Below are 115,343 nucleotides of genomic sequence, written 5' to 3'. Positions count from 1 at the left end.
GTCGACGTCGGATATGTAGTTCAGCTCGCGTGCCCCGCACTTGCCCATCCCGATGACGGCCAGCCCGACCTCCGCCACGTCCGGGGCGCCGTACTGTTCGGCGGCTTCTGCGCGCGATACGGCCAGTGCGGCCTCAATGGCGGCACCGGCAAGGTCTGCGAGTTCCCCGCCCACCGAGGGCAGGAAGTCGAGCGGGTCCGCCGCGCACAGGTCCTTGACGGCAAGGTCCACCACTCCCCTGCGGTACGCGGTGCGCAGGGCAGCATAGGCATCCGGCCCGGTGGCCGCTGCGACCGGTCGGGCGGCGCGCGGATCAGCCCCTACGGACTGCAGGAGCGTGGCGCGCAGTTTCGCCGGATCTCCCGGCAACGGTTCGGGACTGGCCCTGACGTGGAAGGCGTCGAGATGCTCGGGATGCCGGATGAGGAACTCGCCCAGCGCCTCGGATGCTCCCAGCACCCGGTACAGCGGCTCGCTGGTGTCAGGCTCTGCACCGGCCAGTTCCCGGAGGTCCGGATGCTTCTCGATCAGCCGGACCAGGGACTGCAGGGCGGTGTCCGGGCTGGCCGCCATCTGCAGCCCGGCGAACAGCGTGTCCTGGTCCAGGCCCTCCAACTCCGGGGCAGCCAGGAACCGTTCGCCTTTGTCCAGGTCGCTGAAACCGGCCGCGATCAGGCGGCGTGCCAGGCTCACGCCCGCCGCCTAGAGGATGCCGAGGTTGCGCTGCAGCTCGTAGGGCGTGACCTGCAGCCGGTAGTCCTGCCACTCGGCGCGCTTGTTGCGCAGGAAGTGCTCGAACACCTGCTCGCCCAGGATCTGCGGCATCAGCTCGGAGTCCTCCATGGAGCGGATGGCGTCGTGCAGGCTGGCCGGCAGGGGGTCGTGCCCCATGGCGCGGCGTTCGGCCGAGCTCAGCGACCAGACATCGTCTTCGGCGGCGGCCGGAAGGTCGTAGCCTTCCTCAATGCCCTTCAAGCCGGCACCGAGCAGCACCGCATAGGCAAGGTACGGGTTCGCGGCCGAGTCGATGCCGCGGTATTCGATCCGGGCGGACTGGCCCTTGCCCGGCTTGTACAGCGGCACGCGGACCAGGGCCGAGCGGTTGTTGTGGCCCCAGCTCAGGTAGCTGGGAGCCTCGCCGCCGCCCCAGAGGCGCTTGTAGGAGTTCACGAACTGGTTGGTGACGGCGGTGAATTCCGGGGCGTGCTTGAGGATGCCGGCGATGAACTGGCGGGCGGTCTTGGACAGCTGGAATTCCGCGCCGGCCTCGTAGAACGCGTTGGTGTCCCCTTCGAACAGGGAGAAGTGCGTGTGCATGCCGGAGCCGGGGTGAGCGGTGAACGGTTTGGGCATGAAGGTGGCATAGGTGCCCTGCTGCAGGGCCACTTCCTTGATGACCGTGCGGAAGGTCATGATGTTGTCCGCTGTCTGCAGTGCATCCGCGTAGCGGAGGTCGATCTCGTTCTGGCCGGGCCCGCCCTCGTGGTGGCTGAACTCCACGGAGATGCCGACCGATTCCAGCATGGTGACGGCGGTGCGGCGGAAGTCCTGGGCGACGCCGCCCGGGACGTGGTCGAAGTAGCCGCCCTCGTCCACCGGCACCGGCGCTCCGTCCGGGCCGAGTTCCTGGGACTTGAGCAGGTAGAACTCAATCTCCGGGTGGGTGTAGCAGGTGAAGCCCATGTCGGCGGCCTTGGCGAGGGTCCGCTTCAGGACGTTGCGCGGATCAGCGGCGGAGGGCTCGCCGTCGGGGGTGAGGATGTCGCAGAACATGCGGGACGTCTGCTCCGTCTCGCCGCGCCACGGCAGGATCTGGAACGTGGACGGGTCAGGCTGTGCCAGCATGTCCGATTCGAAGACACGGGCAAGGCCCTCAATGGCCGAGCCGTCGAAGCCCAGCCCCTCCTCGAAGGCGCCTTCGACCTCGGCCGGCGCCAGGGCAACAGACTTGAGCGAACCCACGACGTCGGTGAACCACAGGCGCACGAAACGTACGTCGCGCTCTTCGATTGTGCGCAGGACAAACTCTTGCTGGCGGTCCATGATGGCCTCTTCTCCGGTCAACGTCCATGCTCCGGGGTCCGCGGTGATTGGGGGAAGCCGGCAGCAGTTCACAAACACTGTACTAAGCATTCGGCGCCAATGCTGGCGCCTGCGGCGCGCGTAACACAGCGTTAACACCCGGCGGTCCCCGGGAGAGGGCCGCCGTCGGGCTTTGCGCGCCCCGGACAGCACGTGCGCGCCTGCCGTATATGACCCTTATCACCCCGCGTGGGGCCCGGCAGTGTAGCTAGGACGGCAGGTACCGCACTACGCTCATGCCATGGCCTCAAGCAACAGCTCGAACTCCAGCGCGTCCGCCGAAGTCCCCGCACCTTACGGCAACGGGCCTGCGCCGTCGCCGGCATCCAAACCGGGCAAGGTACGCATCCACCACCTGCAGCAGGCCAAGCGCGACGGTTCCAAATTCGCCATGCTGACCGCCTATGAGCAGTACACGGCCGAAATCTTCGACGCAGCCGGCATCGAGGTCCTCCTGGTGGGCGATTCGGCGTCCAATAACGTGTTCGGCAACGAGACCAGCCTGCCTGTCACAGTGGACGAACTGCTTCCGCTGTGCCGTGCCGTGGCCAGGTCCGCGAAGCGCGCACTGGTGGTGGCAGACCTGCCGTTCGGCAGCTACGAGGTTTCCGCGGAGCAGGCCGTGGCCGCCGGGGTCCGGTTCCTCAAGGAAGGCCTGGCCCACGCAGTCAAGATCGAGGGCGGCAAGTACTACGCCCCCACCGTCCGGGCCATGGTGCAGGCGGGCATTCCCGTCATGGCCCACATCGGCTTCACCCCGCAGAGCGAGCACGCCCTGGGCGGGTACCGGGTGCAGGGCCGGGGCGACGACGCCCAGCGCCTGATCGACGACGCCGTCGCCCTCGCCGACGCCGGTGCGTTCTGCGTGCTCATGGAAATGGTGCCGGCCCAGACGGCGGCTGCCGTGGATGCAGCTGTCAGCGTCCCCACTGTGGGCATCGGAGCAGGCAAGGAAACAACGGGCCAGGTCCTCGTCTGGCAGGACATGGCCGGCCTGCGGGGCGGCAGGATGGCCAAGTTCGTCAAGCAGTACGCCGACCTTCGCAGCACCCTCCTCGACGCCGCGACGGCCTATGGCGAGGACGTTCGGTCCGGGCAGTTCCCCGGCCCGGAGCACACTTTCTGACCCGGACCCACCCAGCCCGCGCGACAGGCGGGCAGGGCGGGCCTGCCGTCAGTCGTCGTCGTCCTTTTCCCATGCCTCGTTGCGGGCCCGGACCTTCTCAAGGGCGTGTTCGGCCTCTTCCCGCGTCCGGTAGGGCCCGATCAGCTGGCTCCAGTCAGAGAGCCGGTCCTCTTCCACCTCGTGGGTTTTGATGTTGTACCAGTACTCAGTCATCGTTGCTCCCGTTCCGGCAGGCAGGGAAGCTGCGGCGTGACCCGCGTAACACAAATGCATACGCGCGCCCGCCACGGCTCCCGGTTGTTAGGCGTTCTGTGGTGCCTTATATGATCAATCTATGCCTTCCCTTGCCTCCACTGCACCCATCGGCACCCTCACCCCCGGTACCGTAGGCCCGCAGCGTCCCGTCCCGGCGTCCATCCCCCGTCCGGAGTATGTCGGCAGGCCCGCCCCCGCCAAATTCACGGGGTCCGAGGTGAAGTCGGCCGAGACAATCGAGAAGATCCGGATCGCCGGAAAAATCGCGGCGCAGGCCATCGTTGAGGTGGGCAAGCACATCCAGCCCGGCGTGACCACGGACCAGCTGGACAAGGTGGGCCACGAGTTCCTCCTGGACCACCAGGCCTACCCCTCCACCCTTGGCTACCGCGGATTTCCGAAGTCGCTGTGCTCCTCGCTGAATGAGGTCATCTGCCATGGCATCCCGGACAGCACGGTGGTCCAGGACGGCGATATCCTCAACATCGACATCACTGCCTACATCAACGGCGTCCACGGCGACACCAACCACACCTTCCTGGTGGGCGATGTGGACGAGGAGTCCCGCCTGCTGGTGGAACGCACGCAGGAGTCGCTGAACCGGGCCATCAAGGCAGTAGCCCCCGGCCGCGAGATCAACGTCATCGGCAGGGCCATCCAGTCCTATGCCAAGCGGTTCGGCTACGGCGTGGTCCGCGATTTCACCGGCCACGGCGTGGGCGAAGCGTTCCACACCGGACTGATCATTCCCCACTACGACGCAGCCCCGGCCTACAGCACCGTGATCGAGGCCGGCATGGTGTTCACCATCGAGCCGATGCTCACGCTGGGCACCGTGGAGTGGGACATGTGGGCGGACGACTGGACGGTTGTCACCAAGGACCGCAAGCGCACGGCCCAGTTCGAGCACACGCTGCTGGTCACCGAATCCGGCGCCGAGATCCTCACCCTGCCCTGAGTGCCGCGCTTATGCCTGGCGCGCCCACACCCCTGATGAACTGAACCACCGGCCCCTGGCCGGACATTAATTCCGGGGCCGGCCACCGGCCGCCCCTTTCCTGCCCGCACCTGCCACGAACGGAAACCCATTTTGGCCAAGAAGGACGAGAAGTCGCACAAGAACGCCCCGCTGATCGGCATCGACATCGGAGGCACGGGAATCAAGGGCGGCATTGTCGACCTCAAGAAGGGCAAGCTGGTGGGTGAACGGTTCCGGGTGCCCACGCCGCAGCCTGCCACCCCCGAGGCCGTGACGGAGGCCGTGGCCCTGGTGGTTGCCGAACTGTCGGCCCGCCCCGAGGCGCCCGCCGCCGGTTCCCCGGTCGGCGTCACCTTTCCGGGCATCATCCAGCACGGCGTGGTGCACTCCGCGGCCAACGTCGACAAGAGCTGGCTGGACACCGATATCGACGCCATGCTCACCGCACGCCTGAACCGGCCGGTCGAGGTCATTAACGACGCCGACGCCGCCGGCCTGGCAGAGGCCCGCTACGGGGCCGGCGCTGGCGTCGGCGGCACCGTCCTGGTGATCACCCTCGGCACGGGCATCGGCTCAGCCTTCATCTTCGACGGCAAGCTTGTCCCCAATGCCGAACTGGGCCACCTGGAAATCGACGGCTTCGACGCCGAGACCAAGGCCTCCGCGGTGGCACGTGAGCGGGATGGCCTGTCCTGGGACGAGTACAGCGTGCTCCTGCAGCGCTACTTCTCCCACGTGGAGTTCCTGTTCTCCCCCGAACTGTTCATCGTGGGCGGCGGCATCTCCAAGCGCGCCGACGAGTACCTGCCCAAGCTGAAGCTGCGCACCCCGATTGTTCCCGCAGTCCTTCGGAACGAGGCAGGCATCGTGGGCGCCGCCATCGAGATCGCCCTGAAGCACAAGCTGGCAAAGTAGACGGTTAAGACAGGACGCCCCTTCCGGTACCGGAAGGGGCGTCCTGTCTTATGTGCCGGTGGCGGCTGCGGCTTCCCCTCCGCTGCGGCCACCGGAGATTAGAGGGGGCTTTTCTCAGTACCCTTGGCGTTCTTCGCCGGCGTGCCCTTGGCGTCCTGCTCGGCCTCGTGGCGCAGCAGGGAGATGGCAGTCTCGAAATCCTCGAGGGATTCGAAGGCCTGGTAGACGCTGGCGAAGCGCAGGTATGCCACCTTGTCCAGCTTCTGCAGCGGGCCAAGGATGACGAGGCCGACCTCGTGCGCGTCGATCTCCGCTGCGCCGGAGGCGCGGATCTGCTCCTCGACTTCCTGGGCAAGCAGTGCGAGGTCGTCCTCGCTGACTGGCCGGCCCTGGCAGGCCTTGCGCACGCCGTTGATCACCTTGCTGCGGCTGAAGGGCTCGCCGACGCCGGAACGCTTGATGACGGAAAGGCTGGTGGTTTCCACGGTGGTGAACCGGCGGCCGCACTCGGGGCATTGCCGGCGCCGCCGGATGGCCGAGCCGTCGTCCGCCATGCGGCTGTCCACCACGCGGGAGTCGGGATTGCGGCAGAACGGACAGTACACGGTGTCCCTCCCTCGCATTGTCCCGCTGCCGGGAATTTCCCAATGAGCGCGCGGAAGATCCGCGCTGTAGCGTCTTCCAGTTTACGGGCACATGTAGCGTAATAACAAGCCTGTAATTACTAGATGTAGTGCTCAGTCCTCCGCGAAACGGGCAGTGACGGCGTCTCCGTGAGCCGGAAGATCCTCCGCGCGGGAGAGATTCACGATGTGGCTGCTGACTTCCTTGAGCGCATCCCGGCTGTAGTTGACCACTTGGATGGCGCGCAGGAACGTGGTCACGTTAAGGCCGGACGAGAACGCAGCGGTGCCGCTGGTGGGAAGCACGTGGTTGGAGCCGGCGCAGTAGTCTCCCAGGCTGACCGGGCTGTAGTCCCCCACGAAGATGGCACCGGCGTTGCGGATCCGGGCGGCGACAGCGGACGCGTCGCGGGTCATGATCTCCAGGTGTTCGGCGGCGTAGGCGTCGCAGGCGGCAACGCCCTGGTCGAGGCCGTCCACCAGGACGACGCCGGACTGGGGGCCGGCGAGGGCCTCGCGCACCCGGTCCGCGTGCTTGGTGGCCGCCGCCTGCCGGTCCAGTTCGGCGCGCACTGCGGAGGCGAGGTCCTCCGAATCGGTGATGAGCACAGAGGCGGCCTGGGGGTCGTGTTCGGCCTGGCTGATCAGGTCCGCGGCAACGAGGGCGGGCTGGGCGGAGGAATCAGCCAGGATGGCAATCTCCGTGGTGCCGGCCTCGGAGTCGATTCCGACCACGCCTTTGACCAGGCGTTTGGCAGTGGCGACGAAAATATTGCCCGGTCCCGTCACCACATCCACCGGTTCCAGTGCGGGACCGGCGGGCGTTTCCGCGATGCCGTAGGCGAAGGCCGCGATGGCCTGGGCCCCGCCGATCGCGTAAACCTCGGTGATGCCGAGCAGCGCTGCCGCAGCAAGGATCGTGGGGTGGGGCAGGCCGCCGAATTCCTTCTGCGGGGGTGACGCGAGGGCAATGGACTCCACCCCGGCGGCAAGCGCCGGAACCACGTTCATGATCACCGAGGACGGGTAGACGGCCAGGCCGCCGGGCACGTACAGCCCAACCCGCGCCACGGGTACCCAGTTCTGGCTGACCACGGCGCCGTCACCGAGTTCCACGTCAACGTTGCGCGGGCGCTGCCCGTCCGCGAACCTGCGTGCTCGGCTGATGGATTCCTCGAGGGCTGCGCGCACCGCCGGGTCCAGCTGTTCCAGTGCTGCGGCGAGGGCTTCCTGCGGAACCAGGGGGTGCTCCTGGCGGACGCCATCGAAGCGGAGCGCCAGCTCGCCGAGGGCGTCGAAGCCGCGCTCCCGGACAGCGGCAATGATCTGCAGGACCTTTTCTTCGGCATCTGCAACAGTCTGGCCCTTGGCCCGGGGCACGGCAGCGCGCAGGCCCGCCAGGGCCAGGTTTTGTCCGCGGACGTCAATGGTGCGAAAGTTCACAGCGGCAGTGGCGGGGGCGGGAAACTCCGAAGAAATGGTCACCGGACCATTTTACGGGACCCGTTCATTTTACGGGCCGGGGCGGACGGGTGCCGCTGCCGGCGGGCGCTTTCGTGCGACCGTTACGGTGCTGTACGGCCCGGGGCGGGAGCGGCCGCGTCGGCGCCACTGCCAGGTTTCTTTCCCAGCAGATCCTGCAGTTCCAGCACGAAGACGGAAATTGCCGCGGCCGCCGGCCACAGCAGCAGCACCGGCAGCGCCCGGAGCGAGAAGGCGATGCTTGCGTTGGCGGAGGCGTCCACTGCCGGACCCCACAGCATGGCGGACAACATGCCGGCCTGCCAGGCCAGGAGGCTGCCGGCAAGGGCGCCGCCGAGCCCCAGCAGCAGTGCCGCCTGCGGGTTGGCGCGCTTCTTGTCTGCGAGGAAGACGCCCAGCACGCAGCCGGCAACAACCATGATGGCGGCAAGGGTCAGGTCGCGTGGCAGCCAGACCGCCGGGTTGGTCCCGGCCGCGAGGCCGGGATCCCTGGTGATCAGGTTCAGGCCGCCGGGAGCGAGCAGCCACCACAGGATGCCCGCGGGGACGCCCGCCGCCGCCGGGACCGCCAGCAGGGTCAAGGGCAGCCGCGACGACGTCCGGCGGGAAAGTTTGACCATGCAACAAACCTTAACAAACGTTCCGGCGGCGCGGCGCGCAGAACAGGTCCGGCGATTCCCCCGTGGAGCCTGCGGACAATACCCTTGGAGGGAAGCACCCATCCATGTCAGGAGTTTTCGGTGGCCGACAACAGCGCGCCCTTCGAGCAGACGTTCCGGGAAATGTTCCGGCGCCATGCCGCCGGGGTTGCCATCATCACGGTGAACTACCAGGACGAGCCCTACGGGTTCACTGCGACGTCGGTGGCGTCGCTGTCAGCCAGGCCGCCCCGGTTCACATTCAACATGGCCCGCAGCTCCAGGTCCTGGCCGGCGGTGGCCAACACGCAGTACCTGGGTGTCCACATGCTGGGGCTGGAGAACCAGGAGCTGGCCGCCCGCTTTGCCAGCCCTGGCAACCGCTTCGAAGGCAACCACTGGGAGATCGGGCCGCACGGCGTGCCCATCCTGAAGGACGTTGCCGGCTGGCTGATCGGCGAGGTGCAGATGCGGCTCTCCTTCGAGAACAACGCCGTGGTGGTGGTCCAGGTGGTTGATGGCCAGGTGGGCGGCGAAGGGTCGCCTTTGCTGTACCACGGCGGCGCTTACGGGCAGCCGATGCCCCTTGACTACGAGATCTGACGCTTCCCGCCGCGGGCCGCGGACGACGGCGGGACGTGCGGCCCGCCGTCGTCCGCGGTTTCGTCAGGCGTCCAGGCAGGCCGGGCCGAGCAGGACTTTCAGGTCGCCGAACAGGGACGGGCTGGGGTTCACCCGCAGGTGCACGGGCAGGGCCATGACCTCCGTGCGGGTATCGCCCTGCAGGTGCAGGCGGACTTCGGAGTTGCCCCGGTGGGTGCGCAGCACGTCGCCCAGTTCGGTGACCACTGCCTCCGTGGCCTTGTGCGTGGGCATGGTGATCACCAGGGGACCGTTCATGCCCTCGCTCAGGTCAGGGACCGAAAGCTCCATGCAGTTCAGCGTGACGGCGCCGTCGTCGCGCTTCTGCAGCCGGCCCTTGACCACCACGATCAGGTCCTCGGCCAGCACCGATGCGATGGGACCGTAGACCTGGCCGAAGAACATCACTTCCATGGAACCGCCCAGGTCCTCAACCTCGGCCCGGGCGTAGGCGTTGCCGCTGGCCTTGGCGATCCGGCGGCTCAGGGACGTGATCATCCCGGCGATGGTGATGATGGCGCCGTCCTGCGGCCCGTCCTCCCCCAGCACCGAGGTGATGCTCATCTCCGCGTGCTGGCTGAGGAGCCCTTCGAGGCCCTGCAGCGGGTGGTCCGAGACGTACAGGCCCAGCATGTCCCGTTCGAAGGACAGCTTGTCCTTCTTCTCCCACTCCGGCAGGTCCGGGATTTCGATGCTGAGGGACGACTCCGACTCGGCCTCCCCGATCCCGGCAAAGAGGTCGAACTGGCCGATCGCCTCGTTCCGCTTCAGGGTGATGACCGAATCGATGGCCTCTTCGTGGACCATGGCCAGGGCGCGTCGGGTGTGCCCCAGTGAATCGAAGGCGCCTGACTTGATCAGCGATTCGATGGTGCGCTTGTTGCAGACCACCGCCGGAACCTTCATCAGGTAGTCCTTGAAGGACGTGTAGGCGCCCTCGCTTTCGCGGGCCGCCACCATGGCCTCCACCGCGTTGACGCCGACGTTCCGGATGGCCCCCATGCCGAAGCGGATGTCGTTCCCCACCGGGGTGAAGTTCAGGGCGGATTCGTTGACGTCCGGCGGAAGCACCGTGATGCCCATGCGCCGGCACTCGTTGAGGTAGATGGCGGACTTGTCCTTGTCGTCACCCACAGAGGTGAGCAGCGCGGCCATGTACTCGGGCGCATAGTGCGCCTTGAGGTACGCGGTCCAGTACGAGATCACGCCGTAAGCGGCCGAGTGGGCCTTGTTGAAGGCGTAGTCGGAGAATGGCAGCAGGATGTCCCACAGGGTCTTGACGGCCTCCATCGAGTAGCCGTTGTCCTGCATGCCCTGGGAGAAGCCGGCGAACTGCTTGTCCAGTTCGGACTTCTTCTTCTTGCCCATGGCACGGCGCAGGATGTCGGCCTGGCCCAGGGTGTAGCCGGCCAGCTTCTGCGCCACCGCCATAACCTGCTCCTGGTACACGATCAGGCCGTAGGTTCCGCCCAGGATCTCGGCCAGCGGTTCCTCGAGTTCCGGGTGGATCGGGATGACTTCCTGGATGCCGTTCTTGCGCAGCGCGTAGTCGGTGTGGGCGTTGGCGCCCATGGGACCGGGCCGGTACAGGGCCAGCACGGCGGAGATGTCCTCGAAGTTGTCAGGCTTCATGAGCTTGAGCAGGGACCGCATGGGGCCGCCGTCGAGCTGGAACACGCCCAGGGTGTCGCCGCGGGCCAGCAGCTCGTAGGAGGCGGCGTCGTCCAGCTCGAGGTTTTCGAGGTCCAGGTCGATGCCGCGGTTCATCTTGATGTTCTCGAGGGCGTCGGAAATGATCGTCAGGTTCCGCAGGCCCAGGAAGTCCATCTTGATCAGGCCCAGTCCCTCGGACGTGGGGTAGTCGAACTGGGTGATCACCTGTCCGTCCTGGAACCGGCGCATGATCGGGATGACGTCGATGATCGGGTCGGAGGACATGATCACGCCGGCGGCATGGACGCCCCACTGGCGCTTCAGCCCTTCGATGCCGAGCGCGGTTTCAAACACCTTCGCGGCTTCGGGATCCGTGGCGATCAGCTGGCGGAAGTCGCCTGCCTCGCTGTAGCGCTTCGCTTCCGGGTTCTGGATGTCGGCGAGCGGAATGTCCTTGGCCATGACGGCGGGCGGCAGCGCCTTGGTGAGCTGTTCGCCCATGCTGAAGGGGTAACCCAGGACGCGGGAGGAGTCCTTGAGCGCCTGCTTGGTCTTGATGGTGCCGTACGTGACGATCATCGCCACGCGCTCGTCGCCGTACTTCTTGGTCACGTAGTCGATGACCTCGGGCCGCCGCCGGTCATCGAAGTCGACGTCGAAGTCGGGCATGGAGACACGGTCGGGGTTGAGGAAGCGTTCGAAGATCAGGCCGTGACGCAGGGGGTCGAGGTCGGTGATGCGCATGGCGTAGGCCACCATGGAACCGGCGCCGGAACCACGGCCCGGACCTACCCGGATGCCGTTGTTCTTGGCCCAGTTGATGAAGTCGGCCACCACCAGGAAGTAGCCCGGGAAGCCCATGGAGGTGATGACGCCCAGCTCGTAGTCGGCCTGCTTGCGGACCTCATCCGGCACGCCTTTCGGGTAGCGGTACTGCAGGCCCTTGTCGACTTCCTTGACCAGCCAGGAGGTCTCGTCCTCGCCGGGCGGGCAGGGGAACCGGGGCATGTAGTTGGCGTCCGTGTTGAAGGACACCTCGCAGCGTTCGGCGATCAGGAGGGTGTTGTCGCAGGCTTCCGGGTGGTCGCGGAAGAGTTCGCGCATCTCCTGCGGGGACTTCAGGTAGTAGCCGCTGCCGGAGAAGGCGAAGCGCGAACCGCCGTTGTCATAGGTCGGTTCCAGCAGGGTGGAACCGGACTGGATGGCCAGCAGCGCCTCGTGGGCTTTGGCGTCGTGCTCGTGGGTGTAGTGGAGGTCGTTGGTGGCCACCAGGGGAAGGTTGAGTTCCTTGGCGAGCCGCAGCAGGTCCCCGGTGACCCGGCGTTCGATATCCAGGCCGTGGTCCATCAGTTCGCAGAAGTAGTTTTCGGCGCCGAAGATGTCCCGGAACTCGGCGGCCGCCTCCAGCGCTTCGCGGTACTGGCCCAGCCGCAGCCTGGTCTGCACTTCCCCGGACGGGCAGCCGGTGGTGGCGATGAGGCCCTCGGAGTAGGTGTTGAGCAGCTCGCGGTCCAGGCGCGGCCACTTGCCGAAGACCGAGTCCAGCGACGCGATGGACGAGGCCCGGAAAAGGTTCCGCATGCCCACGTTGTTATAGCTGAGCAGGGTCATGTGGGTATAGGAACCACCGCCGGAGACGTCGTCCTTGCGCTGGGACTCGTCCCCCCAGCGGACGCGCTCCTTGTCCGTGCGGGCCGTACCGGGAGTCACATAGGCTTCAACGCCGATGATGGGCTTGATGCCCTTGGCCTGGGCCTTCTGCCAGAAGTCGAAGGCGCCAAACAGGTAGCCGTGGTCGGTGGTGGCCAGCGCGGGCATGCCCAGGCGTTCGGTTTCATCGAACAGCTCCCCCAGGCGGGCCGCTCCATCCAGCATTGAATATTCGGTGTGGGTGTGCAGGTGGACAAACGAATCATTGCTGGAAGTCACCGCACTATTCTAAGCGCTGGCCTCCGGCCGCCCGTGTCATGCCCGCCAGTGTCAGGCCCGTCCGGAGCCCAGGACCTCAAGGGCGTATGCGAGGTCCTGCGGATAGTCGCTGGTGACCCTGATCCGCTCCCCCGTGCCCGGGTGGTCGAAGGCAAGTTCGCGGGCGTGCAGCCACTGCCTGGTCAGGCCCAGGGTGGCGGCGAGCCTGGGATCGGCGCCGTACGTCAGGTCCCCGGCACAGGGGTGCCGCAGCGCGGAAAAGTGCACGCGGATCTGGTGGGTCCGGCCCGTTTCGAGGTGGATTTCCACCAGGCTGGCCTTGCCGAATGCCTCGATCACCTCGTAGTGCGTCACGGACTCCCGGCCGTCCTCGATCACGGCGAACCGCCAGTCGTGGCCGGGGTGCCGGCCGATGGGGGCGTCGATAGTGCCGGTCAGGGGGTCGGGCAGGCCCTGCACCACGGCGTGGTACACCTTGTCCACGGTCCGTTCCTTGAAGGCACGCTTCAAGGCCGTGTAGGCCCGTTCGGTCTTGGCCACCACCATGACCCCGGATGTTCCGACGTCGAGGCGGTGCACGATGCCGGCGCGTTCAGGCGAGCCGGAGGTGGAGATGCGGTATCCGGCGCCTGCGAGGCCGCCCACCACGGTGGGTCCCACCCAGCCCGGGGACGGGTGGGCGGCAACGCCCACGGGTTTGTCGACGACGACGAAATCATCGTCGTCAAGCAGGATCTTCAGGCCTTCCACAACTTCCTCCACGACTTCAAGCGGGTCCCGCCGTTCCGGGATACTGACGTCCAGGACGTCCCCCGCTGCCAGCTTTGCCGATTTGCCCAGGGCCTTGCCCCGGCTCACCACATGGCCTTCCGCTATCAGGGTCGCCGCGACGGACCGGGACACGCCCAGGATTCCTGCCAGCCCGGCGTCGGCCCGGGAGCCGGCGTATTCCTCGGCAACGACGTACCGCTCAGGCATCGCCGGACTTCTCCTTGCGCTCCGCGGCTACGCGGGTGCCGTCCAGTGCCACCCCGCGCAGGGTCAGGATGCAGATGATGGCGACGGCGGATACAACGGCGGAGTCGGCGATGTTGAAGATGGCGAAGTTGGGAAGCTGGATGAAGTCGACCACGTGCCCCATGCCGAAGGACGGCTCCCGGAACAGCCGGTCGGTAAGGTTGCCCAGCGCCCCGCCCAGGAGCAGGCCCAGGGCCAGGGCCCACCATTTTGAGCCCAGCTTCCGGATCTGGAAGACGATGGCGACGGCCACCACGGCCATGATGATGGAGAACACCCAGGTGACGTTCTCGCCGATGGAGAACGCCGCGCCGGAGTTGCGGATGAAGTACCAGTGGAGCAGCGGCGGGAAGACCGGGATCCGTTCCCCTTCCACCATGGTGGAGGTGACCCACAGCTTGGTCAACTGGTCCAAAACGTAGGCAAAGACCGCGAACCCGGCGAAGAGGGACAGCAGCACGGCCCGGCGGGGGCGTGGTGAGGGCGGGACAGGGCGTGCAGCGTCTGCAGCGAGTTCGTCAGTCATGGTGCTTTCATTCGTAAAACAGGTGTCAATGCCGAAAGCCGGCGGCCGAGGAATCCTCAGCCACCGGCTTTCAGAATACGTGCTTGACGGACTAGTTGGCTTCGCTTACTTCCGGCGTAGCCACTGACCCGCGGGCGTCGAGGTCGCGGAGCTGGCCTTCGATGTAGGCCTTCAGGCGTGAGCGGTAATCGCGCTCGAAGCCGCGGAGCTGCTCCACCTTGCGCTCCAGGACGGACCGCTGCTGCTCGAGGGCACCGAGGATCTTGCGGGACTTTTCCTGGGCGTCGTTGACGAGGCTGCTGGCTTCGATCTGCGCCTCGGCGATGATCTTGTCCTTCTGCGCCTGGCCGTCAGCAACGTGGCGGTCGTGCATCTGCTGTGCCATGGCCAGCAGGCCTGCGGCAGATTCGGCGGACGGCGTGGCGACGGCGGCCTGGCCGGCGGGAGCGGGGGCGGCAGCAACCGGAGCGGGAGCCTGGGCTTCCTTCTTCTTGGCAGCTTCGGCGGCCTTGGCTTCTGCCTCGGCCTTTTCGCGTGCCTCGTCCTTGTCGGACTTGACGGGCGCGGGGACCTTCTCCACCACGGGGGCGGCTGCGGCGCTGGCAGGAACGCTGGAACCGGCTTCGGCGAGCTTCTTGCGGAGCTCGTCGTTCTCCTGGTTCAGGCGGCGGAGCTCCACGACGATCTCGTCCAGGAAGTCGTCAACTTCATCCTGGTCGTAGCCCTCACGGAACTTGGTCGGCTGAAAGCGCTTATTGACAACGTCTTCTGGCGTCAAAGCCATCTGGTCACCTCACTGGTCTGGTTAGTCAGTAGGCCTTCCGGCCGTCGAAACTACGGTACCTAAATTTGGTCTGCTTACTCTAATTCAACACTGCAGTGTCAAACGCGAGTTTCTACGCTTCACAGTAACTGTTCCCGCGGGTCCAGGCTGCGCTGCTGGTTCTTTTGGTAAATCAGGCGAGTCCCCGCGTGATTCCCATGGCGATGCTTACGGCAATGAAGAGGATCAGGAATCCCAGATCCAGTGAGATTCCGCCCAGGCGGAGGGGCGGAATCAGCCGGCGCAGGACCTTCAGGGGCGGATCGGTGATGGTGTACACGGCGTGCGCGGCCACCAGGGCAGCCCCGCGCGGCCGCCACTCCCGGGCGAACATCTGGACCCAGTCGTAGACCAGGCGGATGATGAGGGCCACAAAAAACAGCAGGAGCGCGAGATAGACAAGTCCGAAAACAATTCCCATGACTTAATTCATATCTCCATGTCCATTGTGGGTACGGCAGTTTGCTGCCGATGCTTCCCGTCTATTTCAGCACAGATGCCAGACAGGTGTCCCTGCCTGGCATCCGGATCCTGCCTGATGGTCAGCTCTGGTTGAAAAAACTGGCCGTGTTGTCGCTGGCCTTCTTGTCGTCGCCGATGACTTCGACGTACGACGGCGACAGCAGGAAAACCTTGTTGGTCACCCGTTCGATGCTTCCGCGCAGCCCGAACACGAGTCCCGCGGAGAAGTCCACCAGGCGCTTCGCATCCGCTTCACCCATGTCGGTGACGTTCATGATCACCGGAATGCCGTCCCGGAAGCTCTCGCCGATGAGTTTGGCGTCATTGTAGGAGCGCGGGTGGATGGTGGTGATCTGGCGCAGGCCGCCGGTTTCTTCGCGGCTCGAAGCCGCTCGCTTGATGGGGGTCACTGGGGCGCGGTATTCCTCTTCAGGGGTGTAGGACGCTTCGCGGCTGACCTCGCGGACGGGTGCGGGTGCACGGCGCTCCTCGCGGTCAACTTCCATCGTTTCGTCCTCATCCTTACGTGCGGTCTGTTGCTCGGACTCGTAATGCTCATCGCCGTCGGCGAGCCCAAGATAGATCATTGTCTTGCGCAGAGCGCCGGCCATGGTCGACTCCTATTCGTGTCCCGTACGCGGGCCGTCCAATGACTCGACAGCATTGGGGTCCCCCGCCCATCACTTCCAACAGGACCGACGCTACCCCACCGCGGGACGTGATCCGAGAATATCGGAACCGATCCGCAGGTGTGTCGCCCCGAACTTGATGGCTGCCTCCAGGTCCTGGCTCATGCCTGCCGAGATGCCCGTGGCCGCCGGGTGCTCCGCCACCAGCTGCGCCGAAACGCCAGCGAGCTTCTCGAAGGCAGGCTCTGGCGCGGCGCCGAGCGGGGCCACCGCCATCACGCCAGCGAGGCGCAGGCCGTCGGCCGCCGCGATCTGTTCTGCCAGCCGGGGAACGTCGGCGGGGACGGCACCGCCGCGGTGCGCACCGGCGTCGTCCTCGAGGCTGACCTGGATGAAGCAATCCAGCGGAGCCCGGCCTGTGCTTGCCCGTGCCGCGGAAACGGCTTTAGCGAGGGCCTCCGCCAGCTGGGGCCGGTCCACGGAGTGGACCGCGGCGGCATAGCGTGCCACCGATTTGGCTTTCTTGGTCTGCAGCTGGCCCACGAAGTGCCAGGTGAGCCCGCAGTCTGCCAGTTCCGCGGCCTTGGCGGCCGCCTCCTGGTCCCTGTTCTCGCCGACATCGGTGACGCCAAGCGCTGCGAGCCGGCGGATGTCCGCGGCCGGGTGGAATTTGGTGACCACGATCAGCGTGGGCAGGCGGTCCTCCCGGCCTGCGGCCGCTGCGGCTGCCTCGATGCGCCGCCGGACCACGGCAAGCCGCCCGGCCAGCTCGGCAGTGCGGGAATCCCCTGCCTCCGGCGCGTCAGTCATGGCACCACACCAGTCCCGCGAACCTGCCGGTGTTCCGGTTGCGACGGTAGGAGAAGAGCGACTCTGTCTCCAACGTGCATGCTCCGGTGTACGCCACCTCCACGCCTGCCTGCTCCAGCTGGCTGCGCGCCCCGGCCGGCAGGTCCAGTCCGGGGGTGCCCCAGGACGTGGTGCTGCGGGTGGCGGGCACTTCCGCCGCCACCTCTTCCTGTAGTGCGGCGGGAACTTCGTAGCAGCGTCCGCAGATGGAGGGACCCAGCCAGGCCCGGACAGCGCCGGCGCCCAGCGACTTCATGCTCTCCAACGCTGCCGGGATGACCCCGTTGGCGATTCCCGGACGGCCCGCGTGGACGGCCGCGAGGACGGGACCGTCCGCGGATTCGGCTGCAAGCAGCACGGGGATGCAGTCCGCCACCATCACAGCCAGCGGGACTCCGCGGGAGACCATGGCGTCCGCCTCAGGCGTTGCCGTACCCGGCTCCATGAGGGCCACGGCCGTGCCGTGGACCTGGTTCATGAAGCGGAGTCCGGCCGGCGCCACGCCCATGGACCGCTCAAGCCCGGCACGGCGCTGCTGCACCAGGGCAGGATCGTCCCCGACATGCAGCGCGAGGTTGCCCGCGTCCGTATTCGTGAATGCGGCCGACACCCCGGGCAGGATGTCGGCGCGCCAATGGAACAAGCCGGGGCCTACTTCAGGAAGTCGGGGACATCCAGGTCATCCGGGTGGTTGCCGGTGAGGTCCGGCTCCACCACGGAAGGAAGGTCGACGTCGAACCCGGAGTCTGCGGGGACGGCGGACGGACGCTGCTGGCCCCAGCTGCTGAGGCCTGCGGCACCAACACCGGCATGGACGGGCTGGGCGCTGGGCTGATGGTTCCCGGCCGACGGCGCCTGCGCGGGTGCCGGCGCTGCGGAAGGCGCGGCCGGGCGCTGCGGAGCCGCCTGCGGCTGGGACTGGTCCATCGACGGCGAGGTCGCCTTGACGTCGTCGAACCCGGCGGCGATAACGGTGACGCGCGCCTCGTCACCCAGGGCGTCGTCGATGACGGCGCCGAAGATGATGTTTGCCTCGGGGTGGGCAACTTCCTGGACCAGGCGGGCGGCTTCGTTGATTTCGAACAGGCCGAGGTCCGAGCCGCCCTGGATGGAGAGCAGCACGCCGTGGGCGCCGTCGATGGAAGCTTCGAGCAGCGGGGACGCGATGGCGAGTTCCGCGGCCTTGACGGCACGGTCCTCGCCGCGGGCGGAACCGATGCCCATGAGGGCGGAACCGGCGCCCTGCATGACGGACTTGACGTCCGCGAAGTCGAGGTTGATCAGCCCGGGGGTGGTGATGAGGTCCGTAATGCCCTGGACACCGGAGAGCAGCACCTGGTCCGCCGAGCGGAAGGCGTCCAGGACCGAGACGTTGCGGTCGCTGATGGACAGCAGGCGGTCGTTCGGGATCACGATCAGCGTGTCCACTTCGTCGCGGAGGGCGTCGATGCCCGCTTCTGCGGATCCGGCCCGGCGGCGGCCCTCGAAGGTGAAGGGACGGGTGACAACACCGATGGTCAGCGCGCCAAGTGAACGTGCGATGCGGGCGACGACGGGTGCGCCGCCCGTGCCGGTGCCGCCGCCTTCGCCGGCGGTGACGAAGACCATGTCCGCGCCGCGGAGCACTTCCTCGATCTCGTCAGCGTGGTCCTCGGCCGCCTGCTTGCCGACCTCGGGATTGGCTCCCGCACCCAGGCCACGGGTCAGCTCGCGGCCAACGTCCAGCTTGACGTCGGCATCGCTCATGAGCAGGGCCTGGGCGTCCGTATTGATGGCGATAAATTCAACGCCCCGGAGGCCGACCTCGATCATGCGGTTGACTGCGTTCACGCCACCGCCGCCGATGCCGACGACTTTGATGACGGCCAAGTAATTCTGCGGAGCTGCCACGTTACGTGTCCCTTGTTCGTGTTTATTGCGAAAACTGATGGAGAGCTTGAAGCCTGAAACCTTAACCTTCGACTTGAAGGTTATAGTTATGTCAAGTAACTCATGTCTGTGACGGTATTTCCTCTGGTTCCCACATTCAATAACCGGGTCCGCGTGTCGGATTAATACCGGAAAGAATGCCGGTCACCGCGTCACCGGGTGCCGGGGCACGCTGACGTCGTACACCTTGACCGGGTTTTTGGGGTCGGCTGGAACCTTGAGGAGCGCCTCCAGGACTTTAGCCTTAAGTTCCTTCTCCGAAGCGTTCCCCCAGATGATGGTTTGGCCGTCCACGAGCTTGAGCTCAACCGCGTCCACGGACTGTGCCGAGGCATTGCTGAGCTTGGCCAGGACATCGGCCGGCAGCGCACCCAGGACGGCCGCCGTGGCGCGGAACAGGTCCTGGCCGATCGTCCCGGCACCACCGTCAATCACCGGCAGGGAGACCGAGGCGGGATCGGCAGTGGCGGCCAGTTGCACGCCTTCCACGTCCACCAATTGGTACTGCTCCCCCTGCTTGACCAGCGCCACGGGCACGCGCTCCCGCACGGCAACGGCCAGTCCCGACGGCGGCCGCGCTTCGGCCGAGACGGACTTCACCTGGACCAGCGGCTCAAGCAGCCGCCCCACTTCCTCGTCTGTGATTTGCGGCAGGGGCTTGCCCCGCAACGGCTCCAGGGCGCCCTGCACCTGCCCAGGGGTCAGCAGCCGCGTGCCGGAGACCGAGATGGATTCCAGTGCCAGCACGGGCGAGTAGACGGCTCCCGCCAGCAGCCCGGCAACGAGCGCCACCACGGCTGCTACCACCATGAGCAGGTTCCTCTTGCGCCGCTTTCCCTTTGGTTCAGGAAATGCCAGGACGTTCGGGGCCCCGCCGGCCGGCTCTGCGGGCTTGTCCTTCCGGAGCCCGGGGAAACGGAGCTTGCCCTCACCGGCCGGTTTTGCGGCCCTCGCGGGTTTTTTGGCTGCGGCAGGCTTGTCCGGCGCTGTTTCCGGAAGGCTGCGGGATGCGGAGATAACGTCATCGCCGCCCATATCCAGCCGCCCGGAAGCCGGCGTGTTCTTCCCGCCGGGGCCGGTGGCTGTGCTCCCCGTCCTTCCGGCGGGCCGGTAGGTGGGCCGGCGCGAGCTAGGCACGCAGGGCCTCGACGATCAGCGGGCCGTACGCGGTGACGTCACCGGCGCCCGCCGTCAGGACGATGTCGCCTTCCTTCGCCGCGTCGGCGAGGGCTGCCACAGCGTCGGACGCCGGAACCAGCCTCCCGCCTGCGCCCAAATGGTCGGCGATGAGCTGGCTGGAAACGCCGGGAATCGGGTCTTCGCGGGCGGGGTAGATATCCAGTACCAGGGCGGTATCGGCGAGGTTGAGGGCCTCGGCGAACTCCCGGGCGAATTCCTGGGTCCGTGAAAACAGGTGCGGCTGGAAGAGCACATGGACTTTGTGCTCCCCTGCCACCGACCGCGCTGCCGTCAGGGCGGCGCGGACTTCGGTGGGGTGGTGCGCGTAGTCATCGAAGACCCGGACGCCCCTGGCGGATCCCTTCAGTTCAAAGCGCCGGGCCGCCCCGGAGAAGTCAGCCAGTGCAGCGGCCGCAGCGGCGGGTTCAACGCCCAGTTCGAGGGCCACGGCGAACGCGGCGGCGGCGTTCAGCGCATTGTGCCGCCCCGGCACCTGCAGCGAAAGTCCGTGGCGGCCCGCGGGTCCGGACACCCACACCTTGCCGGGACCGTCGTCGTGCAGTACCAGGTCCGAACCGGCACGGGTGCCGTACAGGACCACGCGGGTGTTGCCGCGCTCCCTGGTCCTTTCGGCAAGGGCCAGCGCCCCGGCGTCGTCGGCGCAGGCAACCAGCACGCCGTCCGCGGGCAGCAGTGCGGTGAAACGGTCAAAGGATTCATAGACCGCCTCCGCCGTACCGTAGTGGTCCAGGTGGTCAGGCTCAACGTTGGTGACCACCGCGATCCGGGGCCGGTAGTTCAGGAATGAACCGTCGGACTCGTCGGCCTCGGCGACGAAGATTCCGGAGCTCCCGTGCGCGGCATTGACACCGAGGGCAGGCACGTTGGCACCGATCGCGAACGAGGGATCCAGCCCTGCACCCTGCAGCAGGACGGTGACCATGGACGTGGTGGTGGACTTGCCATGGGTTCCGGCCACCGTGACCACGAGGTCCTCCCCCATGGTGGCGGCAAGCGCCTCGGAGCGGTGCAGCACGGGCAGGCCTGCCTGCCTGGCGGCAGCAAGCTCCGGGTTGTCTGCGCGGATCGCCGAGCCGGCCACCACCGTCTGCGCGTCGCCCAGGTTGGCAGCGTCGTAGCCGACGGCGATGCGGGCACCCGCCGCGGCCAGGTCCGCCATGACCGGAAGGTCCTTGGCGTCCGAGCCGCTGACGGGGACACCGCGGGCCACCATGATCCGCGCCACGGCGGACATTCCGACGCCGCCGACGCCAATGAAGTGGACCTTGCCGAGGGATTCCAGGCTGCCCGGGGATTCGAGGCCGGCGTTGTGGGGGTTCATGCAGTTACCGCTTCCAGGATGAGACCAGCCATGCGCTGGTCGGCGTTTCGAATGCCGAGCCGGTAGGAATTGGCCGCCATGGTGGCGAGCCGTTCCTTGTCGGTGACCAGCGGTATCAGCTCCCGGGCGACGTAGCCGGCGTTGAAGTCCCGGTCCGGAACCAGCAGCGCGCCGCCGGCCGCCACGAGGCCCGCGGCATTCAGTGCCTGTTCCCCGTTGCCGATGGGCAGCGGCACCAGGACGGCAGGGACTCCTACCGCGGCTGCTTCGCAGACAGTTGCGGCTCCCGACCGGGCCAGCAGCACGTCGGCGGCGGCGTAGACAAGCTCCATGCCGTCGACGTATTCCACCTGACGGTAGCCGTCGGCCGTGATCGGCTTGCCGGCGTCGTCCACGACCGACTTGCCGCGCCCGGTGATGTGCAGGGTCTGGATGCCGGCGGCTGCCAGTTGCCCGACTGCGCCGCCGATGGTCCGGTTGATGCTCTGGGCGCCTGAGGAACCTCCGGTCACGATCAGGGTGGGTTTGTCCGGGTCAAGTCCCAGTGCCGCCCTGGCGGCGGGCCGTGCTGCAGACCTGTCGAGGGAGGAAATCCCGGTGCGCATGGGCATGCCGACGTGCACCGCATGCGGGAGCGGCGTGCCGTCGAAGGCGACCGCGACCCGCTTTGTCAGCATCGCCCCAACCCTGTTTGCCAGGCCGGGCCGTGCGTTCGCCTCGTGGATCACGATGGGGATGCGCCGCTTCCGGGCAGCGAGGTACATCGGGGTGCAGACGTATCCGCCGACGCCCACCAGGACGTCCGCCTGCGCCTTGTCGAGGATGGCGCCCGCCTGGCGCACGGCCCCGGCCAGGCGTCCCGGCAGCCGGACCAGGTCCACGGAGGGTCTCCGGGGGAACGGCACGCGGTCAATGGTGGCAAGTTCCACCCCTGCGGCCGGGACAAGCCGGGTTTCCATCCCGGAGGGTGTTCCGACGGCGAGCAGGGCAGCATGCGGGGAGGCACTCCGCACCGCTGCTGCGATGGCCAGGAGTGGGCTGATGTGGCCGGCTGTTCCGCCGCCCGCCAGGACGATCGAGGGGGTTTTCGGAGTCATCTCGGATCAGGCACGCTTTCTTGCAGTCTTCTTCTTCGCAGCAGCCCCGCGGCTCCTGCCCTTGAACTTCAGCATCTTCTTGGGGCGGATGGCGGGCGCCATCTGCTCCCGGGCCAGCGACAGCACCACGCCGACGGCGCAGAGCGACATCAGCAGGGCCGAACCGCCATAGGAGATGAAAGGCAAGGGCACGCCAATGACGGGCATCAGCCCGGTGACGACGGCCATGTTGACGGTCGCCTGGCCCAGCAGCCACACCATGATGGTTCCGGCAAGGACCCGGTGGAACATGTCCTCCTGGGCCACCACCACGCGGTAGATGGCCGCGCCGAGGATCGCAAACAGGATCAGGACGACGACGGTGCCCACCAGGCCGAGTTCCTCGCCGATGATGGCGAAGATGAAGTCGTTGTGGGCTTCCGGGATCCAGCTGTACTTTTGCCGGCTCTGGCCGAGTCCCACGCCGAACCAGCCGCCGGAGGCCAGTCCGTAGAGGCCGTTTGTTGCCTGGTAGTTGGCGTCGATGCCGTCGGCACAGGATTCACCGGTCCACCAGGACGTGATGCGGCAGACCCGGTTGGAGCTGGTCACGGCCATGACGGCCGTTCCGGCGGCCGCCGCCAGGCCGGCGATGCCGAAGAGGTAGAGGGGCGCCCCGGCGAAGAACAGCGCTGCAGCGGTGATCATCATGATGATCATGGCGGTGCCGAGGTCGTTGCCCACCAGGACCAGGACAATAACCGCGGCCGCCATGGGGACGGCGGGAATGGCAACGTGCTGCCAGCGGCTCAGAAGCCGGCCCTTGATGGCCAGTACCGTTGCCATCCAGAGGGCGAGAGCAAGCTTTGACGCCTCGGACGGCTGGAAGGTGATGCCGCCCAGGTCGATCCAGTTCTTGTTGCCGTTGACCTCGGCGCCCACCAGCTGGACCAGGACCAGCAGCGCCAGGGCAATGCCGATCGCCGGCCAGGCGAGCCGCTTCAGCCAGACCACATTGATGCGTGAAAGCACGAACATGGTGAAGATGCCGATGGCAGCAAACATGCCCTGCTTCAGGGCATCGCCGTAAGGCGACTTGCCCGCTGCGATGGACTCGACGCTGGAAGCGGAAAGGACCATCATGATCCCGATTGCCGTCAGGGCAAGGGTGGAGCCCAGGATGAGGTAGTACGTGGAGCCGTTCCGGGAGGTTCCGTTGCCCTCGAGGGCGGACCAGAACCTGCGGTACGCATTCCGCAGTTTGCGGGGCAGGGTTGCCTGCCGGCTTGCGGACGTTGCGGAGGAGCCGGGGCCGGGCGTGCGGACCTGTCGTTTGGCTGGCGGCCGGGTGGGCGTGCTGGCCATTCTTACTCCTCGCCGGTCTGTCCCTGCCCTTCCACCAGCCCGCGGACAGCTGCGATGAATGTGTCACCACGGTGAGCATAGGAAGAGAACTGATCCATGGAAGCAGCTGCCGGAGCCATCAGCACTGTGTCGCCGGAGGCGGCCTGCCGGGCGGCGGACGCAACGGCCAGCGACATTACCTGTTCCCCGGACAAGGGGGAACCTGATTCGTCGGCACCCGCTGCGGCAGTCTGCACTTCTTCAGTGTCGCCCGGTACGGCCTCGATCACCGGGACATCCGGCGCGTGTCGCTGGAGGGCGGCGGTGAGGACCGAGGTGTCCTTGCCGATCAGCACCACGGCTTTCAGCCGGGAGGCGTGCTCACGCACCAGGTCGTCATAGGAGACGCCCTTCGACAGGCCCCCCGCTATCCAGACCACATTGGTGAAGGCGGCAAGGGAGGCCGAGGCCGCGTGTGGGTTGGTGGCCTTGGAATCGTTGACCCAGAGTACGCCGTTGTGGCGGGCCACGGGCTGGATGCGGTGGTCCCCGGGGATGTAGTCCCGGATGCCCTGCCGCACGGCGGCTGCATCCACCCCGTAGGCACGGACCAGTCCGGCGGCAGCGAGGGCGTTGGCCACCATGTGGCGGGGCGCGAAGGCGCCGAGGTCCTTCATCGACGCGAGCTCGGCCGCGCTGTCCTTGCGTTCCTCGATGAAGGCCCGGTCCACCAAGAGCCCTTCAACCACGCCGAGCATGCTGATGGCGGGCGTGACCGTGGTGAACCCGATGGCCCGGCATCCTTCCACGACGTCGGCGTTCTCCACCATGCGCTCGGTCTCAAACTGTTCAGCGTTGTACAGGCAGGCTTTTTGGGTCTGCTCGTAGACCTTTGCCTTGTCCGCCAGGTATGAGTCGTACGAGCCGTGCCAGTCCACATGGTCTTCGGCGACGTTGAGGCAGACGCTTGCCACCGGGGAGAGCGATTCGGCCCAGTGCAGCTGGAAGCTGGACAGTTCGACAGCGAAGACGTCGTACTCCACGGGGTCCCGGATGGCATCGAGGATGGGCGTGCCCACGTTTCCCACGGCGATGGCTTTGAGGCCGGCCGCGCGGAGCATCGACTCGGTGAGGCCCACCGTTGTGGTCTTCCCGTTGGTGCCGGTGATGGCGAGCCAGTCGGCCGTCTTCCGGCCTTCCCTGGTCCGTACCCGCCAGGCAAGTTCCACGTCGCCCCAGACGGGGATGTGGGCACGGGCCGCGGCAGCGAGGAGCGCCTGGTCGGGCCGCCAGCCCGGCGAGGTGACAATGAGCTCCGGAAGTTCGCCGTCGATCCGGGGGATCCGGGTGACTGCGTCCTCCCCCAGCAGGACATCGGCTGCGCCGACGATCTTCAGGGTCTCGGCATGGGCTTTGGCTTTCTCGGTGGTGGCGGCGTCCACCACCACCACGCGGGCACCCAGTTCGATCAGGGTGTCGGCCGCAGCGAAGCCGGAAACGCCGATGCCGGTGACGGCCACGCGCAGGCCGCTCCAGTCGGAGTCCCAGGAAACGAGGTTCTGCAGGCGGGGGGAAACGGTCACAGCAATACAACCCATTCAGCGTAGAAGATGCCAAGGCCCACGGCCACGAACAGTCCGCCCAGGATCCAGAAACGGACCACCACCGTCACTTCCGCCCAGCCCTTGAGTTCGAAATGGTGCTGCAGCGGTGCCATTTTGAAGACGCGTTTGCCTCCGGTGGCCTTGAAGTAGCCCACTTGGATGATGACGGACAGGGTGATCAGGACGAAGAGGCCGCCGATGATTCCAAGCAGCAGTTCGGTCCGGGACAGGATGGCGAAGCCGGCGATGGCGCCGCCGATGGCAAGTGATCCGGTGTCGCCCATGAAGATCTTGGCCGGTGAAGTGTTCCACCAGAGGAAGCCCACCAGGGCCGCGCTCATGATGGCCGCCAGCAGCGCGAGGTCAAGGGGGTCCCGCACGGAGTAGCAGCCGCTGCCGGCTTCCCTCGGGGAACCACAGGCCTGGTTGCTTTGCCAGATGCCCATCAGGGTGTAGGCGCCGAAGACCATGACGGAAGCACCGGCCGCCAGCCCATCGAGGCCGTCCGTGAGGTTGACGCCATTGGTGGCGGCCGTGACGATCAGGTTGGACCAGATCACGAAGAGGATGGCGCCCAGGACGGTTCCGCCGAAAGCCAGGTCCAGCCAGGGCAAGTCCCGGACCAGCGAGATCTTGGTGGACGCCGGCGCCAGGCCGTCCTCGTTCGGAAAGTTGAGGGCCAGCACGGCAAAGATGATGCCCACCGCGGCCTGCAGGATGAGTTTTGCCTTGGCGTTGAGGCCCAGGCTGCGTTGCCGTGAGATCTTGATGAAGTCGTCAAGGAAGCCGACGAGCCCCATCCCCACCATCAGGAAGAGCAGGATGAGGGCTGACGCGGATGGACCGGGTGAGTCCGGATTCATCATGAACATAATGAGGTGGGTGAGTCCGTAGGCCAGCAGGACTGCTGCCACCACAACTGTTCCGCCCATGGTGGGTGTTCCGCGCTTGGTGTGGTGCGAGGTAGGACCGTCGTCGCGGATGAACTGGCCGTAGCCGCGGCGGACCAGGAGCCGGATAAAGAGCGGTGTTCCCACCAGGGCGCACAGCAGGGCGAGCCCGGCGCCGATCAAAAGTGCAATCACAGCAGAGTGCTCCTTTCATCGGCGGGTTGGCGGGTTGGGGGTAATGCTATCCGATCGCCCAAATGGCGCAGTCCCACGCTGTTGGAGGACTTGAACAGCACAAGATCGCCGGGCTGGAGTTCCGCGTTCAAAAGTTCGTAGGCTTCCTCGGCGGTCTCCGTGAAGATGCATTCGTCCCCCCAGGACCCTTCCTGCACGGCGGAAACGTAGAGCGGACGCGCTTCGCGGCCCACCACTACGAGCCGGGAGATGTTGAGCCGGACCACCTGGGTGCCAACGGCGGTGTGTTCCCGGATGGAGTCGTCCCCGAGTTCAAGCATGGCGCCGAGGACGGCCCACGTGCGCCGCCCGCGCCCCAGGTCGGCAAGGGTCCGGAGGGCGGCCCGCATGGATTCAGGGTTTGCGTTGTAGGCGTCGTTGATGACGGTGACGCCGTCGGCACGCTCGGTCCGTTCCATCCGCCAGCGGCTGGCGGCCGTCTGGCTGCTCAGCCCGGAGGCGATGTCCGCGCCGGGGATGCCTGCGGCGAAGGCCGCGGCAGCCGCTGCAAGGAGGTTGCCCGTGTGGTGGGAGCCGATGAGGCGGCTGGAGACGTGGTGCGGCCCGTCACCGTCCGGCAGCAGGAGGTCGAACTCCGGATTGCCGCCGGCGTTGGTGTCCGCATTGAGGGCCTGGACGGCGGCGTCGTCGCGACCTTCGGCGGAGAAGCCGAGCACCTTAGCCGTGGTGCGGCTGCGCATCGCGGCCACCCTGTCGTCGTCGAGGTTGATGATGGCCGTTCCGGCGGCGGAAAGGCCTTCTACCATCTCGCCCTTGGCGAGGGCAATGTTCTCCACTCCCCCGAATTCGCCGGCATGCGCGGTCCCGACGCCGAGGACAACCCCGATGTCAGGCTTGACCATCTCAGCCAGGTAGCGGATGTGTCCGATGCCGGTGGCACCCATCTCGATCACCAGGTAGCGGGTGTCGGTGTCCGCACGGAACACGGTGAGCGGCACTCCGACCTCGCCGTTGTAGGACCCCTGCGGCGCCACGGTGTTGCCGTGGGCCGAGAAAATTCCGGCAAGCAGGTCCTTGGTGGTGGTCTTTCCGGCGGAGCCGGTGATGCCCACCACTGTCAGTTTCCCGCCTGCTGCAGCCCTCGCCGCACGGATCCTGCGGACGGCCTCTGCCGCCAGCGCACCCATTGCCAGGACGGCGTCGGGAACCAGGATGGAGGGGTATGGAAGCCCATCCGGCCCGGCCACGGGCCGCTCGGCAAGGGCCAGGACAGCCCCGGCTTCAAAAGCGGCCGGGAGGAAGTCGTGGCCGTCCGCGAACTCGCCCGGCTTTGCGACGTAAAGCGAACCTGTTGTGGCTTCGCGTGAATCCGTAACCACCGTAAGGGGCGTGATTCCGGGATCGGCGTCCAGGCGCCCGCTGGTGATTTCGGCGATCTCCGCCGCAGTAAATGCAATCATCTCGGTCTAGGACTCTATCCGGTCGTCTTGGAGAACGTTGAATCCCCTGGCTGTCAAGGCGCTCCGCAGTTCCACCCGGTCATCGAGGGCAAGGTTGACGCCCTTCACTTCCTGCCAGACCTCGTGGCCGCGTCCTGCAACAAGAATGGTGTCCTGCGGCCGCGCAAGCTCCACTGCCCGGCGGATCGCCTCGTCACGGGGAAACACCTCCAGCAGCTCGCACGTCAGGCCCTCGCTGGCCTTCTCCTCCTGCGCCCCGGCCAGGACGTCCCGGCGGATGGCGGCCGCGTCCTCGTCGTGGGGGTCGTCGTCGGTGACGATGACGGTGTCCGCAAGCCGCGCCGCGATGGCACCCATTGCCGGCCGCTTGCCCTGGTCCCGCTGCCCGGTGGCGCCGAAGACCACGATGAGCCGGGAATCCGGCTGCGGCGAACGGACCGCCTCCAGGGCCCTTGCCAGCGCATCGGTGTTGTGTGCGAAGTCCACCACCGCAGCCGGTTCCTCGGAGATCAGCTGCATGCGGCCGGGGACCGCCACGGTGAAGGGATCCGCGGCGTCCAGGGCTGCCTGCAGGTCCGCGGGTTCAACGCCGGACTGGAGCACCATGAGTGCCGCGAGGGCGGCGTTGGCCACGTTGAAGCTTCCGGGAAGGCCGGTGTGGAGGCGCAGTTCGGTGCCCTGTGGACCGTGAAGCGTGAACTCCGTGCCCAGTCCGCGCGGGGACGCCGAGGCGACTGTCCAGTCCGCGGCAGTCCCCGGCACGGTGCCGAGGGTGGTGACCGGCACCGCCGTGGCGCCGGCAAGGCGCCGGCCCCAATCGTCGTCGACCGTCACAACAGCCTTGCGTGCCCGGCCGGGCGTGAACAGCTCAGCCTTGGTGGCGAAGTAGTCGTCCATGGTGTGGTGCAGGTCGAGGTGGTCCTGCGTGAGGTTGGTGAAGCCGGCGACGTCGAACATCAGCCCGTCCACCCGCTGGTAGGAGATGGCGTGGGAGGAAACCTCCATGGCAGCGGCGGCCAGTCCCCGTTCGCGCATCAGCGCCAGCAGCCCGTGCACGTCGGTCGACTCCGGTGTGGTGAGCAGGCTTGGAATGGGGTCGCCGCCGGCAAGGATCTCGATGGTGCCGATCAGCCCGGCCTGCTTGCCGAGGGCGGCCAGCAGGGAGGTGATGAAGTACGTCGTGGTGGTCTTGCCGTTCGTGCCGGTGACACCGAACAGCTGCAGGGACCGGTCGGCACCTGACTGGCTGCGGTAGATCAGGGCAGACAACGGCCCCACCACATTGCGCGGGGCGTCCACGACCAGCACGGGCACCGGCGTATCGGCGGACAATGCCAGCATCCGCGCCCCGGCCTCGTCCGTCAGCACCGCCACCGCCCCGTCCTCGATTGCCTGGGCGGCGAAATCGGCGCCATGGCGGGCAGCACCGGGAAGCGCAACGTAGAGATCGCCAGGTTCCACTGCCCGGGAGTCAAGGGAGATGCCGGTCACTGATGTTTCCGCATCAGGTCCGGGAACGCTGACGCCCACAGCGTCACCAATGCTGCCGAGCGGCAGCGCCTCCACGGCCGAAGGCCGGAACCGGGCATTGGTGGCAGGAGCGGCGCTGTCCTGGGGCGGGGTGAACTCAGACAAGGGATCTCCGATGGTGCTAGTGGAAAGTGGCCGGCGCAGAGGGGACCGGATCAGCGGGCTGCTGGTCCGGGCTCCAGGCCGGGATGCTACTTGGCGAACTGGGGCAGCCTGGCCGGCTCGCCGGTGGACGGCTGGACGTTGTAGGTCCGCAGTGCCTGGCTCATCACCGACCGGAAGACCGGCCCGTTGGTAATCCCGTAGATGCTGCCCTTGGGCCGCTGGAGTACCACCTCAACAATAAACCGCGGATCATCCATGGGGGCCATGCCCACCAGGGAGGCCGTGTAGCCGCAGTAGCCGGCGCCGTCATCGCACGGTGACTCCGAGGTGCCCGTCTTCGCCCCCACGCGGTAGCCGTCAATGCCCGCATCCTTGATCTGGCCTTCGGTGACGGCGCTCTCCAGGATGTCCTGGACCTGCTCGGCCGTGTCCTCCGAGACGATCCGCCGCGAGGGCGCTGCGGGCACCTTCTCCTCCGCGCCGTCGGGCGAAACATAGGAATCGATCAGGCGCGGCTGGAGCATGACACCGTTGTTGGCAATGGACTGGAACGCCCGCACCGTCTGCAGGGTGGACTGGGACACCCCCTGCCCGAACAGGACTGTATATTCCTGCCGGCCGTCCCATTGCTCCCAGGGGGTCAGGATGCCGGAGGCTTCGGCGGGAAGCCCGATGTCGGGTGCCTCGCCGATGCCGAACTTCTGCAGCCATTCGTAGCGCTGTTGCTTGCTGAGCCGCTGCCCGGCCATCACCGTGCCGGTGTTCATCGAATAGCCCAGGATGCCGGCCAGGGTCCGTTCTTCAGTGCCGTGGGCGAAGGAGTCGCTGAACGTCTGGCCGTCCACGGTGTAGGAGGGACCCAGGGTGAACGTGTCCAGCGGACCGGCTTTTCCCTCCTCGATCAGGGCGGCAACCGTCATCATCTTCTGTACGGATCCGGGCTCGTAGGCGGCCGTAACGGCCCGCACTCCGCGGTCCTTGGCGGCCACCCGGCCGGGATCATTGGGGTCCGGGGCATTGGTGTCCGCCATGGCCACCAGGTCCCCCGTCTTGGCATCCATCACGATGATGCTGCCCCACTCAGCGCCGAGCTTGTCCGACTGGCTTTGGATGGCCTGCTGGGCGAAGTACTGAAGATCCGAGTTGATGGTGAGCTTGATGTCCTTGCCGTCCTGCGGCGGCGTCAGTTCGTCCATGCCGACCGGGATCCGCAGGCCGTCCGCCCCGATCTCGAAGAGCCGCTTGCCGTCCTTGCCCCGAAGAAGTTCATCCTGGGTCTGCTCGATGCCTGCCTGGCCGGTGCTGCCGTCCTTCAGGAAGCCGATAATGCCGCCGGCCACGGAACCGTTGGGATAAACGCGCTTGCTGACGCCTTCCGTGACGATGCCCGGGATCTGCAGTTTCGAGATGCGGTCTTCAACGTCCGGCTTCACGTCCTTGGCCACGATGTAGTACGGCCGCTCACCGGTCACGGCTTCACGGATGGCGTCCTTGTCCATCCCCAGGGCGGCAGCTAATTCGGTGAGCCCCTGGTCCCGGGACACGTCCACCAGCTTTTCGTTGGCTTCGTCGAGCCGCTTGAAGGTTTCGGTCTTGGTGTTGACCCGCTGGTCCACCACCACGTTGTAGCGGATGACGCTGTTGGCCAGGACGGTGCCGTTCGAGTCCAGGATGCTTCCCCGCTCGGCCGGCAGGACTGTCTCGGTCATCCGCTTGTCGAGGGCGGCCGCTGCCATGCCGCCAACATCCAGTCCCTGGACCAGGAAGAGCTTGCCGCCCACCACCAGCAGGAGGGTCAGCATGATGCCGAGCCCCAGGCGCAGCCGCCGGGTGGCGTTGGGTACCTTGTCTGCCGGTTTGCCGGTCCTCTGCGCCACCGTGGAATTCCTTGCTGTTAGTCCCTGTTACCTGCCGGATGTCCTGGCTACTGCCCCGGGACCTTCTGCTGCGGCACGGGTACCGTGCCGCCATGAAGCTCAACCGGGGGTGCCGACGGGGCGGGCGGAGCTGCCGGCGGCTGGGTCTGTTCCTTGGCCTGGCCGGCGGGAGCGTCCGCGGCGGGGGTTTGGGCTGCGGGCGCTGCCGCTTCCACCGGTTTGCGGCTCTCCAGCGGCTCCCCCTTTGTTGCCGGCGGGACCACCAGGAGCTGGCCGGCGACGGCCGGGGCAGGGATGACTGCACCCTCGGAGCCGCCCTTAACTGCCGGTGTCGCCTTGCCCGTCACGGAAAGGGTGGACAGATCGATCTGGCCCTTGACGGTGGACGCCACCATGCCCAGGTCCTTGGCCTTGGCGGCCAGGTTCTGCGGAGCCTCGAAGTTCTGCACCTGCTGGGTGAGGTCCTGGTTCTGCTTGGTCAGGGTGCTGTGCCTGGCGCGCAGTTCCACGAGCTGGTACTGCGCGGTGGAGACCGAGATGTTCAGGACCAGGACAGCGATCAGCGCCACGGCAAGCAAGGCAAAGCACAGCACCACGAAGGGGGCGCGGCGCTTCCGGGGCATGCTGCGGACCACGGAGAGCGGCGTGCGGCCCTTCCGGCCGGCACCTGGTGATCCTGCAGGCAGGCTGCTGCTGGCTGCCGAACTGCCGGAGACGACGGGAAAGTTCTTGACGGCAGCGGTGCTCATACAGCTCTCCTGGCTCTGATTCGTTCAGCCGCACGCAGCCTTGCTGAGGCTGCCCGCGGATTTTCGGCGATTTCGGCGGCGGTAGGTACCTCGGTGCCTTTGGTCAGGGTTTTCAGTTCCGGTTTGTGCTCCTCGAGCTCCACGGGAAAGCCGAGGGGCGCCGAGGATTTGGAGCGGGACTGGAAGACGCTCTTCACGATCTTGTCCTCCAGCGAGTGGTAGGACATCACGACGATGCGCCCGCCCAATGCGGTGGAGTCGACTGCTGCCGGGACGGCCCGCTCCAGCACATCGAGTTCTTCGTTAACCTCGATGCGCAGGGCCTGGAACGTCCTCTTGGCCGGGTGTCCCCCGGACTTCGCGGCCCCCGCCGGCACAACCGCACGGATCTGGTCCACCAGTTGCCCGGTGGTGGTGAAGGGTGTCTCCGCCCGGGCGGTGACGATGCGGTTGGCTATCCGGCCGGCGAACTTCTCCTCGCCCCACTTCCGGATGATCCTGACCAGCTCTTCTTCGCTGTAATTGTTGACCACGTCTGCCGCGGTCTGGCCACGGCTCGTGTCCATGCGCATGTCAAGGGGGGCGTCGAAGGAGTAGGCGAAGCCGCGCTCCCGCTCGTCGAGCTGCAGTGAGGAAACGCCCAGGTCCATCAGGATCCCGTGGACTTCCGGCACGCCCAGGTCCTCGAGGACGTCCTGGATCTCGTCGTAGACGGCGTGGACCAGGTCCGTGCGGGCTTCGAACGGCGCCAGGCGCTCCCCGGCAAGGGCCAGGGCTTCCTCATCCCGGTCGATGCCGATGAGGTGGAGGTCCGGGAAACGCTGGAGCATCGCCTCGGAGTGGCCGCCCATGCCAAGGGTGGCATCTACTGCCACGGGCGTTTCGCCGCGCAGCCTGGCCGCCTCGAATCCCGGGGCCAGCAAATTGATGCACCGGTCCCGCAGGACCGGCACATGGCGTTCGGACGTGGGCTTCGGTTGTTCGTTCATGCCTCGTCCTTTCTCGCCGTGGTGGTCGCCGTACCCGCTTCTTGGGCCAGATCCCCATCCGCGCCTATCGACCCGCCCGCCTGGCTCCGGGGAAGTGAGTCAGGTTGGCCAGCCGATGGGCGGCTGGAGATCTCGTCCAAGAAACTCCTGTTGCTTATCCGGGAATTCAGAGAATGCCCGGAATGGGATCATCAGTTTCCGAGAAGGCAGTTTCCTTCTCAGCGAGGTATTCATTCCAAGCCTGGGCGTCCCAGATCTCGGCCCGCGAACCCGCCCCGATAACGGCAAGCTCCCTGCCGAGTCCTGCGTACTCCCGGAGCGCGGGTGGAATAGTCACGCGCCCCTGCTTGTCAGGTACCTCGTCAGAGGCTCCAGAGAGAAAAACGCGGATGTAGTCACGGGCCTGCTTGGAGGAGATTGGCGCCTCCCGCATCTGCTCATGGACCCGTGCAAATTCCTTCTCACTGAAGACGTAGATGCATCGTTCCTGGCCCCTCGTGAGCACCAGCCCGCTGGCAAGTTCCTCGCGGAACTTCGCGGGGAGAATGATCCGTCCCTTTTCATCCAGACGTGGCGAGTGTGTGCCCAGAAACACTGGCCCACCGCCTGTCCGCTGTCAGGAACTGCACATCCCCAATGTTGCAACCACCCTCTTATGTCCTCCACATTACTCCACTTTCCCCCACAGTCAACGCAAAACGCGCCCAGGCCGAGGGAAGTAATGGGAACTTGACCCCGAAACGGCGCGGATTTTGGGCGAGTGGTGGAAAGTGGAGGGCTTTTACCCAGTCCCCACCCTTCGAAGCACGGCCCGGCGCGCCTGTTGACATGCCCGCAGGAGCCATGAAGGGACAGTGGGAGCCGAGGGCTGGAAAGAAGGCTTAAAGCAAAAAAGATCCCCTTTCGGGGATCTTTTCTGAATTGCCCACCCCCGCAGGGGTGGAAAGTGGAGGGCCAGGGCCCGGGCGGTTATTGCTCGCCCCTGCGCCTTTCATCCCAGCGCTCTTCAAGGCTGCTCATGAAGGAGCTCCTCTGTTTGCCGGACTTTCCGCTGCCGGATTTGGAACCAGGTTTTGCCGCGGCCGAACTTCGCATCGTGGCAAAGTAAACGCCGCCGCCCATCACGATGAAGCCCAGGACGCCGACGAAGATGTTCTGCAGCGTGACACCCACCAACAGCAGGAAGACGCCAGCCAGTGCGCAGAGGACGCCGATCACCACATGCCGCGTGGACCAGGACCGTCCGGGGTCGGACCCCATGGAATTCGCGAACTTCGGGTCATCCTCGTGAAGCTGCTTCTCAAGCTGCTCAAGCAGCTTCTGTTCGTGCTCCGACAGCGGCATCACGACCTCCTTTTGTAGGCCAACGTCCGGGCTGGTTCCCAGCCACTACTTCTGCACCATTAACGACTGTTGTTCCTTAGTGGTTCCCGCTTTGCCGGCATTGGCAAAAACGGAAACCAGGCATACAGCCGCGGGAGCGGGAGCATGTCCAAGAGGGTCCGGCAGTAAGTCCAGTCACTCAAAAACTATGTATCTCTAAGGATAGTTTGTTGAGGGCTGTTCTGAAAGACGGCAATCGGCTTCGTGGACGGCCTGCGGACGGGGACCTGGCCCCTGGTCAGGCGCCCGTTCCCGGCTCCATCAACCGGGCCGGCAATACCGACTTGTTGCCGAATTTTCTGGCTACCTCATCGAGCGCCTGTTCCGCCGCACGCCAGTTGTCATCCCGGCGGTCAATGCTGAGCTGGAGGGATGTCCGGGAGGCATCCTCCAGCTGCTCCGCCCTTACTCCCACGAGGCGCACAGCCATGCCCCTGTTTCCCGCCGCCTCCAGCAGCTGGAGGACCACCGCGTAGATGAGCTGGGCGCTGTCCACCGGCGTGGGTACTGTCCGGCTGCGGGTGATAGTGGAGAAATCCGCGAAGCGGAGTTTCAAGGCAACAGTCCGCGCCACCATTCCCGAAGCGCGCAACCGCGCGGCGGTACGGTGCGACAGCCGGAGCAGTTCTCGGTGCAGGACCGCCTGGTCAGCGGTGTCCGTGGCGAACGTCTCTTCTGCCCCGATACTTTTTTCCAGCCGCACCGGGGTCACCGGGCGGGGGTCGATGCCCCAGGAGAGCTGATGGACGTGTTCACCGGTGGCACCCAGTGTCTTCCGGAGTGCTGACACGGGCGTTGCCGCCACGTCCGCAACCGTCCGGATCCCCATTTTGGCCAGGACCTCGGCCGTCTTCGCCCCCACGCCCCACAGCGCGCCGACCGGCAGGCTGTGCAGGTACGGCACTGTTTCATCGGGCCCGATGAGCAGCAGGCCGTCAGGCTTGCACCGGGTGGAGGCAATCTTGGCCACGAACTTGGTCTCGGCTATCCCCACGGAAGCGGTAATGCCCAGCTCCGAGGCAACCTGCCGGCGGACCAATTCTCCGATACCCCTCGGCGGACCGAGCCGGCGGAGGGCTCCGCTGACATCGAGGAAGGCTTCGTCGACACTCAACGGCTCAACGAGTTCGGTGATGGACCCGAAGATGGCCATCAGCTGTGCGGAGACGTCGTAGTACAGCTTGTGGCGCGGCTCGATGATCACCGCCTGCGGACACATCCTGGCAGCAACAGCCATGGGCATGGCGGATTTCACACCGAAGGCCCGGGCCTCGTAGGACGCGGAGAGGACTACCGAGCGCTCTCCCGGAAAACCGACGATCACAGGTTTACCGCGCAGTTCCGGACGCGTCCGCAGTTCCACCGAGACGAAAAAGGCATCCATATCCACGTGCATGATGCACTTGCGCCTGCGGCCCGGAACGCGGGCAGCGGCTGGCTGATTGGTACGGTCTGGCCCCACGACTGCAATCCTAGCTGCCGGTACTGACTAAACTGGAGGCTGCATCCGGCATCAACTCCAGGAGGAAAATCCCTGTGACGGTCTTTGGAAACCTCAAGCCTGCGGGCTTGGCCGCCTTCGCTGCCGGTGCAGCCCTGGCGCTGGCAGCCTGCAGCCCCACTCCGTCAGAGGCACCGGGATCCACTTCCGCCACGTCCGCGCCGGCCGCCACGCAGTCCACCCTGACGGCTTCGCCCAGCCCGTCCGCTTCGCCCAATACCTCCGCCACCGTCGGCGCCGTGGTGGAGGGCTTCCCCCAGCAACTGCTGCCCCTCATGCCTGGTGCCACTGTGGTGTCCAGCAGCTTCGACAAGGCATCAACCCCCGCCACCGCCGCCCTGGTGGCAACGGTGGGAGCACCTCCAGCCGCCGTACTCGATTTTTACACCAAGACCCTCGAGGGGCAGGGCTTCAAGGCGGTCCCCGGCGACGCGGTGGGGGCAGTGGCATCCAAGGACTTTGTCCGGGGCGACAACGAAACTGTGAACGTCGCGGTGGTGGAAGCCGCTGGTGTATCCACCTTCACCATCGGCGCCAACGTGGCAGCTGAGTCAGCCAAGTGACGGCCGCGGAGCAACTGCGGCACGAACAGGCAGACTACGTCGCGGCGGTGGCCGGTGAACTCACCGGATTCCTGACATCGCAGCAGTCTGTCATGTCTGCCATCTCCCCGGATATCGACCCGATCATGGGCTCCATATCCAACCTGGTCACCGGCGGCAAGCGCCTGCGGGCCCTGATGTGCTACTGGGGCTGGCGCGGCGCAGGCGGCGAAGCCAATGCCGTGGAAGTAGTGACTGCAGGTGCGGCCCTGGAGCTGTTCCAGGCCGCCGCCCTCATCCATGACGACATCATCGACCGGTCGGACACCCGGCGGGGAGGACCGAGCGTGCACCGCCGGTTCAGCCAACTGCACGGTGACCAGGGCTGGGCGCTGGACAGCGAACGGTTCGGCCAGGCGGCCGCCATCCTCGCCGGCGACCTGTGCCTGTCCTTCAGCGAGGAAGCCTTCACGGACATCGGTGAGCGGGCAGCCTCGGGAAGCAGGGCGAGGCTGATCTTCAACCTCATGCGCGCAGAAGTCATGGCCGGCCAGTACCTGGACATCCTGGAGGAAGTGGCAGGCCCTGTCCGGGACCGCGCCGGCGCCGTCAGCCGGGCCCAGTCGATCATCCGCTTCAAAAGCGCCAAGTACTCCACTGAGCACCCCCTTGCCCTCGGCGGTGCCCTGGCGGGTGCCTCCAATGACCTGCTGCGTGGATATTCAGCTTTTGCGCTGCCCCTGGGCGAGGCCTTCCAGTTGCGGGACGACGTCCTGGGTGTTTTTGGTGACCCGCTCACTACCGGAAAGCCTGCCGGGGACGACCTGCGCGAAGGCAAGCGGACCGTCCTGGTGGCCCTCGCACTCGACCAGGCAACGCCTGCGGAGTCCGCATTCATCGACGCAAGGCTGGGCAGCCCGGATCTTTCGGATGACGACGTGGCGGAGATCCGCAGGATCATCGAGGAATCCGGTGCACTGCAGGCCACGGAGGTTTTGATCAACGAGTTCGGCTCGGCGGCGTTTGAGGCGCTGGAGGCCCTTCCGCTCGAGGAACTGCCCAAGACAGCCCTGCGGAGGCTGGCTGAGGCTACCGTCAGCCGCGCCTCCTAGGGCTGCTTGTCACCAGGCGAGGGTCTGGGCCCGGCGCCTGATCTCGGTCTTGCGGCCCTCCCGCAGCGCGTCGATAGGACGGCCACGCAGTGATTCGTCTTGGGTGAACAGCCAGATGATCAGGTCCTCGTCCGAATACCCGGCATCGGAGAGAACCACAATTGTCCCTTTAAGGCTGTCGACGACCTGCCCGTCCTGGATGAATTCCGCGGGCACGGAACGGATATTGCGTTCCCCCACCCTTAATGCGGCCAGTGCCCGCTCATCAATAAGGCTGTGCACCCTGGTGATGGAAACATCCAAAAGGCGGGCTACGTCGGGAAGGGGCAACCATTCGCCCACAAGGTCTTCTACATTACTCACGGATCAAGGTTGCCACGGTGGGCCCCCGGGCGCCTAGTCAATAGACCGAGACCCGCCTCCTGACCTGCGGACACTCCCGAAAATCTTTCCTTGCCGGGATTCCCGGAATTCTTGTGCTATTTCCGGATTCATGAGAGATTCACAGTGTTAACGCTAGTAACAGTAATAACTTGAGTAACACTAGTATCAGGAATGTCAGCGGCATCCCCGTCCGCGCCCGCAGTTGAGAAGAGGATTTTTCCATGACAATGTCCCGCTCGCCCAAGCGGCCACCCAAGCCGAGCCTGCCAATGATTGCCGCCACCACAGCGGCACTGCCCGCGGTCGTATTGTCCTCCCTGGCTGTGGCCGAGCCTGCTGCTGCGGAAAAGCCTGCCCGCGCCATTCCTGCAACCCTGGCTGCGGCCATGGAAGCACAGGCTGCACAGGCGAAGGCGGCACACATTCCAGCCGCTGCTGTCTCCACTACCATTCCCACTTTCAAGCCGGCGCAGCCGTCGGCACCCGCTGAATACACCATTGCCCGGGGCGACACCATCAGCAGCATTGCCGGGCGCTACGGCCTGAACACCGGGGAAGTCCTGCGGCTCAACAACCTCCAGGCGAACACCCTGATCTACCCGGGACAGAAGATCAAGCTTTCCGGGGAACCGGCAGCACCGGCCGCGCCCGCCGCTGCGCCCGCACCGGCAGCACCTGCAACCGGTGAGGGTGCCACCTACACGGTGAAGCCCGGGGACACGCTGGGGGCGATCGCCGCCCGTCACAACGTGCGCCTGTCCGAAGTCTTCAGCTGGAACAACCTCAACATGCGCTCGATCATCCACCCCGGGCAGAAGATCAAGGTGGGCGGCGGGCAGCCCGCACCGGCTGCCCCCGCCGCAGCGCCGGCACCCGCCGCGGTGCTGGCAAATTCAGCAGCCACCCCTGCTCCGGCTACCGGCTCCTACACCGTCAAGGCCGGTGACAGCCTCTATGCCATCGCGGCACGGCACAACGTCAAGCTCTCCGAGCTCCTGTCCGCCAACCAGATGAACATGGGCACCGTCATCTACCCGGGCAACAAGCTGGTCATTCCCGGCGCTCCCGGCCAGGCACCCGCCCCCCAGCCTGCGGCGGCAGTCACACCGCTGGTACCGAGTTCCTTCCTGGGATTCAGCTATCCGCCCGCCGTGGTCAGCTCGGCCAACGAGAACAAAGCGCTCCTAAACGCGGCTCCGGTTCCGTCCCGCGCCGAGATGCGCAACATCGTGGCCGACACTGCGCGGCGCATGGGCGTCGATCCTGCACTGGCCCTCGCGTTCGCCCACCAGGAGTCTGGCTTCGACCAGCGCGCCGTCTCCCCCGCCAACGCAATCGGCACCATGCAGGTGATCCCCAGCTCCGGCCAGTGGGCCTCGGACCTCGTGGGGCGGAAGCTGAACCTCCTGGACCCGTACGACAACGCAACTGCCGGCGTCGCGATCATCCGGCAGCTCCTGGCAACCAGCAAGGACGAAGACAACGCCATTGCGGGGTACTACCAGGGCCAGTACTCCGTCAGCAAGTACGGCATGTACGACGACACGAAGGCGTACGTGGCTGCCATCAAGGCCCACCGGCAGAACTTCGCATAGCCCCTTTGGGCACCTACTGCGGGGATACGGGGACAGCTGTGGGGAGGGTCCGGACCGATGACGGGTTCGGACCCTTTTCATTGCGGGACTAGGATCGAAGGGTGCAGGAACACGTCTCTGACCCGTTTGTGGGAACGCTGGTGGACAACCGCTACACCGTGCAGTCCCGGCTTGCCCGCGGCGGAATGTCCACGGTCTACCTCGCCGTGGACCAGAGACTGGAGCGCGATGTCGCACTGAAGGTCCTGCACCCGCACCTGGCCGCGGATGAGAGCTTCCTCGGCAGGCTGGGGCGCGAGGCGAAGGCAGCGGCCCGGCTCTCCCACCCCCATGTTGTGGGAGTCCTGGACCAGGGCCATGACGGGCACACCGCCTACCTGGTCATGGAATACATCAAGGGACACACCCTTCGCGACGTCATCAACAGCAAAGGCGCACTGCCGCCGCGGCTGGCACTTGCCCTGGTTGATCCCGTGGTGGAAGGACTGGCCGCTGCGCACACGGCCGGGTTCATCCACCGCGACGTGAAACCGGAAAATGTCCTGATCGCCGACGACGGCAGGATCAAGATCGGCGACTTCGGCCTGGCCCGGGCGGTGACCACGTCCACGAGCTCCGGGACGCTGATGGGAACCGTGGCCTATGTCCCGCCGGAGATTGTCCTGGGCCGGACGGCAGACGCGCGAAGCGACGTCTACTCCGTAGGCATCATGCTGTTTGAAATGCTGACCGGACAACAGCCGTTCAAAGGCGACGTCCCCATCCAGGTGGCCTACCAGCACGTCAACGGGACAGTGGGACCGCCGTCGGCGCTGGTGCCCGGGCTGGCGGGCGAACTGGACGAACTCGTGCAATGGTGTACGGCCAACGACCCCGAAAACCGGCCGGTGGACGCGAATGCACTTCTGCAGGAACTGCGGCACATCCGGACAAACCTGACCGATTCCGAGCTGGACCTGCATCCTCCGGCCGCCGCCGGGACCGCAGTCTCCGCCGCCCCCGATGCCCGGGAGACCGCCCCGGTCCAGGAAGCTGGTTTCCGGAACCACACGGAGTTCATCACGCGGACCAGCAACCCCACCACGGTCATGCCCTCGGGCAGGCCGGCACCTCCCGCCCACGGTCCGGCGCTGGGCCAGGAGTTCCTGCAGCCGGACCGCGGCGCCGCCCCGGGCAGCCATATCCTCACCCCTCCCGGCGAGGACGTTGAGGAGCCCTGGGCGCCCCCGGCACCGCAGCTGAGCAAGCGGGCACAGCGCAAGGCCGGGAAGGAAGACGAGAAGGCAAGGGCGCGCGCGGCCGCGACCCCCGTGCGTTCACTCCGCGAAGGCAGTACCCGACGGCGGGGCGTCCTGTGGGTGGTGGTACTGCTCCTCGCGGCCCTGCTCGCCACGGGAGCCGGCTGGTTTTTCGGCATGGGCCCGGGGGCTGCGGCCACCATCCCGGCCGTGGCAAACAGGACGGTGGCGGAAGCCCAGCAGCTCCTCACTGAAGCCGGCTTCAGGTCCACAACGAGGGACGTTTTCGACGACGATGTTCCCAGCGGGCTGGTGGTGGGAAGCGAGCCGGAGGCCGGGACGGAAATCCGGAAATTCCAGCCTGTTTCGCTTTACGTGTCCAAAGGCCCGCAGCTGTTCCCCCTGCCGCAGCTCTCCGGAGGAACGCTGGATGAGGCCAAGGGCGCGCTGAATGGCGCCGGGATGGCGCTGGGTCCGGTGACCGAGGAATTCAACGAGGACGTGCCGGCGGGCATTGTCCTGTCCCAGGATCCGGTTGCCGGGACGCCCGCCAGGCATGGCACGCCGGTAGCAATGGTGGTTTCCAAGGGACCCGAACCCATCCCCGTTCCCTCTGTGGTGGGCCAGGACGAGGACGATGCCATGGACGCCATCGAGGCGGCCGGGCTGAAGGCTGAGGTGGCCCGGGAAGAAGTGTTTGACCGGAACGTGCCGGAGGGCGCGGTTGTCAGCCAGTCGCCGGCCAGCGGGACGCTCACCCGCGGCGGCACCGTGACCCTGACCATCTCCAAGGGCCCGCGCATGGTGGAGGTTCCGAGTTTTATCGGGCGGCAGGCCAACGAAGCCAGGCGTGCGCTCGAGGCGCTGGGCTTCCAGGTCCGCGTCAACAATGTGCTGGGTGGCTTCTTTGGAACCGTCCGGGACCAGGACCCCGTGGACACGGAGGTCCCAGAGGGGTCCGTTATCACACTGACGGTGGTGTAGGCGGCCGGACCGCCCACACCACCCGGCAGTGTCAGTGCTTGGCGAGTGCGCCGGCCACCAGGAACGCCATTTCCAGCGACTGCATGTGGTTCAGCCGCGGGTCGCAGACCGACTCGTAGCGGTCCAGGAAAGCGTCCTGGTCGATGGGATCGGCGCCGCCAAGGCACTCAGCCACATCGTCACCGGTCATTTCCACATGCAGGCCGCCGGGCACCGTTCCCAGGGCATGGTGCACCTCGAAGAAGCCGCGCACCTCGTCAATGACGTCGTCGAAGTTCCTCGTCTTGTACCCGTTGGGTGACGTGACGGTGTTGCCGTGCATGGGGTCGGTGACCCAGAGCACCTGGGCGCCGGAGGCAGTGACCTTCTCGACGACGGCGGGCAGCTTTTCCCGGATGTTTCCGGCCCCCATCCGAGTGATGAAGGTCAGGCGCCCCGGTTCGCGTTCCGGGTCGAGCTTGTCGATCAGGCGGAGGGCGTCATCGCCGGTGGTGGAGGGGCCAAGCTTGACGCCGATCGGGTTCCGGACGCGGGACAGGAAGTCCACATGCGCGTGGTCCAGTTCGCGGGTCCGCTCCCCGATCCAAAGGAAGTGGGCCGAAGTGTCGTACGGGAAGCCGGTCCGGGAGTCGATCCGGGTCAGCGCCCGCTCATAGTCCAGCAGCAGGGCCTCGTGGCTGGCGAAGAACTCGACGCGCTTGAGCGCCTCAAAATCCGCACCGCAGGAGTCCATGAACTTGATGGCCCGGTCGATGTCCCTGGCCAGCGACTCGTAGCGGGCGTGGGCAGGGTTTTCGGTGAAGCCCTTGTTCCACTGGTGCACCGAGCGGAGGTCGGCGAAGCCTCCCTGGGTGAATGCCCGGATGAGGTTCAGCGTGGAAGCGGAGGTGTGGTAGGCGCGGAGCATGCGTGAGGCGTCGTGCCCGCGCGATTCAGGCGTGAATTCGTAGCCGTTGACGATGTCGCCGCGGTACGCCGGCAGGGTGACACCGTTCCGGGTCTCGTCATTGGAGGAGCGGGGCTTGGCGAACTGGCCGGCCATCCGGCCCATCTTGATGACGGGCATCGCAGCGCCGTACGTCAGCACGACAGCCATCTGCAGGATGGTCTTGACCCTGGCACTGATCTTGTCCGCCGTGGCGGCCTCGAAGGTCTCCGCGCAGTCGCCGCCCTGCAGGAGGAACGCCTTCCCCTGGGCAGCAGCGGCCAGCCGCTCACGCAGGATGTCCACTTCACCGGCAAACACCAGCGGGGGAAGCACGGAAAGTTCCTTGACGGAGGCGTCGAAGACTTCCTTGTCCTGCCAGCTGGGCTGCTGGGAAATGGGAAGGTCCCGCCAGTCGTCCAGTCCGGGATAGTTGGCGGCTCCGCTCTGGGCGGTGCTGGACAGCGAAAAGGCGGGTTTTGCAGATAGCTCAGTCACCATCTAAGACTAACGGCAGCGCAGGACACCTGGACACCGCACCGTCACGCTGGCCGGCGTCCGCGTCACAACCCCCGGTTGCCAAAGCCGCCCCTCAGCCGGTGGCGGCAGCACCGCCGTCGTCATCCCCCGCCCGCTCCACCGGGGCGGAGCCGGGCCTTGGGTCCCCGGCGCCGGTCCCGCCCGCGGAGGGATCAGGGACTATGGAACCCGCTTCCGGTTCCACCGGTTTGCCCGCCAGCCGGAGCTTCACCACCGCCGCGTACTCGTCAACATATTCCTGCCCGGAAAGCCGCTGCAGTTCGAACATGATCTGGTCCGTGACTTTCCGCTGGACATCGCGGTCCTCGGCCCGGTCACCGTAGGCCGTGAAGTCCAGCGGCTCACCGAAGATCATCCCTATCCTGCGGATGTTCGGCAGCCGCTTGCCGATCGGCTGCACCTTGTCAGTGCCGATCATGGCCACCGGGATGACGGGAACGCCGGCCTGCAGGGCCAGCCGGGCGACACCCACCTTTCCGCGGTAGAGCCTGGCATCCGGGCTGCGGGTGCCCTCGGGATAGATGCCGAGCAGCCCGCCATGGTTGAGGACGCCCATTCCCGCGCTGAGGGACGCCGCGGATGCGGCACCGCCGGAGCGGTCCATGGGCAGCTGGTTGGTCAGCCGGAAGAACAGGGCTGTCAGCCGGCCTTTAATGCCGGTGCCGGTGAAGTATTCCATCTTGGCCAGGAAGACCACGGGGCGGCGGACCATCAGCGGCAGGAAGATGGAATCGGAGAACGACAGGTGGTTGGACGCGAGAATCGCCGCACCCTCGGCGGGGATGTTGTCCAGGCCCTTGACCCAGGGGCGGAAAAGCAGCTTCAGGACCGGACCGAGGAAGATCCTCTTCATGACCCAATAGAACACGTGGTGAACCTCTCCGGAAGGCGGCCCCCAGGCTCCGCATTGGGCCTGGTCAGCAGTTCAATGCAACCCTACTCTAGTGAGATTTGACCGGAACAGTGACACGATGGACTCATGACTGAAAGCAGCATCCCGCCCCGTCCTGCCGCTTTCAGCTATCCCGGCCATGGAGCAAACGCGCAGGTGGGCGTGGCAATCTGCCATGGATTCACCGGCAGCCCGCTGAGCGTGCTGCCGTGGGCGGAGCACCTGGCCGGGCAGGGGTACGCCGTCTCCGTCCCGCTGCTGCCCGGGCACGGTACGGACTGGCGGCAGCTGGCCAGGACGGGGTGGGGCGACTGGTACCGCAGCTACGAAGCCGCTTTCCTGGACCTCCAGGCACGGACCGAAACGTGCTTTGTGGCGGGGTTGTCCATGGGTGGGGCGGTGGCCCTGCTGACTGCCTCCCGCCATCCGGTGGCAGGGGTGTCGGTGGTCAATCCGGGGTTGAGTTTCTACGACCGCCGCATCCACATCATCGGGGTGCTCAAATACTTCCAGCGGACCACGATCCCCATCCAGGAGGACCAGCCGACGGCGCCCCACACCGAAGACGGCGACTACTCCCGCACGCCGCTGGCAGCCGTGCACGAGCTCAAGAAGCTCTTTGGTGCCGCCATCCGGGGCTTGCCCCGCATCACGGCACCGGTCCAGGTCTTCAAGTCGAGGACGGACATTGTGGTTCCGCCAACCTCCCTCGCATTGCTCCGGCAACGGCTCGGCCCGCGCCTCAGCGAGGTGGTGGACCTTGCCAGCAGCGGGCATGTGGCTACGCTGGACGTGGACGCGCCGGAAATCTTCGCCAGGTCCAGCGCCTTCATCCGCGCCCATGCCCGATTGACCAGCACTTCGGAGACCCCATGACGTCCAGCCCGGACCACAGTCCCTTCACGAGCGCGCCCAGCGGGGACGGGCCCAGGACCGGCGTGGTCCTCTCCCATGGCTTCACCGGCAGCCCGCATGGGCTTCGGGCGTGGGCACAGGCCTTCGCCGCCGCCGGTTTCGCTGTGCGGATGCCCTTGCTGCCGGGGCACGGCACCAACTGGCAGGAGCTCGCCCGGACCCGCTGGCAGCAGTGGCACGGTGCACTGGACGATGCCTACCTCGAACTCGAAGCGGAATGCGACCATGTGTTCGCGGCGGGGCTCAGCATGGGCGGCGCCCTGGCCCTGCGGGTTGCCGCCACGCGTCCCGTGGCGGGAGTGGTGCTGGTCAACCCGGCGCTGGTGATCGACGATCCGCGGGCACCGCTCGCAGGCATCCTCAAACTCGTGCTGAAAAGCACCCCGGCCATTGCCAACGACATCCTGAAGGAAGGCATGGACGAGGGCGCCTATGCCCGTACTCCGGTTGCGGCGGCCCATGAGATGAACAAGATGTTCCGGGACACCATCCGGCTCCTCCCCCGGATCACCGCCCCTGTCCAGGTCTACAAGTCCACCGTGGACCATGTGGTCTCGGACGCAAGCATCGCCGTGCTGCGCCGCCGCCTGGCCTCGGTGCCCGTGGACGTGGTCCGGCTCGACAACAGCTACCACGTGGCCACCATGGACCACGACGCCGAACGCATCTTCGAGGGCTCGGTCCAATTTATCCGCCGGGTGCTGGCCGCCGGCGCAGCCCCTGCGGCCGGAAGCCAGGAGGTGCAGCATGAACAGGCATGACTCCGGCTCCCCCGATTCCGCGGACCAGGGAGCGAACCAGGACGACGCCGTCTGGCTGGACCTGGTGGCACGGCTGGAAGCCGGCACTCCTTCCGGGGCAACGGATCCCCCTACGCCGGAACCGGCGTCACCGGCCGAGCCGGAAGATCCGGCTGCCCGGGGCACCGCGTCCTTCCGCGATTTCGACCCCCTGGGCCTGGCGGGCGCGGCCCCGGCCGAACCGTCCGCGGCACAGCGCCAGGCCTCGGCCGGCCAGGACCGGAAAGCGGATGCGCCGGACGGCCCCCGTGACTACGCCGTGGACGACGACGGTGGCGACTTCGTCCCCGAGGAACCCCCGAGCCTGGCCGGCACCGACCCGCTGACCATGCTGGCCTGGCTGGCGGCCGTGGGCGGGCCGATTGCGCTGCTGCTCTCAGCGATGTTCTGGCGTTCCGCGCCGCTGCTGGCGATCGTGGGCATTGTGGCCGCGTTCGTGCTGGGCACCGTGTACCTGATCATGAAGCTGCCGCAGGACAAAAATGAGGACGACGACGGCGCGCGGGTCTAGCTGCCCCCGGCCCGGGTGTTCAGTGGCGGACCCTGCTGCTGACGCGTGACAGATCCGCCGCACCGATCAGTCCTGCATTGGGCCCCAGGGCGGCAAGCTCGATCCCGGCGGCGGGACGGAAGCCGCGCCCGGTCAGGTTCCGCGCGAACGCCTTCCGTGCAGGTTCCACCAGCAGGTTTCCGGCCGAGCAGAGTCCGCCGCCAATCACGAAAAGGCCGGGATCGAGCGCTGCTGCCAGGTTCGCGAGGCCCAGGCCGAGCCATTCGCCCACCTCCTCGATCAGCTCACGGGAGGCAGTGTCCCCGGCCAGCGCGAGCTCTGTCACCACGGCGCCGGTGATGGTCTCCACGCGGCCGCCGACTGCTGCCAGCAGGTCCTGCGCCATCGGGGAATTGCTGCGGGCCAGGATCCTGGCCTCCCGCCCCAGGGCGTTGCCGGAGGCATACTGCTCCCAGCACCCGCGGTTGCCGCACTCACACCGGTGCCCGCCCGGCATGATGATCTGGTGTCCGAACTCGCCGGCCACTCCGAACCGGCCGCGCTCCACCCTGCCGTCCATGACCTCGGCACCGCCTATGCCGGTGCCGAGGGTGATGCAGACCAGCCGGTCTTCACCCTGGCCGGCACCGAAGCGCCATTCAGCCCAGGCCGCGGCGTCGGCGTCGTTGGCGAGCAGAACGGGCCTTCGCAGGAGCCGCTGCAGGTTGGCCCGGAGGGGCTCATTGCGCCACGCCAGGTGCGGACTGAACAGGACGGTGCCGCCGTCGAGGTCCATCCACCCGGCGGCGCCTATCCCAACCGAGCGGATACGCTGCCCCCTGCCCAGCTCTTCCACGAGCTCCACGATGACCTGCTCAACGGCGCGAGGATCAGTGCCGGGCGTGGAACGGCGCGCCTCACTCAGGATCCTGCCTTCGGCATCCACCACGCCGGCCGCCACCTTGGTGCCGCCAATATCGATGCCAATAGCCAGCCCCCTGCGGCCAAGCCGCACCTGTCCGTGGAAGCCGCCGCCCCCTCTTCTGCCTGCCCGGTAGGGGGCGGAGCGGCGCCGCCAGGGGACGGGCCTGCTGAGGGGACCGGCCTGTTCGCCGGAAGATTGTGCGTACATAGTTTCCCATTCTAGGTTTTGCATCTCCGGGTAGCGGAACCCGCCCGCCGCGCCGCCGTGAGCATGTGTTGACGGATAAGTTACTCACCAGTAGGTTTAGGTGCTGCACTGCTCCCGCACCGGCGTACTACTCTTTAGGCATACCCCTGAAGCGGGAGTTCGGATATCAAAGGAGCTATAGTGCGCGAATTCAGTGTTCCGCCTCTTGTTGTTGTTCCACCGGAAACCAATATCACCGATCTGGTGCTGCGGCAGGCGAACAAAGCCAGCAACCCGGCACTGTTCTCGCGCCTGGATTCAGCGGGTTCCTGGCAGGATGTTTCCGCCACCGATTTCCTCGCCGACGTCAAGGCGCTGGCCAAGGGGTTGATTGCCAGTGGCGTCGGTGCGGGTGACCGCGTCGGCATCATGTCCCGCACCCGGTACGAATGGGCCCTGGTGGACTTTGCCATCTGGTTCGCCGGCGGCGTCTCCGTCCCCATTTACGAAACCTCCTCGCCGTCCCAGGTTGCCTGGAACCTCGGCGACTCGGGTGCCGTGGCCGCCTTTGGCGAAGCCGCCCACCACGAGAACGTCATCCGGCAGGCCGTCGCGGCGGAAGGCCTTACCGCCCTCCAGCATGTCTGGCAGCTGGAAGGTGCAGGCCTGGATGCGCTCCGTGCGGCCGGGTCAGGGGTCAGCGACGACGAGCTTGAGTCCCGCCGGACGGCCGCCAAGCTGTCCGACCTTGCCACGATCATCTACACCTCGGGCACCACCGGACGGCCCAAGGGCTGCGAACTGACCCACGGCAACTTCGTCGAACTCTCCGACAATGCCTTGGCAATCATCGGCGAGATCGTCCACGAGAACGCCAAGACCATCATGTTCCTGCCGCTGGCCCACGTCTTTGCACGGTTCATCTCGGTGCTGGCCATGGCCGCCGGCACCACCGTTGCCCACACACCGGACATCAAGAACCTGCTGTCGGACCTGCAGAGCTACGAGCCCACGTTCATCCTCGCGGTCCCGCGGGTTTTCGAGAAGGTCTACAACTCGGCCATGACCAAGGCGGAGGACGGCGGCAAGGGCGCCATCTTCCACAAGGCGGCAGATACGGCCATCGCCTTCTCCAAGGCGCGGCAGGCCGGCAAGGTGGGACTGGGACTGAGGCTGCGCCACGCCTTGTTCGACAAGCTGGTCTACGGCAAGCTCCGGGCTGCCATGGGTGGCCATGTCGCCCACGCGGTGTCCGGCGGCGGACCCCTCGGCGAACGGCTTGGCCACTTCTTCCAGGGCATCGGCCTCCAGGTCCTGGAGGGCTACGGCCTGACCGAGACCACGGCTCCCATTACGGTGAACACACCATCCCGGATCAAGATCGGTTCGGTGGGCAAGCCGCTGCCCGGGAACGCCGTGCGGATCGCCGAGGATGGGGAGATCCTGGCCAAGGGCGTCTGCGTCATGCGCGGCTATTACAAGCGCGAGGACCTGTCGGCGGAGACGTTCACCGACGGCTGGTTCCGCACGGGCGATATCGGCCGCCTCGATGAGGACGGCTTCGTCTGGATCACCGGACGCAAGAAGGAAATCATCGTCACGGCCGGCGGCAAGAACGTCATTCCCGCCCTGCTTGAGGACCAGATCCGGGCCGATGCCCTGGTGTCCCAGGTGCTGGTGGTGGGTGACAACCGGCCGTTCATCGGCGCGTTGGTGACCCTGGACCAGGAAGCCCTGCCGGGCTGGCTGCAGCGCCATGGGCTGCCGGCGGACACCACCCTGGACCAGGCCGCCGCCAACCCTGTGGTCAAGGCCGCGGTCCAGGACCTGATCACGGCTGCCAACGCCTCCGTGTCCCAGGCGGAGGCCATCAAGTCGTTCCGGATCGTGCCCGCCGATTTCACCGAAGCCTCCGGCCACCTGACCCCTTCGATGAAGGTCAAGCGGGCGCAGGTCATGAAGGACTTCGATACGGTCATCGAGGAAATGTACGCGGCGCCGCGTTCCTGACACCGGCAACAACAAAGGGTCCTTCACACCGTGAAGGACCCTTTGTTGTTGTGGCTGGGTGTTACTGCTCGACCACCAGGAGCAGGTCTCCGCCCTGCACCTGCTCCACGGAGGAGATGGCCAGGCGGGAAACCTTGCCGCCCACCGGCGTCGTGATGGAAGCCTCCATCTTCATCGCCTCGATGGTGGCCACGGTGTCTCCGGCGTTGACGGTCTCGCCGGCCTTGACCGTAACGGTGACGGCACCGGCGAACGGGGCCGCAACGTGGCCCGGCTGCCCCGGGTCTGCCTTCTCGGCGGACTTAACATTGCTCACCACCGAACGGTCGCGCACCACCACGGGCCGTGACTGGCCGTTGAGGGTACACATCACGGTGCGCATGCCCTTTTCGTCGGGCTCCGAGACCGCCTCCAGGGAGGCGATCAGCCGCACGCCCTTCTCCAGCTGGATCTCATGCTCCTGGCCGCGCTGGAGCCCGTACAGGTAATCGCGCGTATCCAGGACCGAGATGTTGCCGTAGGTCTCCACGCTCTTGAGGTAGTCCTTGGTGGGGCCGTCGAAGAGCAGCCGGTTCAGCGTGTGCTGGCGGGTCTTGGAGTCGGACTTGAGGGCGGCACTGTCCTCGGCGCTGAGCTCGGCGTCGCGGACCTTCACGCTCCGGCCCTGCAGGGCCTTGGTGCGGAAGGGCTCCGGCCAGCCGCCGGGGGGATCACCGAGCTCGCCGGACAGGAAGCCGATGACGGAATCCGGAATGTCGTAGTTCTGCGGGTTCTCGTTGAAGTCGGCAGGGTCCGCGTTGAGGCCCACCAGGTGCAGGGCGAGGTCGCCCACCACCTTGGAGGACGGCGTTACCTTGACCAGGTGGCCCAGGATGCGGTCGGCAGCGGTGTACATGTCCTCGATAGCTTCAAACCGCTCCCCCAGGCCCAGCGCCATTGCCTGCTGGCGCAGGTTGGACAGCTGCCCGCCCGGAATTTCGTGCTTGTAAACCCGGCCGGTGGGGCCCGGAAGGCCCGACTCGAAGGGGGCGTAAACCCGGCGGACCGCTTCCCAGTAGGGCTCCAGGGAACTGACGGCGTCCAGGTCAAGGCCGGTATCGCGCGGCGTGTGCGCCAGGGCCGCGACCAGGGCCGACGCCGACACCTGGCTGGTGGTGCCGGCCAGGGATGCGGAGGCGACGTCGACGGCGTCCACGCCTGCGTCGACAGCCGCCAGGAGGGTGGCCAGCTGGCCGCCCGCCGTGTCGTGGGTGTGCAGGTGCACCGGCAGGTCGAAGCGTTCGCGCAGGGCCGCGACAAGCTTGGCGGCGGCCGCGGGACGCAGCAGGCCTGCCATGTCCTTGATGGCCAGGATGTGCGCACCGGCGTCGACGATCTTCTGGGCCAGCCCGAGGTAGTAGTCCAGCGTGTACAGCGTTTCCTTGGGATCCAGCATGTCGCCCGTGTAGCACAGCGCCACTTCCGCGACGGCGGTGCCCGTAGCCCGGACGGCGCGGATCGCGGGTGCCATCTGGCTGACGTCGTTCAGTGCATCGAAGATGCGGAAGATATCGATGCCTGTTGCTGCGGCCTCGTTGACGAACGCTTCGGTGACCTCTTCCGGGTACGGCGTGTAGCCCACCGTGTTGCGGCCGCGCAGCAGCATCTGCAGGCAGACGTTCGGCAGCGCCTTGCGCAGCGCCGCCAGCCGGTCCCAGGGGTCTTCGCCGAGGAAGCGGAGTGCGACGTCGTAGGTGGCGCCGCCCCAGCACTCGACCGACAGCAGTTCCGGCATGAGCGCGGTCACGGCAGGACCGGCGGCAACAAGGTCCCGGGTGCGGACACGGGTTGCGAGCAGGGACTGGTGCGCGTCGCGGAACGTTGTGTCCGTCACCGCCACTGCCTGCTGCTCCCGGAGCGCTTTGGCGAACCCGTCCGGTCCCAGTTCAAGGAGCTTCTGCCGTGAGCCTGCGGCGGCCGGACGGTCCTTGACGGACGGAAGCTTGTCAGCCGGGTTGGAGTGGACTTTCAGCTCGCCGTTGGGCTTGTTCACGGTAACGTCGGCCAGCCAGGTGAGGAGCTTGGTGCCGCGGTCGGCGGACACCCGGGCCTTGAGCAGCTGGGGGCGTTCGTCAATGAAGCTCGTGGCGACGTCGCCGGCGATGAAGTCCGGATCGTCGAGCACGGCCTGCAGGAAGGAGATGTTGGTTGAAACGCCGCGGATGCGGAATTCGGCGAGGGCACGGCGCGCGCGTGCCACGGCTGCGGGGTAATCCCGGCCGCGGCAGGTGAGCTTGACCAGCATGGAGTCGAAGTGGGGGCTGATTTCGGCACCCGAGTAGACGGTGCCGCCGTCGAGCCGGACGCCTGCGCCGCCCGCGGACCGGTAGCCGGTGATCTTTCCGACGTCGGGCCGGAAGCCGTTGGCGGGGTCCTCGGTGGTGATGCGGCTCTGCAGGGCCGCGCCCTTGAGGTGGACGGTTTCCTGGGAAAGGCCGAGGTCTGCCAGCGTCTCACCCGAGGCGATCCGCATCTGTGCCTGCACCAGGTCGACGTCGGTGACCTCTTCGGTGACGGTGTGCTCCACCTGGATGCGCGGGTTCATTTCAATGAACACGTGCTGGCCGGCGCGCTCACCGGCGGTGTCCACGAGGAACTCCACCGTGCCGGCGTTGACGTAGTTGAGTGCCTTGGCGAACTTGACGGCGTCGCGGTAGAGGGCCTGGCGGATGCCCTCGTCCAGGTTGGGCGCCGGGGCGATCTCGATGACCTTCTGGTGGCGGCGCTGGATGGAGCAGTCGCGCTCGAACAGGTGCATGACGTTGCCCTCGGCGTCTGCCAGGATCTGCACCTCGATGTGGCGGGGGCGCAGGACGGCCTGCTCCAGGAACATGGTGGGATCGCCGAAAGCGGCATCGGCTTCACGCATGGCGGACTTCAGCGCTTCGGGCAGCGCCTCACGGGTGTCCACGCGGCGCATGCCGCGGCCACCGCCGCCCGCGACTGCCTTTGCAAAGATGGGGAAGCCGATCTCGTCCGCAGCCGCAAGGAGTTCGTCCAGGTCCTTGGAGGGTTCACTGGACTTAAGGACGGGAACGCCGGCTTCGCGGGCGGCCTTGAGCGCCGCCACCTTGTTGCCTGCCAGTTCCAGCACTTCCGCCGGCGGCCCAACGAAGGTGATGCCGGCTTCCTTGGCTGCACGGGCCAGGTCCGGATTCTCGGACAGGAAACCGTAGCCAGGGTAGATGGCGTCCGCACCGGACTCCTTGGCCACCCGGACGACCTCTTTGACGTCAAGGTAGGCCCGGACGGGGTGTCCTTCCTCGCCGATCAGGTACGCCTCGTCCGCTTTCTGGCGGTGGATGGAGTTCCTGTCCTCTTGAGGAAAAACGGCAACGGTCTTGGCGCCCAGCTCGTAGCCGGCGCGGAAGGCCCTGATCGCGATTTCGCCGCGGTTGGCCACCAGAACTTTGGAAAACATACTTCTCCTGCATCATTGCGGGTGGATCGGTGAGTGGTCACAGTGTCTAGGACCTACAAGGACAAACACAAATCTTTGTGTCGACCATCACAGATTTCCCCGTCATGTCCCGATCGCTTCCGCCTGTCGCGGCGGAAAGGGCCCCGGCAGCACAGTGGATGCCATGCCGACCCCCGATAAGGCGGGATTCGCCAACGCATCCACATATGATGAGTAGGGCGGCAGGACCGTCCGGCTTCGGCGCTGCCGGAGCAAACATTACTCCCAACACGGCATCCGGCGTTAGGTTTTGGTCTCTCAAGTGCAAGTAGTCAGCATCAGCAGCCTTAAGGGTGGAGTCGGCAAGACTTCCGTCACCACAGGATTGGCGTCTGCGGCGCTGGCCGCGGGCGTCAGCACGCTGGTGGTGGACCTGGATCCGCACGCCGACGCAACCACGGCACTGGGCGTGCAGCCCGGGGACCAGCTGGATATTGGCAGGATGCTCAAGAGCCCGCGCCGCGCCAGACTGGCGGAGAACGTGGTCGGCAGCAGCTGGACAGCCCGGGCCGCTTCCAACGGGTCCGGCCCCGCGGTACTTGACGTCGCCGTCGGCTCCGCCTACACGGGTATCTACGACCGGCCGGACCTTGGCCGCCGCGACCTCCGCCGGCTCTCAACGGTCCTGGCCGGAGCCGACAACTACCAGCTGGTCCTGGTCGACTGCCCTCCGTCACTCAACGGCCTCACCCGGATGGCCTGGTCCGCCAGCGACAAGGTTGCCCTCGTGGCCGAGCCGGGACTGTTCTCCGTGGCCGGTACGGAACGCACCATGCGGGCCATCCAGCTGTTCCGGCAGGAATTCGCCCCCAACCTCTCCCCTGCCGGCATTGTGGCCAACCGGGTCCGGACCGGCTCCTCCGAGCACAGCTACCGGCTCGCGGAAATGGAGTCCATGTTCGGCGATCTCCTGCTGAGCCCGCGCATCCCCGAGCAGGCGAACTGGCAGCAGATCCAGGGCGCCGCCCACCCGGTACACCACTGGCCGGGCGAGTCGGCCAAGTCTGCAGCCGCCCTCTTCGACGACCTGCTGGCCAACCTGATGGAAGTGGGCAGCGGGCTGCGCGCACGCGCGAGGTAGGCATGGCGTCCGGGCCGATGCCCGGCCACGCCAGGAGACAGGAAGAGGGCCGCTCCCGTGGGAGCGGCCCTCTTCCGTTTAACTAAGCCTCAGCTGATCTTGCGTGCTGCGCGGCGCTTGCTCAGCTCGTCGTCGGGAAAGGACTGCTCGGCCGCGTGTTCGCTGGGCAGCGAAGCAAGGCTGCCTTCCACCTCGCGCCAGACCCGGCCCACGGCAATGCCGAACACGCCCTGCCCGCCCTGCACGAGATCGATGACCTCGTCAGCCGAAGTGCATTCGTACACGCTCGCGCCGTCGCTCATCAGGGTAATCTGCGCCAGGTCCTCGACGCCGCGTTCACGCAGGTGCTCCACCGCGGTGCGGATCTGCTGCAGGGATACACCGGTGTCCAGGAGCCGCTTGACGACTTTGAGGACCAGGATGTCGCGGAAGCCATACAGCCGCTGGGATCCGGAGCCTGCAGCGCCGCGGACAGCGGGTTCCACCAGCCCGGTGCGGGCCCAGTAGTCCAGCTGCCGGTAAGTAATGCCTGCCGCTTTGCATGCAGTGGGTCCCCGGTATCCGGCGTCCTCGTCCAGCACGGGAAGGTCCTCGGTGAACAGGAGGCCCTGGGCACCGCTCGCGGGCACAGCAACACCAGCCGTGGGCTGTTTCAGCCCGCCTGCTTCGCCTTTGGGACTCACCTGGATCCTCCTTGTCCTGCGCTCCCGGGGAACACCTGCAGCAACTGGCATGAAAAGCATGCATGTAATTTTCGCGGGGCGCACTTTCCAGTGTGACTTGCGCGGCTGCCGTAGGCAATGGGAACTTGATACTTCGACGTTAGGCCCGGCAGGGCCCAAGGTCAAAGACCTTGGAGGCTTTGGGCAGGCGTGTCGAAACTTTCAGCCTCAACTTTAACCTTAACGTGACCTCAGCCGTCGAAGTCTTCGGGCTCCACGTCATCGAGGAATTCACGGAACCGCCGGAGCTCGCGCTCCTCATCAACTGTCGGACCGGGCTCGGTATCCTCGCCCTCGTCATGCTCGGTGATGCGGACCCCGGCCTCGTCCATCACCGAATCGGCGCACCAGATCCGGCACTTCGCGCGGAGGGCGACGGCGAGGGCGTCCGAGGCCCGGGAGCTGACCGTGGTGCCGTTCTCAAACTGCAGTTGTCCGTAGAAGATGTTGTCCTCAACGGCCACGATGTTGACGCTGACCACGCTGTGGCCGAGTGCCTCCACCACATCCACAAGCAGGTCGTGTGTCATGGGGCGCGGCGGGACCACACCCTGCTGGGCAAGGGCAATGGCGCTGGCCTCGGGGGTGCCGATCCAAATCGGAACATGCCGTTCCCCGTGCATCTCCCGCAGCAGGACCAGGGGCTGGTTGGAAGGCAGTTCAATCCGAACGCCAACAATCTCGACTTCAATCATCAGATGTCCATGCGTGAGATGTGGTCCTGCACCAGGGCGCGGTGCAGGGTGAGGCAAAGGTCGCTGATCTCACGGGCGGCCTCGGCAGCCCGTGCCTGGGACGCGGAGTCCTTCCGTGAGGCAAGTGGTGCCACCGCCCGTTCCACCAGGCCGAACTCGCGTTCCGCCGCCGCCTGGAAGGGACGCAGGTGCCGGGGTTCCAGCCCGTGGCTTTCCAGCTGTACGCAGGCGCGCGCCACCTGGAGGGCATGTTCGTCGAACATGCCGTTGCTGTGGCTGATGAGCCCGAAATCCAGGAGTGCCTGGAGCAGGGGGACGCTGGCACCTGATTCCGTGCGCAGCTGTTCCTCTGTCAGCTTCCGGCCGCGGTTCTGCAGCTCGGCGGCCAGCTCGTCGGAGACGATGCGCGGCGAAACCACGACGCCGGGCGGAAGGTTCTCCGGCCGCTCTCCCCTGTCGATGGCGTCAAGGTAGTCCTTGATGACTTTCAGGGGGAGGTACTGGTCCCGCTGCAGCGCCAGGACGAAGCGCAGCCGTTCCACGTCGCCGTCGGAATACTGGCGGTAGCCCGCTGGGGTCCGCCGCGGGTTGATAAGTCCCTTTTCCTCAAGGAACCGGATTTTGGACGCTGTCATGCCCGGGAAGTCGGCGCTCAGCTGCGCGAGGACTTCCCCAATGTTCAGGACCTGCGGTCCCCGGCGTTCCGGTTGTGCCATTGCCACAGGCAGCGGTCCCCGGATCAGCCGCGGCCTGCAGCGGTGGCAGGGCTCAGGTAGAAGGTAAGGCGGAACTTGCCGATTTGGACTTCGCTGCCGGATTTAAGCTCCACGGCGTCCACGCGGTCATGGTTGACGTAGGTGCCGTTGAGGCTGTTCTTGTCCACCACCTCAAAGCTGCGGGCGGTGCGGCGGAACTCCACGTGCCGGCGGGAGACGGTGACGTCATCAAGGAAGATGTCAGCGTCCGGGTGCCGGCCGGCGGTGGTGACGTCCGAATCCAGCAGGAAGCGGGCGCCGGCGTTGGGACCGCTGTGTGCCACCAGCAGCGCGGAACCGGCGGGCAGTGCCTCGACGGAGCTCCGCTCTTCGGAGGACAGCTTGGGGGCGATGGTGGGCTCGTCCCTGACCGGGGTCAGGTTGATGGAGGTGGTCTCCGACGCCTTAGCCGCACCCGTGCCGTATTCCCCATCGGCAGGGTTCGATGTGTGGCCAGCCATGGATTCCTCCTCTTCCCGCTGCAGCCCTCCGGCGTGCAACCAACGTTTGCCCTCCGGACCTGCCCGGCAGGTCCGGCACCGGCTCCCCATCCGGCTCTTGACGTGCGACGACGTCCTGCCTGCGACGCGGGGCCGGACCGGATATACCGGTTAGCTTTAGCCTACCTGCTGTTCGTACTCCGATGCACTGAGCAATGAATCAACGGCGTCGGCCTCGGCCAGTTTGACCTCGATCAGCCAGCCGTCACCGTAAGGATCCGTGTTGATCAGCGCCGAGTCGGTGTCCAGGGACTCGTTGCGGGCTACCACTTCACCGCTGACCGGGGCGTAGATGTCGCTGACGCTCTTCGTGGACTCCACCTCGCCCACAACTTCGTTGGCCGTAATTTTGGTGCCGATCTCGGGCATCTGGGCGTAGACAACATCTCCAAGCGCGTCCTGCGCGAAGTCGGTAATGCCCACGCGGACCACGCCGTCGGCATTGGGAGCGGAAACCCACTCGTGTTCGGCGGTGTAGGACAGGTCTTCGGGAATGTTGCTCATGGGGGGCCTTTCATCGGGTCAAAACTCGAAGGTCACGGGGCCCGGGAAACAGACCGCCGCTGAAAGTATAGGCACATCTGCCGGAGCGTCCACCGGGGTTTCTGACAAGATGGGAACCATGAGCGAGCGCCATGGTGCAGGACGTCCGGGACCCGGCAGGTAGGCCATGCCGGAACTTCCCGAAGTGGCCGGACTGGCCCGGTTCCTCGACGAGCAGCTGCGGGGCTGCGTCCTCGACAAGCTGCAGATTGTCTCCTTTGCCGTGCTGAAGACGGCCGACCCGCCCTATTCGGCGCTGGAGGGCCGGACCGTGTCCGGGGTCCGGCGGTTCGGGAAGTTCATCAGCATTGACACGGACGGGATCTCCTTGGTGTTCCACCTGGCCCGCGCCGGCTGGCTGCGCTACACGGACTCCCCCGCCGCCGGCCAGCTGAAGATGGGCAAGGGCCTCATCGCCGTCCGCTGTACCTTCACCGGCCCGGACGGGCCGAGGGGGTTCGACCTCACCGAGGCCGGGACGAAGAAGAGCCTGGCCGTCTACGTGGTGCGGGACCCCCAGGATGTGCCCGGAATCGCCACACTGGGTCCGGATCCCTTCGCGGAGGCGTTCGACGCCGGCACGCTGGCTGAGATCCTGGCAGGCAGTTCCCAGCAGATCAAGGGGCTGCTGCGGAGCCAGAGCGTCATAGCGGGCATCGGCAACGCCTACAGTGACGAGATCCTGCACGCGGCCCGGATCTCCCCGTTCGCCACGGCCAAGTCCTTGGACCGGGAGACGGTGCAGGTCCTCTATGACGCCATCCACGACGTCCTGGGCGCAGCCCTGGCGGAGGCCGGCGGCAAGCCACCCAAGGAACTCAAGGACGTCAAGCGGAGCCACATGCGTGTCCACGCCAGGACGGGCCTGCCATGCCCGGTGTGCGGGGACACCGTCCGGGAGGTGTCTTTCGCAGATACAGCCCTGCAGTACTGCCCCACCTGCCAGACGAAGGGCAAGATCCTCGCGGACCGCAGGACATCGAAGTTCCTGAAGTAGGAACCTCCGGCAGCCACCATTGTTGACGACTTGGCTGCGTAATTGAGGCCTTGGTCCTGCGGCAGCGCCGCGGGCGGTGCCGCGCGGATCCCCATTGCAATTCGGGACCTCTGGCCCTGCCCGGGCTTCCCCCTGGGGCGTAGCGTCTGGACCAAGGCCCGCATGTCTCGGTCAACACGAAGGGGTCACAATGCGCCGGTCTCGATCCGCCGTCCTTGGAATCGCCTTGGCCCTCGCCTTCAGCGGGGGCCTCGGGGGCACGGCCCTGGGGCCGCCCGCGTCTTCCGCATCAGCGATTGCTGCGCAACACAGCGATCCGGCGTCGATGGTGGCGGTGCAGGCCGGCGACGACGCGATCGTCCAGCACTACGAGCAGCTCGGCGGCAGCGCATCGTTCCTCGGCACGCCAGTCGGCAGCGCGTACGACATCGCTGGCGGACGCGCCCAGGACTACACCGGCGGCACGATCTACTTCAGCGCCGGCACCGGGGCACACGAAGTCCACGGCGCAATCCGCGGACGCTACCTCGAACTCGGCGGACCGGCCGGCTTCCTGGGCTTCCCGCTCACCGACGAAACCGCCACACCCGGCACCGCCGGCCGATACAACAACTTCACCGGCGGGGCGATCTACTTCAGCACCGGCACCGGGGCACACGAAGTCCACGGCGCAATCCGCGGACGCTACCTCGAACTCGGCGGACCGGCCGGCTTCCTGGGCTTCCCGCTCACCGACGAAACCGCCACACCCGGCACCGCCGGCCGATACAACAACTTCACCGGCGGGGCGATCTACTTCAGCACCGGCACCGGGGCACACGAAGTCCACGGCGCAATCCGCGGACGCTACCTCGAACTCGGCGGACCGGCCGGCTTCCTGGGCTTCCCGCTCACCGACGAAACCGCCACACCCGGCACCGCCGGCCGATACAACAACTTCACCGGCGGGGCGATCTACTTCAGCACCGGCACCGGGGCACACGAAGTCCACGGCGCAATCCGCGGACGCTACCTCGAACTCGGCGGACCGGCCGGCTTCCTGGGCTTCCCGCTCACCGACGAAACCGCCACACCCGGCACCGCCGGCCGATACAACAACTTCACCGGCGGGGCGATCTACTTCAGCACCGGCACCGGGGCACACGAAGTCCACGGCGCAATCCGCGGACGCTACCTCGAACTCGGCGGACCGGCCGGCTTCCTGGGCTTCCCGCTCACCGACGAAACCGCCACACCCGGCGCCGCCGGCCGATACAACAACTTCACCGGCGGGGCGATCTACTTCAGCACCGGCACCGGGGCACACGAAGTCCACGGCGCAATCCGCGGACGCTACCTCGAACTCGGCGGACCGGCCGGCGTGCTCGGATTCCCCGTGTCGGACGAGACAGGCACCCCCGACGGGATCGGCCGGTACAACCACTTCAGCGGCACCAACATGGCCTCTTCGATCTACTTTTCACCCGCGACAGGAGCCCACGAGGTGTACGGAGCCATCCGGGCCCAGTGGGTGGCCCTCGGGTGGGAGCGCAGCCGGCTCGGCTACCCGACCAGCGGCGAGTACGGCATCAAGGACGGCCGCCGCAGCGACTTCCAGCACGGTTCCATCCTGGTGCACACGGCCAGTGGCAGGATCGAGGTCACCTACACCAGCGTCCCGCCGGCGCTCCTGGGCGTCGATCTTGAGCGCATTCCGACCACGCAGAAGGTTGTCGCACTCACATTCGACGCCGGTGCCAACGACGCCGGCCTCCGATCGATCCTCGCCACCCTCGCAGCCAACGGCGTCCCGGGCACGTTCTTCCTCACCGGAGACTGGGTCAACCAGTTCCCCTCAGACCCGGCGCTGATTTACAACGCGGGGCATCGGATCGGCAATCACTCCATGACCCACCCGGATTTCACAACCCTGACCAGTGCGCAGATCGCGGCCGAGATCAGCAGCGCCCAGAGGACCATCGAGGCCGCTGGAGGAGACCCGCGCCCGTTCTTCCGCTTCCCGTTCGGCGCCCGCGATTCCCGCACGATCGCAGACGTCAACGCCGCCGGCTACACCGCGGTCCGCTGGACCGTTGACACCCTGGGCTGGCAAGGCACGATGAACGGAACGCGCGGCCCGGGCTTCGTCGTCCAGCGCGTCATGGCTTCCGCGCAGCCCGGGCAGATCGTCCTCATGCACCTCGGCTCCAACCCGGACGACGGTTCAACGCTCGACGCCGCGGCCCTCCCGGAGGTGATCTCCCAACTCCGGGCGGCAGGCTACGGCTTCGTTACCCTCGATGCCGCCCTCGGCTAGCCAGCGCCTACAAAGTTCCACCAACGCAAAAGCCGCGGAAACCTTGAGGTTTCCGCGGCTTTGTGGTCGGGCTGACAGGATTTGAACCTGCGACCCCTTGACCCCCAGTCAAGTGCGCTACCAAGCTGCGCTACAGCCCGCTGGTTCCGCCGTTCTCCGCTGATTTCCATCAGCAGTCCGGCCGAACCACCTAGAAGAGCTTACACGATCCGGAAGGGTGCCTGTGACACTTTCGGGATTTCAGCCCCAACGTGTCGAAGACAACATCCGGATCAACGCTTCCGGCCCCGCTTTTCCCGCACGCGCATGCTGACCTCGATGGGGGTGCCCTCGAAGCCGAAGGTTTCCCGCAGCCGGCGGGTGATGAAGCGGCGGTATCCCGGATCCAGGAATCCGGTGGTGAACAGCACGAACTTGGGCGGCCGGCTGGATGCCTGCGTTCCAAAGAGGATGCGGGGCTGCTTGCCGCCGCGGACCGGGTGCGGATGTGCCGCCACCAGCTCGCCCAGGAAGGCATTCAGCCGCCCGGTGGGGATGCGCCGGTCCCAGTTTTCCAGCGCCAGGTCCAGGGCGGGCACCAGGCGGTCCTTGTGCCAGCCGGTCTTGGCGGAGATGTTCACCCGGGGCGCCCAGTCCACATGCGCCAGGTCCTGCTCGATCTCGCGCTCCAGGTAGCGGCGGCGCTCGTCGTCCAGCAGGTCCCACTTGTTGAAGGCCAGGACCAGGGCGCGGCCGGACTCGATGGCCAGCTGCAGGATGCGCACATCCTGCTCGCTGAGGACTTCGTCCACGGCGAGGAGCACGACGGCGACCTCCGCCTTTTCGAGCGCGGCCTGGGTCCGGAGCGAGGCGTAGTAGTCCGCGCCCTGCGCCATGTGCTGGCGGCGGCGGATGCCGGCGGTGTCCACGAAGCGCCAGGTGCGTCCGCCGAGCTCGATGAATTCATCCACGGGGTCGCGGGTGGTGCCGGCAGTGTTGTCCACCACCACGCGCTCGGACCCGGCCAGCTTGTTCAGCAGGGACGACTTGCCCACGTTGGGACGGCCGATCAAGGCGATCCGGCGAGGCCCGCCGGAACGCTCCAGGCCCTCGATGGTGGAAAATTCCGGCAGCACGTCCATCACGTGGTCGAGCAGGTCGGCCACGCCGCGGCCGTGAAGGGCGGAGACGGGGTACGGCTCGCCGAAACCAAGGCCCCACAGGACGGCGGAATCGGCTTCCTGGGCAAAGTCGTCCACCTTGTTGGCCACCAGGATGACCGGCTTTTTGCTGCGGCGCAGCATCTTCATCACGGCCTCGTCGGTGGCGGTGGCCCCGACGGCCGAGTCGACGACGAACAGGACGGCGTCGGCGAGTTCCACGGCCATCTCGGCCTGCTCCGCAACGCGGGCGTGGATGCCGCGGGCGTCGTGCTCCCAGCCGCCGGTGTCCACCAGCGTGAAGTTGCGGCCGTTCCAGTTCGCGGAATACATGACACGGTCGCGGGTCACGCCGGGTGTATCCTCCACCACGGCTTCGCGCCGGCCCAGGATTCGGTTCACCAGGGTGGACTTGCCCACGTTCGGGCGCCCGATGATGGCCAGGACCGGGTCAAGCTTGACCGGGCCTTCGAAGTCCTCGTCGCCGTACTCCCCGCTGAGCAGGGCGGCGTCTTCCTCATCCAGGTCGTAGTCCTCCAGGCCGGCCCGGAGGGAGGCGGCGCGAAGCTCGGCCTCGTCGTCGTCAATGGCTGCCAGCCGTTCGGCCACCTGGTCGGTGCCCGTGGGCGTGTATTCGTCTTCGCCGGGGCCCGAGAGGCCGGGGGTCTGCGTGGTGTCGCTCATTGCACTGTCCTTAGTGGTCATCTGCCGGCGTCCCGGCTACTGCTGTTAAGTCTTTGGAGGTTTCGGCGAATGGCAGGGGCTGGCCGCTGAGTTGGACGGCGTCCCGGACGTGCCCTGCCAGTGCCGCGCGGATCTCCTGCGCTGCCCTGTCCATTGAAGCACGGCCGCTTTCGCCGGCCCGGCGGCCGAGGGTGAGGGCCGTGCCGAAGCTGACGTGGAACCGCCGGCCGGGCGGCGGCACAAAGTCCAGGTGCTCATTCCCCGTCCGGGTGCCAAGGATGGCCACCGGCACCACCGGGGCGCCGGTGTTCAGTGCCAGCCATGCAACCCCACCGTTGATGCCGGAGGCTTCGCCGCTCCCCCGCGTTCCTTCGGGGAGGATCCCCACGCAGCGGCCGGCGTCGAGCAGTTCCCTGCTGCGTTGCAGCGCCGCCCTGTCGCCGCGCCGGTCAACGGGCAACTGCCCGGAGGCGGTCAGCACCCGGCCCAGAAATCCTTTGAACATCTCCTGCTTGACCAGGATGTGCATGGGCCGCGGCGAGGCACCGAACATCACCGGTCCATCCAGGAAGCTGATGTGGTTTCCGGCGAAAATCACCGGCCCCCCGGTGGGGACGTTCGCCTTGCCGGTGACGGTAGTCCGGTAGACGAGGTGGTCGAGGGCCCAGCCCACCGGCCTGCTCCAGGACATGGTCCACCCGGACGGGACCGCCGGCCTGGCATCAGTCACGGTTGAGGACCTTGGTGACTATGACCAGGGCAGCGTCAACGGTCTGCTCGAAGTCAAGGTCCGAGGAGTCCAGCGTGACTACTCCGTCGGCTGCCTGCGTAAAGTTCACGACGGTGGAGTCCTTGGCGTCCCGGTGGGTCACCTGCGCGGCCAGCTGCTCCGCGTTTTGCGTTCCGCCCAGCTGGATGCCGCGGCGGCGCAGCCGGGCTTCCTCGCTGGCGGTCAGCAGCATGCGGACTTCGGCTCCTGGCGCGACGACGGTGGTGATGTCCCTGCCTTCCACCACCATGCGGCGGTGATGCTTTTCGATCAGTTCCCGCTGCCGGCGGATGAGTTCGGTCCTGGCACCCAGGGTTGTGGCGACGGCGCTGACGGCCGAGGAGATGGCCGGTTCCCGGATCGCGTCCGTGACGTCAACCCCGCCTACCCGCACGAATTCCTGCTGCGGGCTGGTGCTCAGCTCCAGCACGAGGTCGCGTGAAGCCTGCTCCACGGAGGCGGCATCGTCCAGGTCGATGCCGTTGGTGACGCAGTACCAGGTCAGCGCCCGGTACATTGCCCCGGTATCGAGGTAGGCAAGACGGAGCCTGCGGGCCACTTCCTTGCTGACGCTGGACTTGCCGGACCCTGAGGGGCCATCGATGGCAACGACCAGCGGCCTGCCGATGCGCAGCGCGGGCATGGTGTCGAGAAGTTCCTGTGTCATGACTGAAGTACCCGCCATCCGCGGTCGTTTAATGCTTCGGTCAGGTGGTCGTGCTTGTTCGGCAACACTGACAATTCCACCATGCCCACGTTCTGTCCGGATGAATGGTCCAGCCGCAGGTCTTCAACGTTAACGCCGATTTCACCGATCTCGGTCAGCAGCCGGGCGATCTGGCCGGGCTTGTCGTCCACCAGGACCGTCAGCCAGGAATAGGCCTGCGGCGGCCCGCCGTGCTTGCCGGGAATCCGTGCCTGGCCTGCGTTGCCTTCGCTCATCAGCTGCGCGAGGTCCAGCCGCGCACCAGGAGCCGTGGGCTGTTCCAGCGTGTTGATCAGGCGGTTCAGGTCCTCCCTCACGCCGTACAGGATCTCCACCACCTTCGCCGCATTGCCGCCCAGGATCTGGACCCACAGCGTGGGATCGCTGGCGGCGATCCGGGTGACGTCCCGCAGGCCGTTGCCGGCCAGGGACAGGGCGTGCAGCGGGGTTCCCTGCAGCCTGCTGGCCAGCAGTGAGGACATGACCTGCGGCAGGTGGGACACCAGTGCCACGGCCTCGTCGTGTTCGTCGGCCGTGAACTGCGAAACAACGGCGCCAAGGTCGGTGGCGAGTAACCGGGCAGTCTGCAGGGCGGCTCCGGAGGTTTCCCCGGAAGGGCACACCACCCAGGGCATGGAGGTGAACAGCTCGCCGCGCGCGGCAACCGGCCCTGACTTCTCCCGTCCTGCCATGGGGTGGGTTCCCACGTAGCGGGAAAGGTCCACGCCACTGCTCCGCAGCCGGGCGAGGATGTCCGCCTTCACGCTGGCGATGTCCACCACCACGGAATCCGGGTAGTCCGCGAGGGCCTGCCGCACCACGTCCGCCGTGACGTCAGGCGGCGCGGCAACCACCACCAGCTGGGGCCGGCTGCTGCCCAGTTCGGACAGCGGACGGCCGGCCCCGATATCCACTGCCACGGCCTGGTTGGTTGGCGAGGGGTCGGACAGGAAGACCGGCACTCCGCGGCCCCGCAGCCCCAGGCCGATGCTCGCTCCGAGCAGGCCGGTGCCGAGCACCACCACCGGACCGTCCAGGTGCCCGCGGCCCTGGCTCTTGAAAGCGGACACGGCTCAGAGCCCTACGGATGCCAGCAGGTGGCCGATCTCCTGCTTGCCGAGGTTCCGGATGCTGCCCTGGCGCTGGTCGCCCAGTCCGATGGGCCCGACCTTGACCCGGACCAGCCGCTGGACCGGGAAGCCGACGGCGTCGAACATGCGGCGGACAATGCGGTTTTTGCCCGAGTGCAGCACAACCTCGATCAGGACGTGGCCCGGCGTGGAGTCAACCAGCCGGAAGGAGTCCACCGAGGCAAGGCCGTCCTCCAGTTCAACACCGGCCTTCAGCTGCGCGCCGATCCCGTGCGGGAAGGGGCCGCGCACCTGGACCAGGTAGGTCTTGGGGACTTCGTAGGAGGGGTGGGTCAGCCGGTTGGCAAGTTCGCCGTCGTTGGTCAGCAGCAGCAGACCCTCGGTGGCAACGTCCAGGCGGCCCACGTGGAAGAGCCGCTCGCCCTTGTTCTTGGTGTTCTTGAGGAAATCGCTGATGCACGGACGGCCCTCGGGATCCTCCATGGTGGAGACAACGCCCTTGGGCTTGTTGAACACCATGTAGACCAGATTTTCGTCCAGCTGGATCCGCAGGCCGTCCACGTGGATGACGGCGGTCTTGGGATCCACACGGACACCGAGTTCGGTGACCACCTGGCCGTCCACCTCCACGCGCCCTTCGGCGATCATTTCCTCGCAGACGCGGCGCGAGGCCACGCCGGCGGACGCCATGACCTTTTGCAGGCGGATGCCGTCGGCGTCGTGGAGTTCCGACTGCGGCACGTCGCGGCCGGGACCCTTCCTGCGCGAGGGCTTGCGGAGCGGGCCGAGGTTCTGGCCAAAGCGTTCGCTGCCGAAAGCGCGCGAAGCTGCTGCACCTGGAACGGCAGTACGGGGCTTGGCCTTGGGCGCACCCGGGGTTCCGGGCGCCTTCTTCGCGCCGGGCTTGCGCGCTGAGGGCTTCCGCGACGCCGGCTTGGCGGGCTTGTCAGTGGCGCCGCGCCCCTGCCGGGCGCCGGCTTCGTCGGGATCGACGAAGCGTTCCTCGCGCGGCTTGGGTGCCCGGTGCGGGCGATCGCCGCCGAAACCTGTGGAGCGCTTTGCCGCTCCTCCCCGGGAGCCGCCCCCGGCGCTGCCTCCCGAGGTGTTACGTTGTGGGAGGTTGCGTCCCGAACCGCTGCGTGGTGAACCCTGGCGTCCCGCCTGTGTCATGACCCGTCCTTCAATGTTCCCGGCTGTCAAAGGTGTCCAACAACAACCCTAGCCAGCCCTGCAGATTTGCTCTGCCCTGATAAAAAATTACTGCGCAGGCCGCGGCCTACATTCTTTCGGCGTCGTAGAACTCCGCGATGCCTTCCAGCCCCGGCAGATGCGGGGACAGCTGCGGCAGGTCCGCCACTGAGCTGATTCCCAGACGCTCCAGGAAATAGGAGGTGGTCCGGTAAAGGATTGCCCCGGACTCGGGATCCGTTCCCGCGTCCTCAATCAGCCCGCGCTGGGCCAGTGTCCGTACAACAGAGTCAACGTTGACGCCGCGAATCGCAGACACCCGTGCCCGGGAAACCGGCTGGCGGTAGGCAATGACCGCGAGTGTTTCCAATGCCGCCTGGGTGAGTCTGGCAGTCTGCCCTTCGAGCACGTATTTGCCAACGATGTCAGCAAATTCCGCCCGCGAGTAGATACGCCAGCCACCGGCGATGTTCCGCAATTCAAAACCCCGGGGGCTGGAACCAAAACCAGGCGTGCTGGCCGTTTCCGTATCCGGGGCCTTACCAGTATAGCCGTTATAGTCGACCGCGAGTTCTGCCAGCAGGGTTTTGACGTCGTCGACAGTGAGGTCGAGCCCGGCGGCGAGTTCTTCCTCGGTGGCTGGCTGGTCGAGGACCATGAGCACCGCCTCCAGGGCGGCCTTGGCCCCGCCGGGAAGGTCATGGACCGTTTGTCCGGGCAGGGAGCCATCCGGCAGCTGCTCGTTCACGCTTGCACCTCGTATTCCTCGCTCAGGTTTTCTGGTGACCAATCCCCCAGCCCGGCGGTCCAGTGGACAGCCAGCTCTGCCAGGGGCGAAAGCTGGTCGAAGGCTACGGCCTTGTCCCGGTAGAGCTCCAGGAGCGCCAGGAAGCGGGCCACCACCACCAGGGTGGAGTCGGCGTCGGAAATCAGTGCCCGGAAAGTCTGCGGCGAATCCTGCTGCAGCCGCAGTCCCAGGATTTCCGCCTGCTCCTTCACGCTGACCTGGCTGCCGTGGAGGTGGGCGGTCCCCACCTCGGTGGGTTGGGGGGCTTTGGGCCGGAGGGCCGCCGCAGCCAGCGCCGCGAACTGTTCCGGGGTGTGTTTCCACACCAGTTCGGGCAGCATCCGCGCGAAGTGTTCTTCCAGGGCAACCTGCCGGGGGAAGCGCTGCCCTTCCCGGTGGAGGGTCTCGCCCAGCAGGCCTGCCACATGCTTGAAAGCCTTGTACTGCAGGAGTCTGGCAAAAAGCAGGTCGCGGGCTTCAAGCAGCGCAATGTCCTCGTCATCCTCCACCTCACCGGCAGGCAGCAGCCGGGCGGCCTTGAGGTCCAGCAGCGTTGCCGCGATCACGAGGAATTCGCTGGCCTCGTCAAGGGCCCATTCCTCGCCGAGTTCCTGCAGTTTGCGGATGTACTTGATGAATTCGTCGGTCACCGTGGCGAGCGCCACCTCGGTGATGTCCAGCTGATGCTTGGCGATGAGGCCCAGCAGGAGGTCGAAAGGACCCGTGAAGTTGGCGAGCCGCACCTCGAAGCCGGGCTTGGTGTCGGCCACGGTTATGGCTACGGCGCTCCGCCGCGCGAGATCAGTTCCTTGGCGAGCCGGCGGTACGCGTCCGCGCCCACGTGGGTGGCGGCGTAGCTGGTGATGGGTTCCGCGGCAACGGTGGCGTCGGCGAACTTGATGGACCGCTTGATCACGGTCTCAAAGACCTTGTCCCCGAAGGCCTCCACCAGCCGGGTGATGACTTCACGGCTGTGCAGGGTGCGGGCGTCGTACATGGTGGCGAGGACCCCGTCCACCTGCAGGCGGGGGTTGAGCCGGTCCTGGACTTTATCGATGGTTTCCACCAGCAGGGCCACGGCGCGCAGGGCGAAGAACTCGCAGATCAGCGGAATGATGACCCCGTGCGCCGCGGTAAGGGCGTTGACGGTCAGGAGGCCAAGGGACGGCTGGCAGTCGATGAGGACGACGTCGTAGTCGTCTTCGACCTTCTTCAGCGCCCGGTCCAGGACCTGCTCGCGGGCAACCTCGTTGACCAGCTGGACTTCCGCTGCTGAGAGGTCGATGTTGGCAGGTAGCAGGTCCACGTTGTCCACGCCCGTCTGGTGGATTGCCTGGCGGATGTCCACCTTGCGGTCCATGAGGACGTTGTAGACAGTGAGGTCGAGCTCGTGCGGATTGACCCCGAGGCCGGCTGACAGCGCGCCCTGGGGGTCGAAGTCGACCAGGAGGACGCGGCGGCCGTATTCGGCCAGGGCCGCGGCCAGGTTGATGGTCGAGGTGGTCTTTCCGACGCCGCCCTTTTGGTTCACCATGGCGATGACGCGGGCGGGACCGTGGGAGGAAAGCGGCGCGGGTTCCGGGAACTCGCGGTATGGGCGCCCCGTGGGGCCCATCACCGCGTTGTCCAGGTCGAATGCGGTGCCTTCCAGAGTTGCTGAACCCTGTTCGCTGCTCACGTATCTGTCCACACTTTCGATGACGGGGTTGTCCTGCCGCTGGATGGCCAGCGCCGTTCCTTCTTCTCCCCAAGGTTACAGGGGCCGACACGGTATTCGACGGAACTTGACTTTTCGCGAATGGTGAGCCTGACCCTCTAGTAGAGGTCGAAGGTTGAACGTCCGGGTAAAGAAAACCGCCCCCGCAGCATTTGCTGCGAGGGGCGGCTTCCGGGTGGCGGGCCGGAAGGTCAGGCGTTGGCCGGAACCGGCCGGGCTTCGGTCTGTGCCGGGGCCGGATCACCGTGGTGGTGGGCCAGCATCGTTGCTTCGTCGAAAGGCTCCTCGCCGGAGAGGACGCTGTTGACCTGTACGCCGTCGATCTCCTTGACCCACGTGCCGATCAGGATGGTGGCCACGGCGTTGCCGGTGAAGTTGGTCAGGGCCCGGGCTTCGGACATGAAGCGGTCGATGCCCACGATCATCCCCACGCCGCCGAGCAGTTCGGGCTTGTGGGCCTGCAGGCCGGCCGCAAGCGTTGCCAGGCCGGCGCCGGTGACGCCGGCGGCGCCCTTGGAGGCGATGATCATGAAGACCAGCAGGGAGATCTGTGCGCCGAGGTCCAGCGGCGTTCCCATGGCGTTGGCCACGAAGAGCGATGCCATGGTCAGGTAGATGGCCGTGCCGTCCAGGTTGAAGGAGTAGCCGGTGGGAACGGTCACGCCGACGACCGGCTTGGAGACACCGAGGTGTTCCATCTTGGCGATGAGGCGGGGCAGTGCGGCTTCGGAGGACGAGGTGGAAAAGATCAGGAGGTATTCGCGGCCCAGGTACTTCATCAGCTTGAAAATGTTGACGCCGGTAACTACCTTCAGCAGGCCGCCGAGGATGATGACGATGAACAGTGCGCAGGTGATGTAGAAGGCGGCCATCAGCGTGAACATGCTGACAATGGCCTGGAAGCCGGTGGCTCCCACAACGGCGGCGATGGCACCGAAGGCACCGACGGGGGCGAGCCACATGATCATGATCAGGATGCGGAACACCAGGACCTGGCCGTGGCCGATGGCCTTGAGGATCGGGGCGCCCTGCGGGCCCATCTTCTGCAGCGCGAAGCCCACGAGGATGGCAGCGAACAACGTCGGCAGAACCGGGATGTCACCCGGGATGATGTTGAGCAGGAAGGCTACGGTGCTGTCGACTTCAGCCTTCTTGTTGGGGTCGTAGGGGGCAAGCTTCAAACCCTCGCCCGGGTGGATCAGGTTGCCCACTACCAGGCCGATGGCGAGCGCGAACGTCGACATTGCGACGAAGTAGCCGAGCGCCAGGCCGCCCACCTTACCCACCGTGGCCGCCTTGGCGATGGAGCCGATGCCCAGGACGATGGTGCAGAAGATCACCGGAGCGATCATCATCTTGATGAGCTTGATGAAACCGTCACCCAGGGGCTTGAGCGACTTGCCCACCTCGGGGAACATCAGGCCGACGACGGCGCCGAGGATCACGGCAGCGATGACGGCAATGTAGAGGTAGTGCGATTTGTCGATGCCCTTGCGCCGCGATTTCACGGTGTCGAGCGACTCTCCTCGTTGAGAAGCCATGATGTGTCTCCTTATGGATAATCTGATAGACGCTGCGGCACAGTCTCTGGGCTCTACACGTCCTTGCGGTGTGACATCCATCATTGGCCACGCCGTGACCCAGCTCACCGTTGCGTTCATATTGGTCGCGGCACACCAACTTGGCCGGAGGTAGACATGATCCAGCGCTGGAGCATCGCCCGGCGGCTTTTCGTGGCGAACCTCCTCATCGTGGTGGTGTTCATCGCCATCGTGGGGACCGCCACCTACGTCGACGCCCGCGACCGGACGTATGACGAGGCCGGCCTGCGGATGGCGGGCATTGCCAATTCAATAGCCGCAAGCCCGCTGGTGCTCGAGGCCGCCGCCTCACCGGACCCCTCAGCCCTGCTGCAGCCGTACGCCATGGACGTCATGGCGGCGGCCGACGTCGACTTCATCACCATCATGGCGACCGACCGCACCCGGTGGACCCACCCGCGGCCGGAGGAACTGGGGCGGCCGTACATCGGTTCCATCGATGCTGCGCTGCAGGGCGGGGAACTCACCGAGGTCACGGCCGGCACCCTGGGGCCGTCGGTGCGGACGATCGTCCCGGTGAAGGATGATGCGGGCAAGGTCAGGGCCCTGGTTGCGGCCGGCGTCACGGTGGGCACTGTGGATGTGGCCTTCGCAGCCCGCCTGCCTGCCCTTCTGGCCATAGGGCTCGCACTGCTGCTGGGCGGGTCCTGGGCGTCCTGGCTGCTTGGCCGGTACCTCCGCCGGGTCACCCGCGGCTGGGGGCCGGAGCAGCTGGCGCAGCTGTTCGCCTACTACGAGTCCGTGCTTCACTCGGTCCGCGAAGGACTCGTCCTGATCGACACCAAGGGCAGGGTGGTGATGTACAACGACCAGGCCGCCGAGCTCCTGGGCCTGGACGAGGCCGGCAGCAAGGACCCTACCCGCCCGCCGGCAATGGCCGACCTTCCCCTCGACGAGGGCCTTCGGGACCTGTTCGAATCGGGCCGCACCACCAAGGACGAGATCGTCCTCACGGGCTCGCGCGTGCTGGTCGTCAACCAGGGTCCGGCCATAGGCCCGGAGGCACCTGACCGGCACGGAAGGAACCCTGTGTACGGCACTGTGGCCACGCTCCGCGACAGGACGGAAATCGAGTCCCTGGGCAACGAACTGGAAACCATGCGGACGCTGTCGGACGCGCTGCGGGCGCAGACGCACGAGCATGCGAACCGGCTGCACACGATGGTCTCGCTCCTGGAGCTGGGCCGCACCCGGGAGGCCCTGGACTTCGCCACCAGGGACCTGGAACTCAGCCAGCAATTGACGGACGAGATGGTGGGCTCCGTGGGCGAGCCGGTCCTCAGCGCCCTGGTCATGGGCAAGGTGGCCGAAGCCCATGAGCGGGGCGTCCAGTTGGACGTGGCCACGCTTGGGTCCGGAACAGCAGCAGGCATAGCCGTGCAGGACCTGGTGACCATTTTGGGAAACCTTTTGGACAATGCCATCGATGCTGCCGCAGAGGGGGCGCCGCCCCGACGGGTGGAACTTACGGTGGAGTCCGATGAGGAAGGACTGGACATCGCCGTGCATGACACAGGAGCACCCCTTGAGGCCGCCGCAGCAGGGAACATCTTCCGGCACGGTTACAGCACCAAGCCGGCGGGCCCCGGCGGCCGCGGCATCGGCCTCGCCCTCGTCCGCCAGGCTGTACAGCGGCTGGGAGGTACGCTGGCCATCAACGGACGGCGCGGTGCCAAATTCGAAGTGTTCCTGCCCGCGGCAGTATCCCCGGGGAAGGAGCGCGACGCGTGAGCGACATCCGGGTCCTTGTGGTCGAGGACGAGGCCATTGCCTCCGCCGCCCATGCGGCGTATGTGGGGAGGCTGCCTGGATTCGAGCTCGCCGGAACCGCTCCGGACGGGCAGTCCGCGCTCCGGCTGCTGAATGAATTCTCGGCCGCTGGCAAGCCCGTGGAACTGGTCCTGCTCGACATGAACCTGCCGGACCTCCACGGCCTGGACATTGCCCGCAGGATGCGTGCTGCCGGCATCCTTGCCGACATCATCGCGATCACGGCCGTCAGGGAACTGGCCATCGTCCGCAGTGCGGTGGCCATCGGCGTGGTGCAGTACCTGATCAAGCCGTTCACGTTCGCCACCTTCGCTGACAAGCTGGAGAGCTACCGGCAGTTCCGGCAGCAGTTGGCAGGCCCCGGCCCGGGGTCCGGTAAATCCGCGGCATCCCAAAGCGAAGTGGACCAGGCCTTCGCCAGCCTGCGGGCGCCGTCGGAACTGCCGCTGCCGAAGGGCCTGTCCGTGTCCACGCTGGAGTCCGTCCAGGAGTACCTGAAGCAGCACCAGGATGCGGTCTCCGCCACCGAGGTGATGGACGCGCTCGGGATGTCCCGCGTGACTGCCCGCCGCTACCTGGAGTACCTCGCCGATGCAGGCACCGTCTCCCGCACTGCGCGGTACGGCACGCCCGGGAGGCCCGAGAATGAGTACCGCTGGAGCGGCAGATAGCAGCGGTCATGCTGTATACACAAAGTTCCTTTATTGGCTAATTTCGAGAGCATTGGCTCCTTTTCCCTTCCTTATGTATACACTGGGAAATCGGAGGACCGAAAGGAGCAGCGATGCGGGCCAGCGAACGTGCGTATGCCGCCCTGCGTGAGGACATCGTGGAGTGGCGGCTGCCCCCCGGTACGCTGCTGGCCGAAGTGGAGCAGGCTGAACGCCTGGGTGTCTCCCGCACTCCGCTTCGGGAAGCGCTGGGCCGCCTTACGGCGGAAGGCCTGACGGCACCGGGCGGCCGGGGCGTGGTCGTCACCGGGATTTCGCTCGCCGATATCGACGAACTCTTCGAGCTCCGCGGAACCCTTGAAAGCCGCGCCGCCGCACTTGCCGCCGAGCGCGGCGATCCCGCCACCTTCCGCCTGCTCCAGGATGAACTGCTGGAAGCCCCGGCACTCCTCACCGGCTCCGCATCCGGCATCCATGACTACTACGGGCTGGCGGGCAGGCTGGATGAAGCCATCGATGCGGCCATTGCCAATTCCTACCTGGTGCAGGCCATGCGGAGCCTGCGTGTACACCTGGTGCGTATCCGGAGGATGGCAGCCGACAATACCGACCGCCTGTCCGCTGCAGCCGCCGAGCACGCTGCGATCGCCGGGGCCATCGCGGACCGGAACCCACGGCTTGCCGAAGCCGCCACCATCATGCACCTGCACCGAAGCCTTGCCCACATCAAAACCGCCTCCCCATCCCTGTAGAAGGAGCCCCATGGTCCAGGAACACCACGTCCGCGTGTACAAGAGTGAAGAGAACCTGCCCCGCGAGGAGCAGCTGGCGCACAAGATCGCCGTGGTCGCCGCCGACCCCGTCGAGGTGACGCCTGAGGTGACGGAGATGGTCATCAACCGGATCATCGACAACGCCTCGGTGGCGATCGCATCGCTGAACCGGGCCCCGATCGTCGCCGCCCGTGCCCAGGCCCTGGCCCACGCCCCCAGCACCGGCGGCAAGGGCGCGAAGGTCTTCGGCATCGGCGAACGCGTCTCCCCCGAATGGGCGGCCTGGGCCAACGGTGTGGCCGTCCGCGAACTGGACTACCACGACACCTTCCTCGCCGCCGACTACTCCCACCCCGGCGACAACATCCCCCCGATCCTTGCCGTCGCACAGCACGTCGGTGCCAGCGGCAAGGACCTCATCCGTGGCATCACCACCGGGTACGAGATCCAGGTGAACCTGGTCAAGGCGATCTGCCTGCACCAGCACAAGATCGACCACGTCGCCCACCTCGGCCCCTCCGCCGCCGCCGGGATCGGCACCCTCCTGGGCCTCGACGTCGAAACCATCTTCCAGTCCGTCGGCCAGGCACTGCACACCACCACCGCCACCCGGCAGTCCCGCAAGGGCGAAATCTCCACCTGGAAGGCCCACGCCCCCGCCTTCGCCGGGAAGATGGCCGTCGAGGCCGCCGACCGCGCCATGCGCGGGCAGACCTCCCCCGTCCCCATTTATGAAGGCGAAGACGGTGTCATCGCCTGGCTCCTCGACGGACCCGACGCCTCCTACACGGTTCCCCTCCCCACCCCGGGTGAAGCGAAGCGGGCCATCCTGGACACCTACACCAAGGAACACTCCGCCGAATACCAGGCCCAGGCCTGGATCGACCTCGCCCGTAAACTCCACAAAGAGCACCCCGAAGCCACCGACCCGGCCAACGTGAAATCCGTGCTGATCAAAACCAGCCACCACACCCACTACGTCATCGGCTCCGGCGCCAACGACCCCCAGAAATACTCCCCCACCGCGTCCCGGGAAACCCTGGACCACTCCATCCCCTACATCTTCACCGTCGCGTTGCAGGACGGCGCCTGGCACCACGTGGACTCCTACGCCCCCGACCGCGCCGCCCGGCCGGACACCGTGGACCTCTGGCAAAAGGTCACCACGGAGGAAGACCCGGAATGGACCCGGCGCTACCACTCCCTGGACATCAACGAAAAAGCCTTCGGCGGCTCCGTGGAAATCACCCTCAACGACGGCACCGTCATCACCGACCAGATCGCCGTCGCCGACGCCCACCCGCTCGGCGCCCGGCCGTTCGCACGGGAGCAGTACATCACCAAGTTCCGCACCCTCGCCGCCGGCCTCGTCGAGGACACCGAAATCGAACGGTTCCTCGCCGCCGTCGAACGCCTCCCCGAACTGGGTCCCGGGGAACTGGACCAGCTGAACATCACCGCCGCCCCCGGTGTCATCGACCTCGGTGCAGCGCCGAAGGGACTGTTCTGATGCTGTACTCCACCACCACCCCGGAACAGAAGCGCATCCGGTTCCGCGAACTCCTCAACTCCGGGACCATCGCGCAGTTCCCCGGCGCGTTCAATCCCCTCTCGGCCCGGCTGATCGAGGAAAAGGGCTTCGAAGGGGTCTACATCTCCGGCGCCGTGCTGGCCAACGACCTCGGCCTGCCCGACATCGGCCTGACCACGCTGACGGAGGTAGCGACCCGGGCGGGGCAGATCGCGAGGATGACCGACCTGCCCGCCATCGTGGACGCGGACACCGGCTTCGGCGAACCCATGAACGTGGCCCGCACCGTCCAGGAGATCGAGAACGCGGGCCTGGCCGGGCTGCACATCGAGGACCAGTTCAACCCCAAACGCTGCGGCCACCTCGACGGCAAAAACGTCGTGGACCTGGATACCGCCACCAAACGTATCCGTGCCGCCGCCGACGCCCGCCGCGACCCGAACTTCCTCATCATGGCCCGCACCGACATCCGCGCCGTGGACGGTCTCCAGGCCGCCAAAGACCGGGCCAAGGCATTGGTGGACGCCGGCGCGGACGCCATCTTCCCCGAAGCCATGCGCGACCTCGCCGAATTCCAGGCCATCCGCGACGCCGTCGACGTGCCGATCCTGGCCAACATGACCGAATTCGGCAAAAGCGACCTCTTCTCGACAAGGGAGCTCCAGGCAGTCGGCGTCAACATGGTCATCTACCCCGTCACCCTCCTCCGTAGTGCCATGGGCGCCGCTGAGCGTACGCTGGACTCGATCAAGGCAGACGGAACGCAGGAAGCACAGGTCAGCAGCATGTTGACCCGTGCCCGGCTCTACGAACTGGTTGACTACGAGGGGTACAACCAATTCGACACGGGGGTCTTCAACTTCCATATTCCCGGGGAACACTGACCCGGCCACCCGCCGGCTCCGGCCGGCATCCTACAGGCGACAGGAACAAAGGAGTTTTCAGCATGGCTGAACAGGACATCAAAAAAGGTCTCGCCGGCGTCGTGGTGGACTACACCTCCGTCTCCAAGGTCAACCCGGACACGAACTCGCTGCTCTATCGGGGCTACCCGGTCCAGGAACTCGCGGCGCGCTGCAGCTTTGAGGAAGTGGCGTACCTGCTGTGGAACGGGGAACTGCCCACGCAGGACCAGCTGGCGGAGTTCACTGCCAGGGAACGCGCGGGACGCGCCCTGGACCCGGTGGTGAAACAGGTGGTCGACGTACTCCCGGACACCGCCCATCCCATGGACGTTTGCAGGACCGCGGCCTCCGTCATGGGCGGCCGGCATCCGCTCGCGGAGGACTCCTCGCCCGAGGCGAACATGAAGAAGGCGATCGACCTGTGGGCCGCGATGCCCGCCGTGGTGGCGTATGACCAGCGCCGCCGGCGTGGACAGGATCCCGTGGAGCCCCGCGACGACCTCGGGTACTCCGCCAACTTTCTCTGGATGACGTTCGGCGAGGAACAGGTCCCCGTGGTGGTGGAGGCCTTCAACGTCTCGATGATCCTCTACGCCGAGCACTCCTTCAACGCCTCCACTTTCACCGCGCGCGTCATCACGTCCACGCTCTCGGACCTGCACTCCGCCGTCACGGGGGCCATCGGCGCACTCAAGGGTCCGTTGCACGGCGGCGCCAACGAGGCCGTCATGCACACCTTCGACGAGATCGGCATCCGCCCGCAGGAGTCCCTTGAAGAGGCTGCTGCCCGGGCCAAGGCATGGATGGAGGATGCGCTGGCCCAGAAGAAGAAAGTCATGGGCTTCGGGCACCGGGTCTACAAACACGGCGATTCCCGCGTTCCCACCATGAAGGCGGCCCTGGACAAGATGATTGCCCACTACGGCCGGCCCGAGATCCTGGGCCTGTACCAGGGCCTGGAACACGCCATGGACGAGGCCAAAGGCATCAAGCCCAACCTCGACTATCCCGCAGGCCCCACGTACCACCTGATGGGCTTCGACACGGCAGCCTTCACACCCCTGTTCGTCGCCAGCCGCATCACCGGCTGGACCGCCCACATCATGGAACAGGCGGCATCCAATTCACTGATCCGGCCGCTCAGCGAATACATCGGTCCTGAGGAGCGGCACCTGGCGTAACGGCACCGCCGCGAGGCCGACGACGGCGGTCCGGCACGTCCCTGCCGCGCCGCCGTCGTCGGCTGGAAACCCGTTGGCTGGAAAGCTAGGGAAGCAGGCTCTCCGACGAGGCGACCGACTCATTGTCTGTATGCATGGTGACCACGACATTCACCTGGCCGCCTTCCAGCACCACCGGGAGCCAATGGTCGGCGTCCTGCCACATCCGGTCCGTCGGGAGCCTGCGCGCGGGGAACCACTCGGGGACAATCTCGTCGCTTTCAGCAGGTTCGCCCTGCCAGGTCCAGGCGGTGAAGAGGCTGGTTTCCATGTTCCACTCCGGACGCGCCGGGAACACGAAGCGGACTGCCCCGGCATCAACCAGGTCCTCCGGCAGCACCGAAAGACCGGTTTCCTCGAACACCTCCCGGATGACCGCTTCCTGGTCAGTCTCCCCCGGCTCCACGTGCCCGCCGATCCCAACGATTTTTCCCTTGCCGAATCCGGTCCGCTTCATTCCGAGCAGCACCTCCGTGCCCGCGGGCGTGTCCCGGAGGAGGAAGCACAGGGTCACGGCTGCACCGCGCCGGCTCATCCGAGTGCCCGGGGGTGCGCGGCGGCGTAGATTTCCCGCAGTGTGTCCGCGGTGACGAGCGTGTAGACCTGGGTGGTGGTCACCGAGGCGTGGCCCAGGAGTTCCTGCACCACGCGCACATCCGCCCCGCCCTCGAGCAGGTGGGTGGCGAACGAGTGCCGCAGGGTGTGGGGCGACACGTCCTTGGTGATGTTGGCTTTGTCGGCGGCGGCCTTCAGGATGGTCCAGGCGCTCTGGCGGCTGATCCTGCCGCCGCGGGCGTTCAGGAACAGTGCGGGCGTGCCCTTCCCCTTCGCGGCGAGCAGCGGGCGGCCGCGCACCAGGTAGGCGTCCAGCGCCCTGGCTCCATACGAGCCCAAGGGCACAAGCCGTTCCTTGGACCCCTTGCCGAAAAGCCGCACGACGGCCGGGCCTGTCTCGAGCCCGGCGAGGGAGATATCGTCGACGTCCAGGCCCACCGCCTCGCTGATCCGGGCGCCGGTGGAATAGAGGAACTCAAGGAGGGCACGGTCCCGCAGTCCTGTGGCCGTGTCTGTCCCGGCCGATTCGAGGATCCGGGTGACCTCATCGACGCTGATGGCCTTGGGCAGCCGCTTGCCTGCCATGGGCGGATGGACGTCGCTGGCGGGGTCGGCCGGTGTGTAGCCTTCCAGCGCCCAGAACTTGTGCAGCCCCCGGACCGCCACCACGGTCCGCGCCGCCGACCTGACCCCCAGTGCCGAACCGCCGTCAGAGCCGTCCGAAAGCGCACGGACGTAGCCGGTGACGTGCTGGCGGGTGATGTCCTCCGGGGCCCGGCAGCCGGCGGCTTCCAGGAAACGGGCGTAACGGGCGAGGTCGCGCCGGTAGGCTGCCAGGGTATTGGCTGCCAGTCCGCGCTCCACGCCCATGTGCTGGAGGTAGTCGGTGATGGCGCGGCTGATCGCCGTGGGTCCGGCGGACGCCGGAGCCTGGGGTACCTCCTGCGCCGGGGCGGAACCGGACGGCGGGGCAGCGTCGACGGAGGGGTTGGGGGCCATTACCGCTGGCTGGGGTGTTCCGGCCACGGGGCGTCGGCGGGACGCAGGCCCGCGTAGCCGTCGGCGCGGGCGGCCGCGGCCGCCAGGATCCCGACGACGGCGGACGGGTTGTGGAGCCGGCCGGCCAGGACGGACGCCACGGCATCGTCCAGCTTGATCCAGTGGAATTCGATTTCGGCTTCCTCATCCGTCCGCTCGTGGCGCTCATGATGGGGAACGAACGTCAGTCCGCGGGCCAGGTAGATGCGGATGGCCTCGCTGGACGATCCGGGGGAATTGAAGACATCCGCCAGGACGTTCCAGGTGCTTGCAGCGAGGTCGGCCTCCTCAGCCAACTCGCGGGCGGCGCCCGCCAGGAAGTCCTCACCCTCGACGTCCAGCAGGCCGGCCGGGATCTCCCAGAGGTCCATCCCCACGGGGTGCCGGTACTGCTTGAGCAGCAGGATTTCGCCGTCGTCGTTCATGGGCAGGACAGCCACGGCGCCGGGATGGTCGATGTAGTCGCGGGTCAGGGCGTCGCCGGTCTCCTGCAGCTGGAAGGTGTCGCTGACCACGTCCCAGATCCGGCCTTCATAGACCTTCTCGGTGGACAAAAGACGGCGCGGGCTCGGTGCATCCGAAACCTGGACTACATGGGTGGCTTCGTGTGTACCGGGCATCGCGCCGTCCTTTTTCTGTTGTATGAACTACTTAGCGGCTACCGTACCGGACGGCTGGGCCTCGGCAGCCCCGGCAGCGGCCGTGTCGGCAGGCTCCGCCGTGGTGCCGCCGCGCTGGTGGTCCAGGGCAGCCTTGACCAGTCCGGCGAACAGCGGATGCGGACGGGTGGGGCGCGAGCTCAGCTCCGGGTGCGCCTGCGTGGCCACGTAGTACGGGTGCACGTCGGCGGGCAGCTCCACGAACTCCACGAGCTTCCCGTCCGGCGACGTGCCGGAGAAGACGAGTCCTTGGGCGGCGATCTGGTCGCGGTACTTGTTGTTGACCTCGTAGCGGTGGCGGTGCCGCTCGCTGACGGTGGTCTTGCCGTATGTTCCGGCGATGACCGAGCCTTCGTCAAGCTTCGCTTCGTAGAGGCCCAGGCGCATGGTGCCGCCCAGGTCGCCGCGGCCCTCGACAAACTCGAGCTGCTCCTCCATGGTGGCGATCACCGGGTACTTGGAGTCCGGTTCGAATTCGCTGGAGGACGCGCCTTCCAGCCCCACCACGTTGCGGGCGTATTCGATGACCATGCACTGCAGGCCGAGGCAGAGGCCAAGGACGGGCAGCTTGGTTTCGCGGGCGAACTTCAGCGCCCCGAGCTTGCCTTCCAGCCCGCGGATGCCGAAGCCGCCGGGAACGCAGATGGCGTTGACGCCGTCGAGCGCCTTGATGGCCCCCTCGCGCGTTTCGCATTCGTCGGACGGAACCCAGCGGATCTTCACCTTGGTGTCGTTGGCGAAGCCGCCGGCACGCAGGGCCTCCGTCACGGACAGGTAGGCGTCCGGAAGGTCGATGTACTTGCCCACAAGGGCGATCTCGACGTGGTGCTTGGGGTTGTGCACGGCCTCAAGCAGCTTGTCCCAGCTGGTCCAGTCCACGTCCTTGAACGGCAGGTCCAGGGCACGCACGATGTAGGAGTCCAGTCCCTGGGTGTGCAGGGTCTTGGGGATGTCGTAGATGCTGGGGGCATCGGCGGCGTTGACCACGGCGTCGATGTCGACGTCGCACATGCGGCCGATCTTCTCGCGCATCGCCTCGGGCACTTCGCGGTCCGAGCGGATCACGATGGCCTCGGGCTGGATGCCGATGGAGCGCAGGGCGGCGACGGAGTGCTGCGTGGGCTTCGTCTTCAGCTCCTGCGAGGGCCCGATGTAGGGCACCAGCGAGACGTGGAGGAAGAAGACGTTGGTGCGGCCGATGTCCTGGCGCACCTGGCGGGCGGATTCGAGGAAGGGCTGGGATTCGATGTCCCCCACCGTGCCGCCGATTTCGGTGATGATGACGTCCGGGGCGTTCTTGCCCTCGGCCGGCAGTCGCATGCGGCGCTTGATCTCGTCCGTGATGTGCGGGATGACCTGGACGGTGTCGCCGAGGTATTCGCCGCGGCGTTCCTTGGCAATGACCGTGGAATAGACCTGGCCGGTGGTTACGTTCGCTGAACCTTCAAGGTTCTCGTCGAGGAAGCGCTCGTAGTGCCCGATGTCCAGGTCGGTCTCGGCGCCGTCGTCCGTGACGAAGACTTCACCGTGCTGGAAGGGGTTCATCGTGCCCGGATCCACGTTCAGGTAGGGATCGAGCTTCTGCATAGTTACAGACAGGCCGCGTGCCCGCAGCAGGTGGCCGAGGCTCGAAGCCGTCAGTCCCTTACCGAGCGAGGACGCCACACCACCGGTGACGAAGATGTGTTTGGTCGTCTTGGACGAGCCCGGGAACCGGGAATTTACACGGGAATTTGATCGCTGCACCACGGAATTCGAGCCTATCATCAATTGAGCCTTCCACGGGTCGGGTGGAACTGTCCCCCAAACCTCCAAGTCTGCAGGTCCGGCCGCCCGCGGATCAAGGGTTTCGGACCGGCGGGAGGTGGCCGGGTTCCGGCGCGCCGGCGCCGTCAGGCCCGCTGTGGCAGGAGTTTGGCGTCATCCAGCAGTTCCTGCGCATGGGCCTGGGCGGATTCCGAGTCCTCCTGCCCGGCCAGCATCCGGGCCAGCTCGCGGACCCGTTCGGGGCCGTCAAGGAGGCGCACATCACTGGACGTGAACCCGGTGGTCGTGCCGCCGTCGGCACCCCGGACCGAGGTTTTCGTGACGGTGATGTGCTGGTCCGCGAATGCGGCGACCTGGGGCAGGTGGGTCACCACCAGGACCTGCACGTGCCGGGCCAGCATGGCCAGCCGGCGGCCGATCTCGACGGCGGCGCGTCCGCCCACGCCGGCGTCCACCTCGTCGAAGACAAACGTTGGCACCGGATCGACAGCGGCGAGCACCACCTCGATGGCGAGCATGACGCGGGAAAGTTCACCGCCGGACGCGCCCTTGCCGAGCGGCCGGGCCGGCGCACCGGAATGCGGCTGGAGCAGGAAACCGATCTCGTCCGCCCCGTGCGGGCCGAGCTGGGCGGCCGGCTCCAGGGTGATCACCAGGGTTGCATCAGCCATGGCCAGCGCCTTCAGTTCGGCGCTGACGCGGGCTGAAAGGTCTTTGGCTGCCTTGGCCCTGATCTTGCTGATGGCGGCGGCCTGCTTCTTCAGCTCGGCCTCTGCCCGGACCACCTCCGCGTCCAGGGCCTCGATCCTTGATGAATCGTCCTGCAGTTCGTCGAAACGGACCCGGGCTTTTTCGGCCCACTCCAGCACCTCGTCGATGGTGGGCGCGTATTTCCGGACCAGCTTGGCCAGCGAGGCGCGCCGGTCCTCGATTTCCGCCAGCCGTTCCGGGCCCTCGGAGTCCAGCCCGGCCTGGTAGCTGGCCAGTTCCGTGGCGATGTCGTTGAGCAGGAAGCCCACCTCGGCAAGGCGGGCAGCGGCCGATCCCAGTTCGGCGTCGTGTTCGGCCACATGTTCCAGGGTCCGCTTGGCCGTGTCCACCAGGGTGGTGGCGTCGCCTTCCTCACCGAAGTCCTCGGCGATCAGTGCCTGATGGGCCGTGCTGGCGGCGATGCGCAGTTCTTCCACGTTGGCGAGCTTGACCGCCTCGGCCTTCAGCAGCTCGTCCTCGCCCGGCTGCGGATCCACCTCGTCGATTTCGGCCAGGGCAGTCTGCAGCGATTCGGCCTCGCGCAGCCGGTCGCGGGCGGCGCTGCGCAGCGTGTCCAGCTCGGACTGGCTCGCTTTCCAGTGGTTGTAGAGGTCCTGGTAGGCGGCCAGCGGCCCTGCCAGGGCTTCCCCGGCGAACTTGTCCAGGGCACCGCGCTGCGCGGCTGCCCCTTTGAGCCGGATCTGGTCCGACTGGCCATGCACCACCACAAGGGTTTCGCCGATCTCGGCCAGGACCCCCACGGGGGCGGCGCGGCCGCCCAGGAACGCGCGGCTGCGGCCGTCCGCACCCAGGCGCCGGGCCAGGATCAGCTCGGCGCCGCCGTCGAACTCTTCCGCGTCCGCACCGGCGTCCAGCGCCCGGGCCACAGCCGGGTGGCCGGCGTCGAGCTTCAGCACCGCTTCCGCCGTGGCGCTCTTTGCCCCGCTCCGGACGGCGCCGGCGTCGGAACGTGCGCCAAGCAGCAGGCCGACGGCGGTCACCACCATGGTCTTGCCGGCACCGGTTTCACCGGTCACCACGCTCAGGCCCGGGCCCAGCGGAAGGGTTGCGTCGGTGATGACGCCGAGATCGCGGATTCTCAGTTCTTCAAGCATCGCTTCACTTTGCGGTCGACGGATCGGGGTCAGCATCGGGCCGGCCGTGCTCCGGCACCTGGAGCGGCGGCATCGGCCGCGGCGTCCGGACGATCGGGATGGGGCCGGTGTGGATGGCCTCGGCCTTGGGGACCGGGCCGCGCCAGCCGTGGATGGGCAGCTCGAACTTCCGGACCAGCCGGGCGGAGAACGGGGTCTGGTGGGTCCGTGCCAGCCGGACGGGGGTGGCCGATTTGGTGACTTCCACGCGTGAGCCGGGCGGGAGGTCCACGGAGCGCCGGCCGTCGCACCAGAGGACCCCGAGTGCGTCGGTGCGGCCCAGGACCTCCACCGCCAGCTTCGAGCGGGGAGAGACCACAAGAGGCTTGGCGAAGAGGGCGTGGGCGCTGATGGGGACGATCACCAGGGCCTCCACCTCGGGCCAGACCACGGGGCCGCCCGCCGAAAAGGCGTAAGCGGTGGAGCCGGTGGGGGTGGCGAGCACGATGCCGTCCGAGCCGAAGGATGTCAGCGGACGCTCGTCCACTTCGGTGACCACCTCCAGCATGCGTTCCCGGTTGGCTTTTTCGATCGCGGCCTCGTTCAGCGCCCAGGTGTGCCAGATCTTTTGGCCGCGGACCCACACCTGCACGTCGATGGTCATCCGTTCTTCCACCGTGTACTCGCGGCTGGCGATCCATTCGACGGTCTGGGCAAGGTCCGCCCGTTCGCTTTCGGCCAGGAAGCCCACGTGGCCCAGGTTGACGCCGAGCAGCGGCACGTCCACCTCGCGGACAAGCTCCGCGGCGCGCAGGATGGTGCCGTCGCCGCCCAGGACCATCACCAGCTCGACGTCCGGCAGCTGGACGTGGTCGTGGAGGACCTCCACGGGCTGGGCGAGGTGCCCGAAGAACCGTTCCATGTCCCCCAGCTCGGACTCCTGCATCACCGGCACTATGCCGGAGGCGTGCAGCAGGGCGCAGGCCTCCCAGGCGGCCTTCAAGGATTCCTCGCGGCCGGTGTGGGCAAGGACCAGTACACGCCTGCTCATCAGGTTCCGCTCTCTAGTGGTTCGGCCAGATACGTCCGAGCAAGGCAGCAACTTCTGCCCCGCGCTCTTCGATCTTAGGCAAGTCTGTGCCGATCCTGCGTCTTATCCACAGGAAGTACTCGACGTTTCCGTCCTGGCCGGGCAGTGGACTGGCCGCCAGGCCGCACAGGTCCAGGCCGGCGTCGAAGGCTGCCAGCGCCACTTTCTCCACCGCCAGCCGGCGTTCGCGCTCTGAGGTGACCACGCCTGTGCGGCCCAGCCGGTCCTTGCCGATCTCGAACTGTGGCTTGACCATCAGCACCAGGTCGCCGCCGGGCTCCGTGCACTGCGCCAGCGGCTGGACCACCAGGGTGAGCGAGATGAAGGACAGGTCCGCGACGGTCAGGGCAGCGGGTCCGCCGATGTCCGCCGGTTCCATGTACCGGACGTTCATGCCCTCGTGGACGGTGACGCGCGGATCGTCGCGAAGGTGCGGCACCAGCTGTCCGTGGCCGACGTCGACAGCCACCACGGAAGCGGCGCCCCGCCGCAGCAGGACGTCAGTGAAGCCACCCGTGGAGGCGCCGGCGTCCAGGCAGCGTTTGCCTTCCACGGTTACTTCAGGGAAGGCGTCCAGGGCCCCGGCGAGCTTGTGCCCGGCGCGGCTGGCGTAGGTGTCCTGTTCGTCGTGTTCGACGGCGAGGTCCCTGTCGTCGTCCACCTGCAGGGAGGCCTTTGCCAGGACCTTGCCGGCGGACGTGACTTTGCCTTCGGCGATCAGGGCGGCGGCGTGCGTGCGCGACCGGGCCAGGCCGCGGGCCACCAGGGCCTGGTCGAGTCGTACGGGCATCAGGCTCCGCCGCCCGGAGCGCCGGCGTCCGCCTCTGCGTCCGGGTGCTCATCGTTCAGTGCTTCGAGGAGCTCGTCATGCAGGGCTGTGTAGGCTGCTTCGTGCTCTGCGACGGGCGCCTGGGGCAGGTCCGCCAGCCGGGCGAGGGCCCGCGCCACGGCAGGATCCGTGATGCCGGCGCCGGGCGTCTCCGGCCAGTCCGGGGACGGCTCGGCTGTTGCTGCGTCGGGTCCGGTCAGCTCAGTCATTCAACCAGCCTAATGATCCAGCCAGGCAAGTTTTGGCGCCTTGGGGGCCACGGCATCCGGGGTCGCGGCCCACCATGCAGCGCAGGCCGCCCGCCAGGCATCGAGGCTGTCCTGGCGGCCGATGATGCCCACCGCGCCGTTGGCCACGCGCGCGGAGGCCCGCCCGCACGTGTAGGTGCCGTCGTCGTGCGTTACCTCCGGGTAGGGCCGGTACAGGTCCGGCAGCGTCCCGATGATGTAGTCCGGACGCTCGGCGGCGCGGGCCGCCAGGATGGTCTGCCGGGTGTCGACGCCGGTCAGCACCGCCACGGTGGCGAAGCCGGCGTTGTTGCCGCCCAGGATGTCGGTGTCCAGCCGGTCGCCCACCACCAGCGGCCGCTCGGCTCCCAGCCTCTTGGCGGCCGAGTGGAAAAGCGGCGCCTCCGGCTTTCCGGCGACCAGCGGCTGCTGTTTGGTTGCCGCGGCCACCGCAGCCACCAGCGTTCCGTTGCCGGGGGCGATTCCCCGTGCCTGGGGTATGGACATGTCCGTGTTGGTGGCCACCCAGAGCGCGCCGGCGTTGACCACGTACGTGGCTTCCGCCAGGTCCTTCCAACCGATGTCCGGGTTGAAGCCCTGGACCACTGCCACCGGATTTTCGTCCTGGCTGTAAACCGGGACCAGGCCCACCAGTTCGATCTCGCGGGCCAGCGCCGGGCTTCCGGTGATCAGGATCCGGGACCCCGGTGCCAGCCTGGACGCCAGGAGCTCGGCCGCGGCCTGCGACGAGCTGACCACCTGGTTGTCCTCGGCGGGAGCACCCAGTTCACGCAGGTGTGCCGCAACCTGGGCCGGTGACCGGGACGCGTTGTTGGTCACGTAGCCCAGCCCCACCCCGTGGGCGGACAACCGCTGCAGCGACTCCACCGCGCCGGGGATGGCGTGGGGACCCGCGTAGACCACTCCGTCCAGGTCGGCCAGGAGCGCATCGAACAGGGAGATCAGGGGAACGTCTGTCATTCGCGTCAGTCTTCCCGGCTGTCCTGGTTGTCTTCGGTGTCCTGGCTGCCGCTGGAGTCCGAGGCATCGCTGTGGTCCGAGGCACCGCTGTTGTTTGAGGCATCGCCCAGTTCGTCGTGCTCCACGGAGTCTTCGTCGGACTCGGCGTCATCGGACATGAAGTAGTCCGCTTCCTGGTCATCGATGGCAGCGTCGTCGACGTCGGCTGCCTGGACCTCATCGGTTCCTGCCGCGCTGCCGGCGCCGGCCGTTGCTTCGGGGCCGGCGGCGGCTGCCTGGCTGGCTACGGAGGCGCGCTCCAGGTTGCGGCGCCGCTCGGCTTCCTCGCGGGCTTCTTCTTCCTCGTCCCAGCCGAGGTCGATGATGTCAGGCTCCTCGTCGACTCCCTGGCCCAGCGCATTCTCGGCCACAACGGCCTGCTTCTGCCATTTGTCCGCCTCGGCTTCGCGGCCGACGGCGGTGAGGGCGTCAGCGTAGGCACGGAACAGCCGGGGGCTGTAGGAGAAGGCCCGGTTCATGTCGAGCTGCGGGATTTCAAGTTCGGCGACGGCGGCGTCCAGCTGGCCGAGGTCCCTGCGGGCACCTGCAGCCACGATTGCCAGTTCCACCTTGCCGGGGGCGTCCAGGTCCTGGGCTTCCTCGGAGCGGGCTACATCAAGTGCCCGGTCAGGCCGGCCCAGGCCACGTTCGCAGTCGGCCATGACCGGCAGGTGGACATTGGAGCCGCTGATGCGCCGGTAGGTGCGGAATTCCCGGAGGGCCTCGCCGTAGTGGCCGGCAGCGTAGGCAGTGAGGCCCACGGCTTCACGCACCGCAGCAAGCCTGCCGCCGCGGCGGCTTGCCGCCAAAGCGTGCTGGAACGCGAGTTCCGGCTCGTCATCAATCAGGCGCCCAGCCATGACCAGGTGGCGGGCAACCCACTCCGCGCTTCGCGATTCGAGGGTCTTGATCTGGTGCTGGGTGGCGCGGTCCAGCTCTTTACCCGTAACGTCCTCATCGATTTCCGGAGAGCGTTCGCGGTCGGGGCGGTTGGCGCTGCGGATGTCCCTGGCGTTGGGAACGCGTGCCGGACGGTCTTCCTGGCGGTCGCGGCCAAATCCGCGGGGGCCGGAGTCGCTGCGGGGTGCACCACCGCGGGGTGAGTCACCACGGTCGAAGCTGCGGGAGTCGCGGTCCTGCCGCTCCTGCCGGTCGCCGAAAGGCCTGCGGTTGTCGCCGCCCCCGAAGCTGCGGCGCTCAGCGTCGTCACGGCGCGGGCGGTCACCGTAGGGCCGGTTCTCCCGGTCCCCGTAGGGCTTGCGCTCTCCCCCGCCGAACCCGCGGCGGTCGCCGTCGTCGCGGCGCGGACGGTCACCGAAGGGCTTCCGGTCACGGTCGCCAAAAGGCTTCCGGTCGCCGAAGGGCTTGCGGTCACGGTCGCCAAAAGGCTTCCGCTCTCCGCCGCCAAATCCGCGACGGTCATCGCCCTCACGGCGCGGACGGTCACCATAAGGCCGGTTCTCCCGGTCCCCATACGGCTTCCGCTCCCCGCCGCCGAACCCGCGACGGTCATCCGCCTCACGGCGCGGACGGTCACCATAAGGCCGGTTCTCCCGGTCCCCATACGGCTTCCGCTCCCCGCCGCCGAACCCGCGACGGTCATCGCCCTCACGGCGCGGACGGTCACCATAAGGCCGGTTCTCCCGGTCCCCATACGGCTTCCGCTCCCCGCCGCCGAACCCGCGGCGGTCATCGCCCTCACGGCGCGGACGGTCACCGAAAGGCTTCCGGTCACGATCGCCAAAGGGCTTCCGCTCACCGAATGGCTTCCGCTCACCGCCGCCGGCCGCGCCCCGGTCATTGCTGTCGCGGTTACCGCGGGATCGGAACCCGCGCGGATCGCCGCCGGAGTTGTTGTTTCCCCTGAAGGCGCCGCGGTCGTTTCCGCGGTTGCCGCCGTTGTGCTCGGCCATGATGGATTCCTCCTGTTGTGAGCCGACCACTGGCGCAACTGCAGCCGCTCGTATCCGTGTTTCGTTTCCTACGCAACCCGAAATCAAGCGCTTCGAAGTCCGTACATCTTCATCAATTCTAGGCGAGCCCCATAAACCACCGGGACAGTCCGGCCCGGAAGTAGCGCATCGTGGCAATCTGGCTCTTCGCGGTTCGTGGTGAATGTTCTGCCGTGATGGGTGTTCATGCCGCTGTTCTGGCGGCACTGCGCAACAGGATACGCGTTTTATAGTTGCCTGCGTTCGTGAATCCCCGGCCTGTCCTTTTGATGTGCTTGATCGCGGTGTTATTGGCTTCGACTTTCGCGGTTGTCGCGCCGGTGACAATGAGGACCTCGATCTCTTTCCACCACCGGCAGACCGTGCGCCAGAGCCGGTTCGTCTCCGGCTGAGCGGCCCGTTCGACCAAGACCTGCAGGCGGTCTTTGGCAACGGCCGCGTCTGCAAGGGAACCGGTAATCAGCAGGGCCCGGAGCTGCTCCTTGACCAGCCACGCGGCCTGCAGCTTTCCGGTGGCGTCGTCGGTGGCAAACACGGTGCTGAGCCTGGCGCGTGCCCGGTCCGAGAGCGTGTCGCCAGCACGGAGGAGCAGCCGCCGGTTGGCCCAGACTGGATCGATGGAGCGCCCCCGCCGACCATGAACCTGCTGGGTGAGCCTCTGCCGGACTTCGGTGAGCATGTCATTGCCGAGCTTGACCAAATGGAACGCGTCGACCGAGACAGCGGTCCGCGGAAGCCACATCCGCAGGGCCTTTCTGAACGCCGCCGAGGGGTCAATCGCAACGACCTGCACCCCAAGCCGCCACTCCAGCGGGCGGGCGAACAGCCAGTCTCCAACCCCGCCACTGTCGCGGCCGTCCACGATGCCAAGGACCTGCCCGGTGTCCAGATCGACAATGGTGGTCATCCAGGGTTCGTAGCGTTTCCAGGCCTTGGTGGCTGGGTCGCGAAAGAACCGCACGGACCGGTAGCGGTGTTCATCAATGCCGAGCATCCGCGGGGCCAAGGCATCGACATCAGGCAGGGTGAGGGCTGCGGAGTCCAGGGCTTTCTGGACGAGCCACCATGAAACACCGAAGGCAGCGGCGACCTCCGCCGCTGCCCGCCCTGACCCGATCACCGCGGCCACGAGGGCATCCCGAAGCCGGCTGGTAGACCGTGCCCGGCGAGGGACCTGGGAGGTCTCTTCGGTGAATGTCTGTCGTGAGCACAGGTACTCATCGCAGAAGAACCGTCGCTTTGCCCAGACCACCTCAACCGGCCCGGCGACGGGGATGTCACGCAGCCGCTGGGGCCGGCGGGAATGTACGCGACTGCCGATCACGCCGCAGGACGGGCAGCCCGCCTCTGCGGTTGAACCGACATGGATCCGTCGCTGCCCGAAGGCAAGAATCTCGGTGCCGGTGACCCGGTAGTCGGGCAAGTTGAAGATGGTGGTGGCAGCATCTGGGCGCGGGGAAGTAGGCTCGATCAAGGCTCGTAGCTCCTGACTTGATGAATGCGTAGAGAACATCCATCACAGCAGGGCTGCGGGCCCTTCAGCTTTCAAGACACGGAACGCGTTTCACCATCTACCGCGAAGAGCCGGCAATCTTCACACCCCCGGGCGCCTACTTCCGGCGGTTCCCGGAACCGGCGGGTAGGTGGTTGTTCCCGGTGCCGGGGGGTGTGTGGTGGTTAAAGTCGTAGGGCCCTGACATTCGCTGTCAGGGCCCTACTAATGTTATGTCCGGCGGTGTCCTACTCTCCCACACCCTCCCGGGTGCAGTACCATCGGCGCTGTGGGTCTTAGCTTCCGGGTTCGGAATGGGACCGGGCGTTTCCCCCACGCTATGACCGCCGTAACCCTACTACCCGCACCCGGTAATGGGGTGGGGAAATCTGTGTGGTTACAACGTGCTCCGGTTAGGGAGCTGTGGTGTTGTATTCAATTATGTTCCTTCAACCTGTGACCCGTGTTGGGTTGTTGGTTGGGAACCACATAGTGGACGCAAGCAGTTGTGTTTTGTTTGTGGTGTAAGTTGTTGGCCTATTAGTACCGGTCAGCTTCACGAGTCGTTAGTCCTCGCTTCCACATCCGGCCTATCAACCCAGTGGTCTGGCTGGGGGCCTCTCACACCCGAGGGTGTATGGAAATCTCATCTTGAAGCGAGCTTCCCGCTTAGATGCTTTCAGCGGTTATCCCATCCGAACGTAGCTAATCAGCGGTGCACTTGGCAGTACAACTGACACACCAGAGGTTCGTCCGTCCCGGTCCTCTCGTACTAAGGACAGCCCTTCTCAAATTTCCTGCGCGCGCAGCGGATAGGGACCGAACTGTCTCACGACGTTCTAAACCCAGCTCGCGTACCGCTTTAATGGGCGAACAGCCCAACCCTTGGGACCTACTCCAGCCCCAGGATGCGACGAGCCGACATCGAGGTGCCAAACCATGCCGTCGATATGGACTCTTGGGCAAGATCAGCCTGTTATCCCCGAGGTACCTTTTATCCGTTGAGCGACGGCCATTCCACAATGTACCGCCGGATCACTAGTCCCGACTTTCGTCCCTGCTCGAGATGTCTCTCTCACAGTCAAGCTCCCTTGTGCACTTACACTCGACACCTGATTGCCAACCAGGCTGAGGGAACCTTTGGGCGCCTCCGTTACTTTTTAGGAGGCAACCGCCCCAGTTAAACTACCCATCAGGCACTGTCCCTGACCCGGATTACGGGCCGAAGTTAGATGTCCAAAGTGACCAGAGTGGTATTTCAACGATGACTCCACCCGAACTGGCGTCCGGGCTTCAACGTCTCCCACCTATCCTACACAAGCCACTCCGAACACCAATACCAAACTATAGTAAAGGTCTCGGGGTCTTTCCGTCCTGCTGCGCGTAACGAGCATCTTTACTCGTACTGCAATTTCGCCGAGTTTATGGTTGAGACAGCGGGGAAGTCGTTACTCCATTCGTGCAGGTCGGAACTTACCCGACAAGGAATTTCGCTACCTTAGGATGGTTATAGTTACCACCGCCGTTTACTGGGGCTTAAATTCTCAGCTTCGCCTTGCGGCTAACCGGTCCTCTTAACCTTCCAGCACCGGGCAGGAGTCAGTCCGTATACATCGTCTTGCGACTTCGCACGGACCTGTGTTTTTAGTAAACAGTCGCTTCCCCCTGGTCTCTGCGGCCCCGATCCCCTCCCGGACGCATGGTCCGTTCAAGGTTGGGGCCCCCCTTCTCCCGAAGTTACGGGGGCATTTTGCCGAGTTCCTTAACCATAATTCTCTCGATCGCCTTAGTATTCTCTACCTGATCACCTGTGTCGGTTTGGGGTACGGGCGGCTAAAACCTCGCGTCGATGCTTTTCTCGGCAGCATAGGATCACCAAATCCCCCCAAACGGGGGTCCCATCAGATCTCAGGCATTATGAGTGGCGGATTTGCCTACCACTCGCCCTACATCCTTAGACCGGGACAACCATCGCCCGGCTCGGCTACCTTCCTGCGTCACACCTGTTAATACGCTTGCCTCCCAGGATCAGGTCCTGCGCTCCACCAAAACCCTTCACCCACAAGGGGTGTCGGGCAGGTCTCGGGCAGTTAGTATCCCCTGTTCAACATGGGCGGTTTTTCGCCGGTACGGGAATATCAACCCGTTGTCCATCGACTACGCCTGTCGGCCTCGCCTTAGGTCCCGACTTACCCAGGGCAGATTAGCTTGACCCTGGAACCCTTGATCATCCGGCGGACGGGTTTCTCACCCGTCTTTCGCTACTCATGCCTGCATTCTCACTCGTGTAGGCTCCACCGCTGGTTTCCACCGCGACTTCACTGCCCACACGACGCTCCCCTACCCATCCACACTCCTGAACCACAAAGGCTTAGAACACGTGTGAATGCCACAACTTCGGCGGTGTACTTGAGCCCCGCTACATTGTCGGCGCGGAATCACTTGACCAGTGAGCTATTACGCACTCTTTTAAGGATGGCTGCTTCTAAGCCAACCTCCTGGTTGTCTGAGCAACTCCACATCCTTTCCCACTTAGCACACGCTTAGGGGCCTTAGTTGGTGGTCTGGGCTGTTTCCCTCTCGACTATGAAGCTTATCCCCCACAGTCTCACTGCTGCGCTCTCACTTACCGGCATTCGGAGTTTGGCTGACGTCAGTAACCTTGTAGGGCCCATTAGCCATCCAGTAGCTCTACCTCCAGCAAGAAACACGCAACGCTGCACCTAAATGCATTTCGGGGAGAACCAGCTATCACGAAGTTTGATTGGCCTTTCACCCCTACCCACAGCTCATCCCCTCCATTTTCAACTGAAGTGGGTTCGGTCCTCCACGACGTCTTACCGTCGCTTCAACCTGGCCATGGGTAGATCACTTCGCTTCGGGTCTAGATCACGCCACTCACACGCCCTATTCAGACTCGCTTTCGCTACGGCTGCCCCACACGGGTTAACCTCGCGACGTAACACTAACTCGCAGGCTCATTCTTCAAAAGGCACGCCGTCACAGTTACTATGCGATTACTCGCGACTGCTCCGACGGATTGTAAGCACACGGTTTCAGGTACTGTTTCACTCCCCTCCCGGGGTACTTTTCACCTTTCCCTCACGGTACTGGTCCGCTATCGGTCATTAGGGAGTATTTAGGCTTATCAGGTGGTCCTGACAGATTCGCACGGGATTTCTCGGGCCCCGTACTACTTGGGATACTCTCACAGGCGGCACAAACGCATTACGGTTACGGGACTAACACCCTCTCTGGCCGGCCTTTCAAAACCGTTCACCTATGCGCGCACATCACACCCCACCAGCCCGGCAGAACTGGTATGGAAAGTCCCACAACCCCGACCATGCAACGCCCGCCGGCTATCACACATGGAACGGTTTAGCCTGATCCGCGTTCGCTCGCCACTACTAACGGAATCACTATTGTTTTCTCTTCCTGCGGGTACTGAGATGTTTCACTTCCCCGCGTTCCCTCCACGCACCCTATGTGTTCAGGTACGGGTCACCAAGTCACTCGCGCGCTTGGCGGGGTTTCCCCATTCGGACACCCTGGGATCACAGTCCGGTTATCGACTCCCCCAGGCTTATCGCAGATTCCTACGTCCTTCTTCGGCTCCTAATGCCAAGGCATCCACCGTGTGCTCTTAAAAACTTGACCACAAAAGATCAACAACAAAAACACTCGAGAGAACCACAGAAACCGCCCACACCCCATCAACCCCCGAAAGAGTCTCAAACAATGCGGCCAGATCCAGGTTCCAATTCTTGGAAATTGCTTATCCACGAAAAACCCCAAAGGGCTCCTCATGGAAGATGCTCGCGTCCACTATGTAGTTCTCAAACAACAACCCCACACCACACACCCCACACACCAACCCCCCACAAAAAAGGAGGCCAACAGCGCATGAAACGACGTGGCAGGGAAACCAGAAACAAACAAACCCCGGGGAACCAAAACCCCCCGGCCCTGTTGCCTCAGGACCCAACAGTGTGCCAAACACGAAACCACCCAACCCCCGGCCCCGCCGTTCCAGGACACACACCCCAAGGGGGATGCATCCGTACTAGACAAGAACCAGAACCAGGCAGCCGCTATTTGTTGATATTCCACCCATGAGCACCCGCCGCAGAACTAGCGTCTGCGCAACGGGCGTACTCCTGACAACACCACACCCCGCCATACAGCAGAGAATGATAATTGTGAGGCGCTCCTTAGAAAGGAGGTGATCCAGCCGCACCTTCCGGTACGGCTACCTTGTTACGACTTAGTCCCAATCGCCAGTCCCACCTTCGACGGCTCCCTCCCACAAGGGGTTAGGCCACCGGCTTCGGGTGTTACCAACTTTCGTGACTTGACGGGCGGTGTGTACAAGGCCCGGGAACGTATTCACCGCAGCGTTGCTGATCTGCGATTACTAGCGACTCCGACTTCATGGGGTCGAGTTGCAGACCCCAATCCGAACTGAGACCGGCTTTTTGGGATTAGCTCCACCTCACAGTATCGCAACCCTTTGTACCGGCCATTGTAGCATGCGTGAAGCCCAAGACATAAGGGGCATGATGATTTGACGTCGTCCCCACCTTCCTCCGAGTTGACCCCGGCAGTCTCCTATGAGTCCCCACCATCACGTGCTGGCAACATAGAACGAGGGTTGCGCTCGTTGCGGGACTTAACCCAACATCTCACGACACGAGCTGACGACAACCATGCACCACCTGTAAACCAGCCCCAAAGGGGAAACCACATTTCTGCGGCGGTCCGGTCCATGTCAAGCCTTGGTAAGGTTCTTCGCGTTGCATCGAATTAATCCGCATGCTCCGCCGCTTGTGCGGGCCCCCGTCAATTCCTTTGAGTTTTAGCCTTGCGGCCGTACTCCCCAGGCGGGGCACTTAATGCGTTAGCTACGGCGCGGAAAACGTGGAATGTCCCCCACACCTAGTGCCCAACGTTTACGGCATGGACTACCAGGGTATCTAATCCTGTTCGCTCCCCATGCTTTCGCTCCTCAGCGTCAGTTAATGCCCAGAGACCTGCCTTCGCCATCGGTGTTCCTCCTGATATCTGCGCATTTCACCGCTACACCAGGAATTCCAGTCTCCCCTACATCACTCTAGTCTGCCCGTACCCACCGCAGATCCGGAGTTGAGCCCCGGACTTTCACGGCAGACGCGACAAACCGCCTACGAGCTCTTTACGCCCAATAATTCCGGATAACGCTTGCGCCCTACGTATTACCGCGGCTGCTGGCACGTAGTTAGCCGGCGCTTCTTCTGCAGGTACCGTCACTTTCGCTTCTTCCCTACTGAAAGAGGTTTACAACCCGAAGGCCGTCATCCCTCACGCGGCGTCGCTGCATCAGGCTTGCGCCCATTGTGCAATATTCCCCACTGCTGCCTCCCGTAGGAGTCTGGGCCGTGTCTCAGTCCCAGTGTGGCCGGTCACCCTCTCAGGCCGGCTACCCGTCGTCGCCTTGGTAAGCCATTACCTCACCAACAAGCTGATAGGCCGCGAGTCCATCCAAAACCACAAAAGCTTTCCACCAACCACCATGCGATGGAAGGTCATATCCGGTATTAGACCCAGTTTCCCAGGCTTATCCCAGAGTCAAGGGCAGGTTACTCACGTGTTACTCACCCGTTCGCCACTAATCACCGGTGCAAGCACCGGATCATCGTTCGACTTGCATGTGTTAAGCACGCCGCCAGCGTTCATCCTGAGCCAGGATCAAACTCTCCGTTGAAGTAAAACAAAAACAGACACAACCAAAACCAGTGGAAATAACACCAGCAAAGGCTGCACAAAATTTGAAACCAGCTGTAAAACCAAACCAATGCCACAGGGGCGGCACGATCCGGCAATTCAACCAATCACATTACATAATCGGTATCAACAAACTTGGCACACTATTGAGTTCTCAAACAACAGACACATTCGAATATTCCCGAAACAAATTCAAAAAGAATTTGTATTTCGTATTTCTTCGCTGCGATGTTTCAATCTTATTTCATCCATATTCGCTTTTGCAAATCCGGCTGTTTTACCGGAATTCACTCGGCGAAGTGAATCCACCCAGCAAAAAGTGAAGCATTCCTGCTATCAGAGCGCTGCTCTGAGAAGAATTGCTTCTCATTAGTTGGGGGTTTGTCACCACTCAGCGGCGGCGACTCAGAAAACAATACACGCCCCTCCGCGACCGTGCAAATCGGCTGTGAAGGGGCGTGCAAAAGGGGTGGGATGCCGCAGTTACGGGACCAGGACCTCAACCGTAGCCAGGTTCTTCTTGCCCCGGCGGAGCAGCAGGTACTGGCCGTGGAGAAGTTCGTCCTCGGAAATGACAGCTTCAGGATCCAGGACCTTTTCGTTGTTGACGTAGGCGCCACCCTCACCCACCGTACGGCGGGCAGCCGACTTGCTCTCCGACAGCCCGGAGGCCACCAGCAGGTCCACGATCCCGAGTGCATCCACCTGGACGGTGGCAGAGGGAAGCTCAGACGTGGCCGCCTGAAGCGTGGACTTGTCCAGGGCAGTGAGATCGCCGTTGCCGAACAGGGCGGCCGAAGCGGCGATGACCTTTTCGGTGGCTTCCACGCCATGCACCAGCGACGTGACTTCGTAGGCGAGCTTCCGCTGCCCCTCACGGGCGAACGGACGCTCGGCCACTGCAGTAGCGATCTCTTCAATCTCGGAGCGGGTCAGGAAGGTGAAGACCTTCAGCCGGTCCACAACGTCTGCATCGGCAGTGTTGAGCCAGAACTGGTAGAACGCGTACGGGCTGCACATGCCGGCGTCGAGCCAGATGGCGTTGCCTTCGCTCTTGCCGAACTTGCTGCCGTCGGAGTTGGTGATCAGCGGCGTGCCCAGGGCGTGGACGCTCTTGCCCTCCACCTTGCGGATCAGTTCGGTGCCGCTGGTCAGGTTTCCCCACTGGTCTGAGCCGCCCGTCTGCAGGACGCAGTCGTAGGCGCGGTAGAGCTCCAGGTAGTCCATTCCCTGCAGGATCTGGTAGCTGAACTCGGTGTAGCTGATGCCCTCATCGGAGTTGAGCCGCGAGGCGACAGCATCCTTGCGGAGCATGGTGCCCACCCGGAAGTGCTTGCCCACTTCCCGCAGGAAATCGATGGCGCTCAGCGGCGCCGTCCAGTCGAGGTTGTTGACCATCCGGGCAGCGTTGTCACCCTCGAAACTCAGGAACCGGCGCACCTGCGCCTGCAGGTAGCCCACCCACTCCGTCACTGTTTCCTTGGTGTTCAGGGTGCGCTCGGCAGTGGGACGGGGATCACCGATCAGGCCCGTGGAGCCACCAACGAGTCCCAACGGCTTGTGCCCCGCCAGCTGCAGCCGCCGCATGAGGAGCAACTGGACCAGGTTGCCCAGGTGCAGGCTCGGTGCAGTCGGATCGAAGCCGCAATAGTACGTGACCGGGGCGCCAGCGAGGAGCTTTTCAAGCTCGGCTTCGTCGGTGGAGACGTGGACCAGGCCACGCCACTTCAGCTCCTGCCAGATGTTGGCAAAAGAGGGGTCGTTGTGTTGCGATTCGAGGCTGTTGATGTCTGGCACGCCTTCTAAGGTAGCAGTATCGGAGGACGCCGGATCAGCGGACGATACCGGCCGGAACGGGTTCGGCGGCGATCAGCCGCAGCCGCTGCGTGGCGCGGGTCATGGCCACGTAGAGGTCACCCACCTTGCCGTGCTCATGGTTGAGCATCTTCGCGGGTTCCAGGACCACAACGCCGTCGAACTCAAGGCCTTTGGCCTCGCGGGGGCTGATGACCACGATGTCCTGCTCGTAGCTGCCCGCGCCGGTGCCGATGCGGCGCCCGTAGGCGGCGCGCAGGGCTGCGGTGGCCTGGGGCAGGAGCGGTCCGTCGGCAATCACGGCGAGCAGGCCGCCGTCGAGCGCTTCCAGCTCCTCCGGGAGGACTTCCACAAGCCGGTCCACCAGGCTGCCGGGGGCAACCTCGTCGATGATGGGCGACCAGCGCCCCTCCCGCACTGCCTTGGGGGCGGACACCACCAGGCCCGCGGCGTTCGCCATCCGGACGGCGGCTTCGGCGATCTGGGAGGGCGTCCGGTAGTTGACCGTCAACTCCTCCAGCTGCCACCGGTCGCCGAACATCGGTGCCAGGGCGCCCTGCCATGAATTGGCGCCGGCGACGGAACTGGTCTGCGCGATGTCGCCCACAATGGTGAAGGACTTCAGGGGGCAGCGGCGGACCAGGAGCCGCCACTGCATGGGGGAAAGCTCCTGCGCCTCGTCAACCACGATGTGCCCGAACGCCCACGTGCGGTCGCTGGTGGCACGCTCGGCAGCGGTGAGCCGTGCCTCGCGTTCCTGGTTCTGCTCCATCAGGTCTTCGGCGGTCATCAGGGCGTCAACGCCGGCGGTTTCCATGTTGACGAGCGTCTGCTTGGCGTTGGCGAGGTCGCGGGCACGGTCGTGCTCCTGCTGGGCCAGTCCGCGGCCGGCGGCGGCGTCGAGTTCGCCCAGCAGTTCGGCGGCCTCATCCAGCAGCGGGATATCGGACTCGGTCCAGGGGGCGTCGGCCGGCCGCAGGAGCAGCGCGCGCTCCGCGGGCGAAAGGTGGGGGGTGCAGAATTCCAGGATGGCCGGCTTGCTGAACAGGTCGGAGATCAGCTTTTCCGTCGTCATGGGCATCCAGCACAGGTTCAGGGCGATGCGGACGTCCCGGGCCGTTCGGACATCCTCTGCAAGGTAGGAGCGGTCCGCGTTGTTGCCGATGTTCCCGGCCTCGACCAGCTCGGTCATCTGCTCCGTCAGTTCACGCAGCAGGATCTTGACGAACGTCACGCGTGCCTCGTTGTACGGCTTGCCGGTGGCGCGCGCTTTCTCCCGGGCGCGGCGGACCTGCCGGGGCGTCAGCACCAGCTTGCGGCCGTCCACTTCCAGCGTCCTGTTATGGGCCGGAACACGCTGGCGGTTGGAGACGGCGTTGGCCACGATTTCGGCCATGTCCAGGCGGCCCTTCAGCGCGGCAACAGCAGCGTCCTGCTCCGGCACGGCATGGATGCCTGGCATGAGGCGGCCAAGGCTGGCCATGACCACGCCGGTCTCACCCAGTGAGGGCAGCACCCGTTCGATGTACTTCATGAACGACGACGACGGGCCCACCAGGAGCACGCCTGCACTCTTGAGCCGGTCGCGGTGGGTGTACAGCAGGTAGGCGGCGCGGTGCAGCGCGACGGCGGTCTTGCCGGTTCCGGGACCGCCCTGGACCACCAGCGCGCCGGAGATGGAGGACCGGATGATGCGGTCCTGCTCGGACTGGATGGTGCTGACGATGTCCGACATCCGGCCGGTGCGCTTGGAATTCAGGGCGGCGAGCAGGGCGCCTTCACCCTGCAGCGACTCATTGTCCGCAAGCATCCCGGCGTCCAGGACATCGTCCTCGATGGCCTTCACTTCGCGGCCCTGCAGGATCAGGTGCCGGCGGCGGCGCACGCCCTGCCGGTCGAAAGCGGTGGCCTGGTAAAAGTGGCCGGCCTCGGGCGCGCGCCAGTCAACCATCAGGCGCTGCAGGTCCTCGGTGGTGAGGCCGATGCGGCCGATGTACTGCGCTTCGCCGGAGTCCAGGTCCAGGCGTCCGAAGACCAGCCGGTCATCCACGGCGTCCAGCTGCGCCAGGCGGTCCTCATACAGTGCGGCGAAGGCGTCGCGTTCGGAAACGTTCTGCATGGTGCCCACTGCCCCGGCCCGCCGGACCTGCGCCAGCTGCCGGCGCTTTTCCTCGCGGAGCTCTTCCAGCCGGGCATACAGGCCGGCTACATACTCCCGTTCGTGGGCCAAATCGGCGTCAAGCATTTAACGTTCCCCTATCGCAAAAGACAGACCTACCATTCTACAACCATTTCCCTTAACGCTGATGAAACGTGGACCGGCCGGGTTGCGCCGCCCGCGGTGCGGCCGCCGAGGGTTTCCGGACCCGGGCTTTGGCGGCCTTGTACCTGGAGACAGTGGGGTCCCCGGTGATCCAGAAGCGCCACGCGTACTCGTCCGAGCCGCCCGCCCCGGCCACCCCCACCCGCGGACCGGAACTGACCTGCGGGGGCGGCCCCGGCGGAAGGACCAGCCCGAAGGGCGGGGCAAGCGCGTCACGGCCGCTGTCCGCCGTCGTCAGTCCCAGTGCCTTGGCCAGCCGGGCCGGGCCGCTGGCGAGGTCGGCGGGACTCCTGGACGTGGTCCGCCGCCGCCGTGCAAGATCAAGGCCGTCAACGATTTCGCCCGCCCGCAGCAGCAGCGCGGAGGCAACGCCCTCCGGCCCGCAGACGATATTGGTGCAGTGGTGCATTCCGTAGGTGAAGTAGACGTACAGGTGACCGGCGGGGCCAAACATGGGCGCGTTGCGTGGCGTTGGGCCGCGGTACGTGTGGGAGCCCGGGTCCGGATGCAACGAATCCTCCGGCCCCAGGTAGGCCTCAACTTCCGTCAGGCGGACGGACACCGGACCTTCGCGCGACTCGTGCGTGAGGACGGCGCCCAGGAACAGCGGGGCCAGCTCGCGGGCATCGCCCGAGAGGATCTCCCGCAGCGGCGGACCGGCCGGCACAGGGTTTTCACTCATGGCCAGACCTTACCCGCATCCGGCCGCTTCACCCGAGGCACGGCGGCGGAACTGCCACGGCCATGTCCGATTTCCGCTAGTAGACGCTTCCGGCGGCTGGCAGGATGGAGTCATGGACTTCTGGCAGCGCTACCGGGCGATCGACGCCCGGGACACCCGTTTCGACGGGCAGTTCTACACTGCGGTCCGCACCACGGGGATCTACTGCCGCCCCTCCTGCCCGGCGCGCACCCCCAAGGCCGCCAACGTCACCTTCTACGAAACCTCGGCTGCGGCACACGACGCCGGCTACCGGGCCTGCAAGCGCTGCCTTCCCGAGGCCGTGCCCGGCACCCCTGCCTGGAACCTCCGCCAGGACGTCGCCGGCCGGGCCATGCGGCTGATCAACGACGGCGTGATCAACAGGGACGGCGTGGAGGGCCTCGCTGCCCGGCTGGGCTACTCGTCGCGCCAGCTCAACCGGATCCTCACCCATGAACTGGGCGCCGGACCGCTGTCCCTGGCCAGGGCCGGACGGGCCCAGACCGCCCGCACTTTGCTGGTCTCCACGCCAATGAAGCTTGCCGACGTTGCCTTCGCCGCCGGCTTCAGCAGCGTCCGGCAGTTCAACGAGACCATCCTCGATGTGTTCGCCATGACCCCCACTGCCCTTCGGCACACCGGCCGGCATGCACAGGCGGCGGGAGCTGCTACGGCGCTGACCCTCAGCCTCCCCTACCGCAAACCCTTCGATCCCGGCATCTTCACGTTCCTCGCGGTCCGCGCCATCCCGGGCATCGAGGCGGGCACGGCAACCTCATACGCCCGGACCATGCGGCTGCCCCACGGTGACGCCCGCTTCAGGGTTGATTACGACGCCGGCACACGGGAGCGGCCGCTGACCCTCACCGTCGGCGCGGCGGACCTGCGCGACCTGCCGGCGCTGCTGAGCCGCGTCCGGCGGCTCTTCGACCTTGACGCCGACCCGGAAGCCATCGACAGCGCCCTGGCAGCGGACAGCCGGCTGGCCGCCTCCGTGGCGGAAGCCCCGGGCATCCGGATGCCCGGTGCCCTGGATCCCCAGGAGCTCCTGGTGCGGGCCATGGTGGGCCAGCAGATCACCGTGGCCGCAGCCCGCACCGCGCTCACGCAGCTCTCAGCGGCCGGCAGCCCCAGCAGTGTTCCGGGCGACGGGCTTGACCGGCTCTTCCCCACGTCCGCCCAGATCGCGGAGTCCGGTCATTTGCTGCGCGGGCCCCGGCGCCGGACGGAATCGCTCCTTTTTGCCGCCGCAGCCATGGCGGAAGGTCGCATCGATCCCGGTTACGGCGATGACCTGGCCGGCCTCACCGCCAAACTGCTGCCGCTGCCCGGCGTGGGGCCCTGGACTGTGGGCTACGCGGCCATGCGGATCCTGGGCGCCCCCGACGTCTTCCTCGCCAACGATGCCGCCGTCCGGAACGGAATCCGGGCCCTATCGGCGGGCGGCGCCGGCCTGGCCCCGGACTTCCGGGAAGCCAGCCCCTGGCGTTCCTACGCCACCATGCACCTGTGGCGCGCCGCCGCACCCAAAGCCCCTGCCGCCAGCGGCACTTCCAGGAAAGCGATGCCATGACCGCCCAACTGCTGACAATGTCCACCCCGGACGGCCCCTTCACCATCATCGCGCGGGACGGACTGGTCTTGGCGTCCGGCTGGACCGCCGACCCCGGCGACCTGACCGGCCAGGTCCATCCGGCACTGCGGCCCGACGCCGTCCAGGCCGTCGCCGGGCTCGGCGGCATCTCGGAGGCCGTGGAGGCCTTTTACGATGGCGACCCCGCCCCGGCCATGGCCGTGCCGGTCCTGCAGCGATCGGGTCCGTTCCGTGCCCATGCCTGGGATGTCCTTCGGGAGGTCAAGCCCGGCCACCCGGTGACGTACACGGAGTACGCGGCGCTGGCAGGCAATGCCAGGGCGGTCCGCGCGGCGGCCAGCGCGTGCGCCTTCAATGCAGCCGCCCTGTTTGTGCCGTGCCACCGGGTGATCCGGACCGACGGCTCCCTGGGCGGGTTCCGCTGGGGCCTGCGGGTGAAGGAGAGCCTGCTGGCCCGCGAAGCGGCCTGACCGGCCCGTTTCCCCGTTGCTCTATCAGTCGTTGCTCCTAAACCAGGGTTTTAGGAACCAGAAATGATAGAGCAACGAAATGCCGGCGGGTTACTTCGGCGCCGGGGTTCCCGGTGGCCAGGGCAGCAGCCCGGGCAGGTCCGTCCCGTCCGCTGCGGCGGACGCCCGCAGGCTGCCGAGTGAAGGCTCGCGGCCTGCCAGCCAGGCGGCGATGTCCGTCAGCATCCCGCTGATGACGGTGGACCGGTTGCCGCTGCCGATGCTGACGGGCGGCAGGCCCAGCGGCTGCAGCACCAGTTTGTCCTCCGGCCGCACCCGGGCGGCGAGGAAGTCGAACAGGTGCTGGCAGAACGGCCGGCTCCAGGTTTCCGGTCCCCTGCCCGTTTCCAGGTCGGACTCGTGGATGACGAGTTCGCGCCAGAGTGCCAGGCCGCCGTCCAGCACCACTCCCCCGCGGTAGGCGATCGGGGCCCACCAGCCGGTGCGGTTGGCCGAAGAATCCTTGACACCCGGCAGCGCATCGAAAGCCTTGAGGACCCGCTCCAGTGCCGCGCTTAGGTCTGCGCAGTGGGTGGCGGCGTCGTGCCCTGCCGCCATGTCGATGGCTTTGTTCCGGCCGTCCATGCCGCCGTCGTACAGCTCGATGGTTTCGCCCCGGGCCGCATACTCGAGTTGCCGGGCCATGGCGTTGGAGATCCCGGTGAGATGGGCGAGGACATGCCCCCGCGTCCAGCCCGGCAGTGCGGATGGCGAGAGTACGTCGGCGTCGCTGAATTTTGCGGCGTCTGCGGCAACGTCTTCCGCCGCCTTGTGGAGGTCTGCGAGCAGGTCATCGGGTGCGGGAGGGGCCATGGCGCTCATCCTAGCCCTCAGGAGCTCCGTCCGGCCCGAGGCGGTGCCGGACATGCCCGCCGTCGTTGCTCCCCTGCCAGAACTCGAACTCCGTCGGCTGGACTGCGTACAGCTGCCAGTTGGGGTTGGTGCTGCCGTCGGCGCGGGGACGTTCCGCCCAGTCGCGGGCGGAGGCCTCGGCGGACAGCTGGACCACCGGCCCGGCCACACGGACCTGCCGCCCCAGGGAGGCCCAGTAGAAGTTCATGGCGGCCTGCGGAACGATGTCCAGTTCCTGCCCCTTGCGGGAGGTGCGGGACGTGGCGAAATGCCAGCCGTCGCCGTCGATGTTCTTCAGGATCAGCATCCGTGACGACGGCTGCTGCCCGGCACTGACCGTGGCCAGGCTGAAGGCGTGGGGCTGCTGCTCCCCCGCGTCCAGCGCCTCGTCCAGCCACTGCTTGAACAGCTCCACGGGGTTCCGGGCGGCGCTGGCCGGATCAAAGCGGGGAAGGTCGGCCGGAAAGTCGGGCAGGGTGCGGAGGAACTTCCGGAAGGTTTCGCTCATGGACCCAGCCTAGCCACAGACGGGTTTCGACAGGCTCAACCACCACCGGTGGTTGAGCCTGCCGAAACCAAGCCAACTAGCCTGCGTACTCCCGGACGCCCGCAAGCTCGCCTTCAAGGGCGGCCAGCTGGCGTTCGACGGCGGCCGGCGCCGTTCCGCCCTGCGAGTTGCGGCTGTTCAGCGAGCCCTCGGTGGACAGGACGGTGCGGACCTCGGGGGTCAGGTGCGCCGAGATGGCCGCGAACTCGTCGTCGGTCAGGTCCCACAGCTCGACGCCGCGGGACTCGGCCTGCTTGACGGCCGCGCCGGACAGCTCGTGCGCCTCCCGGAACGGGACGCCCTGCCGGACCAGCCATTCGGCGATGTCCGTGGCCAGCGCGAAGCCCTGCGGTGCCAGCGATTCCATCCGCTCCCGGTTGAAGGTCAGGGTGGCGATCATGCCGGAGACGGCCGGAAGCAGGAGCTCCAGCGTGTCGGCGGCGTCGAACACCGGTTCCTTGTCCTCCTGCAGGTCGCGGTTGTACGCGAGCGGCAGGCCCTTGAGCGTGGCGAGCAGCCCGGTCAGGTTGCCGATCAGGCGTCCCGCCTTGCCGCGGGCCAGCTCGGCCACGTCCGGGTTCTTCTTCTGCGGCATGATCGAGGACCCCGTGGAGTAGGAGTCATGCAACGTGACGAACGAGAACTCCTTGGTGGCCCAGAAGATCACTTCCTCCGAGATCCGGGACAGGTCCACCCCGATCATGGAGCACACCCAGGCGAACTCGGCGAAGACGTCGCGGGACGCCGTGCCGTCGATGGAGTTGTGGACCGCAGAGTAGAAGCCCAGGTCCGCCGCCACCGCTTCCGGATCGAGCCCCAGCGAGGAGCCTGCCAGGGCGCCGGACCCGTACGGCGAAACACCGGCCCGCTTGTCCCAGTCCTGCAGCCGCTGAACATCGCGCAGCAGGGCCCAGGCATGGGCCAGCAGGTGGTGGCTGAGCAGGACAGGCTGGGCGTGCTGCAGGTGGGTGCGGCCCGGCATGGCCACGCCCTGGTGCGCTTTGGCCTGATCCACCAGCGCGTCAACGGTGTCCAGCACGCCGCGGGCAATGATCCGGGCGTGGTCTCGCAGGAACATCCGGCCCAGGGTTGCCACCTGGTCGTTGCGGGACCGCCCGGCACGGAGCTTGCCGCCCAGCTGCGGGCCCGCCCGCTCGATCAGGCCGCGTTCCAGGGAACCGTGGACGTCCTCGTCGGACTCCGCCGGCAGGTAGGCGCCGGAGGCCACGTCCTCGTCCAGCTGCGTCAGGGCGGCGAGCATTCCCTCCAGCTCGCCGTCGTCCAGCAGGCCGGCCTTGTGCAGCACGCGGGCGTGCGCCTTGGAACCGGCGATGTCGTAGCGCGCCAGGCGCCAGTCGAAGTGCGTGGACTTGCTCAGGGCAGCGAGGGCGTCCGCGGGGCCGCCGGCGAACCGGCCGCCCCACAGTGCGCCGGTGTTTGTCGAGCCGGTGGTTGAGCCCGTCGAAACCCGGGTTTCGACAGGCTCAACCACCGGGCTTGTTCCCGGATTCGAATTCTGCTCGGCCACCGATGTTTACTTCCCTGCGACCCGGATGTCGCGGCCGGAAGCCACCTTGGCGGACATGCCCCACAGCTCGATGAAGCCGCGGGCCATGGACTGGTCGAAGGTGTCGCCGGTGTCGTAGGTGGCCAGGTTGAAGTCGTACAGGGAGGTGTCCGAGCGGCGGCCGTTCACGATGGCCTGGCCGCCGTGCAGGGTCATGCGGATGTCGCCGGAGACGTACTTCTGGGTGTCCTCGATGAAGGCGTCCAGGGAGCGCTTCAGCGGGGAGAACCACTGGCCGTCGTAGACCAGCTCGGCCCAGCGCTGGCCAACGGTGGCCTTGAAGCGGGCCTGCTCGCGCTCGATCGTGATGTCCTCGAGGTGCTTGTGCGCGGTGATCAGCGCCATGGCACCGGGGGCCTCGTAGATTTCGCGGGACTTGATGCCCACCAGGCGGTCCTCGACGACGTCGATGCGGCCCACGCCCTGGGCGCCGGCGCGGCGGTTGAGTTCCTTGATGGCCTGCAGCGGGGTGACCTTGACGCCGTCGATCGCCACCGGCACGCCGGCTTCGAAGGAGATGGTGACCTCATCGGGTGCCGGCGGGAATTCCGGGGTGGCGGTGTAGTCGTAGATGTCCTTGGTGGGGGCGTTCCAGATGTCCTCGAGGTAGCCGGTTTCCACCGCGCGGCCCCAGACGTTCTGGTCGATGGAGTAGGGGTTCTTCTTGGTGGTCTCGATCGGCAGTCCCTTTTCCTCGGCGAAGGCGATGGCCTTGTCGCGGGTGAGGGCGAGGTCGCGGACCGGTGCGATGCACTTCAGGTCCGGGCCGAGGGTCTGGATGCCCACTTCGAAGCGGACCTGGTCGTTGCCCTTGCCGGTGCAGCCGTGGGCAACGGTGGTGGCGCCGAATTCGCGGGCTGCCTTCACCAGGTGCTTGACGATGACCGGGCGGGAGATGGCGGAGACCAGCGGGTAGTGGCCCTGGTACAGGGCGTTGGCCTTCAGGGTGGGGACGCAGTATTCGTTGGCGAACTCATCGGATGCGTCGGCGACGTAGGCTTCGACGGCGCCGCAGCCCAGGGCGCGCTGGCGGATGGTTTCCAGCGACTCGCCGCCCTGTCCGACGTCGACTGCCACGGCGATGACCTCGGCGCCGGTGGCTTCGCCGATCCAGCCGATGGCTACGGATGTGTCCAGGCCGCCTGAGTAGGCGAGCACAATGCGTTCAGTCACTTCAGATGCTCCTTAGTGGGGGGTGTTTGATGTTGTCTTCAAGCTTATTGCCCGGCTTCCTCGGCCAGTTGCAGGAAGCGGGCTGCGAGGTCGGGGCCGCCCAGCGGGTCCCGGGACACCAGCAGCACGGTGTCGTCGCCGGCGATGGTCCCCAGGATGGCGGGCATGACCGAATGGTCGATGGCCAGTGCCAGGAAGTTCGCGGCACCCGGCGGGGTCCGGAGCACCACGATGTTGGCCGACGCTTCCGCCGTCACCAGCAGTTCGCTGCACAGCCGGGCGAGCCGGGCGTCCAGGATTTCCTGGCTCACGCCGGTCTTGGCGGCACGCTCGCCCCCTTCGCCGGGGACGGCGTAGACCAGGGCGCCCTCTTTGCCGCGGACCCGCACGGCCCCGAGTTCCACGAGGTCCCGGGACAGCGTGGCCTGGGTGACCTGCACGCCGTCGTCCGCGAGCAGGGCGGCGAGCTCCGCCTGTGAACGCACTGACTGGTTGGTCAGGATGGCGGTGATCCGGGCCTGCCGCGCAGTCTTGGTGGCCGGGCTGGAGCCCGGGGATACGGGCTGGGCGGACACTAGAACGTGCTCTCCCCGGTGCCTTCGACCGGCGACAGGCCGTCGACGAAGGCAAGGCCGGAGCGGTGCATCAGCCACGCCATCAGGGCTTTCTGGGCGTGCAGCCGGTTTTCCGCCTCGTCCCAGACGATCGACTGCGGGCCGTCGATAACACCCGCGGAGATCTCGTAGCCCCGGTAGGCGGGCAGGCAGTGAAGCACGACGGCGTCCTCCGCGGCGAGCTTCATGGCCTCCTCATCCACGGAGTACTCCCGGAACAGCTGCAGCCGCGCCTCTTTTTCCGCCTCCTGGCCCATGGACACCCAGGTGTCGGTGGCCACGACGTCTGCGCCCTGGAGCGCTTTGGCAGCGTCAGTGGTAATCAGCACCGAACCGCCCGTCTCCGCGGCCCGTTCCTCGGCGGCAGCCACAATGTCCGCCGCGGGCAGGTACCCTTCGGGCCCTGCAATACGGACATGCATGCCGGCGGTGACCCCGGCGAGCAGGTAGGAGTTGGCCATGTTGTTGGCGGCGTCGCCCAGGTAGCTCATGGTGAGGCCCCTGAGCTCGCCCTTGTGCTCCTTGACCGCCAGCAGGTCGGCCAGGAGCTGGCAGGGGTGGTAGTCGTCGCAGAGCGCGTTGATGACGGGGACGCTGGAGTTCTCGGCCATGGCCCCCAGGCCGGCATGGGCGCCGGTGCGCCACACGATGGTGGAGACCATGCGCTCCAGGACCTTCGCGGTGTCCTCCACGGATTCCTTGTGGCCGATCTGGGCCTCGCCGGGATTGATGACCAGGGCATTGCCGCCCATGTCCGCAATGCCGGTGGCGAAGGAGACCCGGGTGCGGGTGGAGGTCTTGTCGAAGATGACGGCAACGGTCTTTCGGCCGCTGCCCTCTGCCGCGAAGGGCTGGACGCTGTAGGGCGCGGCCTTCATGCGCGCGGCAAGCTCCAGGACCTCCGCCTGTTCGGCGGGGGTCAGGTCCGTGTCCTTGAGGAAGTGCCGGGTTGCGGGAGTCACTGGGCGTCCTTAGCTGTCTGGAGGATTGCCGGGAAAGCGGCGAGGAACGAGTCGGCCTGCGCCGTGGTGAGGACCAGCGGCGGGGCCAGGCGGATGGTGCGCGGGCCGGGGCTGTTGATGATGAAGCCGGCGTCCAGGGCCGCCTGCACCACGGCGGGCGCGACGTCGGCGTCCAGGTCGAAGCCGATCAGCAGTCCGGCGCCCCGGACTTCGGTGACGCCCGGCAGGGCTGCCAGCGCGGAACGGAGGTGCTCCCCCACTGCGGTGGCGTTGGCCAGGACGTTCTGGCTTTCGATTGCGTGCAGCGTGGCGAGGGCGGCCGCCGTTGCCACCGGGTTGCCGCCGAAGGTGGTGCCGTGCTGGCCGGCGGAGAGCAGCGACGACGTTTGCTCACCCATCGTCACCAGGGCACCAATGGGGAACCCGCCGCCCAGGCCCTTGGCCAGGGTGATGGCGTCGGGGACTATTCCTGCCTCTTCGCTGGCGAACCACTTGCCGGTCCGGCCGATGCCGGTCTGGACCTCATCCAGGATCAGCAGCGCGCCGACGCGGGCGGTCAGCTCCCGCGCCGCCCGGAGGTACTCCGGCGAAAGGGGGCGCACTCCCGCCTCACCCTGGATAGGCTCCAGGAAGACCGCCGCCACAGTTTCGTCCACGGCGTCCTTGAGGGCCTCGATGTCCCCGAACGGAATGTGCTCCACGCCGCCGGGCAGCGGCTCGAAGGGCGTCCGGTAGGCCTCTTTGGATGTCAGGGCAAGGGCCCCCATGGTCCGGCCGTGGAAGGCTCCCTCGAGGGCGATGATTTTGGTCCGCTGCACGCTGCCGCCGCCCGAGTTGCGGCGGGCGAGCTTGAACGCCGCCTCGTTCGCCTCGGTGCCGGAGTTGGTGAAGAACACCTTGGACCCGGCAGGCGCGTCGGCCAGAGCCAGGAGCTTCTCGGCCAGCGCGATCTGGGTGGGGCTGGTGAAGAAGTTGGAGACATGGCCCAGGGTGGACAGCTGGCTGGCGATGACTGACGTCACGAACGGGTGCGCATGGCCCAGCGCATTGACGGCGATGCCGCCCAGCAGGTCAAGGTACTCCTTGCCGTCGGCGTCCCACACCAGGCAGCCGGAGCCGCGGACCAGGACGCGCTGCGGGGTGCCGAACACGCCCATCAGCGACGACGAATAGCGGGAGAGCCATTCGGAGCCGGCGTGGCCGGTGGTTTCCACCAACTCGGTTACCGGGGACTTGTCCACCGTATTCATGCGTTGATCTCCTCGTCCGGGACCACCTGGGTGCCGATGCCCGCCGTCGTAAATGTTTCCAGAAGCATGGAATGGGGCAGGCGCCCGTCCACGATGTGCGCACGCTCCACGCCCTCGTCGATGGCCTTGAGGCAGGCCGCCATCTTGGGGATCATGCCCGATTCGAGCCGGGGCAGCATGTCCCGCAGCTCCGACGCCGTGAGGGAGGAGATCAGCGACGACTTGTCCGGCCAGTTGGCGTACAGGCCTTCGACGTCGGTCAGGATGACCAGCTTCGACGCGCCCAGGGCGGAGGCAACGGCCGCCGCGGCGGTGTCCGCGTTGACGTTCAGCACCTGGCCGGTGGGCTGGAACCTCGCCGCACCCGCGACGCCGTCGCCGCCGTCGACGATTTCCGGGGCAACGGTGGAGATCACGGGGATGCGGCCCGCGCCGAGGATGTCCATGACGCCGGCGGGGTCGACGCCCACCACCTCGCCTACCAGGCCCAGGTCCACCTCTTCGCCGTCAACCACTGTCCCGGTGCGGACGGCGCGCAGCAGGCCGCCGTCTTCACCGGACATGCCCACGGCGTAGGGGCCGTGGGAGTTGATGAGGCCCACCAGTTCGCGGCCCACCTGTCCGGTGAGGACCATCCGGACCACGTCCATGGCCTCCGGCGTGGTGACGCGCAGGCCGCCCTTGAACTCGGATTCGATGCCCAGCCGGCCCAGCATCGAGTTGATCTGGGGACCGCCGCCGTGCACCACCACGGGATGGATTCCCACGTGGTGGAGGAACACGATGTCCTCGGCGAAGGCACGGCGGAGTTCGTCATTGACCATGGCGTTGCCGCCGTATTTGATCACCATGGTGGTGCCGGCAAAGCGCTGGATCCAGGGCAGCGCCTCGATCAGGGTGCCGGCCTTGGCCTGGGCGTCGGACATGCTGGTGGTTTCGCGCGTCTGGGTGTTCATGCTGTCTCTTCCGCGGTCGGCAATGGCTGAAACGGTGCTAGCTGGAGTAGGCGCTGTTCTCGTGCACGTAGTCGTGGGTGAGGTCGTTGGTCCAGATGGTCGCTTCCGCGTCACCGGCCTGCAGGTCGATCTCCACCAGGACCTCGCGCGGTTCCAGGTTGACCAGGCTCCGGTCGTCGCCGATGCTGCCGTTGCGGCAGATCTGGATGCCGTTCATGGCCACATTGAGCTGGTCCGGCTCGAATGCTGCGTCGGTGGTGCCCACTGCTGAGAGCACGCGCCCCCAGTTGGGATCCTTGCCGAAGATGGCGGCCTTGAAGAGGTTGGACCGGGCCACCGAGCGGCTGACGGCTTCGGCGTCGGCTTCACTGGCGGCGTTGAAGGTCCGGATGGCGATGTCGTGGCTGGCGCCTTCGGCGTCTGCGATGAGTTTGCGTGCCAGCTCGGCGCAGACCTTGGTCAGTCCGTCGGTGAAGACATCGGTGGAGGGCACCGCGCCGGAAGCTCCGGAGGACAGCAGGACCACGGTGTCATTGGTGGACATGCACCCGTCTGAATCGGCGCGGTCGAAGGTAACGCGGGTGGCGTCCCGGAGGGCGACGTCCAGCAGCTCCGGTTCCACCGCGGCGTCGGTGGTCAGGACCACCAGCATGGTGGCCAGGCCGGGCGCCAGCATGCCGGCACCCTTGGCGATGCCGCCGATGCTGAATTCCTGGCCGTCCGCGTCAGTGCCGATGAACAGCGCTGACTTGGGGACGGAATCCGTTGTCATGATGGCGGTGCCGGCCTCCGGCCCGCCATCAGGGCTGAGGGCAGCGGCAGCGGCCTCTACACCGGGCAGGATCTTGTCCATGGGCAGCTGTTCGCCGATCAGGCCCGTGGAGCAGACAAAGACGTCGGTGGCCGAGATTCCCAGGACCTCGGCTACCTTCTCGGCGGTGCTGTGGGTGTTCTGGAAACCGGTGGGGCCGGTGCACGCGTTGGCGCCGCCGGAGTTCAGCACCACGGCATCCACCCGGCCGTCGGAGACCACCTGGCGGGACCAGTGGACGGGAGCGGCGGCCACCCGGTTGCTGGTGAACACGGCTGCCGCGGCCTTGGACGGGCCGTCATTGACCACCAGCGCGAGGTCCGGCTTGCCGGACGCCTTGAGTCCGGCGGTGACGCCGGCGGCGCGGAATCCCTGGGGGGTGGTGACGGTCACGGTGCTACTCCCTGCAGGTCGAGGCCGGCGGTTTCCTGCAGGCCGAGTGCGATGTTCATGGACTGGACGGCGCCGCCGGCGGTGCCCTTGGTGAGGTTGTCGATGGCGCAGGTGACGATGACGCGGCCGGCATGGGCGTCGAAGGCGAGCTGCATGGCGGCGTGGTTCGATCCTTGCACGCTCTTGGTGCCGGGCCAGTGCCCCTCGGGCAGCAGGTGCACAAAGGGCTCATCGTCGTAGGCGTCGGCCCAGGCCTGGCGGAGCTGCTCCGCCGTAATGCCGGGCTTGACCTTGGCCGTAGCGGTGGTGAGGATGCCCCGGCTCATGGGTGCCAGCGTGGGCGTGAAGGACACGGTGACCTGCTCGCCGGCCGCGTTGGACAGTCCTTGCTCTATTTCGGGGGTGTGGCGATGGCCGCCACCCACACCGTAGGGGCTCATCGAGCCCATCACTTCCGCGCCGATGAGGTTGACCTTCGCGGCCTTGCCCGCGCCGGAGGTGCCGGACGCGGACACGATGACGACGTCGTCGTGCTGCAGCAGCCCGGCGGCGAACCCGGGTGTCAGCGCCAGCAGGGCCGACGTCGGGTAGCAGCCGGGCACGGCAATCCGGGTGGCGCCCTTGAGCGCCTCGCGCTGGCCGGGGAGCTCGGGAAGGCCGTACGGCCAGGTACCGGCGTGGGCGGAGCCGTAGAACTTCTCCCATGCGGCCGGGTCCTGGAGGCGGTGGTCGGCGCCGGCGTCGATCACCACCGTCCCTTCCGGCAGCTGGGCGGCGATTTCGGCGGAGGCACCGTGCGGCAGGGCGAGGAAGACGACGTCGTGGCCGGACAGGTTCTCCACGGTGGTGTCTTCCAGGATGCGGCTGGCGAGGCCGTGCAGATGCGGCTGCAGTTCGCCGAGGCGCGAGCCCGCGTTGCTGTGCGCCGTGATGGCGCCGATGGTGACGTCCGGGTGTCCGGCCAGGAGGCGGAGGACCTCTCCCCCGGCGTAACCGCTGGCGCCCGACACTGCAACAGAAATAGTCATGCCACCGACTATACAGCAATAGTTATGCATCATGTCCGATATTTATGCATGACCTTGCCTCCCCGCTTCCGGGTATCCCTAGGATGGGTGACAGCATCGGGAACCGGAAGCGCCGGGTCCTGGAAAGGGGAGCAATGACGCACGCAATCGTCGCACGGCAGGCAGGCGGACCGGAAGTCCTTGTGTACGAGGAGTCGGAACCCCCGGCGCCGGGTCCCCGGCAGCTGCTGGTGAAGGTGCGGGCGGCCGGCGTCAACTTCATCGACACGTACAAGCGCAGCGGCACCTACAAGGTCCCGTTCCCGTTCACACCGGGGTCGGAGGCGGCAGGGACGGTGGAAGCGGTGGGTGACGCTGTAACCGGCTTTGTGCCCGGCGACCGGATCGCCACAGCGGAAGGCATCAACTGCTATGCCGGCTACGCCCTGGTGGACGAGGATGCAGCACTGCCCGTGCCGGACGGCCTGGATGACTTGACGGCGGCCGCCCTTCCGCTGCAAGGGCTGACCGCCCACTACCTGATCAATTCCACGTTCAAGGTCGAGGCCGGCCACAACGTCCTCCTGCATGCCGGGGCCGGCGGGGTTGGGCTGCTGCTTATCCAACTCCTCAAGGCGAAGGGCGCCCGGGTCATCACCACGGTCTCCACCGCCGAGAAGGAAGCGCTCGCCCGCGAGGCCGGCGCGGACCATGTGCTGCGCTATCAGGGCTTTCCGCACCACGTGCGTGAGCTGAGCTCCGGCAAGGGTGTGGACGTGGTGTACGACGGCGTAGGGAAGGACACGTTCGACGGCTCGATGGCATCGCTGCGGGTCCGGGGCATGCTGGTGCTCTTCGGCGCCGCTTCCGGCCCCGTCCCGCCGATGGATCCGCAACGGCTTAATGCTGCAGGCTCGCTGTTCCTGACCCGTCCCACGATGGGGCACTACCTGCAGGATGCCGCCGAGCGGCGCTGGCGCTCCGATGAGATCTTTACAGCGGCCGCTGACGGCAGCCTGAAGGTCCGGATCGGCGCCCGCTATCCGCTGGCACAGGCGGCACAGGCCCACCGGGACCTGGAGGGCCGGCGCACCACCGGCAAGGTGCTCCTGGTTCCGTAAAGCGCCACGGACGGCGGGCCAAACTCCTGCCGGGACGGGGGCGGCTCCGCAGCGGCCGGCGGCAGGCCGGAAATGAACAACAGGCGAATGCCCGGACCGCGGAAACCCGGAGTTTGGCCGGCCGGTACATCTTCTGTTCATCTGGCACGGGCAGAATGCCCCAGTGACTCAGCAGCAGGTCCCCCTCGAGGATGCCCCTTCCACCCATCAGCCCCAGATGCCGGGATCCCTGGCGGCTCCCCCGGCCCGGACGCTGATCGACATCCTGCAGGACACCGCGGCCCGCTTCCCGGAGGCATCCGCCCTGGATGACGGCCGCCGCCCGCTCAGTTACGCCCAGCTGATGGCCGAAGTCCGGGCGGCGGCACGGCGGCTGCACCAGGCCGGCCTTGGCGCCGGCGACAGGATAGGGGTGCGGATCCCGTCCGGCACCAACGAGCTGTACGTTGCCATCCTCGCTGTGCTCCTCGTGGGCGCGGCCTACGTCCCCGTGGATGCTGACGACCCGGAGGAGCGCGCCCGGCTGGTCTTCGGGGAAGCCAGGGTGGCCGGCGTCCTGGAAGCCGGTGGCGTGCTCCGCGGCGTGGACCTTGCCGCTTCCGGCCGGACGGCACCCTTCACCGGCGCCCGGCCGCCGGTCCCCGGCGACGACGCCTGGGTCATCTTCACCTCCGGATCCACGGGGACGCCGAAGGGCGTTGCCGTCAGCCACCGCTCGGCAGCAGCGTTCGTGGATGCCGAGGCAAGGATCTTGCTCCGGGACGAACCCCTGGGCCCCCAGGACCGGGTCCTGGCCGGACTCTCGGTGGCCTTCGACGCATCCTGCGAGGAGATGTGGCTTGCCTGGCGCCACGGGGCCTGCCTGGTCCCCGCTCCACGTGCCCTGGTGCGCACCGGCATGGACCTCGGACCGTGGCTGATCAACCACGGGATCACCGCCGTCTCCACCGTGCCCACCCTTGCGGCGCTCTGGCCCGCCGAATCCCTTGAGAACGTCCGCCTGCTGATTTTCGGCGGGGAGGCCTGCCCGCCGGAGCTTGCCGGCCGCCTTGCCGTGGAGGGCCGGGAGGTCTGGAACACGTACGGCCCCACGGAAGCAACGGTGGTAGCCTGCGCCGCGCGGCTGGGCGGTCCGGGACCTGTCCGGATCGGCCTGCCGCTCGACGGCTGGGACCTGGCCGTCGTCGATGCGGATGCAGTACCGGTGGCCGAGGGTGAGGTGGGCGAACTGATCATTGGCGGCGTGGGGCTCGCCCGCTACCTGGACCCTGCCAAGGACGCGGAGAAATATGCGCCGATGCCGGCCCTGGGCTGGGAGCGGGCCTACCGTTCCGGGGACCTGGTCCGGTTTGAACAGGCCGGCCTGGTCTTCCAGGGGCGGGCCGACGAGCAGGTGAAGCTGGGCGGCCGACGGATTGAGCTGGGCGAGGTGGATGCGGCGCTGCAGGCCCTCCCTGACGTTGCCGGCGCTGCTGCCGCCGTCCAGACCACCGCAGCCGGCAACCAGATCCTGGTGGGCTACCTGGCCCCAACCTCCGGGCAGGACCTTGACCTGGCCGCTGCCCGGGAGCAGCTGGCCGCCAGCCTGCCCGCGGCACTGGTGCCGATGCTCACGGTGGTGGACTCGCTGCCCACCAAAACCAGCGGCAAAGTAGACCGCCATGCCCTGCCCTGGCCCCTTCCCGGTGCCGGTGCCGGTGCCGGTGCCGCCGAGGCTGACGCCGCGCCGCTGAACCTTCCCGAAGAGGCGGCCTGGATCGTGGACCAGTGGAGCGCCGTCCTGGGCAGTCCAGTAACCTCCCTCGACGCGGACTTCTTCGCCTACGGCGGCGGCTCGCTCTCCGCGGCCCAGCTGGTATCCGCGCTGCGCGTGCGCTACCCCACCATCACTGTGGCGGACATTTACGCCACCCCTCGCGTCGGCGCCCTGGTGGAGGCCGCACGGCTCT

Annotated in this window: 97 protein-coding genes, 1 tRNA gene and 3 rRNA genes (2 of these 101 only partly in view); 25 read left to right on the top strand and 76 right to left on the bottom strand. The window is 66.5% G+C overall.

Features of this window, described 5'->3' with window-relative positions; all coding sequences use genetic code 11:
- Together ACJJV6_RS15970 and glnA are read right to left on the bottom strand one after the other, a co-directional pair.
- Positions 1-693, bottom strand: the beginning of a protein-coding gene (locus ACJJV6_RS15970; protein WP_354176260.1) for a bifunctional [glutamine synthetase] adenylyltransferase/[glutamine synthetase]-adenylyl-L-tyrosine phosphorylase. It extends 2,319 nt beyond the left edge of the window; only the first 693 of its 3,012 coding nucleotides appear in the window; it begins with the start codon at positions 691-693; the stop codon falls past the left edge of the window.
- 9 nt (positions 694-702) lie between these two features.
- A complete protein-coding gene (glnA, locus tag ACJJV6_RS15965; RefSeq protein WP_009359105.1) occupies positions 703-2,043 on the bottom strand; it encodes a type I glutamate--ammonia ligase in 1,341 nt (446 codons plus the stop codon).
- 280 nt (positions 2,044-2,323) lie between these two features.
- Here glnA and panB point away from each other — a divergent pair, with 280 nt between their 5' ends.
- A complete protein-coding gene (gene panB, locus ACJJV6_RS15960; RefSeq protein ID WP_009359106.1) occupies positions 2,324-3,208 on the top strand; it encodes a 3-methyl-2-oxobutanoate hydroxymethyltransferase in 885 nt (294 codons plus the stop codon).
- 48 nt (positions 3,209-3,256) lie between these two features.
- Here panB and ACJJV6_RS15955 read toward each other — a convergent pair whose 3' ends face one another.
- A complete protein-coding gene (locus tag ACJJV6_RS15955; RefSeq protein WP_009359107.1) occupies positions 3,257-3,421 on the bottom strand; it encodes a hypothetical protein in 165 nt (54 codons plus the stop codon).
- 121 nt (positions 3,422-3,542) lie between these two features.
- Between ACJJV6_RS15955 and map the strand changes: the two genes are divergently transcribed.
- The gene (gene map, locus ACJJV6_RS15950; protein ID WP_009359108.1) at positions 3,543-4,421 is read left to right on the top strand and encodes a type I methionyl aminopeptidase; all 879 of its coding nucleotides are present in this window, start codon (positions 3,543-3,545) and stop codon (positions 4,419-4,421) included.
- Positions 4,422-4,553: 132 nt separating this feature from the next.
- Entirely contained in the window at positions 4,554-5,357 is an 804-nt protein-coding gene (ppgK, locus tag ACJJV6_RS15945; protein WP_009359109.1) for a polyphosphate--glucose phosphotransferase, read from the top strand.
- A gap of 98 nt (positions 5,358-5,455) precedes the next feature.
- On the opposite strand, the gene nrdR is transcribed toward ppgK, so the two are convergent.
- From nrdR to ACJJV6_RS15930, 3 genes are all read right to left on the bottom strand, one after another.
- Entirely contained in the window at positions 5,456-5,962 is a 507-nt protein-coding gene (gene nrdR / locus ACJJV6_RS15940; protein ID WP_009359110.1) for a transcriptional regulator NrdR, read from the bottom strand.
- A gap of 132 nt (positions 5,963-6,094) precedes the next feature.
- Complete coding sequence (gene hisD / locus ACJJV6_RS15935) at positions 6,095-7,465, bottom strand: histidinol dehydrogenase (RefSeq protein WP_009359111.1); 1,371 nt, start codon at positions 7,463-7,465, stop codon at positions 6,095-6,097.
- 80 nt (positions 7,466-7,545) lie between these two features.
- Positions 7,546-8,082, bottom strand: a complete 537-nt coding sequence (locus ACJJV6_RS15930; protein ID WP_009359112.1) for a hypothetical protein — start codon at positions 8,080-8,082, stop codon at positions 7,546-7,548.
- Between the two features lie 120 nt (positions 8,083-8,202).
- Here ACJJV6_RS15930 and ACJJV6_RS15925 point away from each other — a divergent pair, with 120 nt between their 5' ends.
- The gene (locus ACJJV6_RS15925) at positions 8,203-8,703 is read left to right on the top strand and encodes a flavin reductase family protein (protein ID WP_009359113.1); all 501 of its coding nucleotides are present in this window, start codon (positions 8,203-8,205) and stop codon (positions 8,701-8,703) included.
- A 63-nt stretch (positions 8,704-8,766) separates the two neighbouring features.
- On the opposite strand, the gene dnaE is transcribed toward ACJJV6_RS15925, so the two are convergent.
- From dnaE to dinB, 23 genes are all read right to left on the bottom strand, one after another.
- Positions 8,767-12,324 (bottom strand): DNA polymerase III subunit alpha, encoded by a 3,558-nt coding sequence (gene dnaE / locus ACJJV6_RS15920; RefSeq protein WP_354176257.1) that lies wholly within the window; start codon positions 12,322-12,324, stop codon positions 8,767-8,769.
- Positions 12,325-12,375: 51 nt separating this feature from the next.
- Positions 12,376-13,302: an RluA family pseudouridine synthase gene (locus ACJJV6_RS15915; RefSeq protein WP_133352183.1), complete on the bottom strand. Its 927-nt coding sequence runs from the start codon at positions 13,300-13,302 to the stop codon at positions 12,376-12,378.
- Positions 13,295-13,867: a signal peptidase II gene (gene lspA, locus ACJJV6_RS15910; protein ID WP_009359115.1), complete on the bottom strand. Its 573-nt coding sequence runs from the start codon at positions 13,865-13,867 to the stop codon at positions 13,295-13,297. The genes ACJJV6_RS15915 and lspA overlap by 8 nt, the downstream gene beginning before the upstream one ends.
- A 91-nt stretch (positions 13,868-13,958) precedes the next feature.
- Positions 13,959-14,651, bottom strand: a complete 693-nt coding sequence (locus ACJJV6_RS15905) for a DivIVA domain-containing protein (RefSeq protein ID WP_009359116.1) — start codon at positions 14,649-14,651, stop codon at positions 13,959-13,961.
- 172 nt (positions 14,652-14,823) lie between these two features.
- On the bottom strand, positions 14,824-15,111 hold the full coding sequence (locus ACJJV6_RS15900; RefSeq protein ID WP_009359117.1) for a YggT family protein: 288 nt from the start codon (positions 15,109-15,111) through the stop codon (positions 14,824-14,826).
- 121 nt (positions 15,112-15,232) lie between these two features.
- The gene (locus ACJJV6_RS15895) at positions 15,233-15,763 is read right to left on the bottom strand and encodes a cell division protein SepF (RefSeq protein WP_009359118.1); all 531 of its coding nucleotides are present in this window, start codon (positions 15,761-15,763) and stop codon (positions 15,233-15,235) included.
- A gap of 90 nt (positions 15,764-15,853) precedes the next feature.
- Positions 15,854-16,591, bottom strand: coding sequence for a YggS family pyridoxal phosphate-dependent enzyme (locus ACJJV6_RS15890; protein WP_407709423.1), 738 nt, complete (start codon positions 16,589-16,591; stop codon positions 15,854-15,856).
- Entirely contained in the window at positions 16,584-17,273 is a 690-nt protein-coding gene (locus ACJJV6_RS15885; RefSeq protein ID WP_407709422.1) for a polyphenol oxidase family protein, read from the bottom strand. Before ACJJV6_RS15885 ends, ACJJV6_RS15890 begins: the two co-directional genes overlap by 8 nt.
- 8 nt (positions 17,274-17,281) lie before the next feature.
- Entirely contained in the window at positions 17,282-18,520 is a 1,239-nt protein-coding gene (ftsZ, locus tag ACJJV6_RS15880) for a cell division protein FtsZ (protein WP_133352191.1), read from the bottom strand.
- A gap of 183 nt (positions 18,521-18,703) precedes the next feature.
- The gene (locus ACJJV6_RS15875) at positions 18,704-19,696 is read right to left on the bottom strand and encodes a cell division protein FtsQ/DivIB (RefSeq protein WP_407709421.1); all 993 of its coding nucleotides are present in this window, start codon (positions 19,694-19,696) and stop codon (positions 18,704-18,706) included.
- Positions 19,689-21,080, bottom strand: a complete 1,392-nt coding sequence (murC, locus tag ACJJV6_RS15870) for a UDP-N-acetylmuramate--L-alanine ligase (protein WP_407709420.1) — start codon at positions 21,078-21,080, stop codon at positions 19,689-19,691. Before murC ends, ACJJV6_RS15875 begins: the two co-directional genes overlap by 8 nt.
- A complete protein-coding gene (gene murG / locus ACJJV6_RS15865) occupies positions 21,077-22,177 on the bottom strand; it encodes an undecaprenyldiphospho-muramoylpentapeptide beta-N-acetylglucosaminyltransferase (RefSeq protein WP_407709419.1) in 1,101 nt (366 codons plus the stop codon). Before murG ends, murC begins: the two co-directional genes overlap by 4 nt.
- Positions 22,178-22,183: 6 nt before the next feature.
- Positions 22,184-23,521, bottom strand: coding sequence for a putative lipid II flippase FtsW (ftsW, locus tag ACJJV6_RS15860; RefSeq protein ID WP_009358618.1), 1,338 nt, complete (start codon positions 23,519-23,521; stop codon positions 22,184-22,186).
- A gap of 2 nt (positions 23,522-23,523) precedes the next feature.
- A complete protein-coding gene (murD, locus tag ACJJV6_RS15855) occupies positions 23,524-25,098 on the bottom strand; it encodes a UDP-N-acetylmuramoyl-L-alanine--D-glutamate ligase (protein WP_407709418.1) in 1,575 nt (524 codons plus the stop codon).
- Positions 25,080-26,189 carry a phospho-N-acetylmuramoyl-pentapeptide-transferase gene (mraY, locus tag ACJJV6_RS15850; protein WP_133352199.1) on the bottom strand — a complete coding sequence of 370 codons (1,110 nt, stop codon included), beginning with the start codon at positions 26,187-26,189 and terminating at the stop codon, positions 25,080-25,082. The genes murD and mraY overlap by 19 nt, the downstream gene beginning before the upstream one ends.
- Positions 26,186-27,649 carry a UDP-N-acetylmuramoyl-tripeptide--D-alanyl-D-alanine ligase gene (gene murF / locus ACJJV6_RS15845; RefSeq protein WP_407709417.1) on the bottom strand — a complete coding sequence of 488 codons (1,464 nt, stop codon included), beginning with the start codon at positions 27,647-27,649 and terminating at the stop codon, positions 26,186-26,188. Before murF ends, mraY begins: the two co-directional genes overlap by 4 nt.
- 6 nt (positions 27,650-27,655) lie before the next feature.
- Entirely contained in the window at positions 27,656-29,284 is a 1,629-nt protein-coding gene (locus tag ACJJV6_RS15840; RefSeq protein ID WP_407709416.1) for a UDP-N-acetylmuramoyl-L-alanyl-D-glutamate--2,6-diaminopimelate ligase, read from the bottom strand.
- An 86-nt stretch (positions 29,285-29,370) separates the two neighbouring features.
- Complete coding sequence (locus ACJJV6_RS15835; protein WP_407709415.1) at positions 29,371-31,161, bottom strand: peptidoglycan D,D-transpeptidase FtsI family protein; 1,791 nt, start codon at positions 31,159-31,161, stop codon at positions 29,371-29,373.
- 47 nt (positions 31,162-31,208) lie between these two features.
- Positions 31,209-31,910, bottom strand: a complete 702-nt coding sequence (locus tag ACJJV6_RS15830) for a hypothetical protein (RefSeq protein WP_407709414.1) — start codon at positions 31,908-31,910, stop codon at positions 31,209-31,211.
- On the bottom strand, positions 31,907-32,899 hold the full coding sequence (gene rsmH / locus ACJJV6_RS15825) for a 16S rRNA (cytosine(1402)-N(4))-methyltransferase RsmH (RefSeq protein ID WP_407709413.1): 993 nt from the start codon (positions 32,897-32,899) through the stop codon (positions 31,907-31,909). Before rsmH ends, ACJJV6_RS15830 begins: the two co-directional genes overlap by 4 nt.
- A gap of 166 nt (positions 32,900-33,065) precedes the next feature.
- The gene (gene mraZ / locus ACJJV6_RS15820; RefSeq protein ID WP_009358613.1) at positions 33,066-33,494 is read right to left on the bottom strand and encodes a division/cell wall cluster transcriptional repressor MraZ; all 429 of its coding nucleotides are present in this window, start codon (positions 33,492-33,494) and stop codon (positions 33,066-33,068) included.
- 374 nt (positions 33,495-33,868) lie between these two features.
- Positions 33,869-34,243 (bottom strand): DUF3040 domain-containing protein, encoded by a 375-nt coding sequence (locus tag ACJJV6_RS15815; RefSeq protein WP_133352207.1) that lies wholly within the window; start codon positions 34,241-34,243, stop codon positions 33,869-33,871.
- 277 nt (positions 34,244-34,520) lie between these two features.
- Positions 34,521-35,678: a DNA polymerase IV gene (gene dinB / locus ACJJV6_RS15810; RefSeq protein ID WP_407709412.1), complete on the bottom strand. Its 1,158-nt coding sequence runs from the start codon at positions 35,676-35,678 to the stop codon at positions 34,521-34,523.
- A 140-nt stretch (positions 35,679-35,818) separates the two neighbouring features.
- Between dinB and ACJJV6_RS15805 the strand changes: the two genes are divergently transcribed.
- Positions 35,819-36,346, top strand: a complete 528-nt coding sequence (locus tag ACJJV6_RS15805) for a hypothetical protein (protein ID WP_009358611.1) — start codon at positions 35,819-35,821, stop codon at positions 36,344-36,346.
- Positions 36,343-37,437, top strand: a complete 1,095-nt coding sequence (locus tag ACJJV6_RS15800; protein ID WP_407709411.1) for a polyprenyl synthetase family protein — start codon at positions 36,343-36,345, stop codon at positions 37,435-37,437. The genes ACJJV6_RS15805 and ACJJV6_RS15800 overlap by 4 nt, the downstream gene beginning before the upstream one ends.
- Before the next feature lie 9 nt (positions 37,438-37,446).
- On the opposite strand, the gene ACJJV6_RS15795 is transcribed toward ACJJV6_RS15800, so the two are convergent.
- Positions 37,447-37,800, bottom strand: coding sequence for an Rv2175c family DNA-binding protein (locus ACJJV6_RS15795; protein WP_035753185.1), 354 nt, complete (start codon positions 37,798-37,800; stop codon positions 37,447-37,449).
- 242 nt (positions 37,801-38,042) lie between these two features.
- On the opposite strand from ACJJV6_RS15795, the gene ACJJV6_RS15790 reads away from it, so the two are divergent.
- The gene (locus ACJJV6_RS15790) at positions 38,043-39,416 is read left to right on the top strand and encodes a LysM peptidoglycan-binding domain-containing protein (protein ID WP_407709410.1); all 1,374 of its coding nucleotides are present in this window, start codon (positions 38,043-38,045) and stop codon (positions 39,414-39,416) included.
- Positions 39,417-39,517: 101 nt separating this feature from the next.
- Positions 39,518-41,638, top strand: a complete 2,121-nt coding sequence (locus tag ACJJV6_RS15785) for a protein kinase domain-containing protein (protein WP_407709409.1) — start codon at positions 39,518-39,520, stop codon at positions 41,636-41,638.
- A gap of 31 nt (positions 41,639-41,669) precedes the next feature.
- Here the strand turns inward: ACJJV6_RS15785 and ACJJV6_RS15780 are convergent, their stop codons facing one another.
- Both ACJJV6_RS15780 and ACJJV6_RS15775 read right to left on the bottom strand, forming a co-directional pair.
- Positions 41,670-43,064 carry a class II 3-deoxy-7-phosphoheptulonate synthase gene (locus tag ACJJV6_RS15780; protein WP_009358608.1) on the bottom strand — a complete coding sequence of 465 codons (1,395 nt, stop codon included), beginning with the start codon at positions 43,062-43,064 and terminating at the stop codon, positions 41,670-41,672.
- Between the two features lie 91 nt (positions 43,065-43,155).
- A complete protein-coding gene (locus ACJJV6_RS15775) occupies positions 43,156-43,971 on the bottom strand; it encodes a lysophospholipid acyltransferase family protein (protein WP_407709408.1) in 816 nt (271 codons plus the stop codon).
- 111 nt (positions 43,972-44,082) lie between these two features.
- On the opposite strand from ACJJV6_RS15775, the gene ACJJV6_RS15770 reads away from it, so the two are divergent.
- The 3 genes from ACJJV6_RS15770 to ACJJV6_RS15760 are packed head-to-tail and all read left to right on the top strand — an operon-like array spanning position 44,083 to position 46,221.
- Positions 44,083-44,871: a carboxylesterase gene (locus tag ACJJV6_RS15770; protein WP_133352221.1), complete on the top strand. Its 789-nt coding sequence runs from the start codon at positions 44,083-44,085 to the stop codon at positions 44,869-44,871.
- Positions 44,868-45,671, top strand: a complete 804-nt coding sequence (locus ACJJV6_RS15765; RefSeq protein WP_009358605.1) for a carboxylesterase — start codon at positions 44,868-44,870, stop codon at positions 45,669-45,671. Before ACJJV6_RS15770 ends, ACJJV6_RS15765 begins: the two co-directional genes overlap by 4 nt.
- Complete coding sequence (locus tag ACJJV6_RS15760; RefSeq protein WP_407709407.1) at positions 45,658-46,221, top strand: hypothetical protein; 564 nt, start codon at positions 45,658-45,660, stop codon at positions 46,219-46,221. The genes ACJJV6_RS15765 and ACJJV6_RS15760 overlap by 14 nt, the downstream gene beginning before the upstream one ends.
- Positions 46,222-46,240: 19 nt before the next feature.
- Here the strand turns inward: ACJJV6_RS15760 and ACJJV6_RS15755 are convergent, their stop codons facing one another.
- On the bottom strand, positions 46,241-47,332 hold the full coding sequence (locus ACJJV6_RS15755; protein WP_407709406.1) for an ROK family glucokinase: 1,092 nt from the start codon (positions 47,330-47,332) through the stop codon (positions 46,241-46,243).
- Between the two features lie 180 nt (positions 47,333-47,512).
- Between ACJJV6_RS15755 and ACJJV6_RS15750 the strand changes: the two genes are divergently transcribed.
- A complete protein-coding gene (locus ACJJV6_RS15750) occupies positions 47,513-49,321 on the top strand; it encodes an AMP-dependent synthetase/ligase (protein ID WP_407709405.1) in 1,809 nt (602 codons plus the stop codon).
- Positions 49,322-49,382: 61 nt separating this feature from the next.
- Here ACJJV6_RS15750 and ACJJV6_RS15745 read toward each other — a convergent pair whose 3' ends face one another.
- Positions 49,383-52,781: a pyruvate carboxylase gene (locus ACJJV6_RS15745; protein WP_407709404.1), complete on the bottom strand. Its 3,399-nt coding sequence runs from the start codon at positions 52,779-52,781 to the stop codon at positions 49,383-49,385.
- A 301-nt stretch (positions 52,782-53,082) separates the two neighbouring features.
- Between ACJJV6_RS15745 and ACJJV6_RS15740 the strand changes: the two genes are divergently transcribed.
- The gene (locus ACJJV6_RS15740) at positions 53,083-53,901 is read left to right on the top strand and encodes a ParA family protein (protein ID WP_407709403.1); all 819 of its coding nucleotides are present in this window, start codon (positions 53,083-53,085) and stop codon (positions 53,899-53,901) included.
- An 89-nt stretch (positions 53,902-53,990) separates the two neighbouring features.
- On the opposite strand, the gene ACJJV6_RS15735 is transcribed toward ACJJV6_RS15740, so the two are convergent.
- The 5 genes from ACJJV6_RS15735 to gcvH all read right to left on the bottom strand — a co-directional run bounded on the left by ACJJV6_RS15735 (position 53,991) and on the right by gcvH (position 57,077).
- Complete coding sequence (locus ACJJV6_RS15735) at positions 53,991-54,584, bottom strand: MerR family transcriptional regulator (RefSeq protein WP_009358601.1); 594 nt, start codon at positions 54,582-54,584, stop codon at positions 53,991-53,993.
- Between the two features lie 230 nt (positions 54,585-54,814).
- Positions 54,815-55,318 (bottom strand): bifunctional nuclease family protein, encoded by a 504-nt coding sequence (locus ACJJV6_RS15730; protein WP_009358600.1) that lies wholly within the window; start codon positions 55,316-55,318, stop codon positions 54,815-54,817.
- Positions 55,318-56,034: a MerR family transcriptional regulator gene (locus tag ACJJV6_RS15725; protein ID WP_133352406.1), complete on the bottom strand. Its 717-nt coding sequence runs from the start codon at positions 56,032-56,034 to the stop codon at positions 55,318-55,320. Before ACJJV6_RS15725 ends, ACJJV6_RS15730 begins: the two co-directional genes overlap by 1 nt.
- A 23-nt stretch (positions 56,035-56,057) precedes the next feature.
- Positions 56,058-56,534, bottom strand: a complete 477-nt coding sequence (locus tag ACJJV6_RS15720; RefSeq protein WP_009358598.1) for an FHA domain-containing protein — start codon at positions 56,532-56,534, stop codon at positions 56,058-56,060.
- 156 nt (positions 56,535-56,690) lie between these two features.
- On the bottom strand, positions 56,691-57,077 hold the full coding sequence (gene gcvH / locus ACJJV6_RS15715) for a glycine cleavage system protein GcvH (protein WP_009358597.1): 387 nt from the start codon (positions 57,075-57,077) through the stop codon (positions 56,691-56,693).
- A 166-nt stretch (positions 57,078-57,243) separates the two neighbouring features.
- On the opposite strand from gcvH, the gene ACJJV6_RS15710 reads away from it, so the two are divergent.
- Together ACJJV6_RS15710 and ACJJV6_RS15705 are read left to right on the top strand one after the other, a co-directional pair.
- Positions 57,244-58,113, top strand: coding sequence for an Fpg/Nei family DNA glycosylase (locus ACJJV6_RS15710; RefSeq protein ID WP_407709402.1), 870 nt, complete (start codon positions 57,244-57,246; stop codon positions 58,111-58,113).
- A gap of 190 nt (positions 58,114-58,303) precedes the next feature.
- Entirely contained in the window at positions 58,304-60,409 is a 2,106-nt protein-coding gene (locus ACJJV6_RS15705; RefSeq protein ID WP_407709401.1) for a polysaccharide deacetylase family protein, read from the top strand.
- A gap of 63 nt (positions 60,410-60,472) precedes the next feature.
- Here the strand turns inward: ACJJV6_RS15705 and ACJJV6_RS15700 are convergent.
- The 10 genes from ACJJV6_RS15700 to ACJJV6_RS15655 all read right to left on the bottom strand — a co-directional run bounded on the left by ACJJV6_RS15700 (position 60,473) and on the right by ACJJV6_RS15655 (position 70,031).
- Positions 60,473-60,549, bottom strand: a tRNA-Pro gene (locus ACJJV6_RS15700).
- A 132-nt stretch (positions 60,550-60,681) separates the two neighbouring features.
- Positions 60,682-62,232, bottom strand: coding sequence for a ribosome biogenesis GTPase Der (der, locus tag ACJJV6_RS15695; RefSeq protein ID WP_009358989.1), 1,551 nt, complete (start codon positions 62,230-62,232; stop codon positions 60,682-60,684).
- Positions 62,233-62,242: 10 nt separating this feature from the next.
- Positions 62,243-62,923: a 1-acyl-sn-glycerol-3-phosphate acyltransferase gene (locus ACJJV6_RS15690; protein WP_205754039.1), complete on the bottom strand. Its 681-nt coding sequence runs from the start codon at positions 62,921-62,923 to the stop codon at positions 62,243-62,245.
- 31 nt (positions 62,924-62,954) lie between these two features.
- A complete protein-coding gene (gene cmk, locus ACJJV6_RS15685; RefSeq protein WP_009358987.1) occupies positions 62,955-63,668 on the bottom strand; it encodes a (d)CMP kinase in 714 nt (237 codons plus the stop codon).
- Positions 63,665-64,777 carry a prephenate dehydrogenase gene (locus ACJJV6_RS15680; RefSeq protein WP_407709400.1) on the bottom strand — a complete coding sequence of 371 codons (1,113 nt, stop codon included), beginning with the start codon at positions 64,775-64,777 and terminating at the stop codon, positions 63,665-63,667. The genes cmk and ACJJV6_RS15680 overlap by 4 nt, the downstream gene beginning before the upstream one ends.
- A gap of 3 nt (positions 64,778-64,780) precedes the next feature.
- A complete protein-coding gene (locus tag ACJJV6_RS15675; protein WP_407709399.1) occupies positions 64,781-65,968 on the bottom strand; it encodes a pseudouridine synthase in 1,188 nt (395 codons plus the stop codon).
- A gap of 106 nt (positions 65,969-66,074) precedes the next feature.
- Positions 66,075-66,734: an SMC-Scp complex subunit ScpB gene (locus tag ACJJV6_RS15670; RefSeq protein ID WP_240685147.1), complete on the bottom strand. Its 660-nt coding sequence runs from the start codon at positions 66,732-66,734 to the stop codon at positions 66,075-66,077.
- Positions 66,731-67,543 carry a segregation and condensation protein A gene (locus ACJJV6_RS15665; RefSeq protein WP_407709398.1) on the bottom strand — a complete coding sequence of 271 codons (813 nt, stop codon included), beginning with the start codon at positions 67,541-67,543 and terminating at the stop codon, positions 66,731-66,733. The genes ACJJV6_RS15670 and ACJJV6_RS15665 overlap by 4 nt, the downstream gene beginning before the upstream one ends.
- Before the next feature lie 8 nt (positions 67,544-67,551).
- Positions 67,552-68,451, bottom strand: a complete 900-nt coding sequence (locus ACJJV6_RS15660) for a ParA family protein (protein WP_133352394.1) — start codon at positions 68,449-68,451, stop codon at positions 67,552-67,554.
- 230 nt (positions 68,452-68,681) lie between these two features.
- Positions 68,682-70,031 carry a cation:dicarboxylate symporter family transporter gene (locus ACJJV6_RS15655; RefSeq protein WP_035753495.1) on the bottom strand — a complete coding sequence of 450 codons (1,350 nt, stop codon included), beginning with the start codon at positions 70,029-70,031 and terminating at the stop codon, positions 68,682-68,684.
- A 156-nt stretch (positions 70,032-70,187) separates the two neighbouring features.
- Here ACJJV6_RS15655 and ACJJV6_RS15650 point away from each other — a divergent pair, with 156 nt between their 5' ends.
- The 6 genes from ACJJV6_RS15650 (at position 70,188) to ACJJV6_RS15625 (ending at position 76,922) form a co-directional block, all read left to right on the top strand.
- Positions 70,188-71,822: an ATP-binding protein gene (locus ACJJV6_RS15650; RefSeq protein WP_407709397.1), complete on the top strand. Its 1,635-nt coding sequence runs from the start codon at positions 70,188-70,190 to the stop codon at positions 71,820-71,822.
- The gene (locus ACJJV6_RS15645; protein ID WP_009358979.1) at positions 71,819-72,532 is read left to right on the top strand and encodes a response regulator; all 714 of its coding nucleotides are present in this window, start codon (positions 71,819-71,821) and stop codon (positions 72,530-72,532) included. The genes ACJJV6_RS15650 and ACJJV6_RS15645 overlap by 4 nt, the downstream gene beginning before the upstream one ends.
- 113 nt (positions 72,533-72,645) lie before the next feature.
- Positions 72,646-73,284 (top strand): GntR family transcriptional regulator, encoded by a 639-nt coding sequence (locus ACJJV6_RS15640; RefSeq protein WP_009358978.1) that lies wholly within the window; start codon positions 72,646-72,648, stop codon positions 73,282-73,284.
- 10 nt (positions 73,285-73,294) lie between these two features.
- Positions 73,295-74,815, top strand: a complete 1,521-nt coding sequence (locus ACJJV6_RS15635) for an MmgE/PrpD family protein (protein WP_407709396.1) — start codon at positions 73,295-73,297, stop codon at positions 74,813-74,815.
- Positions 74,815-75,720 carry a methylisocitrate lyase gene (prpB, locus tag ACJJV6_RS15630; RefSeq protein WP_009358977.1) on the top strand — a complete coding sequence of 302 codons (906 nt, stop codon included), beginning with the start codon at positions 74,815-74,817 and terminating at the stop codon, positions 75,718-75,720. The genes ACJJV6_RS15635 and prpB overlap by 1 nt, the downstream gene beginning before the upstream one ends.
- A gap of 62 nt (positions 75,721-75,782) precedes the next feature.
- Positions 75,783-76,922 carry a bifunctional 2-methylcitrate synthase/citrate synthase gene (locus ACJJV6_RS15625; protein WP_407709395.1) on the top strand — a complete coding sequence of 380 codons (1,140 nt, stop codon included), beginning with the start codon at positions 75,783-75,785 and terminating at the stop codon, positions 76,920-76,922.
- Between the two features lie 85 nt (positions 76,923-77,007).
- Here ACJJV6_RS15625 and ACJJV6_RS15620 read toward each other — a convergent pair whose 3' ends face one another.
- The 17 genes from ACJJV6_RS15620 to ACJJV6_RS15540 all read right to left on the bottom strand — a co-directional run bounded on the left by ACJJV6_RS15620 (position 77,008) and on the right by ACJJV6_RS15540 (position 100,017).
- On the bottom strand, positions 77,008-77,496 hold the full coding sequence (locus ACJJV6_RS15620) for an 8-oxo-dGTP diphosphatase (RefSeq protein WP_035753493.1): 489 nt from the start codon (positions 77,494-77,496) through the stop codon (positions 77,008-77,010).
- Positions 77,493-78,515, bottom strand: a complete 1,023-nt coding sequence (gene xerD, locus ACJJV6_RS15615) for a site-specific tyrosine recombinase XerD (RefSeq protein ID WP_009358974.1) — start codon at positions 78,513-78,515, stop codon at positions 77,493-77,495. The genes ACJJV6_RS15620 and xerD overlap by 4 nt, the downstream gene beginning before the upstream one ends.
- The gene (locus tag ACJJV6_RS15610) at positions 78,515-79,174 is read right to left on the bottom strand and encodes an NUDIX domain-containing protein (protein ID WP_407709394.1); all 660 of its coding nucleotides are present in this window, start codon (positions 79,172-79,174) and stop codon (positions 78,515-78,517) included. Before ACJJV6_RS15610 ends, xerD begins: the two co-directional genes overlap by 1 nt.
- A 27-nt stretch (positions 79,175-79,201) precedes the next feature.
- On the bottom strand, positions 79,202-80,980 hold the full coding sequence (locus ACJJV6_RS15605; protein WP_133352378.1) for a CTP synthase: 1,779 nt from the start codon (positions 80,978-80,980) through the stop codon (positions 79,202-79,204).
- Between the two features lie 125 nt (positions 80,981-81,105).
- Positions 81,106-82,845 (bottom strand): DNA repair protein RecN, encoded by a 1,740-nt coding sequence (gene recN, locus ACJJV6_RS15600; protein ID WP_407709393.1) that lies wholly within the window; start codon positions 82,843-82,845, stop codon positions 81,106-81,108.
- Between the two features lie 4 nt (positions 82,846-82,849).
- A complete protein-coding gene (locus tag ACJJV6_RS15595; RefSeq protein ID WP_407709392.1) occupies positions 82,850-83,875 on the bottom strand; it encodes an NAD kinase in 1,026 nt (341 codons plus the stop codon).
- 13 nt (positions 83,876-83,888) lie between these two features.
- Positions 83,889-84,704 carry a TlyA family RNA methyltransferase gene (locus ACJJV6_RS15590; RefSeq protein ID WP_407709391.1) on the bottom strand — a complete coding sequence of 272 codons (816 nt, stop codon included), beginning with the start codon at positions 84,702-84,704 and terminating at the stop codon, positions 83,889-83,891.
- The gene (locus tag ACJJV6_RS15585) at positions 84,704-84,952 is read right to left on the bottom strand and encodes a hypothetical protein (protein WP_407709390.1); all 249 of its coding nucleotides are present in this window, start codon (positions 84,950-84,952) and stop codon (positions 84,704-84,706) included. The genes ACJJV6_RS15590 and ACJJV6_RS15585 overlap by 1 nt, the downstream gene beginning before the upstream one ends.
- A 9-nt stretch (positions 84,953-84,961) precedes the next feature.
- On the bottom strand, positions 84,962-85,951 hold the full coding sequence (locus ACJJV6_RS15580; RefSeq protein ID WP_407709389.1) for an HAD-IIA family hydrolase: 990 nt from the start codon (positions 85,949-85,951) through the stop codon (positions 84,962-84,964).
- A 5-nt stretch (positions 85,952-85,956) separates the two neighbouring features.
- Entirely contained in the window at positions 85,957-87,903 is a 1,947-nt protein-coding gene (locus ACJJV6_RS15575; protein ID WP_407709388.1) for a hypothetical protein, read from the bottom strand.
- Between the two features lie 223 nt (positions 87,904-88,126).
- Complete coding sequence (locus ACJJV6_RS15570) at positions 88,127-89,416, bottom strand: ISL3 family transposase (protein ID WP_407709387.1); 1,290 nt, start codon at positions 89,414-89,416, stop codon at positions 88,127-88,129.
- Positions 89,417-89,669: 253 nt separating this feature from the next.
- A 5S ribosomal RNA gene (gene rrf / locus ACJJV6_RS15565) occupies positions 89,670-89,786 on the bottom strand.
- Positions 89,787-89,953: 167 nt separating this feature from the next.
- Positions 89,954-93,094, bottom strand: a 23S ribosomal RNA gene (locus ACJJV6_RS15560).
- 558 nt (positions 93,095-93,652) lie between these two features.
- Positions 93,653-95,177: ribosomal RNA gene (locus ACJJV6_RS15555) — 16S ribosomal RNA — on the bottom strand.
- The 16S, 23S and 5S rRNA genes sit together here, the layout of an rRNA operon.
- 503 nt (positions 95,178-95,680) lie before the next feature.
- Entirely contained in the window at positions 95,681-96,994 is a 1,314-nt protein-coding gene (tyrS, locus tag ACJJV6_RS15550; protein ID WP_354177378.1) for a tyrosine--tRNA ligase, read from the bottom strand.
- 34 nt (positions 96,995-97,028) lie between these two features.
- On the bottom strand, positions 97,029-99,257 hold the full coding sequence (locus tag ACJJV6_RS15545) for a HelD family protein (protein ID WP_407709386.1): 2,229 nt from the start codon (positions 99,255-99,257) through the stop codon (positions 97,029-97,031).
- A gap of 52 nt (positions 99,258-99,309) precedes the next feature.
- Complete coding sequence (locus ACJJV6_RS15540; protein WP_407709385.1) at positions 99,310-100,017, bottom strand: DNA-3-methyladenine glycosylase; 708 nt, start codon at positions 100,015-100,017, stop codon at positions 99,310-99,312.
- A gap of 112 nt (positions 100,018-100,129) precedes the next feature.
- On the opposite strand from ACJJV6_RS15540, the gene ACJJV6_RS15535 reads away from it, so the two are divergent.
- Together ACJJV6_RS15535 and ACJJV6_RS15530 are read left to right on the top strand one after the other, a co-directional pair.
- Positions 100,130-101,611, top strand: coding sequence for a DNA-3-methyladenine glycosylase 2 family protein (locus ACJJV6_RS15535; RefSeq protein ID WP_407709384.1), 1,482 nt, complete (start codon positions 100,130-100,132; stop codon positions 101,609-101,611).
- On the top strand, positions 101,608-102,102 hold the full coding sequence (locus ACJJV6_RS15530) for a methylated-DNA--[protein]-cysteine S-methyltransferase (RefSeq protein WP_407709383.1): 495 nt from the start codon (positions 101,608-101,610) through the stop codon (positions 102,100-102,102). Before ACJJV6_RS15535 ends, ACJJV6_RS15530 begins: the two co-directional genes overlap by 4 nt.
- Before the next feature lie 90 nt (positions 102,103-102,192).
- Here ACJJV6_RS15530 and ACJJV6_RS15525 read toward each other — a convergent pair whose 3' ends face one another.
- From ACJJV6_RS15525 to argC, 10 genes are all read right to left on the bottom strand, one after another.
- Positions 102,193-102,954: a maleylpyruvate isomerase family mycothiol-dependent enzyme gene (locus ACJJV6_RS15525; RefSeq protein WP_407709382.1), complete on the bottom strand. Its 762-nt coding sequence runs from the start codon at positions 102,952-102,954 to the stop codon at positions 102,193-102,195.
- A gap of 10 nt (positions 102,955-102,964) precedes the next feature.
- Positions 102,965-103,501: a pyridoxal 5'-phosphate synthase gene (locus tag ACJJV6_RS15520; RefSeq protein ID WP_407709381.1), complete on the bottom strand. Its 537-nt coding sequence runs from the start codon at positions 103,499-103,501 to the stop codon at positions 102,965-102,967.
- Positions 103,502-103,577: 76 nt separating this feature from the next.
- A complete protein-coding gene (argH, locus tag ACJJV6_RS15515) occupies positions 103,578-105,032 on the bottom strand; it encodes an argininosuccinate lyase (protein ID WP_407710516.1) in 1,455 nt (484 codons plus the stop codon).
- Between the two features lie 42 nt (positions 105,033-105,074).
- The gene (locus ACJJV6_RS15510; protein ID WP_009359388.1) at positions 105,075-106,280 is read right to left on the bottom strand and encodes an argininosuccinate synthase; all 1,206 of its coding nucleotides are present in this window, start codon (positions 106,278-106,280) and stop codon (positions 105,075-105,077) included.
- Positions 106,281-106,324: 44 nt separating this feature from the next.
- A complete protein-coding gene (locus tag ACJJV6_RS15505) occupies positions 106,325-106,855 on the bottom strand; it encodes an arginine repressor (protein ID WP_009359387.1) in 531 nt (176 codons plus the stop codon).
- A complete protein-coding gene (gene argF / locus ACJJV6_RS15500; RefSeq protein WP_407709380.1) occupies positions 106,855-107,856 on the bottom strand; it encodes an ornithine carbamoyltransferase in 1,002 nt (333 codons plus the stop codon). Before argF ends, ACJJV6_RS15505 begins: the two co-directional genes overlap by 1 nt.
- The gene (locus ACJJV6_RS15495) at positions 107,853-109,106 is read right to left on the bottom strand and encodes an acetylornithine transaminase (protein WP_407709379.1); all 1,254 of its coding nucleotides are present in this window, start codon (positions 109,104-109,106) and stop codon (positions 107,853-107,855) included. Before ACJJV6_RS15495 ends, argF begins: the two co-directional genes overlap by 4 nt.
- Entirely contained in the window at positions 109,103-110,062 is a 960-nt protein-coding gene (gene argB, locus ACJJV6_RS15490; RefSeq protein ID WP_407709378.1) for an acetylglutamate kinase, read from the bottom strand. The genes ACJJV6_RS15495 and argB overlap by 4 nt, the downstream gene beginning before the upstream one ends.
- A 37-nt stretch (positions 110,063-110,099) precedes the next feature.
- Positions 110,100-111,266, bottom strand: coding sequence for a bifunctional glutamate N-acetyltransferase/amino-acid acetyltransferase ArgJ (gene argJ / locus ACJJV6_RS15485; protein ID WP_407709377.1), 1,167 nt, complete (start codon positions 111,264-111,266; stop codon positions 110,100-110,102).
- Positions 111,263-112,294 carry an N-acetyl-gamma-glutamyl-phosphate reductase gene (argC, locus tag ACJJV6_RS15480; protein ID WP_407709376.1) on the bottom strand — a complete coding sequence of 344 codons (1,032 nt, stop codon included), beginning with the start codon at positions 112,292-112,294 and terminating at the stop codon, positions 111,263-111,265. The genes argJ and argC overlap by 4 nt, the downstream gene beginning before the upstream one ends.
- A gap of 134 nt (positions 112,295-112,428) precedes the next feature.
- Between argC and ACJJV6_RS15475 the strand changes: the two genes are divergently transcribed.
- The gene (locus tag ACJJV6_RS15475; RefSeq protein WP_407709375.1) at positions 112,429-113,394 is read left to right on the top strand and encodes a quinone oxidoreductase family protein; all 966 of its coding nucleotides are present in this window, start codon (positions 112,429-112,431) and stop codon (positions 113,392-113,394) included.
- 217 nt (positions 113,395-113,611) lie between these two features.
- On the top strand, positions 113,612-115,343 hold the 5' end (the start) of the coding sequence (locus tag ACJJV6_RS15470) for a Pls/PosA family non-ribosomal peptide synthetase (RefSeq protein ID WP_407710515.1). Its footprint extends 2,168 nt past the window's final position; the window shows 1,732 of its 3,900 coding nt (coding positions 1-1,732); the start codon lies at positions 113,612-113,614; the stop codon falls past the right edge of the window.

The organism is Arthrobacter nitrophenolicus (assembly GCF_045833485.1).
In the GTDB taxonomy this organism is placed as follows: domain Bacteria; phylum Actinomycetota; class Actinomycetes; order Actinomycetales; family Micrococcaceae; genus Arthrobacter; species Arthrobacter nitrophenolicus.
The sequence above is the reverse complement of the archived record's forward strand: the minus strand, read 5'-3'. Positions and strand labels throughout refer to the sequence as shown.

Bases quoted from the DNA above. Each gene is read 5' to 3' on its own strand.
- glnA (WP_009359105.1), bottom strand. From the start codon at position 2,043: ATGGACCGCCAGCAAGAGTTTGTCCTGCGCACAATCGAAGAGCGCGAC.
- panB (WP_009359106.1), top strand. From the start codon at position 2,324: ATGGCCTCAAGCAACAGCTCGAACTCCAGCGCGTCCGCCGAAGTCCCC.
- ACJJV6_RS15955 (WP_009359107.1), bottom strand. From the start codon at position 3,421: ATGACTGAGTACTGGTACAACATCAAAACCCACGAGGTGGAAGAGGAC.
- map (WP_009359108.1), top strand. From the start codon at position 3,543: ATGCCTTCCCTTGCCTCCACTGCACCCATCGGCACCCTCACCCCCGGT.
- ACJJV6_RS15930 (WP_009359112.1), bottom strand. From the start codon at position 8,082: ATGGTCAAACTTTCCCGCCGGACGTCGTCGCGGCTGCCCTTGACCCTG.
- ACJJV6_RS15915 (WP_133352183.1), bottom strand. From the start codon at position 13,302: ATGCCTGAGCGGTACGTCGTTGCCGAGGAATACGCCGGCTCCCGGGCC.
- lspA (WP_009359115.1), bottom strand. From the start codon at position 13,867: ATGACTGACGAACTCGCTGCAGACGCTGCACGCCCTGTCCCGCCCTCA.
- ACJJV6_RS15905 (WP_009359116.1), bottom strand. From the start codon at position 14,651: ATGGCTTTGACGCCAGAAGACGTTGTCAATAAGCGCTTTCAGCCGACC.
- ACJJV6_RS15900 (WP_009359117.1), bottom strand. From the start codon at position 15,111: ATGGGAATTGTTTTCGGACTTGTCTATCTCGCGCTCCTGCTGTTTTTT.
- ACJJV6_RS15895 (WP_009359118.1), bottom strand. From the start codon at position 15,763: ATGGCCGGCGCTCTGCGCAAGACAATGATCTATCTTGGGCTCGCCGAC.
- ACJJV6_RS15890 (WP_407709423.1), bottom strand. From the start codon at position 16,591: ATGACTGACGCGCCGGAGGCAGGGGATTCCCGCACTGCCGAGCTGGCC.
- murC (WP_407709420.1), bottom strand. From the start codon at position 21,080: ATGAACCCCCACAACGCCGGCCTCGAATCCCCGGGCAGCCTGGAATCC.
- murG (WP_407709419.1), bottom strand. From the start codon at position 22,177: ATGACTCCGAAAACCCCCTCGATCGTCCTGGCGGGCGGCGGAACAGCC.
- ftsW (WP_009358618.1), bottom strand. From the start codon at position 23,521: ATGGCCAGCACGCCCACCCGGCCGCCAGCCAAACGACAGGTCCGCACG.
- murD (WP_407709418.1), bottom strand. From the start codon at position 25,098: ATGGGTTGTATTGCTGTGACCGTTTCCCCCCGCCTGCAGAACCTCGTT.
- murF (WP_407709417.1), bottom strand. From the start codon at position 27,649: ATGATTGCATTTACTGCGGCGGAGATCGCCGAAATCACCAGCGGGCGC.
- ACJJV6_RS15830 (WP_407709414.1), bottom strand. From the start codon at position 31,910: ATGAGCACCGCTGCCGTCAAGAACTTTCCCGTCGTCTCCGGCAGTTCG.
- rsmH (WP_407709413.1), bottom strand. From the start codon at position 32,899: ATGAACGAACAACCGAAGCCCACGTCCGAACGCCATGTGCCGGTCCTG.
- ACJJV6_RS15815 (WP_133352207.1), bottom strand. From the start codon at position 34,243: ATGCCGCTGTCGGAGCACGAACAGAAGCTGCTTGAGCAGCTTGAGAAG.
- dinB (WP_407709412.1), bottom strand. From the start codon at position 35,678: ATGCACGTGGATATGGATGCCTTTTTCGTCTCGGTGGAACTGCGGACG.
- ACJJV6_RS15790 (WP_407709410.1), top strand. From the start codon at position 38,043: ATGACAATGTCCCGCTCGCCCAAGCGGCCACCCAAGCCGAGCCTGCCA.
- ACJJV6_RS15780 (WP_009358608.1), bottom strand. From the start codon at position 43,064: ATGGTGACTGAGCTATCTGCAAAACCCGCCTTTTCGCTGTCCAGCACC.
- ACJJV6_RS15770 (WP_133352221.1), top strand. From the start codon at position 44,083: ATGACTGAAAGCAGCATCCCGCCCCGTCCTGCCGCTTTCAGCTATCCC.
- ACJJV6_RS15765 (WP_009358605.1), top strand. From the start codon at position 44,868: ATGACGTCCAGCCCGGACCACAGTCCCTTCACGAGCGCGCCCAGCGGG.
- ACJJV6_RS15760 (WP_407709407.1), top strand. From the start codon at position 45,658: ATGAACAGGCATGACTCCGGCTCCCCCGATTCCGCGGACCAGGGAGCG.
- ACJJV6_RS15755 (WP_407709406.1), bottom strand. From the start codon at position 47,332: ATGTACGCACAATCTTCCGGCGAACAGGCCGGTCCCCTCAGCAGGCCC.
- ACJJV6_RS15745 (WP_407709404.1), bottom strand. From the start codon at position 52,781: ATGTTTTCCAAAGTTCTGGTGGCCAACCGCGGCGAAATCGCGATCAGG.
- ACJJV6_RS15730 (WP_009358600.1), bottom strand. From the start codon at position 55,318: ATGATTGAAGTCGAGATTGTTGGCGTTCGGATTGAACTGCCTTCCAAC.
- ACJJV6_RS15725 (WP_133352406.1), bottom strand. From the start codon at position 56,034: ATGGCACAACCGGAACGCCGGGGACCGCAGGTCCTGAACATTGGGGAA.
- ACJJV6_RS15720 (WP_009358598.1), bottom strand. From the start codon at position 56,534: ATGGCTGGCCACACATCGAACCCTGCCGATGGGGAATACGGCACGGGT.
- gcvH (WP_009358597.1), bottom strand. From the start codon at position 57,077: ATGAGCAACATTCCCGAAGACCTGTCCTACACCGCCGAACACGAGTGG.
- ACJJV6_RS15710 (WP_407709402.1), top strand. From the start codon at position 57,244: ATGCCGGAACTTCCCGAAGTGGCCGGACTGGCCCGGTTCCTCGACGAG.
- ACJJV6_RS15705 (WP_407709401.1), top strand. From the start codon at position 58,304: ATGCGCCGGTCTCGATCCGCCGTCCTTGGAATCGCCTTGGCCCTCGCC.
- der (WP_009358989.1), bottom strand. From the start codon at position 62,232: ATGAGCGACACCACGCAGACCCCCGGCCTCTCGGGCCCCGGCGAAGAC.
- ACJJV6_RS15690 (WP_205754039.1), bottom strand. From the start codon at position 62,923: ATGTCCTGGAGCAGGCCGGTGGGCTGGGCCCTCGACCACCTCGTCTAC.
- cmk (WP_009358987.1), bottom strand. From the start codon at position 63,668: ATGACACAGGAACTTCTCGACACCATGCCCGCGCTGCGCATCGGCAGG.
- ACJJV6_RS15675 (WP_407709399.1), bottom strand. From the start codon at position 65,968: ATGACACAGGCGGGACGCCAGGGTTCACCACGCAGCGGTTCGGGACGC.
- ACJJV6_RS15655 (WP_035753495.1), bottom strand. From the start codon at position 70,031: ATGGCTTCTCAACGAGGAGAGTCGCTCGACACCGTGAAATCGCGGCGC.
- ACJJV6_RS15650 (WP_407709397.1), top strand. From the start codon at position 70,188: ATGATCCAGCGCTGGAGCATCGCCCGGCGGCTTTTCGTGGCGAACCTC.
- ACJJV6_RS15640 (WP_009358978.1), top strand. From the start codon at position 72,646: ATGCGGGCCAGCGAACGTGCGTATGCCGCCCTGCGTGAGGACATCGTG.
- ACJJV6_RS15635 (WP_407709396.1), top strand. From the start codon at position 73,295: ATGGTCCAGGAACACCACGTCCGCGTGTACAAGAGTGAAGAGAACCTG.
- prpB (WP_009358977.1), top strand. From the start codon at position 74,815: ATGCTGTACTCCACCACCACCCCGGAACAGAAGCGCATCCGGTTCCGC.
- ACJJV6_RS15625 (WP_407709395.1), top strand. From the start codon at position 75,783: ATGGCTGAACAGGACATCAAAAAAGGTCTCGCCGGCGTCGTGGTGGAC.
- ACJJV6_RS15620 (WP_035753493.1), bottom strand. From the start codon at position 77,496: ATGAGCCGGCGCGGTGCAGCCGTGACCCTGTGCTTCCTCCTCCGGGAC.
- xerD (WP_009358974.1), bottom strand. From the start codon at position 78,515: ATGGCCCCCAACCCCTCCGTCGACGCTGCCCCGCCGTCCGGTTCCGCC.
- ACJJV6_RS15610 (WP_407709394.1), bottom strand. From the start codon at position 79,174: ATGCCCGGTACACACGAAGCCACCCATGTAGTCCAGGTTTCGGATGCA.
- ACJJV6_RS15605 (WP_133352378.1), bottom strand. From the start codon at position 80,980: ATGATAGGCTCGAATTCCGTGGTGCAGCGATCAAATTCCCGTGTAAAT.
- recN (WP_407709393.1), bottom strand. From the start codon at position 82,845: ATGCTTGAAGAACTGAGAATCCGCGATCTCGGCGTCATCACCGACGCA.
- ACJJV6_RS15595 (WP_407709392.1), bottom strand. From the start codon at position 83,875: ATGAGCAGGCGTGTACTGGTCCTTGCCCACACCGGCCGCGAGGAATCC.
- ACJJV6_RS15590 (WP_407709391.1), bottom strand. From the start codon at position 84,704: ATGCCCGTACGACTCGACCAGGCCCTGGTGGCCCGCGGCCTGGCCCGG.
- ACJJV6_RS15585 (WP_407709390.1), bottom strand. From the start codon at position 84,952: ATGACTGAGCTGACCGGACCCGACGCAGCAACAGCCGAGCCGTCCCCG.
- ACJJV6_RS15580 (WP_407709389.1), bottom strand. From the start codon at position 85,951: ATGACAGACGTTCCCCTGATCTCCCTGTTCGATGCGCTCCTGGCCGAC.
- ACJJV6_RS15575 (WP_407709388.1), bottom strand. From the start codon at position 87,903: ATGGCCGAGCACAACGGCGGCAACCGCGGAAACGACCGCGGCGCCTTC.
- ACJJV6_RS15545 (WP_407709386.1), bottom strand. From the start codon at position 99,257: ATGCTTGACGCCGATTTGGCCCACGAACGGGAGTATGTAGCCGGCCTG.
- ACJJV6_RS15540 (WP_407709385.1), bottom strand. From the start codon at position 100,017: ATGAGTGAAAACCCTGTGCCGGCCGGTCCGCCGCTGCGGGAGATCCTC.
- ACJJV6_RS15535 (WP_407709384.1), top strand. From the start codon at position 100,130: ATGGACTTCTGGCAGCGCTACCGGGCGATCGACGCCCGGGACACCCGT.
- ACJJV6_RS15530 (WP_407709383.1), top strand. From the start codon at position 101,608: ATGACCGCCCAACTGCTGACAATGTCCACCCCGGACGGCCCCTTCACC.
- ACJJV6_RS15525 (WP_407709382.1), bottom strand. From the start codon at position 102,954: ATGGCCCCTCCCGCACCCGATGACCTGCTCGCAGACCTCCACAAGGCG.
- ACJJV6_RS15520 (WP_407709381.1), bottom strand. From the start codon at position 103,501: ATGAGCGAAACCTTCCGGAAGTTCCTCCGCACCCTGCCCGACTTTCCG.
- ACJJV6_RS15495 (WP_407709379.1), bottom strand. From the start codon at position 109,106: ATGAATACGGTGGACAAGTCCCCGGTAACCGAGTTGGTGGAAACCACC.
- argB (WP_407709378.1), bottom strand. From the start codon at position 110,062: ATGAACACCCAGACGCGCGAAACCACCAGCATGTCCGACGCCCAGGCC.
- argC (WP_407709376.1), bottom strand. From the start codon at position 112,294: ATGACTATTTCTGTTGCAGTGTCGGGCGCCAGCGGTTACGCCGGGGGA.
- ACJJV6_RS15475 (WP_407709375.1), top strand. From the start codon at position 112,429: ATGACGCACGCAATCGTCGCACGGCAGGCAGGCGGACCGGAAGTCCTT.